This is a genomic window from Pontivivens nitratireducens (assembly GCF_014235845.1).
Classification (GTDB): domain Bacteria; phylum Pseudomonadota; class Alphaproteobacteria; order Rhodobacterales; family Rhodobacteraceae; genus Pontivivens; species Pontivivens nitratireducens.
Genome location: NZ_JACJUQ010000003.1, coordinates 57672 through 170746 on the forward strand (window position 1 = coordinate 57672; position 113075 = coordinate 170746).

The window sequence follows — 113075 nt, forward strand, 5'->3', positions numbered from 1 at the left end:
ACATGGACCACAACGCGACATCCACCCGACGCGAAATAACGCGCCAGCTCCTCCACCCGGTACAGGTGGTGGTGTGCCATGATGCAGATACCTACGGTCACGTCATCCCCTTCAAATCCAGCTTCCGGAGGACATCAATCCGAGCTCCTCAAGTTGTCGCCATCCGGAATATTCAACCGAACCCTCAGTCCAGAACGTACCCTCGACTGAAATTGTTTCGCGGTAGGCCTGGTATTCACGCCCGCCAGCGTAATGCTGCTTGCGCTCCAACTCTTCCTCGACCTTCTCACTCATCAAGCTGAGAAATTTGGCGTGAAGAAGGCAGCCTGACGGCTTCTCCCCGCCCCATTCGTCGAAAACCCTGTTCAATCCTCGTGGCAGCAGACTATGTGTCGAGCTGACGTATACGTAACCTCGTTGCCATTTTACCAATGGAATCTTGTTTAACGCCGGGGCACAGGCGGGTTCGTAGGCAAAAATGTCACGCATTCGCGGCCCCCCCTGGATCCACAGGTTTCCGTGCCGACGATCCCGGCGAATCAGATAATTTCCACTATCGAACCAGCGCAGTATATCGAACGGATTCTGTCCACTTTTGTAATGCGTTTCTGAAATCGGACCCTTTGAGTACATGTCCAGCAACATGGCACTGAAAGACTTGACGGAAGATGAATCGAGCCAGTCCGTCAGGGCGTTCAGCGGTCTGACATCCGAATGGGGAAAGACGAGGAATTCGTCCACGTCCACCGTCAGCGTCCAGTGGTCGTGACCGTATAGCGCCAACAGACCGTTCAGCCAGTCACACCCGAATCTCGATTTTCGGTAGCTGGCACCGGTCTGCCAGAGGGACACATCCGTCTGCTCGCTGAGGTATTCGGCACTGCCATCGGTCGAACCGTTGTCGACGATCAGAAAGTGTCCAACACCCATCTTGCGATAGTAATTCAGAAAATACGGCAGCCTCTCGATCTCGTTGCGCAAGGTCGAAAAGAGCAGGATGTCACCGGACGCGATCATGTCGGTCCGGTCCATGGTGGAGGAAAGCTCCCTGCGTTTGCGGCGTGCGCGCAGTTGCAGGCGACGACGGCGTGTCCGCAGGAACATTCGGTTCAGGATGCTGAGAATTTTCATGTAAAAAGGGTCATCCGCCGAACATCAAGGCCCTTAACATACGCGCGGATTCGATCCATGGCGACCAAAGAACTTTTGGTTGATCAGTACTTGGGTGGTTTTCCTTCAGACGTCCGTCGATTGCAAGGTGCCACGCCTCACTGTTGTTCGGGGTAACATAGCCGATGGCATCGCCGTGAATTTCACGCAGTTCCGGCAGATCGCTCGCCAGAACGGGCAGACCTCGCACCCGCGCCTCCATTACGGGCAGCCCGTACCCTTCGGCACGTGAGGGAAACAAAAGCGTGTGCGCGGCGGAAATCTCGGTCGCGATTTGCAGATCCGTGGCCTCCGCGATTTCGGTGACACCGGATGGCCGGGCATCGAGCCGGGCGAAGGTTTCGGCGTTGCGCCAGCCGCGCCGCCCCACGATATGCAGATCCGCCACCGGCGCGAACTGGTCCCAGATATCCAGGATCGTGGCATGCCCCTTGCGCGGTTCGATCGTGCCGATCATCAGCATGACGGGGCGCGGGCGCGGGTTTCGCTCCATATCCGGCAGGTCGGTGGCGCCCATGGGCAGAACGGCGTGACGCTGCCCCTCGTTTCGCGAATAGCGACTGAGCCATCGGGCTTGCCCCGCCCTTGTCAGATGCAAAACCAGATCGGCCTGTCCTGCCGTCAGGCGCATCGTCGTGGCGAATCGGGCCGCCGGGCGGGGGCGGGACCATTCCGGATGGTTGAGCGGTATCAGATCGTGAACCAGAACGGCCAGGCGCCCGGCGCGCGCCTTCCACCGCGCCACTTGTGCTTCATCGGGAAGGGTGTGTCCGACACAGACCAGCCATTGACCGGCATGGGCAGGGCAGGGGAGGCCGCGCGCGCCCCGGCCATAGGTTTTGCGCAATCCGCTCTCACCACGGCGTCGCGCCTCGTCGCGCCAGTATTGCAGTCGGGCGATTCCGTCGAGCGGTGCCGGTTGCAGGATGCTTGTGCTGATACGCGGCCCGTCAGCGCTCCAGCACCTTCGACCGCTGCGCACCAATCCGGTGACGGGGCCAAGCTGCGACAGGGCGTTGAACAGCGCGGTTTCGACCCTGTCTATGCCGGTGGGATTTGCATGGTCGCGGCGTGAAAAGCTGCGCGTCAGATCGAACAGGACCGCAACCATGCAGTATCCGCCTACTTCGCGGTGGAGGACACGGAATTCAGGTCGAGCGTGCTCAGGAAATCGGCGAGCTCTTCTCGCAGATCATTGCGTGACAGGCCGAACGCCACCGTTGCCTGCAAATACCCCGCCTTTGATCCGCAATCGAAGCGTTGCCCCTCGAACCGCTGGCCATAAACGCCATCGGGTCCGTCGATCTCAGCCGCGATCGCATCGGTGAGCTGGATTTCGTTGCCCGCCCCGCGTTCCTTGCGGTTGAGGTTCTGCAGGACCCGGGGCGTCAGGATATAGCGACCGATCACCGCCAGGTTCGAAGGCGCATCCGCGACCGAAGGCTTTTCGACCATCCGGTCGACCTTGGCACGGGTGCCGTCATCCTCGGACACGCCCAGAATGCCGTAGGACGAGACTTTGTCGTTGGGAACATCCATCGCGGCGACCACGTTTCCGCCGGTCTCCACATGCGTGTCGACCATGTCGCGCAGACAGCTTCGCCCGCCCTGGATCACGTCATCGGGCAGCAGAACGGCAAAGGGTTCGTCACCGATCAGACGGCGGGCGCACCAGACGGCATGTCCCAGCCCCAGGGCCTCGCGCTGGCGGACATAGGCGATGGCACCGGAATCCATATTCGTGCGCTGCAATTCTTGCAGCAGATCCGATTTACCCTTGGCTTGCAGGGAGCTTTCCAGTTCGGGTGCGCTGTCGAAATAGTCTTCCAGACTTTGCTTGCCGCGTGCGGTGACGAAGATGAAATCGCTGATGCCCGCGTCGCGAGCCTCGTCGATCGCGTATTGAATCAACGGGCGATCCACAAGGGTCATGATTTCCTTGGGAATCGACTTGGTCGCGGGTAAAAATCGCGTGCCGAGTCCTGCCACGGGAAATACGGCCTTCGTCACCTTGCGTTCCATGATCTGCAATCTCTCCGGTTGATACACGTTTATAGTTGCGCGAATTCAGCTTCGCCTCAATGCTGCAACGCATCAATTGCCGAAGTGGTATCAAATTTTCGGACAATCTGCCACTTTCTATCCATCCTGTATGAAATCTTCGCGACGGTCGGTCGCTCAAGCTTCAGGACGAATGCATCGCCACGACGGTTTGACAGGATCAGATGCGTGTAGTCGCGCAGCGGCGCTGTCCTTGCCACTTCACGTTCCAGCATCGCGGACCAGCGCGGCCACCGGTTGCCGGCCCGGAAGACTCCACCCCTGTGATGGAAGTACCCGTCCGGGTGCCATTTCACGCAGAGAGGCCTGTTCAGCCATATTTGCGTGATCACAGTGACTTCGAATCCATGCAGGCTCAGATCACGGGCAAGGCGTCGCGCGGACCTTCGGCTTAGGATGCGCGGTGCGATGGCGACCCGTATGGAATCGGGGCGCGGGTCGGCGGGACCGGCGACGGAGGCGGGAATGTCAGCGCGGTCTGGGGCGGGGTCACTGGCCTTCTTCAAGGCACCCTTCAGCGCCTTCAGCCGCGCGGCGACACCATGGCCGGACAGCAGGCCCAGATCGTGCAATCGCAGCAGGCGGCGGCGCTGATCCCGCACCATGTCCTCTGCCTGGCTACAATCCGGCGAATGGCTGCGCGCGAATGCGGCCACGCTGCGCCCCAGTTGCGTGAACCCCGCGACGGTTGTTCCGGCCCCCCGGATCGCGTTCGATCTGGTGGCATGATGGACCACCGCACTGGGGATCCACCGTGTCCGCCATCCTGCGTCGTGCAGTCGAAGCAGCATGTCGGTTTCGTCCAGATAGTAGGCGAACCGCGGATCGAAGCCCCCGATTGCCGTGATCGCCTTGCGCCGCAGGGCCATATTGGTGCCGTTCAACTTGCGAAATGGCCCGTCGGGGGTGTCGCGGCCCCGGCGGTCGAAGCCCATCTCACCCCATTGTTCGCGCACCCCGTCAGGGCCGAGGACCGGGCCGCCGACGGCTCCGACCTCGTCCGTGTCGAAGCCGGCGAGCAACTGCGACAGCCAGGACGGCTCCGGCACCGCGTCGTCATCGCAAAAGGCGATGATCTGACCCGTGCTCGCCATCAATCCGGCATTTCGCGCGGTGGCGACGTTCGCTTCGTCGTGGCGCAGCCAGTGCACGGACAGGTCGCGTGGGGCCGGGGCGTCGGACACCACGATGATTTCGGGCTTGATGTGACGCTGCCGTTTGAGCGCCTGCAAGGTCAGGCTCAACGACCAGGCACGGCCCCGGTTTGCGACGATGACGCTGACCGAGGGGGTCATGCGCTCAGTCCAGATCGTGATCGCGCAGGATCGCCTCGATCCGTTCGACATCCACGGGGTTGTTCAGCTCCCAGAACGCGCGGCCACGGGCATCGACCTCGACACAGTGCACGGGAATGCCGTTTTCCATGAAGCGCAGTTGCTCCAACCCCTCCCATGCTTCCAGCCGCCCCTCGGGCCAGCCGGAATAGGCCGCCAGCGCTGTGGGACGGTAGGCATATACGCCGACATGATGGAAAACCGGGTTGTCCTCCCCCTCCGCGAAATCACGCCCGGTATATGGAATGACCTCTTTCGAGAAGTACATCGCCCGGCCCGCCCGGTCGAACACGGCTGTGGTGCCGCCGACACGATCATTGCGGCGATCCTCACGAAACCCGCGCAGGGCCATGGCATCGGTGCGCAGCACGGGGGTGGCCACCTGCATTTCGGGATCGGCTTGCATGGCGCGGATCAGATCCTCGACGAACCAAGCGGGTGTCAGCGGCGCGTCGCCTTGCAGGTTCACCACGATATCAGGGGGCGTAACCATGGCGGCGACCGCCTCGGCGCAGCGCTCCGTCCCGTTTCGCGCGGTGGTGGAGGTCATCACGACCTCCGCCCCGAATGCGCGTGCATGATCCGCGATCCGCGCGTCATCCGTGGCAACGGCGACACTGTCCGCCCCCGCCACCGACAGCGCCGCGTCCCAGCTGCGCCGAATCAGTGATTTCGCCTGCCCGGACGCGCCTACCAGCTCGACCAGCGGCTTGCCCGGATAACGGGTGGAGGCATAGCGCGCGGGGATCAGGATCAGGACGGACATTACGCCTCCAGCTTCAGTTCGGCAGGGGCCGCGATGAAGAAGGGGTTTTCGAACCCGGACTTGCCATAGGCCAATGGCGCATGATCGTCGAAGCGGACCACCGTGCCACCGGCCCCGCGCAGCACCGCGTCGCCCGCTGCAGTGTCCCATTCCATCGTGCGGCCCAGCCGGGGGTAGAGGTCCGCCTCACCCGCCGCCACGAGGCAGAATTTCAGCGAGGATCCCGCCGCGACCAGCTCATCCACATCGTATTTTGCGATGTAATCATCCGTTGCCGCATCGCGATGCGACTTGGACGCCACGATCCGCAGCGCGCCCGAGGGGGGGGCGACGTTCATCGGCGACACCGGACCCGGCTCCGCGCCGAACGCGCCGGTTTCCTCGACCGCCTGTCCGGTCGCATCGGTATAGAACAGCCGCCCGACCGCCGGGGCGTAAACGACGCCCCGCGTCGGCACGCCGTTTTCAACCAGTGCGATGTTGACCGTGAATTCACCCCGCCGCTGCACGAATTCCTTCGTTCCGTCCAGCGGATCGACGATGATAAAGGTCGAAACGTTCTGCCCATGCGTGGCGGATTGTTCTTCGGTCACGAGGGCGATGTCTGGGAATGTCGCGCGCAACCCGGCGGAGATCAGGGCATCCGCGGCCTCATCCGCCGCCGTTACCGGGCTTTCGTCGGACTTGGACCGGACGTCGAAATCGTCAGTGCCGTAGATGTCCATGATCGCCGTGCCTGCTTCGATGGCAAGCCGACGAAAGGTTGCGGTAACGTTTTCGTAGTCCATGTCATTCATCCTCGTGCGTTGCGGGACATTCGACCCGCTTGTGGTGTATGAGATACCTACCGTCTTCTGACAAGGACCGGACACGATGCCTCGTTTCGAGAAATACCACCGCGCCACGACGTTCTGGGAATCCAGTCTCAGTCTGATCGAGCTGATCTACATCTCCATCGTCCGGTCCTTTCGCACCGCGACGGGCGGATCGTTTCTGGGATTTGCCGGGCTGTTGGTGCAACCGCTGATCCTGTTCGTGATGTTCTACCTCATGTTCGAGGTTTTCGGCCGCAGTCCGGTGATCCGCGGTGATTTCCTGTTGTTCATGATGACGGGCATTTTCCTGTACCGCGCCCATATTCAGGCGGTAACGACGCTCAAGGGTGCCAGCCATGCTATGTCGGGCATGATGTTCTACGCCAAGACATCGACATTGTTGAGCATTCTGGCATCGGCGATCAACCAGCTCTACATCGTCGTGCTGTCGATCATCGTGATCATGGGGACCTCCTACCTGGTCCGGGGCGAGCTTGAGGTCTACAATCCGTCGGGCATGTTGCTGCCGTTTTTTCTGGCATGGGCCAGCGGTTTGGCGGTCGGATTGATGTTCATGGCGTTTTCGCCCCTGGCACCGAAGTTCATTCCGATGCTCTATCAACTCTACAGGCGCGTCCAGATGATCACGAGCGGCAAGATGTTCGTGGCCAATATGATCCCCGCCAGCATTCTGCCGTTCTTCACCTGGAACCCGTTGTTCCATGCGATCGACCAGGCGCGGGGGCAGGCCTTCATCAATTATGTCCCGAAGAAAACCAGCATGGAATACCCGCTTTACTTCACGCTGGCGGCGCTTGCGCTCGGCTTCGTTGTCGAGTTTGCGCTGCGCGCGCGCCAAAACTACGGAATGGAATGACCTACCAGATCACGTCGCCTTGTTTCTTGAAATGCGAGGCCATGAACTCGACGAAGGCCCGCAGTTTCGGTTGCGGGAACCGGCCCGGCGGATAAACCGCGTAGATTCCCAACTGCGGTTTGCGCACGTTCGGCAATATTTCCACCGTGCGGCCCTGCGCGATGGAATCGCGAATGATGAATGTCGGCACGGAAGATATGCCCAGCCCCGCCTCCACCGCGCGCAGCAGTGATTCGCCATTGTTGACCGTCAGCTTTCCGCCGGCACGCACCTGTTTTTCCACGCCGGTTTCGCTGACCAATCGCCAGAAATTGCCGGTGGACAGGTTCGAGTAATGCAGCAGATCGTGCGCCGCCAGTTCGTCGATGGTTTGCGGTGTTCCGCGCCGGGCCAGGTATTCGGGGGATGCGACCAGCAGGCCGGTCGCCGCACCCAGCTTGCGCGCCCGCAGACTGGAATCCGGCATGTTCCCGATGCGGATTGCCAGGTCGAAACCTTCGGCCACCAATTCCACGAAACGGTCGTCCATCGTCATGTGGATCGAGACGTCCGGGTATTGCAGCAGGAAGGCCGCCACCGCCTCGGACACGTGGGTTGTACCGAATCCCACAGGCACGGACAGGCGCAATTCGCCGCGCGGTTCGGATTGCATGGCCGATACCATGGCGTCCGCGTCGCCAGCCTCGGACAGGACCCGCCCTGCCTTGTCGTAATACGCCAGCCCGATTTCCGTCGGGCTGACGCGGCGTGTCGTGCGGTTGAGCAATCGCGCGCCCAGCCGGGCCTCCAGGCTGGACACGTGTTTCGAGATCGCGCTTTTGGAAATATTCAGCTTGCGCGCGGCATCGGTGAAGCCACCTTGATCCACCACAGCGATGAACGCTTCCATTTCCGCCAGACGATCCATGCGATGCTCCGTTCATGTACCTGCATCACAAAGGGATCCCCGTGCGAATTGTCAACGCAGCGATGATCACGCCGTGCGGCTGGGACATGCGTTCAGTTGCAGGGCATAGGCGCCGGACATCATCTGAACCTGCGACGCGGCGTTCAGCAGGAACTCCTTTTGCCAGTACGTCCCCTGCGCAAATCCGCGATGCCCCTCGTGATAGGCGAGGTAATGCGCGAAACTGTCGGTGAAGTCCAAACCGTTCTGGCGGCCCGTCTGGGTCATGTACCAACCGACGAAATCCGCCGCGTCGGCAAAGTTGTCGCGCCGGGCGTTCCGGTTGCCTGACGACTCCTTGTACCAATCCCACGTCGCATCGATCGCCTGCGCGTAGCCATAGGCCGATGTCGTGCCCGGACTGGCATGTTGCTGGAACCGGCTTTCCCGCCACATGATCCCCATCATCACCGGCACCGGCGTGCCATAGCGCAGCGAGGCCGTCTCCACGTCCGAGCGCCAGTGCGGACGCTCCGCGAAAATCGCGCAGATATTGAGTGTATTGGTGGGCGCATCGCCGCGCTGGGCGACGGAACCTTCATTACGCCCGCCACAGGCAGCCAGAAGGGATAATATCGCGATACCCGCCATGCGGGCGAAGGGGCTGAACCTCATAATCGTCACCTGTAACTGTCACTGCTCGACGAACCCTTTGCGGGTCTCTGCCGGGATCATAGCACGACTTTTGCGAATGCGCTCGGCGATCTTTGTCACGTAACAGCGCGGGGCGGGCGGAACCGGCCCTGCGCTGGACACTCCGCGGCACAGTGCCTATCACTCGGCTGATCGGAAGGGGTGCGAGCATGGAGATGAAAGTAGCGAAATTCGCGATAGGACAGGTGGTGCGCCACCGGGTTCATCCGTTTCGCGGCGTGATCTTCGATGTGGACCCGGAATTCGCGAACTCCGACGAATGGTGGGAATCGATCCCCGAGGAACACCGTCCTCGCAAGGATCAGCCGTTCTATCACCTGTTCGCCGAGAATGAGACGAGCTACTACGTGGCCTACGTCTCCGAACAAAACCTGTTGCAGGATGAGACGGGTGAGCCTGTCGATCATCCCGATGTCGGCGGCATGTTCCACACCCTAGAAAACGGTCGTTACCACATGTGGGGCGGCACGCATTAGGCGTTTACCGAACGTTAAGACATTTGTCGTTTTCTACCGGCGGGGGCCTCTGCTGGAGGATGATCTATGCGCGAAATCTGGTCTGATCTGCGCCGTGCGGAGGGGTTGGTCGTATGGTCGGCCCTGATCCTGTTTTCCGTGGGGGTCTGGTTCGGGATCATATCTTTCGCGTTACGTCTCATCCTCGCCGATCCATCCTGACCAATCCGTGCCCCCGGCCGGGGCCCTGGGGTCAATATCCCAGGGCGCAGCCGTCCTTGCGCGGGTCGCTGGCCCCCTCCAGAACGCCATCGGAATGGATGCGGATGGCCTGCGCGCCGCCGATCGCCGTTTCGGGGGACACGACATCATGCCCCTTGCCGCGCAATGCGTCCCAAACCTTGGGAGCGTAGCCGTTTTCCAGCTCCAACGGTCCCAGCGCGCCAAAGCTGCGGGGCGCATCTATCGCCGTCTGCGGGTCCATGCCGTAATCCACGATATTGGAGATCACACGCGCATGACCGTTGGGCTGATAGGCCCCGCCCATCACGCCGAAGGGCATTTCGACCCGTCCGGTCCTCTTCAGCATTGCGGGGATGATCGTGTGCATGGGCCGCTTGCCCGGCCCGACCTCGTTCGGATGCCCCTCGACCAGCGAAAATCCGGCCCCCCGGTTCTGAAACCCTATGCCGTATTTGGAGGAGGCCAGACCGGACCCGAAACTGTGAAAGATGGAATAAATCAGGCTGACCGCCATGCCGTCACCATCCACGACGGTGATGTAGATCGTATCCTTGTGCACCTGTTCGGACAGCGGGGCGGGGGCCGCCATAACGGAGTCCATGTCGATCAGGGCGGCCAGATCGCGCGCGGTTTGCTCGGACAGCATGTGGTCCAGCCGCGTCGTGTGCCCGGCATCGGCAATGAAGCGATTTCGCGCGTCATAGGCCAGCTTCGCGGCTTCGGCCTCCAGATGGGCGCGGTCCGCGCCGAACGGGTCCATCGCGGCGATATCGAACCCTTCGAGCATCTTGAGAAGCAGCAGCGCGGTTGCCCCGGACCCGTTCGGCGGCAGCTCCACCAGCTCCGCCCCGCGATAGGTGCCCGTCACCGGCTCCACCCAGTCGCAGGCGGTTCCGGCGAAATCCTCCAGCGTGTGGGTGCCTCCCATCGCCCGCAGCGAATCGACCATATCGGCAGCCACGTCCCCCTCGTAGAATCCGGCACGACCCTTCTGGGCGATCTGGCGCAGCACATGGGCCTGACCGGGGGCGCTGAACATCGTTCCGGGCTTCGGCGGCTTGCCGTCGATCAGGAAATGGCTGCGGGCGTCCCCGCTCAGATTGTCGGCCCTGGCCCAATCGTCAGCGACGCGCGGAGCGACGGGAACGCCGGCCTCGAAATAGGGAATCACAGGCTCCAGTATCGCGGCCATCCCCAGTTTGCCCATCGTCTCGGACAGGGTGCAGAACCCGTCCACCGCACCGGGAACGCTGACCGCATCGACCGAATAGACCGGCACGCTGTCATGCCCCGCGGCCCGCATCGCAGCGGCAGAAATTCCCGCCGGCGCACGACCCGAGGCGTTCAGACCCCGAATCTTCCCCTGATGTGAGACCAGCGCGAACATGTCGCCGCCCAGCCCGGTCATCTGCGGTTCACACAGGCCCAGCAGAACGGCACCCGCGATTGCCGCATCGACGGCGTTTCCACCGCGTTTGAGCGTGTCGATCGCCATGCCAGCGGCCAGCGGGTGCGAGGTTGCGCACATGCCGTTGGTTGCGAATACGGGGGATCTGCCGGGTAGGTGAAAGTCGCGCATGGGCTGCCTCGTTTGGATATTCCACAGGTCGGACCTGCATTCTTGCGTCATGCTTATCAAATGTCTGGGAATGTGCGACACACGGAAACGACCCGTATTCAGTTTGGGGGCATGAAATTGAGCCGTCCCGTGTATCACGGATTTAATAGAGGTAAAAAAAGTGGCCGGAACGTGGAGGAAATCGTACCCTTTCACGCCAAGATTGCGGCGCGATTGCCTTAATCGCCTTGGGGTGCTTGTCGTGCTGGCAAAAGGGAATAATCTTGAGCCATGAACAGCGTCACCCCCATAAACGGCCCGCGCAACCCGGATGAGGTGGTCAGCTATCACCGGACCGAACTGAACGTAATCCTGTCGCTGTACGGCCGAATGGTCGCGGCCGGGGAATGGCGCGACTATGGCATCTCTGCCTTGCGGGACGTGGCGGTCTTCTCCGTCTTTCGCCGCGCGGCCGAATATCCGCTTTACCGGATCGAGAAGCGGCCCAAGCTGGCGCGCGCGCAGGGCATGTATGCGGTGATCGCCATGGACGGCCAGATCCTGAAGCGGGGTCATGACCTGAAAACCGTGCTGCGGGTGTTGGAGCGAAAGCTGATCCGCGCCGTGGACGACTAGCCCCGAAGCATCAGGCCAAGCAGATCAAGCCCCGCAGTTCAGGCCCTGCGGGAGCGGTTGCGGCGGATCTTCGATTTCGTCAGCTTGCGCTTGCCGCCGCCCTTGCGCGGGCCGCTCTTGCCGCGTGGCATGGCGCGATCCTCGACCGACAGCAATTCGAACAGCAGGCCGCCCGTCACGGGAACCGCTTCCTCCAGCCGCACCGTTACCGGCATCCCAAGCCCTATCACCCGGCCCGAACGGTCGCCCATCAGGGTTTGCGTATCGGGATCGTGGCTCCAGTATTCGTGGCCCAGCCTGCTGATCGGGATCAGGCCATCGGCACCGGTTTCGTCCAGCTTCACGAACAGGCCGAAACGGGCGACGCCGGCGACCCGGCCCTCGAACTCATTGCCCACCCGCTCCGCCAGATAGGCGGCGAGGTAGCGGTCGGTCGTGTCGCGTTCTGCCAGCATGGATCGCCGCTCGGTCTGGCTGATATGCTCGGCCGTCTCCTCCAGCCTTTCCTCATCCAGCGGGCCAAGCCCGTCATCCCCCCATTTGTGAGCCGAGATCAGCGCCCGGTGCACGATCAGGTCGGCATAGCGCCGGATGGGAGAGGTGAAATGCGCATACCGCGCAAGGCTGAGCCCGAAATGCCCGAAATTTTCCGCCGCGTAATAGGCCTGCATCATCGACCGCAGGACGGAGACGTTGATCATCTCCGCATGTTCCTGACCCGCGCTGTCGTTCAGCAGCGCATTGAGATGCGCGGTTCTGAGCACCTGCCCCTTGGCCAGCACCATGCCCACGCTGTCCACGACCTCACGCAGCTGGTCCAGCTTCGCGGGGGAGGGTTCCTCATGCACGCGGTACAAGAGCGGGCGCTGCTTGCGTTCCAGCGTTTCGGCGGCGCACACATTCGACAGGATCATGAACTCCTCGATCAGCTTGTGCGCGTCGAACCGGTCGCGGAACGCGACGGAGGTCACTTCGCCCGCGTCGTTCAGGATCACCTTGCGTTCGGGCAGATCCAGATCGAGCGGCGCACGGTGTTCGCGCGCCAGCTTCGTCGCCTCATAGGCGGCCCAGAGCGGGCGCAGCACCCAGTCGAGCAGGGGTTCGGTCCGCTCCGTCACTTGCCCGTCGATCGCGGCCTGCGCCTCCTCATAGCTGAGCGAAGCAGGTGAGCGCATCAGAGCGCGGGTGAAGCGATGCCCGATCTTGCGCCCCCCCGCGTCCAGTTGCATGCGCAACGCGATACAGGGGCGGTCCACCCCCTCATGCAGGCTGCACAGATCGCCGGACAACTCCTCCGGCAGCATCGGCACGACGCGGTCGGGGAAATAGGTGGAATTGCCGCGCTTGCGCGCCTCCGCATCCAAGGGGGAGCCGGGGATGACGTAATGCGCCACATCCGCGATGGCGACCCAGACCACATGCCCGCCGGGATTCTGCGGATCGCTGTCCGCCTCCGCCGCGACGGCGTCGTCGTGGTCGCGGGCGTCCGACGGGTCGATGGTGATCAGCGGCAGATGGCGCAGATCCTCGCGCTGGCCCAGGCTGACAGGCTTGGCCTTGATCGCCTGCTTGACCACGTCGTCGGGAAAGGCATCGGGGATGCCATGTTCATGAATGGCGATCAGGCTGACGGATTTTGGGGCGGCGGGGTCGCCCAGCCGGGCGCTGATCCGGGCCTTTGGCAGACCCATCCGGTCGCCGCGCCCGATCTGCTCACCCTCGACCAGTTCACCGTCGCGCGCGCCGTTGCGATCACCGGGTTGGACCACCCATTCGCGGTCGGCCTTCTTGCTGATCGGAACGATGCGCCCGCCGTATTCCTGCTGGCGAAAGATGCCGAGCACCTTTTGCGGGCCGGAACCGACCTTGCGGATCACCTTGCCGAAATAGCCGTGATCGCCGCGGTCGATCTTGACCAGAACCTGATCGCCCTCTCCGACGGCCTTATCCCCGCGCCCCGGCGGGATGGAGACGCGCGGCTTCGCGTCCTCACTGTCCCATTGCAGCGGTTCGGCCCACAGATCGCCGTCGCTGTCGGGGGCCATGACGCGCAGCACGGCCACGGGCGGCAACTCACCGGCCTTGTGGAACTTCTTGCGGCCCTTCTCGATCAGGCCCGCCTCGGTCATTTCGCGCAGGACACGCTTCAACTCGATCCGGGCATTGCCCTTGATGCCGAACGCGCGGCCGATCTCTCGCTTGCCGCTGGCATTGGGATGCGCGCGGATGAAATCGAGGATCTGCTCTTGGGTGGGGAAATCTTTCATGCAGTCGCCTTAGCATGAAGGGAAAGCGGACACGAGAGCGCCCCGCCCGCGAATTGCGGACGGGGCTATCATTTGATTTGCTGTCGGATCAGGCCGCAGCGGATTTATTGACACTGCCGGTCGCGATCTCGGTCATGTGACGGTCGCCGTCATAGGAGGCGTCCAGACATTTATCCAGTTTCGTGGCATCGTCGGTCTGGTCCAGCCGCTTGGCAAATGCCTTGCAGCAGCCATACCCGGCAATGGCGTAGTGGGCCATGCGCTGATATTGCGTGATGATCATGGCATCGCGCACGTCATCGTCGGAAAAGTCCTCATCCAGGACATGCGCGTGCACCTCCTTGACCAGACCTTCCATGCCCTTGCAGAACTCATCTGTGGGGTCTTCGCCATGGCCCTTGATGATCTCGGACAGGGTGTCCATGCCATCCTGAATGCCGTCGGCGCCGGCCTTCAGCGCCTTTTTCAATTCATCGTCGGTGGCGGCATCGTGCAGCTTCTGCGTTGCGGCCTTAGATTGTTTGCAGGCGGAATAAATGTCCTGCATCTGGTCGATATAGATATCTTTCAGGGACGAAAATGCCATCGTGAAATCCTCTCGTTGCTTCAATAGCCTTGGACAGAGGAAACGTGCAGATCGGCTGCCAGTTCCGAGACTGGCGATTTTGTCGCGCTCATCAGGTGCGCATCAGATTCATGAAGGGTGACAGACGCGAAATCCTATAGTCGCCGCAACATACCCAACAGGCGGCTCAGCTTTGGGTCGTTTTGCGCGGTCAGTCGGGCGACATTGATCGACCAGCGTTTCGCATCGTCCGTGGTGCCCGCCAGACCGCGCAGCGGCAGGGCCTGCCGTATCGGTTGCGGCGGGGCGGCGCACTGATCGGTGACATCGACGTGATACATGCCGTCCACCAGAACGTTCAGCATCAGGGTGACACCTTCGGGAAAGCGTGCATCGTCCGGACGCAGGGCGATCATCAGCGGCACCAGGCCCATATGCAGGGTAAAGCTGTAATGCGGCATCAGCTGGCCCAGCCACGGCACCAGATCGGTGTGGTGGCGTGGCTTTCCGAACGCGGTCGTTGCCCAATCACCGATCTGCGCACGGGACAGGCCGGTATATTCCTCGATTCGCCGCCAAAGTTCGGTTGAGGCCGCGTCGCTCAGCGTGGTTTCCGCATCACCCCGGACCGACACATCGTGCCGCAGCCAGTGCGTCGTGCGGGCCGTCCGGGCAAAGGCCTGCATCGCGTGCATCCGCTCCGCCTCGGGCAGGTTGGCCAGACGGGTGCAGTCCCATCGCCCCATGCCAAAGCGCAGCGGCACGCGGATCGCCGCATCCTGCACCGCGCGCGGTTTCATCAGGACGCTGACCGCAGGCGGTGCGTTGTGGCCGTAGGCAGCCCCGATAAAGTCGAACGCGCCGGAGCCGATCGTGATGGTCGTCATGCGAAGCCTCCGGCCTGAAACGAGGGCCGCCGCAGCAGCCATAGACCGCATAGATGCGGCGCGGGGCGCTGCGGTCTAGGCAATTTCGTGCTTTCAGCCCTCGTCATCCACCACATCGGCATCCGCCGCCTTCTTCGGCGCGGCTTTGCTGGCGGCGGTTTTCTTCGCGGCAGGTTTCTTTGCTGCGGGCTTCTTCTTGGCTGCCGGCTTTTTCGCGGCGGGTTTCTTGGCGGGGGCTTTCTTCTTGGGTTTGGTCGCGGCCTTCTCGTTGATCCAGACCAGAGCCTGTTCCAGCGTCACCGCTTCGGGTTCCACATCCTTTGGCAGGGTGGCGTTGATCTTCTCCCACTTCACGTAAGGGCCGTAGCGCCCCTTCATAACGTTGACCGGCCCGCCATCGGGGTGATCGCCTAGTTGTTTCAGCGGTTCGGCTGCCACGCCGCGCCGTCCGGGGTTCAGCTTCTTCTGCTCGATCAGGTCCACCGCCCGGTTCAGGCCGATTGTGTGAACCTCCTCGGGATCGGCCAGGTTGGCGTAGACCTTCTTGGGCTTGTCCTTCGCACTGGCGCCTTCGGGCAGGGGTTCGGTCAGCATCACATAGGGGCCGAAGCGCCCGATATTGCTCTCGATATCGCCGCCATCGGGGTGCTTGCCGACGAAACGCGGCAGCGCCAGCAGCGGCAGCGCCATGGCCAGATCGACCTGTTCCAGGTCCGTCCCCTTGGGGATGCTCGCGCGCTTGGGCTTGGGGGCCTCCTCAGTCGGCTCGCCCAACTGCACATAGGGGCCGAAACGCCCGGTGCGCAGCGTGACCGGCACGCCCTCTTCGTCATGACCCAGCAGCTTTCCGTCGGGTCCGGCAACATCGCCGCCCTCGACCTCACCTGCCAAGGGGCGGGTATAGCGGCAATCGGGATAGTTCGAGCATCCGATGAATGCGCCGCCCGAGCGGGCCGTGCGCATCGACAGACGGCCCTCACCACAATTGGGGCACAGGCGCGGGTCCGATCCGTCCTCCTTGGGGGGGAACAGATGCGGTTCCAGCACCTCGTTGATCTTTTCCAGCACGGCGGTGATGGACAGGTCCATCGTCTCATCCAACGCGATCTTGAAATCGGCCCAGAACCGTTCGAGCAGCTTGTGCCAGTCGGCCTCACCGGCGGAGACGTGATCCAGATCCTCCTCCAGCTTCGCGGTGAAGTCGTAGCTGACATAACGGCGGAAGAAGTTTTCGAGGAACGCCGTCACCAGCCGCCCCTTGTCCTCGGGGATCAGGCGGTTCTTCTCCTTGCGAACGTAGTCGCGGTCCTGAATCGTCGTGACGATGCTGGCATAGGTGGACGGGCGTCCGATGCCCAGCTCCTCCATCCGCTTGACCAGCGTGGCCTCGGTATAGCGGGGCGGCGGTTGGGTGAAGTGTTGCTGGCCCAGAACGGCACCGTCACCGCCCAGAACCGCCCGCTCCTCGCGAACCACACCGCGCGTGCCTTCGACCTCCACCACTGAGTCGGATGTGAGTTTGTCGAATTCGGCGGCGAACTCACCGGATTTCTTGCGTGCGTCCTCACCTTGGGTGATCTGCGGCAGGCGCTTGGCGTCGTCCGCCTCCACGTCGTCGCGGCCCTCCTCATAGACCTTGAGGAACCCGTCAAAGGTCACGACCTGGCCTGTGGCCCGCAAAGTGACCTCACCGTCCGAGGATCCGACATCGACGGTGGTCCGCTCCAGCCGGGCGCTTTCCATCTGGCTGGCGATGGTCCGCTTCCAGATCAGATCGTAGAGCTTGCGCTGCTCCGCCTCGACCCCGCCGGGCAGGTCGTCCACAGCCCGCGAAAGCTCGGTCGGACGCACGCATTCATGTGCCTCCTGCGCGTTTTTCGCCTTGTTCTTGTACACGCGCGCACTGCCGGGGACATAATCCTTGCCATAGCGTTCGCCGATCGCATCGCGCGCGGCAGTCACGGCCTCGGGGGCCATGTCGATCCCGTCGGTCCGCATGTAGGTGATGTAGCCCGCCTCATACAGGCGCTGCGCCACGTTCATCGTCTGCCGCGCACCCCATGAGAATTTGCGGCTCGCCTCCTGCTGAAGCGTGGATGTCATGAACGGGGCGGCGGGGTTGCGCGTCGCGGGCTTGGCCTCGACGTTCAGGACCTTCAGATCGCGCGAAGTGATCGCGGCGACCGCCAGTTCGGCGGCCTCACCCGTGGCCAGATCGTAGCGGTCCAGCTTGCGCCCGCCCAGATGGGTCAGCCGGGCCTCGTAGGTCTGGGCGCGCGGGTTTTCGAGCATCGCCTTGACGCTCCAGTATTCCCGCGGCTTGAAGGCCTCGATCTCCATCTCACGCTCAACGATGACGCGCAGGGCGACCGATTGCACACGGCCTGCGGATTTCGCACCGGGCAGCCGGCGCCACAGCACGGGAGACAGCTTGAACCCCACCAGATAATCCAGCGCGCGCCGGGCCAGATATGCCTCCACCAGTTCCATATCGACCTGACGGGGGTTTTTCATCGCCTCGGTGACGGCCGTCTTGGTGATCGCGTTGAACACGACGCGTTCGACCTGGGTGGTTTTCTTGATGGCGCGCCGCTTGGTCAGCGCCTCCTGCAAGTGCCACGAGATCGCCTCCCCCTCCCTGTCGGGGTCGGTCGCGAGGATCAGTTTGTCGTCATCCTTCAGGGCCTCGACGATGGCCTTGATATGTTTTTGCGAGGCGGTGGCCACCTCCCACTTCATCTCGAAATTGTCGTCGGGATCGACCGATCCGTCCTTGGGCGGCAGGTCACGCACATGGCCGTATGAGGCGAGGACGGTGTAGTCCTTACCCAGATACTTGTTGATTGTCTTGGCTTTGGCAGGGCTCTCGACGACGACGACTGGCATTCACTACTCCCCCTCGGACCCCGGGTCCGCGTTGATCCGGGAAAATGGGTGTACGCTTGCCAAGTGTCAACGGGGCAAGAAAACATGGCCCTTATCCAGGTTTGGTTCCGGTCCGGGGCCATGCAGGTTCGTGACAATGTACGAAACCGACCGGGGGCGCGGCTGTGACAGCCCGGCGCGGGAGGGTGTTTCGCCCACGCGCCGGGGGTAAGGTATCTCGGGGCGGGGGCCCTAGAATCCACCCTCCGCCGCTTCCGCAGCGGCGATCAGGTCGCGCCCGATTGCATCCTCGAACTGTGTCCAGACCGGCGACAGTGCCGCGATCCAGAGCGCGCGGGTCTCCTCATCCAGAGTGCGGATGCGCACGCCGTCCTGCCGGACACGAATCTTGTTCAACTCGCCCAGTTCGAACGCGAAGCGGTTCCGCTCATGCGTCACTTCCAGCAGGATCTGCGCCAGTTCGTCGCGCAGGTCAGGCTCCAGCCCGGCCCACCAGTCCTGCGAGGTTACGACCAGATAGTCGATGATGCCGTGATTGCTCTCGGTCACGCCGTCCTGAACCGTATGGAAAGACTGGGTATAGATATTGGACCAGGTGTTTTCCTGCCCATCGACCTCGCCGGAGTTCAGGGCGTCGTAGACCGCACTGAACGGCATCGCGATGCCGGTGCCGCCGATCGCCTCCATCTGCGCGTTGATCACGGCGGAGGGCTGGATGCGGAACCTCAATCCATTCGCGTCCGCCGGTTCGATCAACGGACGGTTGGCAGAAAACTGCTTCATGCCGTTATGCCAGAACGCCAGACCCAAAAATCCCTCGTCCAGCATGGATTCCTTCAGCGCCTGACCCGCCTCGGAGTTCTGGAATTCCTCCACCGCCAGAATGTCCTCGAACAGGAACGGCAGGTCGAACAATTGCAGGCTTTCGGTATAGGCGCCGAATTTCGACAGGGAAGGGGCTGCCATCTCGACCTCGCCGCGCAGCATGGCCGGCAGCACGTCGTCATCGTTGAACAGGCTGGAACTGGGATAGACCTCCATGCAGGCGCGCCCATCCAGTTCATCGTTTACGCGCTGCTGCAACAACAGGGCGGCTTCGCCCTTCGGGTGGCCTTGCTCCGCCGTCACATGCGCGAATCGGATGGTCATCTCTCCCGCGTCGCATTGCGCGAACGCCGCATTGGCCGTCAGCGCCAACCCCAGCGCCCCCCCGAGCGCCGTGGCGAACATTGTCAGTCGCATTCGAATTCCTTCCCTGTCTTTCACCGGTCGCCCGGTTCCCCCTCGCGGGTTGTGCCCCGTATCGGGCCATCTCACCATGTTCGTTTAATGTCTTACAACTACACGGGGCGCGTTCTCCAACACTTTCGTCGGTAAAGTTGTGCAATATGTGGCAACCGAGCCGACAAAGCGTCCGAAGCGGCCGGTTTTCCGGGCGCTTGCCCCATCAGGTGCCGCCTGACATAACGCGAGGCAACACGGAACAGAGAGGGATTTGCGATGTTCGATCACCGGCACCTACTGGGAATCGAACATCTGAGCCCGATGGACATTGCCGCCGTCCTGGACCGGGCCGACACATTCGCGACGACGCCCGACAGCCGCGCGGTGCGCCGGGACAGTCTGTCCGGCCTGACCCAGATCAACATGTTCTTCGAGAATTCGACGCGGACCCAGGCCAGCTTCGAGATCGCGGGAAAGCGTCTGGGCGCGGACGTGATGAACATGGCCATGCAGGCGTCGTCCATCAAAAAGGGTGAGACGCTGATCGACACCGCCCTGACGCTCAACGCGATGCACCCCGATCTGCTGGTCGTGCGCCACCCCAATTCCGGCGCGGTGGCCCTGCTGGCGCAAAAGGTGAACTGCGCCGTCATCAATGCCGGTGACGGGCGGCATGAGCATCCCACGCAAGCTCTGCTCGACGCATTGACCATCCGCCGCAGGAAAGGCCGCCTGCAACGCCTGACCGTGGCGATCTGCGGCGACATCGCGCACAGCCGCGTCGCCCGCTCGAACATCATGCTGCTGGGCAAGATGGAAAACCGCGTGCGTCTGGTTGGCCCCAAGACGCTGATGCCCCCGGGGATCGAGAAATTCGGCGTCGAGGTGACGGACGATATGGCCGCAGGGCTGAAGGACGCCGACGTCGTGATGATGCTGCGCCTGCAACGCGAACGCATGGATGGCGGCTTCATCCCGTCCGAGCGGGAATACTACCACCGCTTCGGTCTGGACGCAGCCAAGCTCGCCCACGCCAAACCGGATGCCATCGTCATGCATCCCGGCCCGATGAACCGGGGGGTGGAGATCGACGGAGAAATCGCCGACGACATCAACCGCTCCGTCATTCAGGAACAGGTGGAGATGGGCGTCGCGGTCCGCATGGCCGTGCTCGAATTGCTGGGGGAGGGACGGGGATGAGCGACACGTGCCGTCACTCCCGCCCCAACCACTGTGGCGATCCCTACCCCCGCTCGCGGGGGGAGGAGAGGAGGGGGGCTACCTCTCGATTTAAAGGACAGTTCTAATGATCGAGATCGTGGCGGGCATCGGCATCGCGTTCGTTAGCTCTTTCTTCTCGCTTGTCGTGGCATTTCTGCTCACGATGATAGCCAACTGGCGGCACGATCAGGAACAGCGCCGCCAGCACCGCGCGGCGCTCAATCTGATCGAAATCGAATTGCGGGAGCGTCTTGAGTTGCTTGGCGCGTCCTCGGAATGGGACACCATAATGCGGACAATGAACGCAGACTCCACCGAAAGTGGCACTGCTCCACCCTTCGCCGATGATCTCAGGACACATAGACGTCTCTACGAAAATGCGCTGTCCACAATCGGTCAGTTGCCGGTGTCTCTTTCAAGCCCCATTGCCGCACACTACGAAAGTACGGCGCGCATGCACCGTGATTTCCATGAGTGTTTCAAGTTGAATGGAACACGAGATCAGGCTTTAGACATACTGAAAGAGTACATTTCTGGCGGGCAGGACGTTCTCAATCGAATGGATGAGGCGCGAGATCATTTTCGGGCACTCGGCTTTTGGGACTGGCTTTGGTCTCGACCACGCGCACGGAGCCGAACATGACCCAAACCCTCCTCCACAACGCCCGCCTGATCGACCCTGAGAGCGGCACCGACACCCTCGGCGCGCTTGTCATCGAGGATGGCCGCATTGCCGAAATCCTAACGGAAAACATAAAATTGTCGGATTTCCCCGCGGGGAAGGCCATTGACTGTCGCGGAAAATGCGTGGCCCCCGGCATCGTCGATATCGGGGTGAAGATCTGCGAACCCGGTGAGCGGCACAAGGAATCCTTCCGCTCCGCCGGGCGTGCCGCCGTGCGCGGCGGCGCTACCACCATCGTCATCCGACCGGACACCGATCCCACCATCGACACGCCCGAAATGGTCCGGTTCCAGATCGAGCGTGCCGAGGATGACGCCCCGGTCAACGTCCTGCCCATGGCCGCGCTGACCAAGGGCCGCGCCGGGCGCGAAATGACGGAAATCGGCTTTCTCACCGATGCGGGCGCCGTTGCCTTCACCGATTGCGATGCCGTGGTCACGGATACCAAGGTTCTGAGCCGCGCGCTGACCTATGCCGCCGGTCTGGGGGCGTTGGTGATCGGCCACCCGCAGGAACCGGTGCTGTCACACGGCGCTTGCATGACCTCGGGTCAATATGCCTCGCAACTGGGGCTGCCCGCCGTGTCCCCGCTGGCGGAACGGATGGGGCTGGAGCGTGATTTGGCGCTGGTCGAGGCAACCGGTGTGCGCTGGCATGCGGATCAGATCACCACGGCGGCTGCCCTGCCGGCGCTGCGCCGTGCGCGGGCGGCGGGCTTGCCTGTCACTGCCGGAACTTCGATCCACCATTTGACCCTCAACGAATTCGACGTCGCGGACTACAGGACCTTCTTCAAGGTCAAACCGCCCCTGCGCGCGGAGGAAGACCGCCTCGCCATCCTGACCGCACTGGTGGATGGTGAGATCGACATCGTCTGTTCCATGCACACCCCCCAGGATGAGGAGTCGAAACGGCTGCCGTTCGAGGAAGCGGCCAGCGGTGCGGTCGGTCTGGAAACCCTGCTGCCTGCCGCGTTGCAACTGGTCCATGGCGGATATCTGGATCTGCCCGAACTCTTCGCCAAGCTGTCGCTGAACCCGGCACGGCTGCTGGGGCTGGATTGCGGGCGTCTGACCCCCGGAGCGCCGGCCGACCTGATCCTGTTCGATCCCGACGTGCCCTACGTGCTCGACCGCTGGTCGCTTGCATCGAAATCGAAAAACACGCCCTATGATCTGCGCCGGATGCAGGGCCGCGTTCTGGCAACCTGGGTCGGCGGAACGCAGGTCTATGCGGAGGAGCGGAAATGACCGCCTGGCTGCCGGATATTCTGGGATTGGAACGGGCGCTGCCGGCGCTGACCGCCATCTTGGGTGCGGCTTATCTGATCGGCTCCATCCCGTTCGGTCTGCTCATCACCCGCGCCCTCGGGCTGGGCGATGTGCGCAAGATCGGGTCGGGCAATATCGGCACGACGAACGTCTTGCGCACGGGCAGCAAGAAGGCCGCGGCCCTGACGCTGCTGCTCGATGGGGGCAAGGGCGCGGTCGCGGTGGCGGTGGCCTATGGAATGTACGGAAACCTCGCGGCGCAGATCGCGGCGCTGGGCGCATTTCTGGGGCATCTCTATCCGGTCTGGCTGCGCTTCAAGGGCGGCAAGGGGGTCGCGACTTTCCTGGGTGTGATGCTGGCCTTGCACTGGCCCGCGGGCTTGCTGGCCTGCGCCACCTGGCTGGCCAGCGCGGTGTTGTTCCGCATGTCCTCGCTCGCGGCGCTGATCGCGGCAGCGCTGGTTCCGGTCTGGCTGTGGCTGACACGGGCGGAGCCGTTCATCTGGCTGTCGCTGTGCCTGGCCGCGCTGATCTTCGTCAAGCACCACGCGAACATCCGCCGGATTGCCAAGGGAACCGAGCCAAGGATCGGGAAATCCTGAGCGCTGGTTCGCCGCGATAGGCTTAACGACCCATTAACCCGAATCGAGGTGAAGTGGCGCGAGGAGATTTGCCTTGCCTGCATTTGCTAAGCCCCGGCCTGATCCGGATGAGTTGCCCGACCAGGATGAGTTGACCACGCACCTCGCGCTGGCCCGCTCGCCGCGCGTGGGAACCGTGACGTTCCGGCGCTTGATCGCCACCTACGGCTCAACCGCCGCGGCCCTGCATGCGCTGCCGGAACATGCCGCGCGGGGCGGGATGAAGGGGTATCGCCCTGTCGACATGGATCTGGTGCGGCGTGAGATCGAGCAGGCGACCGATGCGGGTGCAACACCGCTGATGCTCGACCGCCCCGGCTATCCACAGCGGCTGGTCCATCTGAGCGATGCGCCGATGCTGTTGTGGATGCGCGGCGCGATGCCCGATCCCGTGCGCGCGACCACCGCCATGGTCGGCGCGCGCAACGCCTCCGCGCTGGGCCTGCGGATGGCACGTACATTGGCGGAGGATCTGGGGACCTTGAATCACGTCGTCGTCTCAGGTCTGGCGCGTGGCATCGACACCGCCGCGCATGAGGCTTCGCTGGAAACCGGCACCATCGCCGTGATGGCGGGTGGCATCGAGACCATCTACCCGGCTCAGAATGCGGATCTGGCGCAGCGGATCGCCGCGAACGGTGCCCTGCTGACGGAGGCTCCTCCGGGCCTTGCGCCCATGGCGAAACATTTTCCGCGCCGCAACCGGATCATCGCGGGCCTGTCCGACACCGTCGTGCTGATCGAGGCGGCGGAACGCTCGGGTTCTCTCATCACGGCCCGCATGGCGCTGGAGCAGGGGCGTGAGGTCATGGCCGTTCCGGGGCATCCGTTCGATGCCCGCGCCGCCGGATGCAACCGGCTGATCCGTGAGGGGGCCGGTCTGGTCCGCAGCGCCGCCGATGTGGTCGAGGCGCTGGAAATGCCCACGCTCATGGCTTTCGCGGAGGAACAGGAGACATGGCAGGTGGAACCCGCGGCGGAGGGGACGGCAGACGCGCTGATCGCGCTCCTGTCCCCCGCCCCGGTGGCGGAGGATGAACTGATCCGCCAGGTGGACCGCCCGGCGGGGCAGGTGCTGGCCGCGCTGATCGACATGGAGCTTTCGGGCGCAATCGCGCGGCATCCCGGCGGCATGGTCGCATTGGCCTGACCGGAATTGCTCTGGTGAGCGGCGGGCGCTGTGGGTAGGGTCGGGGCATGACGCTTCCCGTACAATATTCCGACGATCAGGCCGAGGCTTGGGACGCCATCACCGAGCTGCTGCGCGGCGCCGGGGTCGATCTGGTTGAGGGCACCACCGCCCCCGCAGTCGAAAAGGCGAAGCCAGCGGTGCTGGCCGTGATGGGCAAGGCCGGATCGGGCAAGACCCTGCTGCTAGCCGAATTGGTCAAATCCTTGCGCGAACTGGGGTTGGAAACCGTTTCAGGCGATTGGGAGAGCCGCAAGCGTGGCGATAAACGCACGCTCGCCATCCTCGCCCCGACGAACAAGGCGGCCAGCGTCCTGCGCAACCGGGGCGTTCCGGCCACGACCATCCACCGCATTATCTACACCCCCGTCTACGATCCCGAATACGAGAAGATCGCGGAATGGCTGGCCGGTGAGGGCGACCGCCCCACGATCGAGGGTCTGACGGAGGAGGCGCTGGACCGCGCCCATGCCTTTTACCAGCAACAACCCAGCGTGCCGGGGGCGCTGGCCGCGGCGGGGCTGCGCGGTTCGGACTTCATCACGGGCTGGAAACGGCGCGACGATCCGCTGGACATCGGTTTCGTCGATGAATCCTCGATGCTCGACGACAAGCAGATGGACGATCTGCGGGAGATTTTCTCAACCCTCGTGCTGTTCGGCGATCCGGCGCAGCTGGCACCTGTGGGCCAGTCCGGCTCGATGGTGTTCGACGCGCTGCCCGACAGTCGCAAGCGGATGCTCGACCGGGTGCACCGGCAGGCGGCGGACAGTCCGATCCTGGATCTGGCGCATGCCCTTGGCGACCCGGCCCTGCAATTCGAGGATTTCGAGCGAATGATCGAGCAGGCCGCCGCCCGCGACGATCGCGTGGTGGTGGCGCAGCGGGTGGATGCCGAACTGATGTCCCGCTCCCCCGTGCTGGTCTGGCGCAACGCCACGCGCATCCGCCTGATCTCCGCCTTTCGCGCGGCGCACGGGGCCCCGGAATTCGCCCTGCTGCCGGGGGAGCCGTTGATCTGTGACGGCGTGGAACTGCCGCTGAAACACCGCAAGAAACGCATCGATCTGGAGGCGCGGGGCCTGATCAAGGGCGCGCAATGCGTTTTCATGGGCGAGGGGCGAAAGCCGGGATTCTCACGCCTCTACGTCATGGGCGCGGAGGAGCCGCAGGTGAACGCCGCCACCATCATCAAGATCGAAAAGCCGGATCAGGAGGAGCCGTTCATCCCCTCGGCGGCCCGGATGGGTGCGGCCTTCGTCCACGGTGCGGCCTGTACGATTCACAAGGCGCAAGGCTCGCAATGGAGCGACGTGCAGGTCTTCGCGCCGGATCTTTACGGTGCCGCGCGGATGGGGCGGTCAGAGGCGGGCATTCCGCTGTGGAAACGCCTCGCCTATGTGGCGATCACGCGGGCGGAGACGCGCCTGCACTGGGTCACGAAATACCGCCTTGCCCGCCCGGCTGAACCGCTGGGCATCGAGGATCTGCGCAATCCCGAACCCTCGGTCCTGACGCTGGAGGCGGAGGGAAACGTGTGAAGCTTACGTTAGATTGGAACTGCGTTATCGAGGCAGAAAATAACCAACCTCAGGCACATTCTCTGCAGCGGCTCGTTGAAAGTCATCGTAGTGGGAGTGTCGACGTGGCGTTGCTTGGGGCTTCTGCATCAGAGAATACGCGCGAAAAACGCCTCCCTTCTACTTTTCACCACTTTCAAATGAAAATTGAAGATTTAGGCTGGTCCGATCTGCCAATCGTGCCGATGCCCTGCGTGATAGGATTAACTTATATCGGGCGCAGTTTCATCGTGGGTGATGCCGATCTATTTAAGAGAGACGTGAATGCCATATGGGAGGTTATTGCGCCTAACGTCCCACGAGCCCCCAGGGACATCGCTTCAAACTGGGAAGAATCCAAGGATATAGGTTCGGAGGATTTGGCCCGATGGAGGAATGTTTGGTGCGATGTAATGTCAGCATATTCACATATTAAAGCGGACCGGGATGTTTTTGTCACGAACAACACCCGAGATTTTCAGAGTAAATCCACGCCACTCTCTAAGTTGGGAATGAAGCGAATTTGCACGCCAGACGAGGCCGTGAACCTCGTCCGATAGATTTGAAGGCTTTTATTTTCAGGGGTTCGGCGCTGCCGCCCGGATCAACCGGTCATTGATCGCGGCGCCCAGACCCTGCGTCGGAATGGGCATGACGGCGATGCGTTGCGCGGTGGCGTCCGCCTTTCGCAGCAGCGCGAACAGGTTCGCGGCGGCCTCGACCGGATCTCCGCTGGCGGACAGGGACCATTCAGACGGGCCGTCGCCGAAGCGCAGCAGCACCTCATCCGCGTCCGGCTCCACCACGTTCAGGCGCAATGCCCCGCGCGGGGCGTAGTGGGAGGTCAGCTGGCCGGGGGCTGTGATGTCGCTGCCTTCGTGCAAGGTCACGGGGCGATCCAGCAGCGCCTCGATCCGCTCCACCGCCAGCCCGCCGGGGCGCAGCAGGATCGGGATATCGTCGTCGAAGCCGAGGATCGTGGATTCCAGCCCGACCGCGCAGGCACCGCCATCCAGAACGGCGGCGATGCGTCCGGACAGGCCGTCCATTACATGCGCGGCGGTCGTCGGGCTGATGCGGCCCGATGGATTGGCGCTGGGCGCGGCGACCGGACGGCCGATTGCGGTCAGCAGAGCGTGTGCGACAGGGTGCGCCGGCACCCGCACGGCCAGGGTGTCGAGCCCGGCGGTCACGAGGTCCGACACCTCACCGTGTCGGGGCAGGACCAGCGTGAGCGGGCCGGGCCAGAATGCCTGGGCCAGCCGCCGGGCCTGCGGGGTCATCCGCACCAGCGACTCGGCCATTGCCATGTTCGCGACATGGGCGATCAGGGGGTTGAAGGCGGGGCGTCCCTTCGCGGCGTAGACGCCGGCGACGGCGCGGCCATCCGTCGCATCCGCGCCCAGACCGTAAACCGTTTCCGTCGGGAACGCGACGCAGTGCCCCTGCGCCAGCAGACGCGCGGCGGTGGCGATGCCGTCGTCATCTGCGGCGAGCAGACACGTTTCGTATCGCGAAGTGTCGCCGCGTTGTTCTTGTTCATTCGGGATGTTTTGCATAACTTTCTTACAACTCTGACAGTGATGGACTGCTTAAATGACCTATGCCCCCCCGATCCGCGACATGCAATTCACTCTGGACAAGGTGATTGGTGCCGACAGGCTGGCGCAGACCGACCTGTTTGCCGACGCCACCCCCGATACGGTGGAGGCAATCCTGCTGGAGGCAGGCAAACTGTCCGCCGAGGTTCTGGCCCCCGTCAACCGTGACGGCGATCTGACGCCCGCCCGGTTGGAGAACGGCGTGGTGCGCGCCTCGCCCGGATTTGCCGAGGCATACAAGGCCATCGCCGAGGGTGGCTGGGTCGGCATGAACGCGGACCCGGAACATGGCGGCATGGGTCTGCCGATGATCCTGACCACCGCAGTGGGTGAGATGATGAACTCCGCCTGTCTGTCGCTGGCGCTGAACCCGCTGATGACGCAGGGCCAGATCGAGGCGTTGGAGCATCACGCCTCGGACGAGATCAAGGAACTGTACCTGCCCAAGCTGACCTCGGGTGAGTGGACGGGCACCATGAACCTGACCGAACCACAGGCCGGGTCGGATGTGGGTGCGCTGCGATCCAAGGCGGAACCCCAGGGCGACGGCACCTACAAGGTGACGGGTCAGAAGGTCTATATCACGTGGGGCGATCACGACGTGGCGGAGAATATCTGCCATCTGGTGCTGGCACGCCTGCCGGACGGCGTGCCGGGAACCAAGGGGATCAGCCTGTTTCTGGTGCCCAAGTTCCTGCCCGACCAAAACGGCAATCCGGGCGTGGCAAACACGCTCAAACCCATCAGCCTGGAACATAAGCTGGGGCTGCACGGCTCCCCCACCGCGGTCATGGAATTCGAGGGCGCGACCGGCTGGATGGTCGGGCCGGAGCATGGCGGCATGGCGGCGATGTTCACGATGATGAACAACGCGCGTCTGGGCGTCGGCGTGCAGGGGCTGGGCATCGCGGAAGCTGCCTATCAAAAGGCGCTGGCCTATGCGCAGGACCGTGTGCAGGGCGCCACGATGGTAAGTGATACCAACACGATTCTGGATCACGCCGATGTGCGCCGGATGCTGATGCAGATGAAGGCGCTGACCGGGTCTGCGCGCGCGATCTGCCTGGACACGGCGTTCAGCCTCGACATGGCGCGGGCCAGCAGCGGCGATGAGGCTGCCAAGTGGAAGGCGCGCGGTGCGTTCCTGACCCCCATCGCCAAGGCGTTCGGCACCGATGTCGGGTCCGAGGTCGCCGATCTGGGCATCCAGGTCCATGGCGGCATGGGCTATATTGAGGAAACGGGTGCGGCGCAATATGCCCGCGACGTGCGCGTGACCCGCATTTACGAAGGCACCAACGGCATTCAGGCGATGGATCTGGTGGGGCGCAAGCTGATGGATGGCGGCACCGCGGGTGAGGCCCTGCTTGGAGAGATCGAGGCGACGGCGAAGGCCGCGCGCGCCGATCACCCCGATCTGGCAGATGCCTTGCAGGACGCGGGTGAGACATTGGCCTCGACCATGGATTGGCTTCTCAAGGCGGAGATGAACGACCGATTCGCAGGCTCCGTTCCGTTCCTGCGGGCGTTCGCACTGGTTCTGGGCGGGCATTACCTGCTGCGCGGCGCGATGGCGCAGGACAGCCGCCTGCCGCTGGCGCAATACCACATTCTGCAATTGATGCCGCAGGCCGCCGCATTGTGCGCTGCGGTTGTGCAAGGAGCCGCGCCGCTTTACGCCCTGGACGCGGAGGCGCTCGCCTCTTGAGGAGGACCCCATGATCGAGGCGCGATATCCCTACAGCCCGCATATCCGGATGATCGGATTGCTGGCGGGGGTCGGCCTCGTAATGGTTCTGGCGATCTCGTCCCCGCCGAGCGGGGGCGAGGGTGCCGGATTTGCGGCCAAGATATTGCTGCCGATCGTGGCGCTGCTGGTCCTTTGCGGATGGTCGTACCGGCGCGAAAATTCCGACAGCAGGCCCGTCGTGCCGACGCGCGCGGCGATCATCGCGCCGCTGAATGCGGTGAGCGCGAAGCGGATCACACTGCGCTATGCTGACATTGCGAACATGCATGTGATAGGCCTGCGCAATAACACGACCCTGCGGATCCAATATGCCGGCGGGGCCTTGGGCATCCCCCTTGGTGCGATGCCCGACGAAAACACGTTCAAGAGCCCGAGCCACGATCTGGCCGCGCGGATTGAGAAAGCGAAGCCTCATGCCTGATGATATTCCCGTAACCATCAATTTCCCCCATGCCGAACCGCCCGCCCATGGCGAGGTCACGCAGGTGGCCGATGGAATCCTGTGGGCGCGACTTCCGCTGCCCATGGTGCTGAACCACGTCAATATCTACATCCTCGACGATGGTGACGGCTGGACGGTGGTGGACGCCGGCATCGACACCCCCACCGCGCGGCAGATATGGGAGCGCCTCTTGTCCGGGCCGCTGGCGGGCAAGCCTGTGCGCCGCGTCGTGCTGACGCATCATCATCCCGACCATGTCGGTCTGGTCGGCTGGTTCCAGCAGCGGGGGGCGGAACTGGTCACGACCCGCACCGCATGGTTGTTTGCGCGGATGCTGACTTTGGATGAGCAGGAAACCCTGCCCGAGCAGACGCTGGACTTCTACGCCCGTGCCGGGATGGATGCCGCACGGCTGGACAAGCGCCGCACCGAACGGCCGTTCAACTTCTCCGACTCGGTCCATCCGATGCCTGTCGGGTTCACCCGAATCCAGCAGGGCGACAAGATTCGCATCGGCGGGCGTGACTGGGACATCCATATCGGCAACGGCCACGCGCCGGAGCATGCGACGCTGTGGTCGGGCGACCTGATTCTGGCGGGGGATCAGATCATTCCCGGCATCTCCTCCAATATCGGGGTCTACGCGACGGAGCCGGACGCAGATCCGCTGGGTGAGTGGATCGAGAGCTGCCAGCGGCTCAGCGATCTGGCAACACCCCGACATCTGGCCCTGCCGGGGCACAAGCTGCCGTTTACCGGCGTTCCGGCCCGTTTGCGGCAGTTGATCGACAATCACGAAAATGCGCTGCGGCGCCTGCTGGCCTTCGTCGCGGAGCCGCGTCGCGCGCCGGAATGTTTCCCGCTGCTGTTCAAACGCACCATCGACGACGCGACTTTCGGTCTGGCCCTGGCTGAGACCGTGGCCCACCTGAACCACCTCTGGCATAATGGGGCGGTCACGCGCGAACTGGCGGAGGATGGAGCATGGATCTGGACGGCAAGGTAAACACGACCGCAGAGGCGGCGGAGAATGCCGTGCTCGCCCACGCGGTTCATATCGAGGGGCAGGAGGTCGCTGAAAACTGCGACCGCCCAAACGCGCTGAAGGCGGATGCGGGAAAGTCGCCCGCCCAGTGGGCCTATGAGCGGATCATCAACTATATCCAGAAGTTCGAGGAATTGCTCGACGCCGAGCATGAGGTTGGCTTGGGGTTTGTCGGATCGGACAGCGGCACGCTGACCATTCAGGGAATGGGCTATTTCGCGCCGGACATCATCACATTCTACGGCACCGATGCCGGGGGCAACAAACGTCAGTTGATCCAGCATGTCAGCCAGTTGAGCGTCATGCTGACCGCCGCGCCCAGATTGAAAAGCCCCGCGCAGCGCATCGGGTTCAAGCTGGCCGCCGATCTGGAGGGCAAGGGCTGACTTGCGCGGCGCACCGCATGGTGTATGAAACGAACAGCATTCTAAGGGGAAGAACATGGCCGATCATCACGAACCGCACGAGCATGGCACGATGGACATCACCGCGCAGGAGAAGACCTTCGCCGGATTTCTGACATTCGGAACCCGGCTCACAATCGCGTGCATCGCGGTCCTGATCTTCCTCGCGATTTTCCGCACGTAATCGTTGCCGCCGGGCCTAGCCGCGCGGCAGCAGTGGCCGGATATTGTGGCCGGTCAGGATGCCGGCCTGATCGCCGTCCAGCACCAGACAGGTCAGCCTGTCACCGAACACGGCGCCGGTGTCGATCGCGATGCGGTAGCCGTGATGTTCGGGATCGTCCACCACCGTGTGGCCATGCACCACGGTAAACGGCAGCGTTCCCTGCCAGTCCATCCAGCCCTCGCGAATCCACAGCAGATCCTCGACGGTCTGGTCCTGCGGCGGGCGGGTCGGATCAATTCCTGCGTGGACGAACAGATAATCGCCGATCCGATGTTGCAGCGATAGGCCGGCCACGTAATCCAGATGCGCCTGCGGGATCGCCTGCGCTGCGGCCTCGTGAAATTCCGCCGCACGCTCCAGCCCCAGAACGCCGGGGGGCACGTCCACACCGTAGCTCATCAGGGTTTCCCCGCCGCCGATGCGCGGATGCAGGTAGTGATAACCCTTCTCGCGATACAGCTTGGGATCCTGCCAATCGGGATGGGTCGCGTAGCGCAGGAACATCCGGTCGTGGTTGCCCATCAGGTCGATACGTTCCTCGCCCTGGCTGGCGATCAGATAGTCGATGACGCCGCGACTGTCCGGCCCACGGTCGGTATAGTCGCCCAGATGGATGATCCGCACCTCGCGCCCCGGATGTTGCGCGCGGTCGCGCTCGATCCAGTCGTGGACCTCCCTCAGGTTGTCCAACATGCCGTGAACATCGCCTATGGCATAGATGCGGATACCGTCCGTGTGCATGATCGTTCCCAACAGTCAGAACCAAAATGAAAAGCCCCCGCACCGTGAGGTGCGAGGGCCTGAATGACAACAGTCGGGTGGCACCGACCGGTTGCTTTCATCGTATCAGAGCATGCCTTCGCGCTGAGCCTTTTTACGAGCCAGCTTGCGCGCACGGCGGACGGCCTCGGCCTTCTCACGTGCTCGCTTGATCGACGGTTTCTCGTAATGTTGCTTGAGCTTCATTTCCCGAAACACACCTTCACGCTGAAGCTTTTTCTTCAGGGCGCGGAGGGCCTGATCGACGTTGTTGTCGCGAACCTGTACCTGCACTTGTAGTCACCACCTTCCTAGTAAAATTGCGAAATTGCAGGAATGCGCTAGATAGACCCGCAACGACGTCTTGTCTACCCTTCACGGGCCTTCGCAGGCCTTCGCGGGGACCGAGACATGCAAGCAGGAGGACGATATGACCGAAAACATGGCGGAACGTCACGATCTGGCCCGGGATGCGGTTCTGGACGCGGCCATGGTCCATGTCCCGTTTGACGGCTGGTCGCAGGAAACGATGCGCCGCGCGATTGCCGATTCGGGGGTGGAGCCGGCATTGGCCGATGCGCTGTTCCCGCGCGGCCCCGTCGATCTGGCGCTGGCGTTTCATTATCGCGGCGACCGGATGTTGGCGGAATGGCTGCCCGAATTACAGGGCGGCATGACGGCGAGGATCACGCAGGCCGTCTGGCATCGGCTGGAACTGGTGGACGGACAAAAGGAAGCCGTGCGCCGGGGGGCCACGCTGTTCGCGCTGCCCAATCACGCCGTCGATGGTTCACGCGCGATCTGGAACACGGCAGACACGATCTGGACCGGGCTGGGCGACAGTGCCGATGATTACAACTGGTACACGAAGCGTGCGACCCTGTCCGCCGTCTATTCCTCGACGGTGCTGTACTGGCTGGGCGACACGAGCCCGGATCACAGCGCAACGCGGGAGTTTCTGGACCGGCGCATCGCGGATGTGATGTGGGTTGAAAAGACCAAAGCCCGCCTGCGTCAGACGCCGCTGGCCCGGGCCTTCGACATCGGGCCGGGGCGTTTGTTGAGCCGGGTCCGCCCGCCCGTTCCGCGTGCGATGCCCGGACGGTTCAACCGGTGATGCGTTGCGGTTCGAGGCGCTCCTCCGCCTCTGCCAGCCGTGCCTCGGCCTGCGCAATGTAATCGCGTGTCAGGGGTACGGCGTCCCGCTGGTGGGTGAGTTGCACCTGATAGACGACTTGGCCGCGCCAGCGAAACGCGGCCTCGGACGCGGCGAGATAGAAATCCCACATCCGGCAGAACCGCTCATCATACAGACGGGCGGCGTCGTCCCAGCGTGCCAGGAACCGCTGACGCCAGTTGCGCAGGGTCATCGCGTAGTGCAGGCGCAGGTTTTCGACATCGGTCATGTATAGCCCCGCGCGTTGCGCCGCGGCCGCGATCTGATCGAGGGTCGGGATATATCCGCCGGGAAAGATGTACTTGCGGATGAACGGTGCCGTCGGCGCGGGGGGGGCGGCGTTGCCGATGGTGTGCAGCAGCATGACGCCATCGGGGCGCAACAGCTCCGCCACCTTATTGAAAAAGGTGTCGTATTGACTCTTGCCCACATGCTCGAACATCCCGACGGAGACGATCCGGTCGAAATCACGCTGCAAGGTGCGATAATCCTTCAACTCATACTCCGTCCGGTCGCCATAGCCCAGTTCGGCACTGCGGGCGGTGGCATAGGCATGCTGTTCGGTCGAAAGAGTGACGCCCTTGACCCGCGCGCCCGCCGTTCCGGCCAGATACCGCGCCATGCCACCCCAACCGCACCCGATGTCGAGCACCTCCAGCCCTTCGCGGTTCAGATGCATCTTGGCGGCGATGTGACGTTTCTTGAGCGTTTGCGCGGTGTCCAGATCGGTGTCGGATGTCGGGAAATAGGCGCAGGAATATTGCCGGTCCTCATCCAGAAACAACTCGTACAGTTCCGTTGAAAGATCGTAGTGATGCGCGACGTTCTGCCGGGCGCGCGTCAGGCCGTTGCGATCCAGCATCCGGTACATCGCGCCACGGACGCGCAGCAATGCGTTGAGTCGGGGGTGCATTTCCTCGACCCGCGCGACATCGCACAGCACCGCGCGCAACAGATCGTAGATGTCGCCCTCCAACATCTCCAGATCGCCATCCATATAGGCCTCAGCCAGCTTGAGCGAGGGGTCGAGCGCGATGTTGCGTTCCGCCCGCGCATTGACCCGGACGTGCGGGGTCGGGATATCGGAGCGTTCCGTGCCGAACAGGTGGGTTTTTCCGTGCGCGTCGGTTACCCGCAAGGCTTGCGTGCGGACCACGTCATCGACGAGCTTGTGAAGTATGCCGAGCATGGCGGACCTCCGTTACAGACCAATGTCCCGGCAGAGTATCTGAAACCTTTGTCTGGTCCACCCTCAGATTCGTTGACCTGCGTCCAGTCTGGCCAGAAGGTCGGTGGCACTGGCCCGGCTTTCATCACGCTTGCCCTCATCCATCCGGTCCCAGGTGCGGTACATCTGCGCCATGCGCGGATTACGCGCGAACCGGTCGCGGTGGCGCAGCAGGAAATCCCAGTAGAGCGGGTTGAACGGGCAGCAACCCTCACCCGACTTGCGTGAGACGGAATAGGCGCATCCCTTGCAATGGTCGGACATGCGATTGATGTAAGCGCCGGATGCGGCATAGGGCTTGGACCCCACGATGCCGCCATCCGCGAACAGGACCATGCCGACGGTGTTTGGTGCTTCGACCCATTCGAAGGCATCGGCATAGACCGCCAGATACCATTCATGCACCTGTTGCGGGTCCAGCCCGGCGAGCAGGGCGAAATTGCCGGTGACCATCAGGCGCTGGATATGGTGGGCATAGGCGTCCTCAATGGTCTGGCCGATGGCGGATTTCATGCAGGCCATGTCCGTCTCGCCCGACCAGTAGAACCATGGCAGGTCGCGATTCGCGTTCAGGGCGTTGCGGGCGGCATAGTCCGGTCCTTCGTGGAAATAGACGCCTCTGACGAATTCGCGCCAGCCAAGGATCTGGCGGATATAGCCCTCGACCGCGTTCAGGGGGGCGCGGCCCGCACGATACTCCGCCTCCGCCCGCTGGCACAGGTCCAGGGGATCGAGCAGGCCGATGTTCAGATACGGGCTGAGGATCGAGTGATAGAGGAACTTCTCCCCCTCCAGCATCGCGTCCTGATAATCGCCGAAGCGGGGCAGGGCCTCCGCCATGAACCAGTCGCGCGCGGCCTCGGCCCCGGCGCGGGTGGTGGCGAACCAGAACGGGTGGAGCGTGCCGAAAGTATCCGGGTACTCACGCTCCACCAGCGCCAGGACCTGCGTCACGACCTCATCGTACTGGTGGTGCAGGGGTTGGGGCATGAACAGATCCGCCCTGGCCGGTTTGCGGTTGTCGTGGTCGTAGTTCCACTTGCCGCCCTCGGGGTGATCGCCATCCATCAGGATGCCGGTCTTGCGGCGCATCTCACGATAGAAATACTCCATCCGCAGGGTTTTTCGCCCCTCGGCCCACCCGGAAAAATCCGTCTCGGAACAGATGAAGCGTGTGTCGGGATGCTGACGCACAGGCAGCGGCAGATCGTCGAGCAGCTGGCGCAACCGCCATTCGCCGGGTGTGGTGGCGATCACGGAGCTGGCGCCGTGTTCCTCAGCCCGGCGCAGCAATTCGCCGCCGATGCTGTGCGTGTTGTGCGGGTCGTCCAGCGGGGTGTAGGCAACTGCCCAGCCATCGCGGCGAAGGTCATCGGCGAAATGACGCATCGCGGCGAGGATCAGCGCGATTTTCTTGGCATGGTGGGGCACATATGTTCCCTCGGCACGGACCTCCGCCATCACGATGACGTCACGGGATTTGTCAGCTGAATCGAGGGCGCTGAGGTCGGGGCTGAGTTGATCGCCAAGGATCAGGATCAAACGCGGCGCGCTCACCACGGCACGACATCCCCGCGCCAGTCGAAGAAGCCGCCGGTGTGGGCGGGGGTCAGCCGGGCCATGGCGTTCGCCAGATTCTCCGCCGCCTCCGCCGCCGGAACGGAGGGGTGGCGGCCAAGATATTTCCGGGTCAGGTCCGATTCCACCGTGCCGGGATGCAGGGCGACCACGACCGCCTCGGGCCGCTTGCGCGATACTTCGATCGCGGCGGTGCGCACGATCTGGTTCAGCGCCGCCTTTGCCGCGCGATAGGCGATCCAGCCGCCGGCGCGGTTGTCCCCGATCGACCCCACACGCGCCGAAAGCGTGGCGAAGAGGGCGGGCCCCCCGTCCGCCAGCAGCGGCACCAGATGTTTCAGCAGCAGGGCGGGACCGGTCGCGTTCAGCGCGAATTGTGCGGCCATGGCTGCGGGGTCGATGGCGGCGATTGTCTTCTCCGGCCCGTGTCCGTCGATTTCCAGCGCGCCCGTCGCGTCGAAGATCAGGCGGTAGCCGGGGGTCAGACCCTGCACAGCCGCCGCGATGCTGGCCTCATCCGTCAGATCCAGCCCGTCGGTGGATCGGCTGAGCGTCTCAACCTGCATTACAGGCTGCAAACGCCGTGCCAGCGCGGCACCGATGCCGCCGCTGGCCCCCAGGATCAGCGCCCGTCCGCCCCCGTATTTTTCGTCAAAATTCATGGCAGTCAAAATGGGCTGCATGAACGCGCCGCCCAAGTGTCAGACGGTCGCAGGCCCCAGTTCCACACCGGCGGGCAGGTTCACCGCCGCAAGGCCGGAGCCGAGCATGCCCGCGCCGCCCTTCAGGTCGAACGCGATCTCGTGAATGACGGGGTTCAGCGGCGCGATCTCCTCCAGCAGTTCGGCGTGACGCCCGGCGCGCAGGATCGGATACCAGACCATGACGCAGGCCTCGGGCCATTTGCGGCGCAGCAGGTTGCGCATGAACGCCCCCGCCTGCGCATATTCTGTCTTCACCTCGTAGGACGGGTCGATCAGCACCATGCCCGCGCGCGGTTCGGGGGGCGACAGGTCCATCACGCCCTGATAGCCGTCACATCGCTGGATCGCCGCACCGGGCAGCACGTCGCACAGCGCCGCATGTTCGGCGGGGTGCAGTTCCATCAGATGCATCTGATCCTGATCGCGCAGCATCGACGCGGCAAGCCACGGGGAGCCGGGATAGGCCGTCGGACCGTTCAGGTCGCGCACCAGTTCCAGCGTCTCGGCAAAGGGTTCGCCCGCCAGATCGGTCAAGGCGATCCCCTCCGCTGCCTCACCTGTCTTGCGGCTCTCGGCGCTGGCCAGATCGTAGAGGCCGCGGCCGGAATGCGTCTCCATATAGGTCAGGGGGCGAGGTTTCGCCGTCAGCGCGCGCAGCACGCGAGCCAGGGCCACATGCTTGTGCACGTCCGCAGGGCCGCCGGCGTGATAGGCATGTTGGTAGCTCAGCATCGCAATCTCCAGTTATCCGGATGTCAGGTCACACAGCGCGAGCGGGCGGATTCAGCGCAGCCCCGGCAGGGTCCGGTTGACTCCACCGTTCGCGTCCGTATAACCCGCCCATCCCGGATTGGCGAACGCCGTCTGGGCCTTGGTGTTTGTGGTCCTCGCAAGAGGAACCCTGTCGCCCGTGTTTCGCAAGATGGACGGGAGAGGAAAGCACCTTTCACATCGCGCATCCGCGCCACAGAAAGGAACCAGATCGTGACCAAACGCACGTCTGCCAAGTACAAGCTCGACCGCCGCATGGGCGAAAACATCTGGGGTCGTCCGAAGTCCCCGGTGAACCGCCGTGAATACGGCCCCGGCCAGCACGGCCAGCGCCGCAAGGGCAAGCTGTCCGATTTCGGCCTTCAGCTGCGCGCCAAGCAGAAATTGAAGGGCTATTACGGCGACCTGACCGAAAAGCAATTCCGCCGCATCTATGCCGAGGCAGAGCGTCTGCGCGGCGACACCGGTGAGAACCTGATCGGCCTGCTGGAAAGCCGTCTGGATGCCATCGTGTACCGCGCGAAGTGGGTTCCGACCGTCTTCGCCGCACGCCAGTTCGTCAACCACGGCCATGTCACCGTGAACGGCAAGCGGGTCAACATCGCTTCCTACCGCGTCAAGGAAGGCGACGTCGTGCAAATCCGCGAGAAGTCGCGCCAGCTGGCACTCGTCATGGAAGCGATGGGTTCGTCCGAGCGTGACACCCCCGAATATCTCGACTGCGACAACTCCAAGCTGTCCGCCGTGTTCGTGCGCAAGCCCTCGCTGGGTGATGTGCCCTATGCGGTTCAGATGGAACCGAACCTGGTCGTGGAATACTACGCGAAGAACTGATCTTCGCAGTCTTGCGATTTCGATGGCCGTGTCCCGCAGGGGGCACGGCCATTTTCGTTTCAGGGGATCAGCGCGGCGCCATGCGGATCGCGCCGTCCAGCCGCACGACTTCGCCGTTCAACATGGAATTCTGCGCCATATGCGCGACCAGTGCCGCATATTCCGATGGTTTGCCCAAGCGGGCCGGGAACGGCACCTGTGCGCCCAGCGAATCCTGCGCCTCCTGCGGCAGGCTCTCCAACATCGGGGTCAGGAACAGGCCGGGTGCGATGGCATTGACCCGGATGCCGGACCGCGACAGATCGCGTGCCATGGGCAGGGTCATGCCGACGATGCCGCCCTTGGATGCGGAATAGGCGACCTGTCCGATCTGCCCCTCGAATGCCGCAACGGAAGCCGTGTTGACGATCAGGCCACGCTCACCGTCCGCTGTAATCGGATCGGCCTGTATCATGCCCGCAGCCGACTGGCTGGCGACGTTGAAGCTGCCCATCAGGTTGACCGCGATCGTCTTCGCGAAGGCATCGGGATCGTGGGACTTGCCGTCGCGGTCTACGGTCTTGATCGCCCAGGCGATGCCCGCGCAGTTGATGCAAATCCGCTCCTGCCCATGGGCATCGCGGGCGTTTTTCAACGCGGCGGTCACGCTGGCGGCGTCGGACACGTCCACGGCGACGAAGGTGCCGCCGATATCGCCGGCGACCTTTTGACCGCGCTCCTCATCCCGATCCAGAATGGCGACGCGCACGCCCTGCTCAGCCAGCGCACGTGCCGTGGCCTCCCCCAGACCGGAGGCGCCCCCGGTAACGACGGCGGCGATTGAATTGTCCAGTTTCATAGTGGTCTCCCCTTCATTTTGAGGGGGATTGTCCACACCCCAAGGGGGAAGTCCAGCCTAACCTGTAGCAGTTTTCGCGCCTCTTTTGGCCTGGTCGCCGAACTGTTTCGCCAGACTCTCGATATCGTTGCCCGTGACCTTTGGAATGATGCGATGGGTGGCGTTCACGAAGCAGAACAGCGCGAAGCCGAGCAGCCCGATACATACCGCGATCACCAGAATCTGGCCGTAGGCTTGCTCATGCAGCCATGAGAATGCTTCACCGACGCCACCGGCCTTTTGCGGATCGGCGGTCAGGCCGGCATAGGTGATGAAGCCACCGATCAGGGTGACGATAACCCCCTGCGCCGCGACGCCGGCCCGCAGCATCGGATCCCAGTTGCGGGTGAAGTGGTTGGAGGCGAGCACCTCCCTGTACTTACGCTTCCACGCCTTGTGCAGATAATAGAGCCCCGCCCCGATCGTCACCAATCCGGCAAGGGCAACCAGTGCCCGCCCGGCTGGCAGGGCCATGACCCCGGACACCGCGGCCGACAGCCCGGAACCGCTGCCGCCGTCGCTGAGTTTGAACAGGGCGATGACCGCCAGAATTCCGATCGTCAGATGCAGCGTTCCGGTGACGAGCATTCCTGTCCGCGCGATGATCCCCTTCGCATCGGTGCCGTAATCCTCCAGATCGTAGGTCGCATCCACGACACGCCAGACCGCATAGGCCAGCATACCGAGCGCGATCAACACCAGAACCGGAATGCCCCATGCGCTGTCGCGGATCGAGGAAAGCGCCTCAGACGTGCCCGCAGCGTGCCCGCGCGCCCACAAGGTATAGAGCGAGACCCCCGCAACCACGAGGTAGACGATCCCCCGCCCCGCATATCCGGCACGCATTACGGGAATGGACCAACTCAGATCGTCCTTGCTCATCACATCGCTCCTGTCAGAATTGGCAGTATAACCCGACAGAAGCGTGCAGAGTTCCAAGCCGGTCCAAACGACGTGTCAGGACATCTGGCGCGCAATCAGCATTTTCTGGATATCCGAGGTGCCTTCGTAGATCTGGCAGACCCGTACATCGCGGTAGATCTTCTCGATGCCATATTCGCTGAGATACCCATAACCGCCCAGAGTTTGGATCGCGGCGGAGCAGACGTTTTCCGCCATCTCGGAGGTGAAGAGCTTGGCCATGGCGGCCTCACGCAGGCAGGGCGTGCCCGCATCCTTCATCCGCGCGGCGTTCAGCACCAATTGGCGCCCGGCCTCGATCTGCGTTTCCATATCGGCCAGTCGGAATTGCACCGCCTGATGGTCAAAGATCGCCTTGCCAAAGCTCTGCCGTTCCCGCGCATAGCTCAGCGCCGCGTCGAAGGCTGCCTGTGCCATGCCCACCGCCTGCGCCGCGATGCCGATCCGCCCGGTTTCGAGTGAGGACAGCGCGATGCGGTAGCCCTCGCCCTCCTCCCCGATCCGGTTCTCGAAGGGGATTTCCATGTCGTCGAAGGTCAGGGCACAGGTGTCAGATGCCCTTTGGCCCAGCTTCTCCTCGACCTTCGCGACCAGAAAGCCGGGGGTGTCGTTCGCGACGTAGAAGGCCGACAGCCCGCGCTTTCCGGCCTCCGGATCCGTGACGGCAAAGATGATCGTCGCCCCACCGATCCGGGCGGAGGAGATGAATTGCTTGGCACCGTTCACCACGTAGCGGTCGTTATGCTTCACGGCCCGCGTGCGCAGGGCGGAGGCGTCGGAGCCTGCGTGGCTCTCCGTCAAAGCGAAACAGCCGATATGCGCCCCGCGCGCGGCGGGCTTCAGCCACGATTCCTTTTGCGCGTCGCTGGCGAAGCGGTCGAGGATGGCGAGGAACGGCGCGTTGTGCACGCTGACCATGGTGGACACCGCGCCGTCGCCCTTCGCGATTTCCTCCAACGCCAAGGCATAGCTGACGTAATCGGCCCCGACGCCGCCCCATTCCTCGGCTATGGTCATGCCGAGGAAGCCCAGTTCTCCCAGCTCCGCCCGCACTTGCGGCTCGATCTCCGCCGCTGCCTCACGGGCCATGGCACCGGGGGCAAGGCGGTCGCGGGCAAAGGCGCGGGCGGTGTCGCGGATCATGGTCTGGTCGTCGGTCAGCATTTTTATGTCCTGTGGTCAGGGAAGAAGGCGTTCGAATAGTCGGGTATCATCGCTGCGCGATCGGTCCACCTGCTTTTTTCCAGCCTGCGAAACCATCCTCGATATGGGAGACGTTTTCGAGCCCCATATCCTGCGCCGCCTTGGCCGCCAGCGCGGATCGCCAGCCCGACGCGCAATAGAACACGAAGCGGTTGCCGGTCTGGAAGGCCTCCTTTGCATAGGGGGAGGCCGGGTCGATCCAGAATTCCAGCATTCCGCGCGTGGCGTGAAAGGCGTCGGGGATCATGCCGTCGCGGCTCAACTCACGCGGGTCGCGTAGATCGACGAAGGTGACACCGGCCTGGCCGTGCAGCGAGAGCGCATCGGTGGCGGGCATGTGGGCGACCTGGCTGTTGGCCTCGGCCACCATGTCTGCAACAGGACGGATGCTCATTGTGTCGGCCCGCCGTTTTCCTTCCATTCGCCGAAGCCGTTTTCCATGGCGCGCGCATCGTCCAGCCCCATGGATTTCGCGGTCTGGGCGGCCAATGCGGCGCGACCGCCGCTGGCGCAGTAGAATACATAGGTTTTCGATGGGTCCGCGAAGGCGGCCTTGGCCGAGGGCGCGCTCTGATCCACCGCGAATTCCAGCGTTCCACGCGGGATCGCCTCGGCCCCTGCGATGGTGCCCTGTGCGGTTTCGGGCGGTTCGCGCACATCGACGAAGGTCACGTCGTCGCGACCGTGAAGCTCCATTGCATCCGCAACGCTGATGGTGGGCACGTCCGCCTTGGCGGAGGAAACGCGGTCCTTGAGGCTTGTCATATCGAGTTCGTCCTTTCAAATGCGGGCCGTGATCGCCGCTGATAATCCGGTGCGTGCGACCCGGCGGGTTGAAGATCAGCGAGCCAGCAGACGAATGCGCCGCCAAGCTCACTGACCGCTCCCGACAGAATATAGGAGTTCTCCGTTACTCCGACAGGGGCTGGAAAGGATAGTGGCTGGAACGTCGCTTTCGGGGTGAACAGAATGCGATGCGGAACGACATCCTCCACGCGCATTGGACCGGCATCCATGGCGCTTTGCATCAGGCGGCTGAAGTTAGCACGGCCCAGCGATCACAGGGCTGACCGCCCGCCGGAGCCGGGGCACATCTGCGCAAAGTTGCACAGATGTCCAGCCCGGTCCGGTACGGTGGTCAGATGGCGGGATGCCTTCTCAGTCACGCTCCTTCTCAGTCACGTTCGATGGCCAGGGCGGTGCCCTCACCCCCGCCGATGCAGATCGCGGCTAGCCCGCGTTTCAGGTCGCGTTTTTCCAGCGCATTGAGCAGGGTCACGATGATCCGAGCCCCCGACGCCCCGATGGGGTGGCCCAGCGCACAGGCCCCGCCATTCACGTTGACCTTATCGTGGGGCGCGCCGGTTTCCGCCATGAAGGCCATGGGCACGACAGCGAAGGCTTCGTTTACCTCGAACAGGTCCACGTCGTCGATGCTCCACCCCAATCGGTCGAGCACGGTTTTTGTGGCGGGCACGGGCGCGGTGGTGAACCAGCCGGGGGCCTGGGCGTGGCTGGCATGCCCCATGATACGGGCGCGGATGGTCAGGCCACGGGCCTTCGCCTCGGATTCGCGCATCAGCACCAATGCAGCCGCCCCGTCCGAGATGGACGAAGCGTTCGCCGCGGTCACGGTGCCATCCTTGCGGAAGGCCGGCTTGAGGGTGGGGATCTTGTCCGGTCGCGCCTTGGCGGGCTGTTCGTCGGCGGCGACGATGCTTTCACCCTTGCGGGTCTGTAGCGTGACGGGGGTGATCTCCCCTTCGAAATCCGCCGCCAGCGCGCGTTCCAGCGAGGCGAGCGCGTAATCGTCCTGCGCCTGGCGGGTGAACTGGAACTTCTCGGCGCAATCCTCGGCGAAAGTGCCCATCAGACGGCCCTTGTCATAGGCATCCTCCAGCCCGTCGAGGAACATGTGGTCGATGGTTTGCCCGTGGCCGAGCCGCGCCCCGCCGCGCATGTTGGGCAGCAGGTAGGGCGCGTTGGTCATGCTCTCCATCCCGCCGGCCACGACAATTTCGCCATTGCCGAGCGCGAGCTGGTCATGTGCCATCATCACGGTCTTCATGCCGGAGCCGCACATCTTGTTGAGCGTGGTGGCGGGCACCCCCTCACCCAGACCGGCGGCGAAACCGGCCTGCCGGGCCGGGGCCTGACCCTGACCGGCGGGCAGGACGCAGCCCATCAGCAGTTCATCCACGTCCGCGGGATCGACGGCGCTGCCCGCAAGGGCCGCCGCAATGGCCGCGCCCCCCAGTTGCGAGGCGGTGACAGCCGAAAGCTCACCCTGAAAGCCGCCCATAGGTGTGCGCGATGCGCCGACGATGACGATTGGATCGTTCATGCAAGGTCCCCCGATATGGTTTACCGCTCTTGTGAACGGTCGTTCATATTATTCTGGCATGGCACGATTGCCCGATCAAGTCGGCAACATTGTACCCATACTCTTGGCGGGTCGGTGTCGCGTCCCATATAGGTGACTGAAAGTCTCATACCTTCCATTTCCATGACGACCGCTGCCCGTGCTATTCGGATGGCCTGGCCGCCTACCTTATATCGGGCCTGTATGCGGGCTCACCCGCCTGGAGATCTCATGGCCGATACCTCGACCCCACCCTATACCCCGCGCAGCCGATGGCTGGACCGGACCACACCGCCCCATATCATAACCCTCGTCCTGATCGCGGGGATCGGTGCGTTGAACATGAACATCTTCCTGCCGTCGTTGCCAACCATGGCCACGTGGTTCACGGCGGATTACGCGACGGTCTCACTGGCGATCTCGGCCTATATGGGGGCGACCGCGCTGTTGCAGATTTTCATCGGGCCGCTGTCGGATCGCTATGGCCGCAGGCCGGTCATGCTGGTTTCGACCGGCGTGTTCGTACTGGCGACGGTCGGGTGCCTGCTGGCGAAGAGCATCGAGACCTTTCTGGCCTTCCGTTTCCTGCAAGCGGTGATCGTAACGGGCATGGTGTTGAGCCGCGCCGTGGTGCGCGACATGGTCGGCCCGGACCGCGCGGCGAGCATGATCGGCTACGTCACCATGGGTACAGCCGTGGTTCCGATGGTCGGGCCGACGCTGGGCGGGCAGCTGGATCTGTATTTCGGTTGGCACGGCAGCGTCGCATTCCTGATCATGGCAGGGGTGGCGATGTACGCGTTGGTCTGGGCCGACATGGGGGAGACAAACCACACGCCATCCGCCTCGTTCGGGGCGCAGTTTCGCGCGTATCCCGAGCTTTTAACCTCACGCAGGTTCTGGGGATACGCGCTGGTCGCGGCGTTCGCGTCGGGGACGTTCTTCACCTTGCTCGGCGGGGGCCCGTTCGTGGCGACGGTCATATTGGGGCTGAATGCGGCGGAGTTCGGGCTGTATTTCGCGCTGATCGCGGTGGGCTACATGGGGGGTAATTTTCTGTCCGGCAGGTTTGCCGCGCGGGTTGGGCTGGACTGGATGATGGTGATCGGCGGTTGCACGGCTGCGGCGGGCACGATCATCGCCATCGTTCTGTTTGGCGCGGGTTTCCTGCATCCTATCGTGCTGTTCGGTCCGATGGTGCTGGTGGGAATGGGCAATGGTCTGACGTTGCCTTCAGCCAATGCGGGCATGGTCAGTGTGCGCCCGCACCTGTCGGGATCCGCATCCGGTCTGGGTGGCGCGCTGATGATCGGAGGAGGCGCGGCCCTGTCCGCGATCGCCGGCGCGTTGCTGAGCGTGGAGAGTGGCGTCTGGCCGTTGTTGCTGATTATGCTGGCCACGGCATTGCTATCGGTGCTGTGCGCGATCTACGTCATTCGCAGAAGCCGCAAGGTCGCACCGCTGCCGGCGGAGTAAGACACGTCTGCCAGCGGAGTAGGACGCTGTCCGATCAGGATTTGGCGGACTCGCTGGCGGATTGAAAACCCCGTCCCGTCGTTCTGCCCGATGCGGAACGCGGGGCTGTCGCCCCGTCACTCCTCACTCCCCCATGGCGATGCCTTCACGCCGGGGATCGGCCGCTCCTGTCAGGGAGCCGTCCGGTGCGATGGTGATGACGTGCAGCCCGCTGTTGAGGTTGCGCACATTCGTTTCCTGACCAAAACCCTGCAATCCCTCGATCATTTCGACGGCGTCGGTGCCTTCCTCCAGATCGGTGGTGCCGTTGCGATTGACGATGTGACCGGCATTGATCGCCGATTGCGGGTCCATGCTCATGTCGATCATCCGCACCAGCGATCCGGCCACGTAGTTGATGATCCGGCTGCCCCCCGGCGATCCGATCAGGATCGCGGGCCGCCCGTCCGTCAGCACGATGGTCGGCGCCATCGAGGACCGGGGCCGCTTGCCGCCCTCGACACGGTTCGCAACCGGGCCTTCATCGCCCTCAGGCCGGAAGGAGAAGTCGGTCAGCTCGTTGTTGAGAAGGAAGCCATTCGTCATCACCCTGCTGCCGAACCCGGTTTCGATGGTCGTGGTCATCGAGACCATGTCGCCGTAGCGGTCCACGATCACCATGTGCGAGGTGCCGGGCAGGTCCGGGTTCGTGTCCGGCGACCACAGCCGGGTTTCGTCCCAGGTGGGCGTTCCCGCCTGCGCCTGGCCCATGGTGGTGGCCGGGTCGATCAGATCGGCGCGACTGGCCAGATAACCCGGTTCGATCAACCCCTCGGTCGGCATGGCCACGAAATCGCTGTCGGCCATGTATTTGCCGCGATCCGCATAGGCCAGACGCGCGGCTTCGATATAATGGTGCCACGCTTCGGCCTGCGACATGCTGGAAAGGTCGAAATTATCGAGGATGCCCAGCATCTGTCCGACGGTCAGCGCCCCGCTGGAGGGCGGGCCCATACCGCACACCTCATGCGCGCGGTAGAGCACGCAGACAGGCGTCCGCTCCACCACCTCATATGCGGCCATATCGGCCATCGTCAGAATGCCGGGATTGGTTTCTGTGCGCACGGCCTCCACGATGTCACCGGCAATGGCGCCGGTGTAGAACGGGGCGATGCCCTCCGCCGCGATCAGGCGCAGCGTTCGGGCAAGGGCGGGATTGGTCAGCACTTCGCCCGCCTGACGTGGGGTGCCGTCCTCGTGAAAGAAATAGGCGGCGGTTTCGGGAAACAGGGCAAGGTCACGATCCGTCGCGCCCGCTATGCTGTCGGCCAGGCGGGGGCTGATCTCGAACCCGGTTTCCGCCGTCTCGATCGCCGGCTGGAACAGGTCGGCCCACGGGGTGCGGCCATGCTGCGCGTGCAGCCGGTCGAGCAGGGCGAGCGTTCCGGGCACCCCGACCGAGCGGCCTCCGGTCACGGCATCCCAGAATCCCACCGGCTGCCCGTCCTGGCCCAGCCAGTAATCCGGGGTGGCGGCCATGGGGGCCTTCTCTCGCCCGTCCAGTGTCGTCAGGCGTTGTTGCGAGGCGTCCCAGAACACCAGAAACGCACCGCCGCCCAGGCCGGAGCTTTGCGGTTCGACCAGATTGAGCATCAGTTGCGTGGCAATGGCGGCATCGGCGGCGGACCCGCCCGCGGCCAGAACGTCATAACCCGCCTGCACGGCCAGCGGATTGGCGGCGGCGATCATGAATTCGGATGCGGTCACCGCGCTCTGCTCGGTCAGGGCGGTGGTCCGCTCCGGCTGGGCGGAGGTGTCCTGCGCAGGGGCGATGGCAGGCACGGTAAACATGGTGAAGGCGAGCAGAATCTGTCGGTACATGTCGGAACCTCTCGATTGGTCTGCTGCTAAGATAGCGCGAGGCCGCGTCACGTCGTGCGTTTTCTGTATGGCGCGCCTGTCCGATCCGCTGTGACATTGCGAACGGGGCTTGACGCTGGCAGGCTGCGCGGGGCACGACCCAAGCCCGAGGGCCGCCGTGCGCGCGGTCTGCTGGGAGTCAAGAACATGAACGGTTTTTTCAAGTCTGTCTGCGCGGGCGCAGTGATCGCGGTACTGGCCGTGCCCACCATGGCGCAGGAGGTGACGTTGCGGTTTCAGCACTTCATCTCGAACGAAAGCGCGATCCCGAAATATTTCATGATCCCATGGGGTGCGACGATCGAGGAGGAAAGCGAGGGTCGCATTGATTTCGAGCTGTACCCAGCGATGCAGCTGGGCGGCGCGCCGCCCGCCCTCTATCAGCAGATCGCGGACGGTGTGATCGACGGCGGGTGGTTCTCGCCCGGCTACACCCCCGGACGCTTCCCAAGTGCAGAGGCGCTGCAACTGCCGTTCATGACCACGATGAACGCCGAGGAATCGAGCCGCGCCGCCTGGCGGTACTACACCGAGTTTCTGGAGGAGGAATTCGCAGGGATAAAGGTTCTGGCCATCCACGTGCACGGACAGGGCGTTGTCCACACGCGCGGCCTGTCGGTCGAAACGCTGGAGGATATGGCCGGGCTGAAACTGCGCGGTCCGTCGCAGCAGGCGAGCGCATTGCTGGAGGCGATGGGCGCCACGCCGATCGGCATGCCGGTCCCCGCCTTCCCCGAGGCTTTGAGCAAGGGTGTGGTCGATGGTGGCGTTATCCCGTGGGAGATCGTCCCCTCGCTGCGGGTGCACGAACTGGCCGACAGCCATACCGAGCTGGGCGGGGACCGTTCGCTTTATAACACGGTGTTCGTCTGGGCGATGAACCTCGACAGCTATAACGGCCTGCCGGACGATCTGCGCGCGATCATCGACGCGCATTCTGGGCTGGAGAGCTCGGCCTGGGCCGGGCGCGCGGCGAATACCGGTGACATTCCGGGGCGCGAAGCCGCCGTTGCGGCCGGAAATACCATGGTATTGCTGGACGAGGCGGAAACCGCGCGCTGGGCCGCGCTCGCCGATCCGGTGATCGCCGAGTGGATCGAGCGGATGGAGAGCCGCGACATGCCCGGCGCCCGGATGGTCGAAAGGGTGCGGGAACTGGTGGCTGAGGAAGAGGATCGGGAACACCTGTCGCGTTAAGGCTTCGCTCATGCAATCATGATCGTGTGCACCCCAAGGCATCAGAGACGTGATTTCGATCCGGGGTGTCGCAGGTGAAGGGAAAATTCGGCAAGTGGCGGATATTGAAAACGGGCGCGGGATCGAGCGCATTCTGGTCAGAACCCGAATGGTGGCATGGTTGATGTTCTTCGCCGGATGTCTGGCGGCGTGGTATGTGCTTTTCGTGTGGTCCTCGCATATGCAGGTCGGTTGGCTGGGCTTTCCTGGCATGACGACACAGATGTCGCTGGATACCGCGACGATTCAGGGGGGATTGGCCGGGCAGGGCGACATGCTCGACATGGACCGGTTCCTGTCGCTGTTTGCGATGTGGATGGTGATGATGGCGGCGATGATGCTGCCGACCTTCGTTCCGACGGCCCGCATCTTCATGGATCTGGTGGAGGCGGAAATCGCGCGGCCGGTGGGGCTGGCCGGGTTGGCCGTCGGTTATACCGGTGTCTGGATGGGTGTGGCCGCACTGTTGGCCGCGGTGCAGACTGGACTGGTCCATATCGGTCTGACCGGCCCCACGGGGCAGAACATGTCGCCGCTGTTTTCCGCAGTATTGCTGATCGTTGCGGGCCTGTATCAGTTCACCGAAGCCAAGGACCGCTGCGCCCACCTGTGCCGAAGCCCGATGAGCATGTTCCTGGCGGAATTTCGCCCCGGTCTGCGCGGCGGGATCGGGCTGGGGCTGAAGGCGGGGAAATATTGCGCAGTGTGCTGCTGGGGCCTGATCGCGCTCGGCTTCGCCGGGGGCATGATGAGCCTGCTCTGGATGGGACTGGCGACCGTTCTGATGGTGCTGGAAAAAACGCCGAAGATCGGTCGGTGGTTGACCGCGCCCATCGGGATCGGTCTGGTAGCACTCGGACTGGGGGTCGCGGGGCGCGGCTTTCTTGGCTGAGGGCTGAACAAATCTGCCCCGAAATCTGAGCCAAAAACGGAGGAAGACATGAGTTTCAACGCTTTGGTGGTTCGCAAGGACGACGAGGGAAAGACTTCGGCACAGGTCGAGCAGATCGAACTGGACGATCTGCCCGCGGGTGAGGTCGTGGTCACCGTCGAACACTCTACGGTGAACTACAAGGACGGCCTGTGCCTCGGGCCGGGCGGCGGTCTGGTGCGCGACTATCCGCATGTTCCGGGCATCGATCTGGCCGGAACCGTCGAAACCTCGGACGATGTGCGGTATTCCCCCGGCGACAAGGTGGTTCTGACAGGCTGGCGCGTGGGTGAGAACCGCTGGGGCGGTTATGCGCAAAAGGCACGGGTAAAGGCCGACCATCTGGTGCCGCTGCCCGATGGGTTGAGCACGAGCGACGCGATGGCAGTCGGCACCGCCGGGTTCACGGCAATGCTGGCGGTCATGGCGCTGGAGGATCACGGGCTGAAGCCTGGCACCGGCCCGGTTCTGGTCACCGGCGCGGCGGGGGGTGTCGGCTCGGTCGCCACCGCCATTCTGGCCGCGCGCGGGTATGAGGTCGCCGGTGTGACCGGCCGACCCGAAACCGCGGATTACCTGCGATCGCTGGGCGCAACGCAGATCGTCGCGCGTGAGGAGATCAACGAGACGGTAAAACGCCCGCTGGAGGCGGAGACCTGGGCCGGATGCGTCGATGCCGTCGGCGGTGCAATGCTGGGCCGCGTGCTGGGACAGATGAAATACGGTGCTTCGGTCGCGGCGGTCGGACTGGCCGGTGGTGCGGGTCTGCCCGCCACGGTGGTGCCGTTCCTGCTGCGCGGTGTGAACCTGCTGGGCATCGACAGCGTGATGCAGCCCTATGACAACCGCGTCCGTGCGTGGCAGCGTGTCGCCAGCGATCTGCCAATGGACAAACTGGCACAGATGATCCAGCCGGCGGGACTGGGCGATTTGCCGAAACTTGGCGCGGACATCCTGAAAGGTCAGGTGAAGGGCCGGGTTCTGGTGGACGTCAACGCTTGATTTCGGGCCTGGTGGCCGGGTCCGGTCACTGGGGCTGATTTCCGGCCTGATTTGGGGCCGATTTTGTGGTCGGGTCGCAATCTGCGACCTTATGACTTAGGAAGGGGGCATATCCCCCGGGATGCGACCCGGTAACCCGCGATAATACAGGAGAGATTGGCCCATATGACGGACACGAACACGCACGGCATTCCCGCGCCCGAGGGGGACGCGGACATCATCGACACGGAATATGAAATCGGACAGGACAATATACGGGCCTCGATCGGTCCGTTCGGACTGGACATCCACAATCCGGTATTCCTGATCTCGGGCCTCGCGATCGTGGCGTTCGTGTTCTACACCATCGCGCTGCCGGAACAGGCCGGAGGTGTGTTCAGCGCGATGTTCGATTTCACCACCCAGACATTCGACTGGTTCTTCATCGGCGTGGGCGATCTGGTGGTGCTGTTCGCCCTGCTGCTGATCGTGTCGCCCTATGGCAAGGTCCGTTTGGGCGGGCGTGATGCGGTCGCGGATTACACCTATATCGGCTGGTTTGCGATGCTGTTCGCGGCGGGAATGGGCATCGGCTTGATGTTCTACGGCGTGTCGGAGCCGCTGACACACTTCTCCACCGCTCTGGGTGGTACGGTCAGCGAGGGCGGGTTGCGATCCGACTGGGCGCCGCTGGGCGGGGCCCTGAATGATGAGCCGGGCTCGCTGCGTCTGGGCATGGCGGCGACGATCTATCACTGGGCGCTGCATCCCTGGGCAATCTACGCGACGGTGGCGCTGGCGCTGGCGCTGTTCACCTATAACAAGGGTCTGCCCCTGACGATCCGGTCCGCGTTCTATCCGATCTTTGGTGAGCGTATCTGGGGCTGGTGGGGCCATATCATCGACATCGTGGCGGTGTTCGCTACGCTGTTCGGTCTGGCCACTTCGCTGGGCTTCGGCGCGACACAGGCCAGCGCGGGTCTCAACGAGCTGTTCGGCATTCCGATGGGCCGCACGACCGAAGTGGTGTTGATCACCCTGATCACGGCGGTCGCGCTGATTTCGGTTCTGCGCGGTCTGGACGGCGGGGTGAAAATCCTGTCGGAGATCAACATGGGTCTGGCCGCGTTGCTGGCGCTGTTCGTGCTGTTGGTCGGACCGACGGTGTTTCTGATCTCGTTCTTCTGGGAGTCGCTGGTCGCCTATGTGCAGTTCCTGCCCGCCCTGTCGAACCCGTTTGGACGTGCCGATGTGAACTACAGCCAGGGTTGGACGGCGTTCTACTGGGCGTGGTGGATCAGCTGGTCGCCCTTTGTCGGCATGTTCATCGCGCGGGTCAGCCGGGGCCGCACGGTGCGCGAATTCGTGATCTGCGTCCTGCTGATCCCCAGCATGGTGTGCGTGATGTGGATGTCGATCTTTGGCGGAACGGCGGTGCATCAGGTGGTCGCGGACGGCTATACCGCAGCGCAGGATGCAGACTTGCCGTTGCAGTTGTTCAGGATGCTGGACGGGTTGCCTCTGGCGTCGATCACGTCGTTCATCGGCATCATTCTGGTGATCGTGTTCTTTGTCACCTCGTCAGATTCCGGGTCGCTGGTGATCGACACGATCACGGCGGGTGGCAAGGTCGATGCCCCGTTGCCGCAGCGGGTGTTCTGGTGCGTGTTCGAAGGCGCGGTCGCGATCGCGCTGCTGATCGGCGGCGGACTGGCGGCGTTGCAATCCATGGTGATCTCCACCGGGTTGCTGTTTACGCTCGTCCTGCTGGCGATGTGCTATTGCATCTTCAAGGGATTGCAGAGCGAGCGGGCAGAACTGAACCAGAAATGATGTGTCGCTGATCTGACTGACAGGTCGAAGCGGGCGCGGGGTTGTAACACCTCGCGTCCGTTTTCATTTGGCGCGCCCCTTGGCTGGTGGCCGTCGCGAAGTCCCGCTAGGCTGCCGCGAAACCGAATGGAGGGATGGTCTATGGCGACGCTGGATGTGGATTTCGTGCGGGCGCAGTTTCCCGCCTTTGCCGACCCCTCACTGCGGGGGCTGGCTCATTTCGAGAATGCCGGCGGCTCGTTTGCCTGTGGGCAGGTCATTGACCGGCTGACGCGGTTCTATACCTCGCGCAAGTTGCAGCCCTATGGCGATACCGCGCCCAGTGCCGCCGGGGGTGCGGAGATGGACGAGGCGCGGTCGCGTCTGGCCGCCATGCTGAACGTCGGTGAGGATGAGATCGCCTTTGGCCCCTCGACCACGCAGAACACCTATGTGCTGGCCAATGCCTTTCGCCAGATGATGCAGCCGGGCGACGCGGTGGTGGTTACCAATCAGGACCACGAGGCCAATTCCGGCCCGTGGCGGCGGCTGGCTGACGAGGGCTTCGAGGTGCGCGAATGGCGCATGGACGCAGAGGGCCATCTGGCGCTGCCCGATCTGGAGGCGTTGCTGGATGATCGGGTGCGGGTGGTCTGTTTTCCCCATTGCTCGAACCTGGTGGCGCAGATCAACGACGTGCCCGCCATCGTGGCCAAGGTACATGCCGCAGGTGCGCTGGCCTGTGTCGATGGGGTCAGCTATGCGCCGCACGGCCTGCCCGATATCGGGGCGCTGGGCGCGGACATCTATCTGTTCTCCACCTACAAGACCTACGGCCCGCATCAGGGGATCCTGTGCGCCACCCGCGCCGTGATCGACGCGCTGCCCAATCAGGGGCATTGGTTCAACGCGAAATATCCCGGCAAGCGGCTGACCCCTGCCGGGCCGGACCACGCGCAGATCGCCGCCTGCGCTGGGATCGCCGATTACATCGACGCGCTGTATGCGCATCACTTCGAAGCTGAGTCGCAGGCCGGGCCGGTTGCCCGCGCCGCGCAAGTGCACGATCTGATGCGGGCACGGGAAATGGCGCTGACGGGACCGGTGCTGGAATGCCTGTCGGATCTGGACGTCAGGGTACTGGGGCCGATTGACCCGGCAGACAGGGCGCCGACCATCGCGCTGCATCATGCGCGCAAGGGAGCCGATCTGGCGGCCGATCTGGCGGCGGACGGGATCATGTGCGGCGGCGGGGATTTCTACGCGGTGCGTCTGCTGGAGGCGATGGGCATCGACCCGGCGCATGGTGTGCTGCGCGTCAGCTTCACCCACTATACCAGCGAAGAGGAAATCGACCGATTATGCGCGGCCTTGCAGCGGGTTTTGTGAAATCATCGCAGGAGAGGTGATCCGAAGGACGGGGGGCGTCGTAAGAAATACGACACCTTGCGATGGAGATGACCCCCCTTGGCCGATGGCACTGCACATGATGGAAATACCGTAAGGACGGCGATCCTGTGGTTGCGCCGCGATCTGCGTCTGGCGGACCATCCGGCGCTGTGCGCCGCGGCCGAGGCGGGCATCGTGATCCCGGTCTTTATCCGCGACGCTCAGGTTGAGGCGATGGGCGCGGCGGCGAAATGGCGTCTGGGCCTGTCGCTGGCCGATCTTTCGCAGGCGCTGGCGGCGCGCGGATCGCGGCTGATCCTGCGCTCCGGCCCCCCGGCGGAGGTCTTGCAGACATTGGCGGCGGAGGTTGGCGCGCAGGATGTGCACTGGTCGCGGCTGTATGACGGAGCCTCGGTCGAGCGGGACACCCGCGTCAAGGAGACCCTGCGCGATGCCGGTTTGAGCGTGATCAGCCATCCCGGCCATGTCCTGCACGAACCCTGGACGGTCCAGACGGGCAGCGGCGGCTATTACAAGGTCTTCACCCCCTATTGGAAGAATGTGCGTGAGGTCGCGGTGCCGCAACCGCTGCCGGTGCCGCAGATCGACGCCCCGGCGAACTGGCCGGAAGGCGAGACTCTGGACGACTGGGCATTGGGTGCCGCGATGCGGCGCGGCGCGGAGGTCGTGGCGCAGCACGTCAATGTCGGTGAAAAGGCAGCGATGGCGCGGTTGGATCGCTTCCTCGAAGACGGGATCGAGGATTACGCGACCGACCGCAACCGCCCCGACCGGGACGGGACTTCTCGCTTGAGCGAGCACTTCACCCTGGGCGAGATCGGCATTCGTACCGTCTGGCACGCGGCCTTGCGCCCCGGCACGGGCGCGGAGACATTTCGCAAGGAACTGGCCTGGCGCGATTTCGCCTGGCATCTGGTCTATCACACCCCGCATATCGAGGACCGCAACTGGCGTGAGGAGTGGCGCGACTTCGCCTGGCGCGAGGACAGCGACGATGCCGAACGCTGGCGTCGGGCCATGACGGGGGAGCCGATTGTCGATGCCGGACTGCGTGAGATGTACGTCACCGGCTACATGCACAACCGGGTGCGGATGATTGTCGCCTCCTACCTGACGAAACATCTGTTGACCGATTGGCAGGTGGGCCTTGCCTGGTTCGCGGATTGCCTGATCGACCACGACCCGGCCTCGAACGCGATGGGCTGGCAGTGGGCGGCGGGATCGGGGCCAGACGCCTCGCCCTTCTTTCGTATCTTCAATCCCGAAACCCAGGCCGAGAAGTTCGACCCCGATGGGCGTTATCGTCGCAGGTGGCTGAACCCTGAAACCTCCCCGGACGCTGCCGCGTATTTTCGGGCAATTCCAGCCAGCTGGGGCATGTCACCGGACGATCCTTATCCCGATCGCATGATCGGGTTGAAGGAGGGCCGGCAAAGGGCGCTGGACGCCTACGAGACTTACAAGGAAGGGGCGGACAGGTGAAAATCGCAATCATCGGCTCAGGCATTTCGGGCATGGGCGCCGCCCTCGCACTCAGCGAAGCGCATGAGGTCACATTGATCGAGGCGGCGGAGCGGTTCGGCGGCCACGCCAATACGGTGGAGGTGGACGGAACCCCCGTGGACACCGGTTTCATCGTCTATAACCACGACAATTATCCGAACCTGACGGGGCTGTTCGCGCATCTGGACGTGCCCACCAAGGAGTCTGACATGTCGTTCGGCATGTCCATGAATGGGGGCAGCACGGAATATGCCTGCGACAACCTGTGGAAGATCTTTGCCCAGCCGACGAACCTGCTGCGGCCGACCTTTCGCAAGGGCGTGCGTGAGATCCTGCGCTTTCACGAGGAAGCCCCCGTCGATCTGGAGGCTGGACGGTTGCGGGGCGTCAGCCTCGGCTCCTATCTGAAGCGCAAGGAATATTCCGATTGGTTGCGCGACAGTTTCCTGTTGCCGATGGGCGGGGCGATCTGGTCCACGCCTGTGGGCGATATGCTGGATTTCCCGGCGGAGAATTTCGTCAATTTCTTTCGCAATCACGAATTGCTCAACGGGAACGGCGCGGGCAAACGCTGGCGGACGGTGGACGGGGGCAGCCGGGAATATGTCCGCCGTCTGATCGGGGCGCTGCCGCTGGCCGTCGCGGGGGCGAATGTGGTCGAGATCACGCGCCCCGCCGGACGGCCGCATCTGCGGTTCGCGGACGGGTCCGAGGCGGCATTCGATCAGGTCGTTCTGGCGACACATGCACCGCAGGCCCGCGCCCTGCTGGCCGACATTGACCCGCAGGAGCGTAGTATTCTGGGGGCGTTCGGAACCTCCTCCAACCGGGCTGTCCTGCATTCGGACCCGGCGCTCATGCCGCGCCGCCGCCGCGTCTGGTCCAGTTGGAATTTCCTCAGCGATGGGGCGCAGGACGGAACGCGCCCGGCACCGATCACCTATTGGATGAACCGTTTGCAGGGGATTGACCGGGCGCAGCCCTTGTTTGTCAGCCTGAATCCGGGGGTGGAGCCGGACCCCGCGCTGGTCCATGCGACGTTCGACTATGCGCATCCGCTGTTCACGCAGGCTGCCTTTGACGGGCAGCGCGACATCGACGCGATTCAAGGCCGGGGCGGTGTGTGGTACGCTGGCGCATGGCTGGGTTACGGATTTCACGAGGATGGTTTGCGCGCGGGTCTGCGGGTCGCCGCTGCTATGGGCGCGCAACCCGCATGGCGGGGCGAGGATGCCACCCCGATCCTGTCACCCATGACACAGGCGGCCGAATGAACCCCGCCATCACCCTGTATACCGGGCATGTCATGCACATGCGGTTGCTGCCGAAACGGCACCGGTTTCGCTATCGCGTCTTCTCATGCCTGTTCGATCTGGACCGGATGGGCGCTGCGATGCGGGACAGCCGGGTCTGGGGTCGGATCCTGCGCTTCGATGCGAAGGATCACGGGCCGCGGGACGGGTCGGACCTGCGCCCATGGGTCACGCGGATGCTGGCCGATCACGATCTGCCCGCGCCCGCGCGGGTGGAGTTGCTGTGCTTTCCGCGATTGTGGGGCATCGTGTTCAACCCGTTGTCGGTCTACTTTTGCCGCGATGCGCAGGATGAGGTTTATGCCACGCTCTACGAGGTGAAGAACACCTATGGCGGGCAGCAGGTCTATGTCCTGCCGGCGCAGGTTCAGGGCGGCGCGATCCGACAGCGGCAGCAGAAGACCTTCTGGGTTTCCCCCTTCATTCCGATGCAGCAAACTTACAGATTCGACGTGCAGCCGCCGGGCGCGCGGTTGTCGCTGCGCATTCGTCAGCATGGCGATGACGGCGACGTTCTGATCGCCACGCAGACCGGTCATGGACAGATCGCCACCGACCGGGCGCTGTTGCGGGCGGTGGCAACCCATCCGCTGATGACGCTGAAGGTGATCGTGGCGATCCACTGGCAGGCGCTGCGCCTCGCCCTGAAGGGGGTGCGCTTTCTGGGAACCACCGACCCCGCCACCCGATAAACATTCATTTGATTTTTGGATTCAGACTGCCGAAGGTTTCGATATGACGTATTTGACGACGACTTCGGGCCAGACGGGCCTGCCACGCTGGTTCGGACAAGGCTTCGCGATCCTGTCGAACATCCGTGCCGGAACCATCGACACGCATCTTCCCGACGGCCGAATCTTTCGTGCCGAGGGGGCTGAGCAGGGTCCCTATGGTCGGATCGAGGTCAAGGACGGCGCGATGTTCGCCCGTGTCGTGCGCGACGGGGAGCTGGGATTTTCTGAGGCCTTCATGGACGGGCAATGGGATACTCCCGATCTGCAAGCGCTGCTGGACGTGCTGTTGCTCAACAACGAGCAGATCGGCCGGAATGCGCCGGGGATCGCACTGGTTCGGATGTGGGAGCGGGCGCGCCACTGGATGCGCCGCAATTCCCGCGATCAGGCGCGCAAAAACATCAGTTACCACTACGATCTGGGCAACGAATTCTACGGCCTGTGGCTGGACGACACGATGAGCTATTCCTCCGCTTTGTTCACCCATCCACAGCAGGCGCTGGAGGCGGCGCAAACCGCGAAATACGCCTCAATATGCGATGAGCTGGGGGTCAAGCCGGGCGATCACGTTCTGGAAATCGGCTGCGGCTGGGGCGGTTTCGCGGAATACGCGGCGAAGGAACGCGGCGCGAAGGTCACCGGCCTGACCATCAGCCAGCAGCAGCACGATTACGCCGTCGAGCGTATTGCCCGTGCCGGATTGCAGGATCAGGTTGAGATCGCGATGCGCGATTATCGCGATGAAACGGGAACCTATGACGGCATCGCCTCGATCGAGATGTTCGAGGCGGTCGGAGAGCAGTACTGGCCGACCTATTTCGACGCCGTGCGCGCCCGGTTGAAACCCGGCGGTCGTGGAACGTTTCAGATCATCACCATTGCCGACAAGCTGTTCCCGGAATATCGCAAGAGCGTCGATTTCGTGCAGAAATATGTCTTTCCCGGCGGAATGCTGCCTTCGGTGTCGGCCCTGCGTGAGCAGTTCGCGCGGGCGGAGTTGAGCGAGGTCGGCAATATCCAGTTCGGGCAGAGCTATTCCGAAACCCTGCGCCGCTGGCATGAGACGTTCAATGCCCGTTGGGATGAGATCGCGGCGCTGGGCTTTGACGATCGGTTCCGCCGTATGTGGAATTTCTATCTGACCAGCTGCGCCGCGACCTTCCGCTACGAGACGACAAATGTCGTCCAGATGACCGTCAGGCGGTGAGGGACAAGAGCGGGCTGAGGCGCCGCGCGCTGGCTGCCTATGCCGCCCCTGCTCTGCCAATGGCGGCGCTGTACCTGCCTGTCTATGTCTTCCTCGCTCAGTACTGGTCGGGCACGATGGGGGTGTCCGTCGGGGTTATCGGTGCCGTGTTCATAGCGGTGCGATTGCTCGATGCGATCACCGATCCGGTCATGGGCTGGCTGTCGGATCGGGTGACCATAGGGGGATTGCGGCGCAAGCCGTGGTTGCTGTTGGCCCTGCCCGGCATCGGGGTGGCGGTCTGGGCCTTGCTGGTGCCGCCGAACGGGGCCGGGATCGTCTGGTTCGCAGGCTTCCTGGTATTGCTGACCATCTCGTGGACCATGTACCTGACGCCGTATTTCGCATGGGGCGCGGAGTTGACCGGCGATTATGCCGAACGCGCCCGCGTGACCGTCTGGAGGGAGACCGCGGGCCTGCTGGGAACGGTCTGCGCCATGCTTCTTTACGGAACGGCGGAGGCGGGCACCGGGTTGCAGCGGATCGCATTGCTGGTGATGATTGGCTTGCCGGTGCTGACCCTGATTGCGCTGCGCGCGCCAGAGGGGGCTGTCAGACCTGCACCGGGAAGGGAGGCGTTGTGGCGGGTGCTGCGCACCGACCCGGTGTTCGGGCGGTTGTTGCTGGCCTATCTGCTGAACGGGGCGGCGAATGCGCTGCCCGCGACGCTGTTCCTGTTCTTCGTTGAATTTCGTTTGGGCGACGCGGCGGCGGGGGGACCGCTGCTGATCGCGTATTTCGGGGCTGCGATGCTGGGCGCGCCGTTGTGGATCTGGGCGGGCAAGCGGTTCGACAAGCATCGGGTCTGGTGTCTGGCCATGCTCTATGCCTGTGCGATCTTCGCGGCGGCCTTCACGCTGGGACCGGGCGATGTGACGGGATTTGCCGTGATTTGCGTGTTGAGCGGATTGGCGCTGGGCGCGGACCTGTCCCTGCCACCCGCGATGCAGGCCGATGTGGTGGACGTGGACACGCTGCGCAGTGGCGTGGCGCGGACCGGTGCGTTCTTTGCGCTGTGGTCGGTGGCGACCAAGGCCTCCGTCGCGGTGGCGGGGGGCGTGGCGCTGATCGTTCTGGAATGGCAGGGCTTTTCGGCCCAGGGCAGTAATGCGCAGGGTGCGCTGATCTGGCTGGCCGGTCTGTACGCGCTGGCGCCGGTCGCGCTGAAACTGGCGGCGGTGGCGCTGATGTGGCGGTATCCGCTGGGGCGTGAGGTTGCGACGGCCAACCGGGCGCGGATCGAGGGTTAGCTCTTGCGCCGATCCTGGCCGTTCCAGCCCGTCGCCTTTCGCACGGCGGCGATATAGGCGCGGTTGGGCAACAGGCGGAATGTCTTGAGCAATATCTCGAACCGGGTGGGGAATGCGATTTCGAATCCCGGCTTGCCCAGGCCCGCGACGATCCGCGCCGCCGCGTCCTGCGGTTGCATCAGGAACGGCATGTCGAATTCATTGACGGCGGTCGCCTCTGTATCGACGAAGCCGGGGTTGATGACGGAAATCCGCACGCCGAGATCTTCGAGGTCCATGGCCAGCGCCTCGCAATAGGCGATCAGCGCGGCCTTGGTGCCGGAATAGACCGCTGCGTCCGGCAACCCGCGATAGCCTGCGACGGAGGCGGTTACGGCCAGATGCCCGGTCCCCTGAGCGATCATCGTCTTCAATACCGGATCGGTACAGTTGGAGACGCCCTCCAGATTGACGCGCCACATTTTCGCAGCGGTGGCTGCATCGAAATCATTGGCACGCATCGGCGTGTAGACCCCAGCGTTGAGCAAGGCGAGCGCGAGGGGGCGCTCCGCCGTGATCCGCGCCACGATCTGCGCCATCTGCTCGGCATCGGTGACGTCGCCGGGGGTGGGGATGATACGGCCTGCCGGACCCTCCGCCGCCAGAGTGTTCAGGTCGTCCTCGCCCCGCGCGGTAGCGTGGATCGTCCAGCCGGCCTGCGCCAGTTTCAACACCGTCGCGCGCCCGATGCCGCCCGACGCACCTGTCACCCATGCGACACCGTCTTCGGGGGTCATGACCTTGGAAAACACACTCATGATTCACTCCAGATTTCGGCAAAGGCAGGGCTGAGACTGTCGGCAATATAGGTGACCTGCGATCCGCGGGCGTCAAACGTGCTGCCGGCCCATTCCCCTGATGCGGTGTAGTGGACCGTGGCGGGAAGCTCCGCCCCCAGCGCATAGGCCGTCGTCGCCACGGTGCCGCCCGATACCGGGTAACTGGCCGTGCCCGTCCGGGTGGCGCGAATGTCGAGCGGTGTGCCGCCCTGCGTGCTGATCCAGACGGGGCGATCCAGAATGGCCGGGTTCCAATAGCTCGTCGTGCCCACATCCGCATCCGCAGTGCCCGAAAATGCGGAGCCGTTTATGCGGATCACAGACCCGGACCAATCGGCGTTCACGAAGGTCGCATCCCCATTATTGTCACTGCGCGACCGAATGCTTCGTAACATGCCGTTTTGCCAGATTTCGCGGCTCGTCATCTCATAGCGATAGGCGACAAGGCCCAGAACTCGCACCGCGATTGCGATGCTGACATCCACCGTCAGCGTATCGCCGGAGCGGCCGATACTGATGTCGTGGGTTCCAATCTCGCTGCCCGCACGATCCAGACGATAGCGGCGCGACGCCGTCTGTGCCCGGGCCACGGATGGCATGGCCAGGGCGGCAACACCGGTGGAGATGAGCGTGCGGCGCGACAGGATCATGTGAACAGGTTCAGCGCACGGGAGAACGGGCCGGTGAAGCGCATCTTTCCCGACATCACGATCAGGCAGTAACATATTTCGTCTCCCGTAATTCGGGGGCGGTGGTCATGATCGCCGTCCGCCTCCGCGATGTCGCCGCGCCGCAGGACGGTGTCGCCGTCGGTCATTTCACCTGACAGGATCAGGGTCGCTTCCTCACCATGATGGGTGTGTTGCAGCATCCCCGCGCCCGGCCGCGCGCGCAGCAGGGAAACGTCCTCCCCCTCGGAATAGCCTTCGAGAACGTATTCGTGCAGGCCGGGCAGACGGAATTGCCAGTGCAGATCGTCCACCGGTCGCCCCAGAACGGCGGCCAGGGGGGCAGGCAGGATGCCCAGCGGTTCGGGGGCGGGATCCTCGGGCGGGTCGACTTCCAGCGTGTCGAGGCGGGTCAGCGTGCGGTTCAGCGCGTCCTTGGCGAGGGGCACGGCGGGCGCGTCGTGCAGCAAGGCACCCCCGACATCCTGCATCAGGTGGAGCCGCTCCACGCAATGCGGCGCGATGGCCAGATGGCTTCGCATCAGCAAATCCACGCCCGGCGTCGCGGTGCCGGACGCGAAGGCGGCGAGCATGGCGTCAGAGGGCAGGTGGCTGGTCATTATGCGCACATTCCGGTCGTTTCCTTTACCCCCTTTTACGTCGTCCCGAGGCGGGTGGATCAACCACAATAACGTTTCGACAAAGTTTTTTATCTGGGCTATCGCAGGGCCGAACCGAACGAGGAGCGCCCGCCATGACCCGCCACCTGTTTTTCTACGGCACGCTGCGCGATGTCGAAACGCTCGACACTGTGATGGGACCATACGCGGAGGTCATCGAGGCGAGTGAGGCGACGCTGCCCGATCACGCGGTGGTGGAGGTTATGGGCGAGGATTATCCGGTCATCGTGGCGTGCCAGGGGGCGATGGCGCGGGGTGTGCTGGCCTCGAACCTGCCGCAGGGCGCGGTCGAGCGATTGCGCTATTTCGAGGATGAGTTCGACTATGCGCTGGAAACCCGCACCGTGCACACGGCAGACGGACCAAGCGAGGCCGAGGTCTTCTTTGTACGGGGCGATCATCTGAAAATCGGCGGATCGTGGGATTTCGAAGGATGGGCGCGGACCCATCAGGCCGCCTTCGTCGAATGCGCGCGTGAGCTGATGGCGCTGTACGGGCAGGTGCCGGATAAGGACGTGGATCGTATCTGGCCCGGCATCCGCTTTCGCGCCTATGCCCGTGCACGCGCCCGCGCGGAACGCCCCGCTGTGATCCACCGCAGCGGATTGAGCCGCGAGGATGTGGAGGTCAAGCGGACCGAAAGACCCTATGTGGATTATTTCGCTGTCGAGGATCTGCGGCTGAGCCACCGGACCTTCGCCGGTCAAATGCAGGGGCCGATGGATCGGGCGGTTTTCGCCAGCGGCGATGCGGTCGCCGTGCTGCCATGGGACCCGCGCACGGATCGGGTGCTGATGATCGAGCAGTTCCGCCCCGCGCCCCTGGCCCGAGGCGCGCAGGTGCCATGGTTGCTGGAGCCGATTGCCGGACGCATCGACACCATCGAAACCGCCGAACAGACCGCCCGGCGCGAGGCGGAGGAGGAGGCCGGCCTGACCATCGGGCGCATGGACGCGCTGCCGCCCTTCTATTCCAGCCCCGGCTGCCTGACCGAGCAGATGAGCTGCTATATAGCCGAGGCCGACCTGTCGCAGGCGGGCGGCGTGCACGGGCTGGACACGGAGCATGAGGATATTCGCTCGGTTCTGCTGGATGTCGCGGATCTGCGCGATGCTCTGACCTCGGGCGAGGTTGAGAACGGGCCGCTGATCGTTCTGATCCAGCATCTGCTGATCCATCATGATCGTCTGCGGTCCGCCTGGGGGTGAGGTCGGGCGTCCGGCGGGGATATTTGGCGAAAGTGAAAGGCCAGGTGCGCTTGATGGTCGGGCGAGGAGGCTCTAGGTTCTGAGGGCAAAGATCGGGGAGCCTGCCATGCGCAACGTGTACGAAAACCTGCCGGAGAGCATCGGAAACACGCCGCTGATCCGGCTGCGTCAGGCCAGCGAGGCCACCGGATGCGAGATCTGGGGCAAGGCCGAGTTCCTCAACCCCGGCCAGTCGGTCAAGGACCGGCCCGCGCTCTACATGATCCGCGACGCGGTCGCGCGCGGCGATCTGCGACCCGGCGGCACCATTGTCGAGGGGACAGCGGGCAATACCGGCATCGGGTTGAGCCTGGTGGGCGCGGCGATGGGGTTCCGCTCGGTCATCGTGATTCCCGAGACGCAGAGTCAGGAGAAAAAGGACATGCTGCGGCTGGCCGGCGCGGAGCTGGTCGAGGTGCCTGCCGTGCCCTACAAAAATCCCAACAACTACGTGCGCTATTCCCAGCGTCTGGCCGAGGCGCTGGCCAAGACTGAGCCGAACGGCGCAATCTGGGCCAACCAGTTCGACAACACCGCCAACCGCCAGGCGCATCTGGAAACCACCGGTCCCGAGATCTGGGAGCAGACCGACGGCAAGGTGAACGGCTTCGTATGCTCCGTCGGGTCGGGCGGCACGCTGGTCGGTGTCGGCATGGCGTTGCAGCCCAAAGGCGTGAAGATCGCCATCGCGGATCCGGACGGCTCCGCCCTGTTTGAATATTACGCGCATGGTGAACTGGCTTCCTCCGGTTCGTCCATAACCGAGGGGATCGGCCAGGGGCGCATCACCGCCAACCTCGAAGGCTTCACCCCGGACATGGCTTTCAACATTCCCGACAGCGAGGCCGTGCCCATCGCGTTCGATCTGTTGGAGCATGAGGGCCTGTGCCTGGGCGGCTCATCCGGCGTGAACGTGGCGGGCGCGATCCGCATGGCGCGTGAGATGGGGCCGGGTCATACCATCGTGACCATCCTGTGCGATTACGGCACACGCTACGGCTCCAAGCTCTACAACCCGGAATTCCTGCGCTCCAAGGATCTGCCGGTGCCGCATTGGCTGGTCGAAAGCCGTGATGACATTCCCGAGGTGTTCGAGGATGTGACGTGACCGAGCCTCTCTTCCGCGCCGACGCCTATTTGCGCGAAGCCGAGGGCCGGGTCGTGTCGGCAAGCGATGACGGGATCGTACTGGACCGCTCGATCTTCTATCCGACCGGGGGCGGGCAACCCGGCGACGGGGGCGTTCTGGAGTGGGATGGCGGCAGCACGCCCATCACGACCGCCAGCAAGGCCGAGGGCGATGCTATCCTCCTGATCCCGGACACGGGGGCCACATTGCCGCCGGTCGGCGCGACGGTGTTGCAATCGCTGGACTGGCAGCGGCGCTATGCCCACATGCGGGTCCACACGGCACTGCATCTGCTGTCCGTCGTGATTCCCTTGCCGGTGAGCGGCGGCAGTATCGGAACGGAGAAAGGGCGGCTCGACTTCGACATGCCCGACGCGCCCGAGGACAAGCAGGCCTTGCAGGACAGCCTGAACGCGCTGATCGCCGCGGATCACGAAGTGACCGAGGACTGGATTAGCGAGGCGGAACTGGATGCCAACCCCGATCTGGTCAAGACGATGTCCGTTCAACCGCCGCGCGGTTCGGGACGGGTGCGCCTGATACGGATCGACGGAACGGCGGAGCAGGTGGACCTACAGCCCTGTGGCGGCACACATGTGCGGCGCACGGCGGAGATCGGACCCGTGCGTTTGGGCAAGGTGGAAAAAAAGGGCCGCCGCAACAGGCGCGTGACTGTGCATCTTGAAGGGTGACAAAGGCCGCGCAAGGCCCTTGCGCTTCGCCGTCGCATCGGTATAACCCGCCCCAACGGACAGGTGGCCGAGTGGTCGAAGGCGCACGCCTGGAAAGCGTGTAGGCGGGAGACCGTCTCCAGGGTTCGAATCCCTGTCTGTCCGCCATGATTTCTCGCTCTCATTTGCCCGATCCAAGCTGTCTGTGGAGCTGGGAATCTGTCGTGTAGCAATTTCGGGAGCAAAGTCAGGGGTATATGCCTTTCGGTGATGATACCAGCCTCCGCGCTTTAGCTGTTCTATCCGTCAGTTGGTTTTTCCTGAAAGGCGGCACTGGAAATTCCGGTGCCGCCAGTTGAATGCCCACACACAGGTAGAGGACCAATCCTGTAAGGAGTCTGTATCCCTTTGGTAGTCTCAGCGTCCCATTTGTGCCTTGTCCTCACTCGGCACTTGTCGAAACCATGGGCGAGATCGCTTTCGCCAGGGCCGCCTGACGCGTGGGAAGGTTCACGACCTCGGCCGCGACAAGGCGGTCGCCGTTTTTCAGGTGCACCTCCAGCGAGAGGGGATCCTGCGAAGCATCGCTTCGCACCAGATCGTAACCGGCTGCTACTGAATCTCGGGCAGGTGGATGATCGCCTCGCTCGACGTATTCGATTTGCCGGCCAATGCGCAAAGAAGCGGCCAGCCCTCTGTCATGTCGAATATCTCTTCGGCGCGGTCGGCCTCCAGCGGCAGAATGGAGCATGTCTCGTCGAGGGTGAAATTCAACTCGGCCGGGCCGACCTTCACCACGTCCGGCAGAACCGACAGGGAAAGCAACGTACCGGGAAAGCGCTGGCTCACCACCAGTCGCGCGGTTTCCGGTGTTTCCAGGGTGAGCGTTTTCAGAAACCTCTGGATCGTGGGGGAATCCGTGACGCCATCCAGACAGATCGTGACGGGCTTTTCGTGACCCAGAAGAAGGTGCAGCGCGACGGTCTTCATGCTGCGCCCGCGCGGCTTGCCGCTAAGCTCCCGAGGGGCCAGAACCCCGACGATCGCGCTGGCGATCAGCTCGGTCTCGGACGCACCGTCCTGCCAGAAGGAGGACAGATCCAGATAGATGGAATCCTCGCCACGGTCGATCGCCGTCTGGGCGCACAAGGCCACCTGAACCGATTTGCCAAATCCGCGGGGTGCCCTGAACAGAAGGCATTTCGCGCCGGGATGTCCGGCAAAGTCCAGCCTGTCACGCTTCAGGCAGCCCGACAGGCCGAACGTGCAGTTTCACTTCCTGCCGACCTATCTGAAGGATCACGGCCGCAAGATCGCTTTCGGCTATGGCTATACCCTGCACATCTGCGATGTCCTGCCCAAGAGCCGGGGCTATATCGGTCTGAAAAGCCCGGATCCGATGGACGACCCGCTGATTCAGCCGAATTACCTGAGCGACCCGGAAGATATGGAAACCATGATCGCTGCGTTCAAAGCGGCGCGCAGGATACTCGAAGCTCCGGCAATGTCTGCGCATAGCAAATACGAGGTCCAACCCGGAAAAGCCGTCCAAACCGACGCTGAAATCGCGGCATTCATCCGCGAAGGCGCCGAGACGATCTATCACCCGGTCGGCACCTGCCGGATGGGCGCGGACAAGGAGTCGGTGGTCGATCCCGAACTGAAAGTTCGCGGCGTGTCGGGACTGCGGGTGGTTGACGCGTCCATCATGCCAAGCCTCGTCGCCGGAAACACCAACGCCCCCACCATGGTCATTGCCGAGAACGCGGCGGAGATCATTCTGGGACAGGTGCGCGTTCTGGAGCGGAGCCGTCCGTTGCCTGAGCACAGTGAAAGGCGAAAAAAGACAGAACCCTGCCACGGATGCGATGGCGTGTGCTGCACGAAACTGCAAGCCGCGACCAGCAGCTTTCAGGCTTTCCAGAACGATCAGACCCAAGACACCGAATCCGATGAGGAAGCCAAATGCGCGGACAAATGATGGCGATGCCACTGACAATCCATTCCCTGATCGACCATGGTGCCCGCTACCACGCAGACACCCAGATCGTGTCAGTGGAAACGGATGGTACGAAGACACGAACGACATGGAAAGGCATTTCCGATCGCGCGCGCAAGCTCGGCTCCGCACTGACGAAACTGGGGCTGTTCAAGGGGGATCGCGTGGCAACGGTCGCGTGGAACAATGCGCGGCATCTGGAGTGCTACTTTGGCATTTCGTGCCGCGGCATGGTGTGCCACACGATCAATCCGCGCCTCTTCCCCGAACAGCTGGTCTATATCATCAACCACGCGGAAGACCGGGTCATCTTCTTCGACAAGACGTTCCTGCCGATCATCGCAGGGATCCGGGAGCAGCTGACGACAGTCAACACGTTCGTCCTTATGTCGGAGCATGATGAGGAGGCGGCAAGCAAGATCCCCGGCCTCGTATTTTATGAGGATTTCCTGGCCACAGGGGAAGAAAATGCCGATTGGGTGGATGTGGACGAAGCCGACGCATCCAGCCTGTGCTATACTTCGGGAACCACGGGAAACCCTAAGGGCGTGCTCTATTCCCATCGGTCCACTGTCCTGCATTCCATGGGCGCGGCGCTGCCCGACACGCTGAACATTTCAGCGCGCGAAGTGATGATGCCGGTCGTTCCGATGTTCCATGTCAACGCCTGGGGCATTCCCTATGCGGCGGCGATGGTCGGGGCGAAGCTGGTGCTGCCGGGGCCGGGTCTGGATGGGGACAGCCTCGCCCGGCTGATCGACGACGAGGGCGTGACGGTGGCATTGGGTGTTCCGACGATCTGGCAGGGGCTGCTTGCCTCGCTGGAGAAGCTCGGGTCCAGCGCCGAGACGCTGAAAAGAACCGTGGTCGGCGGGTCGGCCTGCCCCCCTTCGATGATCGCGGAGTTCCGCGACAAATATGGCGTGGAGGTCGTACACGCCTGGGGTATGACCGAAACCTCGCCTCTGGGGACTGCAAACGCTTTGCTTGAGCGTCATGCAGGCATGACCGAGGAAGAGCAGGCGAAAATTCGCGAAAGTCAGGGGCGCCCGCCCTATGGTGTGGAACTCAAGATCGTGGACGACGAAGGCGCCTCCCTGCCCGAGGACGGGTCAGCCCAGGGCAATCTGCGCATACGTGGACACTGGGTCGTGGAGAATTATTTCGGCGCGGAACCCGGCACGACGTTGGAGCCGGACGGATGGTTCGAGACCGGCGATGTGGCCTCGATCAATGCCGATGGGTTCATGACGATCCGTGATCGGTCCAAGGACATCATCAAGTCGGGGGGCGAATGGATCTCCACCGTCGAACTTGAGGGCATCGCCGTCGGTCATCCAGGTATCGCGGATGCCGCCGCCATCGCCGCGCGGCATGAGAAGTGGGACGAACGCCCGATCCTCGTGTCCGTCAGGGCGGCAGAAACGAACGTCTCCGAGGAGGATCTGATCGCCTTCTTCACAGACAAGGTCGCCAAGTGGCAGATCCCCGATGCCGTCGTTTTCGTGGATCAACTGCCGCGAAACGCAACGGGCAAGGTTCTGAAGAACAAGTTGCGGGAGACGTACGGCGACGTGCTTCTGGCGTGACCTGAAAAAGTGCAGGCGAAATTGCAGATCGCATTTTCGCCTGCACGTCATGGGTGAGGCGGCCGCAGCGGCATCGGGTTCCGACCGCCCGCTGGTATGGATATGTAAACCCTGGTTTTCAACATGTCGGGCTACATGTGAAAATCCGCCCCATTCGGCCTGAAGATTCGATCTCGGCCTAGATTTCTGATCTAAACAATATTACGCATCGTCGCCGTCGGCTATAACTAAGTTGCGCTGCACTTGCGCAGTATCGCAAGGGACGATATTTGTTCCCTGCTTCGTCGGAGGACCAGAATGAGCCAATCCGCCCCACAAAAATCCCTCACCGCATCGGATATCCGCGCCCGCAAGGGGGGCAGCCCGCTGGTCTGTCTGACCGCCTATACCACCCCGGTGGCCCAGCTTGCCGATCGGGAATGCGATCTGGTTCTGGTGGGCGACAGCGTCGGCATGGTCTTGCACGGCATGTCCTCGACGCTGAACGTCACGATGGAAATGATGATCATGCATGGCCGCGCGGTGGCGCGCGGGCTGGATCGCGCCCTGATGGTCGTGGACATGCCCTTTGCCAGCTACGAAGAAAGCCCGGCGCAGGCCTTTCGCAACGCGGCCCGGCTGATGGCCGAAACCGGGGCCGGCGCGGTGAAACTTGAGGGCGGGCGGCACATGGCTGAAACGATCCGCTTCATCGTCGATCGTGGCATTCCGGTGATGGCTCATATCGGCCTGACTCCGCAGGCGGTAAACACGCTTGGCGGTTACAAGGTGCAGGGCAAGGGCAGCGATGCCGACCGGATCCGCGATGACGCGCGCGCGGTGGCAGAGGCCGGGGCCTTCTCGGTCGTACTGGAAAAGGTGCCTGCCGTATTGGCGGATGAGATCACGGCGGAGATCGCGATTCCCACGGTCGGCATCGGGGCCTCGGCCGGATGCGACGGTCAGATCCTCGTGATCGACGATATGCTGGGCCTCTTCGACGCCTTCAAGCCGAAATTCGTCAAGCGCTACGCCCACCTCGCGGCTGATGCCGCCACCGCGATCCGGACCTATGCCGAGGAGGTCCGCGCCCGCAACTTCCCCGCCGCCGAACATGTCTTTGTCGATGAAAGGAGCGGTTCGTGAACATCATCCGCACCAAGGCCGAGCTTCGCGCCCTGACCGAAGGCTGGCGTCGCGAGGGAAAGACCATCGGCGTCGTGCCGACCATGGGCGCGTTGCATGCCGGGCACCTCAGCCTGGTCGAGGCTGCCTGCGCTGCGACCGACAGGGTGATCGTCACGCTGTTCGTAAATCCGAAGCAGTTCAACAGCCCCGAGGATCTGGCGAAATATCCCCGAACCGAACACAGCGACGCGGAAAAACTAGCCCCTTATGGCGCTGACATCCTCTACGTTCCCGATGGCGCGCAGATGTATCCCGAAGGCTTCGCCACCACGGTGTCGGTGACCGGTGTCAGCGAAGCCCTCTGCGGTGCGACGCGGCCGGGACATTTCGACGGGGTGGCCACGGTGGTGGCAAAACTGCTGTTGCAGACGGATGCGGATCAGGCGTTTTTCGGCGAAAAGGACTATCAGCAATTGCAGGTGGTACGCCGCCTTGCGCAAGACCTTGATTTGAAAACCAGGATCGTGGGGTGTCCGACGGTTCGAGAGGACGACGGCTTGGCCATGTCCTCGCGCAACCTTCGCCTGAGCGCAGGTGCGCGGGCCGTCGCACCGATCATCCGCGAAACCCTGTCGCAGGCCGCGATCGAGATCAACGAAGGCTCCCCCATCGAGACCGCGCTGCAAGGTGCCCGCTCGCGTCTGACAAAGGCGGGTCTGCGGCAGATCGACTACCTGGAGCTTAGAGGCGATCCCGACCTTACGGTGCTGACCACAGCCGACCGGCCTGGTCGAATCTTCGTGGCTGCATGGCTGGACGGAGTGCGGCTCATCGACAATATTCCTGTCCACGCGACAAGCCAGCAAGAGAGGCTTCTGGAACCCGCCGAGTGAGCTTGGCGGGGTCCAGAACTCCAACGCGCAAACCCAAACGTCCGACATGAAAAGGCCCGGCGGTTTCCCGCCGGCCTTTAGCATAATAAGCGTTGCGATCAGCTGATCCGACCCAGCAGCGCGTCGAGCGAGGCCTTCGCGTCGCCGTAGAACATGCGGCTGTTCTCCTTGAAGAACAGCGGGTTCTCGATGCCGGAATAGCCGGTGCCCTGACCGCGCTTGGAGATGAAGACCTGCTTGGCCTTCCACACTTCCAGAACCGGCATACCGGCGATGGGGGAGTTGGGATCCTCCTGCGCGGCGGGGTTCACGATGTCGTTCGCGCCGATGATCATGACCACGTCCGTATTGGGGAAGTCGTCGTTGATCTCATCCATTTCCAGCACGATGTCGTAGGGCACCTTCGCCTCCGCCAGCAGCACGTTCATGTGGCCGGGCAGGCGACCGGCGACGGGGTGGATGGCGAAGCGGACCTCCTTGCCCTGCGCGCGCAGCTTGCGTGTCAATTCACTGACCGCCTGCTGTGCCTGTGCGACGGCGAGGCCATAGCCCGGCACGATGACGATGCTGTCCGCCTCATCCAGCGCCGCGGCCACATGATCCGCGTCGGTTCCGATCATCTCTCCGTCGATCTCCATCGCGGGGCCGGATGCACCGCCGAAACCGCCGAGGATCACGGACAGGAAGTTCCGGTTCATCGCCTTGCACATGATATAGCTGAGGATCGCACCCGACGATCCGACCAGCGCGCCCGTGACGATCAGCAGGTCATTGCCCAGCGTGAAGCCGATGGCCGCCGCCGCCCAGCCGGAATAGCTGTTGAGCATCGAGACCACGACCGGCATGTCCGCGCCGCCGATGGCCATCACCAGATGCCAGCCCAGCACACCGGCCAGGATGGCCACCAGCCACAACTGCCAGGTCGATGCGTCCTGCATCACGCCCGCATCGTTCACGCCGTTGGACGCGGCGAAGGAATAGCCGATCAGGATCGACAGCACGACCAGGCCAATGTTGAGGCCATGACGGAACGGCAGGATCAGCGCCTTGCCGTCGATCTGACCCGCCAGCTTGCCATAGGCCACCACGGATCCGGTGAAGGTCACGGCGCCGATGAAGACGCCGAGGAAGACCTCGACCTCCATGATGCCGAACTCGATACCCACCTTCAGCGGCGGGTCGATGATGGTGTTCACGCCGATGAAGACCGCCGCCAGTCCGACGAGCGAGTGCATCGCGGCGACAAGTTGCGGCATCCCGGTCATCTCGACCTTGATGGCGATATAGGAGCCGATGGCCCCGCCGATCAGCAGGGCAGGGATCAGCACCCAGTAATGGCCCGTCGCCTCGGCAAAGAAGGTGGCGACAACGGCCAGCGCCATCCCCACCATGCCGTAGATCACGCCCTTCTTGGAGCTTTCCTGATTGCTCAGCCCCGCCAGCGACAGGATGAAGAGAATTGCCGCGACGACATAGGCCGCGGAGATCAGTCCGGTGTTCATTGTCGTTTCCTCAGCTCTTCTGGAACATGGCGAGCATACGGCGCGTCACCATGAAACCCCCGACGATGTTGATGGAGGCGATCAGCACCGCGATGGCGGCCAGCACGACGGCCCACCCCTCGCCCGAGCCGATTTGCAGCATCGCCCCGATGATGATGATCGACGAAATCGCGTTGGTCACGGCCATCAGCGGCGTGTGCAGCGCCGCCGTCACGGACCAGATCACCTGATATCCGATGAAGCAGGCCAGCACGAAGACGATGAAATGCGCCATGAAGCTGGCAGGCGCGATGGCCCCGATCAGCAACAGCAGCAGGCCGCCGCCGACCAGTGCCGCCATTTGCATCCGGCCATTCTTGCGCGCGGTGGCGGCTGCCTCCGCCAGCTTTTCCTCGGCAGTCTTTTCGGGAGCTTTGGGTTTCGCGGCCGCGATTGCTTTGGTTTTCGGCGGGGGCGGCGGGAAGGTGATTTCGTTCCCGTGCACCACGGTGGCGCCCCGGATCACGTCGTCCTCCATGTTGTGCACGATCACGCCGTCATTTTCAGGCGTCAGATCGTCCATCATGTGACGGATGTTGGTCGCGTAGAGGGTGGAGGATTGCGTCGCCATGCGGCTGGGCAGATCGGTGTAGCCGATGATCGTGACGCCGTTGTCGGATTCGATCTTCTCGTTCTCGACGGTCAGTTCGCAATTGCCACCACGCTCGGCGGCCAGATCCACGATGACGGAGCCGGGCTTCATCGCCTCGACCATATCCTTGGTCCACAACACCGGCGCATCGCGTCCGGGGATCAGGGCCGTGGTGATGACGATGTCCACGTCCGGTGCCAGTTCACGGAACTTTTGAAGCTGCTTTTCGCGGAATTCAGGTGAGGAGGGGGCCGCGTAGCCGCCGGTCTCCGCGCCATCGGTCTGCTGTTCGTCGAAGTCGAGGAAGACGAATTCCGCGCCCATCGATTCGATCTGCTCGGCCACTTCGGGGCGCACATCGAAAGCATAGGTGATCGCGCCCATCGAGGTCGCCGCCCCGATGGCCGCCAGACCGGCGACACCTGCGCCGACCACCAGAACCTTCGCCGGAGGCACCTTGCCCGCCGCGGTGATCTGGCCGGTGAAGAACCGCCCAAAATTGTTCGATGCCTCGACCACGGCACGATAGCCGCCGATATTGGCCATGGAGGACAGGGCGTCCATCTTCTGCGCGCGTGAGATTCGCGGCACCATGTCCATCGCGATCACGGTCGCGCCCTTGCCCTTGAGCGTATCCAGAAGCTCGGGGTTCTGAGCCGGCCAGATGAACGAGATGATCGTCTGTCCTGCTCGGATATGCCCGATTTCCGCATCGTCGGGCGCGCGGACCTTGCTGATCACGTCGGCGGCGGCATAGACGGCAGCGGCGTCGGGCAGAACCTCCGCCCCTGCCGCAGTGTAATCGGCGTCGTTGAAGCGGGCAGCCGCGCCGGCACCGGCTTCGATGACGCAGTCGTGTCCGAGTTTGGCCAAGGCAGCGACACTTTGCGGTGTCATTGCCACACGTGCCTCTCCGGGCCAGGTTTCCTTGATCGCGCCGATTTTCATGGGCATGTCTCCTCGCAAGGCTGGGGTGAGAATTATGTGACACGTCATCGCACGATAGGAAAGCCACGAATCCACATGCGACGCAGGAATGCGCAATAATGTGACTGATTACGTAACGTCAATCTTTGCGATTGTTTCGCGCATGTTCCGGGTGGGCGACTCGCATGAGGAATGCTAGATTTAGTCTCATGACACATCAGGACCGCAACATAGATGCTGAACGCCGCGCAATTCGGCAGCTCGACCCGACTGAATCCAACCGGATCGCCGCCGGAGAGGTTGTCGAAAGGCCCGCGAGCGCGGTCAAGGAACTGCTGGAAAATGCGCTGGACGCTGGCGCCAGCCGGATTTTGATCGCCGTGGCGGACGGGGGAAAGACGCTGATCCGGGTCACGGATGACGGGCATGGCATCGCGCGGGGGGAATTGGCCCTCGCATTGTGCCGTCATGCCACGTCCAAGCTGGACGGTGACGATCTGGTCAACATCCGCTCGTTCGGGTTTCGGGGTGAGGCGCTGCCCTCCATCGGGGCGGTCGCCCGGTTGCGTCTGTCCAGCCGCGTCGCCGGGGCGGAGGCGTGGGAGATTTCGGTCAATGGCGGTGTCCTTGCCGATCCGGTGCCCTGCACCCTGCGCGGCGGCACGGTGGTGGAGGTGCGCGACCTGTTCCACGCCACGCCCGCGCGCCTGAAATTCCTGCGCACCGACCGGGCGGAGTTGCAGGCCATATCCGAGGTGGTCAAACGGTTGAGCCTGTCCGCGCCCGCCGTCGCCATATCGTTGCGCGACGTGTCGGGCGGGGGTGAGGGCCGGGTGATCTATTCCGCCGAACGGGCCGATCCCGCCGCGCGGATGGAGGCGGTTCTGGGCCGGGATTTCCGAACCAACGCGATTGAGATCGACGCCGTGCGGCAGGGCATCACCATGACCGGCTTCGCCGCATTGCCGACCTATAGCCGGGGCGCGGCGGTCGCGCAGTTCCTGTTCGTCAACGGGCGGCCCGTACGTGACAAGCAGTTGACCGGGGCGTTGCGCGGTGCCTATTCCGATTTCCTCAGCCGGGACCGTCATCCGGCGGTGTGCCTGTTCCTGACCTGCCCCCCGTCCGAGGTGGACGTGAACGTGCATCCGGCCAAGACGGAGGTCCGCTTTCGGGAGCCCGGCCTGGTGCGCGGATTGATCGTTTCCGGTCTGCGACAGGCCCTGGCGGAGGCAGGGCATCGTGCTTCGACCACGGTGGCGGATGCCACGCTGGGCGCGATGCGGCCCGAGGCTGCCGCGCAGCCCCGTATCTATCAAATGGATCGCCCGTCCTTGGGTGAGCGGCCCGCCCCCTATGCCGTGCAGCCCGCCCCGACCGGCTTCGCTGACGATGGCAGCGGCTGGGCCGCCGCGCGCACGGAACCTGCCCCCGCCGTGCCCGATCAGGTTGAGGAAACCCCTGCCTATCCGCTGGGTGTGGCGCGGGCGCAGCTGCATGAGAATTACATCGTCGCGCAGACCCCGGACGGCATGGTTCTGGTCGATGCCCATGCCGCGCATGAACGGCTGGTCTACGAGCGGCTGAAGGCGCAGGCGGCGGCGCGATCCGTTCCGTCGCAAGCCTTGCTGATCCCCGATATCGTGGACTTGCCCGCCGATGATCTGGCGCGACTGGCCGATGCACGCGAAACCCTGTCTGCGGTCGGTCTGGATATCGAGGCATTCGGCGCAGGCGCGGTCGCCATCCAGTCGGTCCCGGCCGCGCTGGGACAGGTGGACGGCAAGGCCCTGCTGACGGACATCTGCGACGAGTTGGCCGATCAGGGCACCACCACCCGGATCGCTGAGAAGCTGGACGCGATCCTGTCGCGGATCGCCTGCCATGGCTCGGTCCGTACCGGGCGGCGGATGCAAGCGGAGGAGATGAATGCCCTTCTGCGAGAGATGGAGGCGACCCCCCATTCCGGCCAGTGCAACCACGGCCGTCCCACATATGTGGAGCTGAAGATGAAGGATATCGAGCGGCTGTTCGGGCGCAGTTAGAGGCGCCCGGCCCGCGCCTTTGCCTTCGCGCGCAGGACACCCCTGATCCACAGGGTCGCCGCCGCCGCCAGAACCAGTGTCACCACCAGCCCGACGATATCGGTCATGATCTGGGCCACGACGGTCACGTGATCCATGAAGGTATAGCCCAATCCGATATAGACCGTGACCCAGATCACCTCTCCCAGAATATCTCCTACGGTGAAACGCAGCCAGGTCAGCCCGGTCGCGCCCGCGATGAAATTCACCCAAGGCCCCAGGGGCGCAACCGCCCAAGTGGACAGGAAAACCCCCATGCCGCCCCGGCGGTCCACCAGATCGGTGGCCCGTTTCAGCACAGCGGCCCGCGTGGGGGATCGCGACAACCGCGCGACCAGCGCTCCGCCGCCGACCCGGCCGATCAGATATCCCGTCTGATCGCCCAGAATGGCCCCAGCCAGCGCGGACAAGCCTACAGGCCACGCATCCAGATCGCCCGAGGCGACAAACGCGCCGCCGGTCAGCATCATCAGCGATGTGGGGATCGGCAGGGCGAGGCATGACAGAAACGCCGAGGCAAAGATCACATAGATGCCGTAATCCGTTATCAGTTCGACGATCGTTTCAGTCATTCCGGCGCGTCCTGCCGTTGCCTGTTGGCGTATCGCGGGCGGTGCCCTCACGGAATGCGGCGATGGCCGATTCCGCCTCTGCGATGACCTGCTCGACGGGTACGCCGCGAAACTCTGCCAGTTCGGCCAGGGTCATCGGGCCGTCTGGGGGTGGCACCGGTGCATCCAACGCGTCGAGGATCACGGCAGGCGGCACCCGCCACGACCGGGCGACGTAGCGGGGCGTCATCCAGTCCGCCAGGTCCTGCTCCTGCTGAACCTTGATAGCGCGATCCTGCCAGAACAGCACGGTCCGCACGCCGAAGAAGAATGTCCCCGCCAGCGCCAGCGACAGGATGATCGTCGCGATGGGGGCCGCTGCCCACAATCGGCTGACGAATGCTTGTGCCCTGTTCAACATCGGGGTCTCCGCTACGGGGTCGGTCCGGCTGTTTCTACGTTGTCTTCTACGAACGCCCGCGACGGTTCCGTCGCGGGCGTTCGGTGGATCCTGGAAGTTCGGGGGCTCCTAGAAATTGTCCTTGCGGTTGCGCACCTCGGTAAAGACCTCGGCATCGGTGGCGTCCGACATGCCGACGGCGGATTTCACGCTGGCGATATGTGCGCGCAGGAACGGGTTCGTGGCCTTCTCCTCCGCCAGAGAGGAGGGGACCGTAGGCATGTTGCGTTGCCGCGCCTCGTCTATGCGCGCGGCCCGCGCGATCAGGTCGTGATTGTCGGATTCGATGCTGAGCGCGAATTTCGCATTGCTCTGCGTGTATTCGTGACCGGAATAGACGATGGTGCTGTCGGGCATGTTGAGGAATTTCTGCATGGAGGCCCACATCATCGGGCCGTCCCCCTCGAACAGCCGCCCGCATCCCAGCGCCATCAGGCTGTCGGCGGAAAACACAGCATCGGAATCGGGGAAGTGGAACGCGATGTGCCCGACCGTGTGCCCCGATACGTCGAGCACGTGGCCCTCGCTTTCCCCGATGGTGACGGTGTCGCCTTCCTCCACAGCCTGATCCAGCGTCGGCAGGCGGTGGGCGTCGGCCTTGCCGCCGATAACCTTGCAGCCGTATTTGCTGCGCAGTTCCTCCACCCCCTGAATGTGGTCGTCGTGGTGATGGGTCAGCAGGATCATGTCGAGGTCGAGCCCCCGCGCATCCAGTGCGGCGATCAGGGGGGCGGCTTCGGGTACATCGACGATGGCGACGGTGCCGGTCGCGGCGTCGCGCAGGATATAGGCGTAGTTGTCCGAAAGACAGGGAACGGTCTGAATGTCGAGGGCCATGGTATGAGGCTCCTTCCTTGGCTAGTGTCATCTTGAAACTGTGTCATCAGGGCAGATAGCGCAATGCATCTCGATGTCGTCGATTTGAAGGCTTTCTACTATCGCACCCGACTGGGGCGCGGCGCGCAATCGGCGCTGCAGCGCTGTCTGCGTGGCATGTGGCCCGATGTCAGCGGGCAAAGCGTGGTGGGCTACGGCTTCGCCGCGCCGTTCCTGCGACCCTTCATGGCCGAGGCGGACCGGCTGATGAGCTTCATGCCTGCGCCGCAGGGCGTGATGCCGTGGCCGCCCGGGCTGCCGAATCTCAGCGCGCTGGTGCAGGAGACGCACTGGCCCGCGCAGGCAGGCTCCATCGACCGGATCGTTGTCGCCCACGGGTTGGAAACATGTGAACGCCCCGGCGCCTTGCTGGAGGAGATCTGGCGCGTTCTGGCGCCGGGGGGGCGCGTGATCTTCATCGTGCCGAACCGCACCGGCATGTGGGCGCAGCGTGACGTCACCCCCTTCGGCCACGGGCGGCCCTACAGTTTCGGGCAGCTCGACACCCAGCTGCGCGCGCATCGGTTCGAACCGCTGGTGCGTGAGGCGGCGTTGTATCTGCCCCCTTCGCACAGGCGCGGCATGTTGCGGATGCAGGGAACGGCGGAGCGGTTGGGCGTGCGGTTGCGCGCGCATCGTCTGGCTGGCGCATTGGTGGTGGAGGCCGTCAAACAGGTTCACGCCCTGCCTCGGGGCAAGAAACGCGAGGCCCGCACGACCATCAGCATATTGAGCGGTCTGGGCGTGCCGGAACCGGGTCGCGCAGGGCGAAGTGTTGCGGATTCGCCCTGAATCGCACGCTGCTGCTGTGCAACTGCGACATAAATCACCCGGATTCATGGGTCGAAACTGCGTTATATGACCTGCATTTAGGCTAAGGGTTTGTAGTTGCTGAGAAGTCCAATTGCGGTTCAGGCTTTTGATTATATTGCCCTGTGCGAAATGCTCTGCTATCACCCGCCCAGTTTCATCCGCAGGCCGCCCAACCGGCCGGTCATGAATCACTGCGGCCCGTCGGTCATGCCCGATGGTCTGCTCAAGAATGGGGTGCCCCCTTGGCAACAGCATCCGCCCATGTCTCCGGAATCGCGGGACGCTACGCGACGGCTCTGTTCGAGCTCGCACAGGAAGACGATTCCGTCGCGCAGGTCGAAGCCGACCTGACCGCGATCGAATCCGCATTGGCCGACAGCGCCGACCTGCGGGAGTTGATCTCCTCGCCGGTCTACAGCCGTACGGACCAGCAGAACGCCATGCGCGCACTGGCGCAGGCCATGTCGCTCGGCAATACGGTCAGCAACGGACTGGAGCTGATGGCTTCGCGCCGTCGCCTGTTCGTGCTGCCGGACGTGATCGCCGCCGTAAAGGCGCTGGCCGCCGATGCGCGCGGTGAGGTCACGGCAGAGGTTACATCTGCGACGCCGCTGTCCTCGGAACAGCTCGACGCGCTCTCCGCATCGCTCAAGGCCTCCGTCGGCCGTGACGTGACACTGAACACGACAGTCGATGAGAAGATCATCGGCGGTCTCATCGTCAAGGTAGGCTCGAAGATGATCGACACCTCGATCGCTTCGAAGCTCGCCGCCATGAAAAACGTAATGAAAGAGGTCGGATAATGGCAATCCAAGCCGCGGAAATCTCTGCGATCCTCAAGGACCAGATCAAGAATTTCGGACAGGACGCCGAAGTCGCCGAAGTGGGCCGCGTGCTCAGCGTCGGTGACGGCATCGCGCGTGCGCACGGCCTCGACAACGTCCAGGCGGGCGAAATGGTCGAGTTCCCGGGTGGCATCCGGGGTATGGCGCTGAACCTCGAAATCGACAATGTCGGTATCGTGATCTTCGGCTCCGACTCCAAGATCAAGGAAGGCGACACCGTCAAGCGCACCAAGTCCATCGTGGACGTGCCCGTCGGCAAGGGCCTGCTGGGCCGCGTCGTCGATGCGCTGGGCAACCCGCTGGACGGCAAGGGCCCGATCGAGGCGACCGAGCGTCGCATCGCGGACGTCAAGGCGCCTGGCATCATCCCCCGCAAATCGGTGCACGAGCCGATGCTGACGGGCCTCAAGTCCATCGACGCGCTGATCCCCGTCGGTCGTGGCCAGCGTGAGCTGATCATCGGCGACCGTCAGACCGGCAAGTCCGCCGTGGCGCTCGACGCGATCCTGAACCAGAAGTCCTATAACGAGGCGGCTGGCGACGACGAGAGCAAGAAGCTGTACTGCATCTACAACGCCGTGGGTCAGAAGCGATCCACCGTGGCCCAGCTGGTGAAGAAGCTGGAGGAGAACGGCGCGATGGAATATTCCATCGTCGTGGCCTCCACCGCGTCCGAGCCTGCGCCCATGCAGTTCCTCGCCCCCTATTCCGCCACCGCGATGGCCGAGTATTTCCGCGACAACGGCATGCACGGCCTGATCATCTATGATGACCTGTCCAAGCAGGCGGTCGCCTATCGTCAGATGTCCCTGCTTCTGCGTCGCCCGCCGGGCCGCGAAGCGTATCCGGGTGACGTTTTCTACCTGCACTCTCGCCTGCTGGAGCGTTCGGCGAAGCTGAACGAGGACAACGGCGCAGGCTCGCTGACGGCACTGCCGATCATCGAAACGCAGGGCGGCGACGTTTCCGCGTTCATCCCGACCAACGTGATTTCGATCACCGACGGGCAGATCTTCCTTGAGACGGAACTGTTCTACCAGGGCATCCGCCCCGCGGTGAACACCGGTCTGTCGGTTTCGCGCGTCGGCTCCGCCGCACAGACGAAGGCGATGAAGTCGGTTGCAGGCTCGATCAAGCTGGAACTGGCGCAGTACCGCGAAATGGCGGCCTTCGCCCAGTTTGGCTCCGACCTCGACGCGTCCACTCAGAAGCTGCTGAACCGCGGTGCACGTCTGACCGAATTGCTCAAGCAGGCGCAATATTCGCCGCTGACCAACGCGGAGCAGGTCATCGTGATCTATGCCGGTACGAAGGGTTATCTCGATGACCTGGCCGTCAATCAGGTCAAGCCGTTCGAGATGGGTCTTTTGTCGGAACTGCGGAACCACCACGCGGATCTGCTGAACGATATCCGGGACAACGATCGCAAGGTCGCCGGCGATCTGGAAGAGAAGATCAAGTCGGTGCTCGACAGCTTCAAGAAGTCGTTCGCCTGATCCGTCGCAGATAGTTAAGGGAAGGGAGCAAGGCATATGCCGAGCCTCAAGGACCTGAAAATCCGCATCGAATCAGTCAAATCGACGCGGAAGATTACCAAGGCGATGCAGATGGTCGCTGCCGCAAAACTGCGCCGTGCGCAGGAAGCGGCGGAGGCTGCACGCCCCTATGCCGAGCGCATGGAGGCCGTGCTGGGCAACCTGGCTGCGGGCGCGAAGAATTCCGCGTCCGCCCCGATGCTGCTGCGCGGCACCGGGTCCGACCAGACCCATCTGTTGATCGTCGCCACGTCCGAACGTGGTCTGTGCGGTGGTTTCAATACCAACATCGTCAAGCTGGCGCGGACCCATATCCGCAAGCTGCTGGCCGATGGCAAAACCGTCCAGATCATCACGGTCGGAAAAAAGGGGCGTGAGCAGTTGCGTCGCGATTACGGTGAACTGATGGTCGATCACGTCGATCTGTCGGGGGTGAAGCGTGTCGGCTACGACAACGCTTCGGAAATTGCCGATGACGTTCTGTCCCGCTTCGCACAGGGTGAGTTCGACGTGGCCACGCTGTTCTTCTCGGCCTTCGAGAATGTGATCACCCAGCGTCCGACCGCGCAGCAGATCATCCCGGCCGTGGTCGAGGAGGGTGCCGATAGCGGCGCGCTCTACGATTACGAACCCGAGGAGGACGCGATCCTCGCGGATTTGCTGCCGCGTTCCGTCGCGACGCAGATCTTCACCGCTCTGCTCGAAAACGCCGCCTCCGAACAGGGCGCGCGGATGTCCGCCATGGACAACGCGACGCGCAACGCGGGCGAGATGATCGATGACCTGACCATCCAGTTCAACCGGACACGTCAGGCTGCGATCACCAACGAGCTTATCGAAATCATTTCGGGCGCTGAGGCGCTCTGACGACTGGAGAAACAGACATGGCAAATGCTGTCGGCAAAATCACCCAGGTGATCGGCGCGGTCGTCGACGTTCAATTCGACGACCACCTGCCCGAGATCCTCAACGCATTGACCTGCGACAATAACGGCCAGCGGCTGGTGCTCGAAGTGGCACAGCATCTGGGCGAAAGCACCGTTCGGACCGTGGCGATGGCCGCGACTGAGGGTCTGGTGCGCGGTCAGGAGGTCACCGATACCGGGGCCTCCATCCAGGTTCCCGTGGGTGAGGGCACCCTGGGCCGCATCATGAACGTGGTGGGTGAGCCTGTGGACGAGAAGGGCGAAGTCAACGTGACCGAGTATCGCTCGATCCACGGTGAGGCGCCTACCTTCGAGGCACAGTCCACCTCCTCGGACATCCTGGTCACGGGCATCAAGGTGATTGACCTTCTCGCCCCCTATTCCAAGGGTGGTAAGATCGGCCTGTTCGGCGGTGCCGGCGTGGGCAAGACGGTTCTGATTCAGGAGCTGATCAACAACATCGCGAAGGTGCACTCGGGCTATTCCGTGTTCGCCGGCGTGGGGGAGCGGACCCGTGAGGGCAACGACCTCTACTACGAATTCATCGAGTCCGGCGTCATCAACGCCGAAGACCTGACGAAATCCAAGGTGGCACTGGTCTACGGCCAGATGAACGAGCCTCCGGGTGCGCGTATGCGTGTGGCGCTGTCCGGTCTGACCATGGCCGAGCAGTTCCGCGACCAGTCGGGCACGGACGTTCTGTTCTTCGTGGACAACATCTTCCGCTTCACGCAGGCCGGTTCCGAGGTGTCCGCACTTCTGGGTCGTATCCCCTCCGCCGTGGGCTATCAGCCGACGCTGGCGACCGACATGGGTCAGATGCAGGAGCGGATCACCTCCACCAAGGCGGGGTCGATTACCTCGGTTCAGGCGATCTACGTGCCTGCGGACGATTTGACCGATCCGGCGCCTGCGACCTCGTTCGCGCACCTCGATGCGACCACGGTTCTGTCGCGTGCAATCTCGGAGCTGGGCATCTATCCGGCGGTTGATCCGCTCGATTCCACCTCGCGTATCCTCGACCCGCAGGTCGTGGGTGAGGAGCACTATCAGGTTGCCGTGGACGTTCAGCAGATGCTTCAGCGGTACAAGTCGCTGCAGGACATCATCGCGATCCTGGGCATGGACGAACTGTCCGAAGAGGACAAGCTGACCGTGACCCGCGCGCGCAAGATCCAGCGCTTCCTGTCGCAGCCCTTCGACGTGGCCGAAGTGTTCACCGGTTCGCCGGGCGTTCAGGTTCCGCTGGAGGACACGATCGCATCGTTCAAGGCCGTTGTGGCGGGCGAATACGATCACCTGCCCGAGGGTGCGTTCTACATGGTCGGTGGCATCGCGGACGTGATCGCCAAGGCCGAGAAGATGGCCGCCGCCGCGGCCTGATGAACTCTGTCGCGGTTTCGGGGTCAGCCTGAAACCGCACCGAACAGGAGGCTATGATGGCCGATACGATGCAGTTCGATCTCGTCAGCCCCGAGCGGAGCCTCCACTCCGCTCAGGTCACGCGCGTTCAGCTTCACGGTGAAGAGGGCGAGATGACGGTCATGCCGAATCACGTCCCGACACTGACCCTTCTGCGTCCCGGTTTCATGACGGTGCATGAGGGCGGTGAGGTTCACGATTACATCGTGACCGGCGGTTTCGCGGAAATCGGTCCCGACGGTCTGACCGTGTTGGCAGAGCAGGCAACCCTGCGCGCCGACGTCACGACCGACTGGATCGAACGGGTGATCGACGCGGCCGAGAAGGCAGCACTCGACGCGCCCGCAGATATCCACATCACCATGAACCAGCGCGTGAACCACGCACGGTTTCTGGCGCAGCAATTGGGTATCACGCCCAATATCTGAGCCTTGGTGCAGACTACCTAAAAACCCCGTCGATCCGGCGGGGTTTTTTCGTTAAAGCGTTGATATGAGAAGAATTGACACAAATTGGCTGGGCGTCGCGGAAGGGTTCGTGACGATGTTCGATCACTGGTCCGATGCCACGGATATGTGGGACGGTCTGGGGGAGCGTCGGGTGGAAAAACCGGTCGCGTTCGGCGGGGCCTTCGCCTCGATCCCGGTGGTGCATCTGTCGCCCACCCTGATCGACGCCCATTCCGATACCTATCTCAGGCTCAACATTCGGGCAGAGGAGATCAGCGAGACCGGCTTCGTCATGGCGGTCAGCGTCTGGGACGATACGCGCATCGCGCGCCTGGGGATCGACTGGCAGGCGCTGGGGCCGCTGGACGACCCGGATGAGAAATGGGACGTTTGACGGGTCAGCAATCTCGGCTTAGGACCAGACCAGATCGGGCCCGCTGCGGAAATACGATACATTGTTCGTGAACATGCTGTCGGGGCGCAACCGTATGAACCGCCCCGACGGATCGTCGATCCGTGCGATATTATCCACGAACCACTGGTTCCAATCGGACGCCTTGCCCAGATAGCGGTTTAACAAGCGCCGGAACCGCGCGGGGTCGTTCGGCTCGATGCTGGCGCTGCCGCGCAATCCGAGGTGCAACAGGATGCCTGCCGCCGGATCGAACTCGGTGATCTCTACCGCGCAGGCGGGGTGTGAGGTCAGACGGCGGACGGAACTGCTGTCCTCGCTTCCCAGCATCCACAGGGCGTCGTCCTCCCACAGAAACCAGACCGGCGCATTGCACGGCGCTCCGTCGGACGAAACGCTGGACAGGATCGCCATCAGCGGTCTGGTGAGCAGGACCTGCGGATCAAAGGGTGTCGGCATCGCGCCTCACTTCATCGGATAGAATGCCTCGTAAATCGGGCCGAGAGTGTCCTCATTGAACAGCGATGACACGCTGGATCCGTTCGAGATGTTGAGGATCGCTTGCGCGAACATCGGGCCGATGGGCACGACCCGGATGCGCGGCTCGTCCTGCACGGGCTGGGGTTGCTCGATCGAGTCCGTGACGACCAGCGATTTCAGGACCGAACCGGCGATGCGCCCCACGGCGGGGCCGGACAGGACGCCGTGCGAGATATAGGCGTGAACCTCCCTGGCGCCGCCCTCCTGCTGCAACAGTTCGGCGGCCTTGCACAGGGTGCCGGCGGTGTCGCAGATGTCGTCCACGATGATGCAGACGCGATCCTTCACGTCACCGATGATCATCATCTCCTCGATCTCACCGGGTTTGGAGCGCCGTTTGTCCACGATGGCAAGTCCGGCACCGATCCGCTTGGCCAATTCGCGGGCCCGCGCCACACCGCCCACATCGGGGGAGACGACGGTGACCTCGCTCAGGTCGGGGAATTGCTGCTTGATGTCGAGAGCGAAGACCGGCGCGGCATAGAGGTTGTCCACCGGAATGTCGAAGAAGCCCTGAATCTGGCCCGCATGCAGGTCCATCGTCAGAACCCGGTCAACGCCGGCCTGCGCGATCAGGTTTGCCACCAGCTTGGCTGAGATCGGCGTGCGCGCGGCGGTGCGCCGGTCCTGCCGTGCATATCCGAAATAGGGAATCACTGCCGTCACCCGCTGGGCGGAGGATCTGCGCAGCGCATCCGCCATGATCAGCAGTTCCATCAGGTTGTCGTTCGCCGGGTTGGACGTGGACTGGATGATGAACATGTCCTCATCACGGACATTGTCGAAAACCTCGACAAAGATCTCCTTGTCGTTGAATCGTTCGACCCGCGCGTTGGCCAGGTTCACGGGGGCGCCGCGATAGACCGTCATCCGCCGGGCGATGTTGCCGGCCAGCTCCTTGTTCGCGTTTCCGGATATGAGCTTCAGGTTGATGTCGGATTTCATCGGGGCAGTCCTCTTGAACGGCATGGGAAACCTCTGTGGCACGTTATGGGCGGGCAATATCATTGAGTACGCGCTATGCAAAGCCTATCTGAGGAAACGTCACGAATCGGAGCGGCACATGACACAGATCGACTACTACCTCTTCCCCCTCTCGCCCTTTACCTATCTTGCGGGAACGAAACTGGAGGAGATCGCCCAGAAGCACGGCGCCAGCGTGAATTACAAGCCGTTCGATCTGTTCCGCGTCTTTGCCGAGCATGGCACCCAGTTGCCGGGAAAGCGTCACCCCTCACGTCAGAGCTACCGTTTGCAGGAAATCGCGCGGATCGCCCGGATGAACGACCTGCCGGTAAATCCCCGGCCGCTGCACTGGCCCACGGACCCCAAGCGCGCCGCGGCGGCGATCATCTACGCGCAGGAATTCGCGCATGAGCATTCCAGAGGCGATGTCGGCAAGCTGAGCTTCGAGATCCTGTCGGCCTGCTGGGCACGGGAGCAGGACATCGCGCGTGAGGACGTGATCGAGACCTGTCTGACCGCTGCGGGCTTCGACGCGGGGATCGCGCAGCGTGACCTGCAATCGGCGCTGGATATCTATGAGCGCAACACGGATGAGGCGCTGGCCGCGAATGTGTTCGGCGCGCCGACCTATGTGCATGGCAACGACGTGTTCTGGGGACAGGACCGTTTGCCGTATCTGGACGCTCATCTGGCGGTGACCGGCTGATGCGGGGGGATTTTGCAAACGCCGCGACGGGTCTGCGGCAGGGCTGTATCGCGGCCCCGTTGATGCTGGCGGCATGTGCGCCCCTCACGCTTGGGTCGGACAGTCAGGTGGAGCGGGTGCGCAGCGGCATGTCGTTTCGCGATGTGGTGGCCGCGATCGGCCCCGCGCAGGCCTTTGAGCAGACGCGCGACAACCGCCTGATCTGTACCGCGCATATCTATGACGAGACGTCGGAGCCGCGCTGGATTCACGTGGCCTATCAGGAGGCACGCGTTGTGCGGGCCAGTGACGGGCATATCGGATCGGAGTGTGAGGCATGATGCTGGGCGGTGCGCAGACCGGACTGCACAAAACCGGATCGTCTGGACCCCGTGTCCTGCTCTCCCACTGCTCGCTGGCGCATTCGGGGGCGTGGCGTGGCATGTTGAGCCATCTGGGTGAGGTCCGGGCCGAGGCGCTGGACCTGCCCGGTCACGGCAAGTCGGAAACCGACCACACGCGGCGTCCGCGACGGCAGGCCGCGGATGCGATGCTCGAAGTGCTGGGCGACGGTCCCGCGCATCTGGTCGGGCACTCGTTCGGCGGTGGCGTTGTTCTGCGCACCGCGCTGGACCGACCCGAGGCCGTGGCCAGCGTCACCCTGATCGAACCGATGATGTTCTATCTGCTGGACCGTGACGATCCGGTCGCGATCGCTGAGGAGGCCGCCACGTCGCATTACGTTGATGCCGTCGCCAAAGGGGACGCGGAGCGTGCAGCCAAGGAGTTCATGGCCCTGTGGGGCAGTGGTGTGGCCTGGGATGACATGCCGCAGAGCGTGCGTGACTATTCCGTCGCGCGGATGGATTTCGTTGCCTCCAGCGTTGACGATGTTACCGGGCGCGACAAGGATCAGATCACGCTGGATCAGATCGCCTCGCTGCCTTGCCCGGTGCAGGTGATTGCCGGTGCGCAGACGCGCAATTCCGCCCTCGTCATATGTGAGAAGATCGCCAGCCGGCTCAGCACGCGACCTCATCTGGTGGCGGGCGCGGGGCATATGGTGCCGATCAGCCACCCGGCGGAGGTCGCGGCCCTGGTCCGGCAGATGTTCTAGAGCAGGGCGCTGAAGGCGTCGATCTGGTCCTGCGTCGTGGCCCAGTTGCACACCAGGCGCGCGCCCAGCAATTGGTGCGCGTCCCCCTCCAATGGGGCCTCGGGGATCAGGTAATATTGCGCCCCCGCCGCGTGCAGACGCTGATGCGCGGCCCGCGACAGGCGACAGAAGATCTGGTTGCCCTCGACCGGATGTATCAGCGCGTCGGTCCCGATGGCGCTGGCCAGTCGCGCGGCAGCATCGTTGGCCGCGCCCGCCAGTTCGCGCCACAGATCATGCGTCAGATAGGCGTCCATCTGCGCGGCGAGGTAGCGGTGCTTGGAAAACAGGTGCCCGCCACGCTTGCGCCGCCGCTCCAGCTCCTGCTGCTTCGCGCCGTCGCGCAGGATCACCGCCTCGACCCCCGGCAATCCGTTCTTGGTTCCGCCGAAAACCACGGCATCCAGACCCGTGCGCATCAGCTCCGCCGGGGTATAGCCGCCCGCCGCCATCGCGTTGGACAGTCGCGCACCGTCCAGATGCACCGCCATGCCCGCGCGATGCGCAATCCCGACCACCTCGGCTATTTCGGCCAATGGCCACAGGGTGCCTGCCTCGCTGAGATTGGACAGCGACACGATTGCAGGCGGGACGGAGTGGATGCCGTTGGGCGTTTCAGCAATGGCACGGCTCAACGTTTCCGCCGTGAAGCGGCCATGCGCGCCGTCCATCAGGGTCAGCTTGCCACCGCCGATGAAGAATTCCGGCGCGCCGCCCTCGTCCTCCTCGATATGGGCCTGCCGGTGGCAGTAGATGCGCCCCCAGGGCGGGCATAGGCAAGCCAGCGCCAGTGCGTTCGCCGCGGTGCCGGTGGCGGCCAGCACCACCGCCGCGTCAGGCACATCGAACAGTGCGCGCAGGCGATCCGCGACCGATACGCTCAGCGGATCGTTGCCATAGGGCATGGCATAGCCCTGATCGGCGCGGGTCAGCGCCTCCCAGACCCTGGGGTGCGTCGGGCCGGAATTATCGGAGGCGAAATTCATGAAAGATCCTCCACGATGTGTTCTTCGTATTCTTCCTCATCGACCTCGAATTCCGCAACAGTGCGCCCGGCCATCGAATGGCCAGCCTTCGCGACGCTTGCCATGTCGCCGGTCATCAGGGGGTGCCAGTCGGGGATCGGCTTGCCCTCATGCCGCAGGCGATAGGCGCAGGTCTGGGGCATCCAGTGCGCAATCTGGGGCAGGGTCTCCGCGTCGAGCACGACACAGCCCGGCACCAGTTGCTTTCGCAGGGCGTAGTTGCCGCAGCGGCAGGTTGCGGGATCGAACAGGCGGCAGGCGATGTCCGTGTAGGCGACGCCGCCAGTCTCCTCATCCTCCAGCTTCAGCAGGCAGCATTTGCCGCAGCCATCGCACAGCGCCTCCCATTCGGGGCGTGTCAAGGCGTCGAGCGGCAGGGTCCAGAACTTCGGGCGGTGTGTCATGCGGCCGCTATACAGGCCCGGTGTCGATGCCGCCAGTGGGTGCCCCGCCCTGTCAGGACAGAAGCCTGCGCGTTTCCTCGACATCCCGGTGCATCTGGGCGATCAGCGGCTCCATGCCGTCGAATTTCAGTTCCGGACGCTGGAAATGCATCAGGGCAACGGACAGTTCCTCGCCGTAAAGATCGCCCGAGAAGTCGAGCAGCATCACCTCCAGATTCGGGGCGTTGTCCCCGAATGTCGGGCGTGAGCCGAGCGAGGCGATGGCGTCGTAGGTTCCGCTGTGCGGGCCGTCGCGAACATCCACCCGGCAGGCATAGATGCCGAAGGCTGGCAGATGCAGCCCGGCCATGGAGATGTTCGCCGTCGGAAATCCCATCTCTCGCCCGCGTTTGAAGCCGTGTTCGACCACGCCCTCGATCCGGTGCCAGTGCCCCAGCATCGCGGCGGCGTCGGTGGGGCGGCCTTCGCTGAGGGCGGTTCGGATCGCGGTGGAGGAAACCGCGCCGTCCGGTCCTTCGAGCAGGGGGGCAACGGTCAGCGCGAACGGTGCCTGTGACAGGGTGTCCGTGCTGCCCTTGCGCGATTTGCCAAAGCGGAAATCGGCACCGACAACCAGATGGGCGATGCCAAGCCGGGCGATCAGCACCTCATCCATGAAGGCTTGCGGGGTGAGGTCGGCCAGCGCCCGGTCGAACGGAATTTCGTATAGGTATTCGACGCCGAGCTTTTCCAGCCGGTGCGCGCGCGAAGTCGCGTTCATCAGCCGGAACGGAGGGGCGTCGGGGGCAAAGACCTCACGCGGGTGCGGCTCGAATGTGACCACGCCCAGCGGCATGTCAGGTCGGCGCGCCAGATCGAGCACGGATTGGTGGCCAAGGTGCAGGCCATCGAAATTGCCCATCGCGACGGAGGCTCCGCGCGCGATTTGAGGCACATCAAGGCTTTGGTAACGCTGCATGTTTTACCCGGATAATGCCGGGCGGACCGGCTGGTCTCAGTCGAATTTCGCGGAAGGTGCCAGCACGATCGCTTCACCCTTGAGGACCACGGTATCGCCCACGCGGGCGGCGCAATCAAGCGTGACACGGCGTTTGGCGTAATCAATGGCCGCGACGGTCACTGTCGCCTCGACATGATCGCCGGGGCGCACAGGGGCCATGAACTTGAGGCTTTGACCCAGATAGACCGTTCCGTGGCCGGGCAATTGCTCCCCTATCACGGCTGAAATCAGCCCGGCGGTCAGCATTCCATGAGCGATGCGGCCTTCGAAAATGGTGTCGCGGGCGTAATCCTCATCCAGATGAACGGGGTTGTGATCAGTGCTAAGCGCCGCGAACGCTTCGATTTCTTCCATGCCTATCGTTTTGCCCACGGATCGGGACATGCCGATTTCGAGTTCCTCGATAACGATGGTGCCCTTGGGCAAGTTCGAGCCGTGGTCGAGCATGGGTGCCTCCTGCTGCATCTGCGAAGAGATATAGCATGAAATTCTGTCCACGCAAGAAAAATTCACAAAGGATGATTCTTGCGCAATCTATGGTCGCAGACAGTTCTCAGCCTCCCGCGAGGCTGTTCAGGGCAGCGGTCCGAAAACCTCAGTCAGAATCGATTCGAGTGCGTCGCGATCATCCTCGTCAAAGGCATCGGGATCGTTGCTGTCCACGTCGAACACCGCGATCAGCCTGCCGGAGGAATAAACCGGGACGACGATTTCGGAGCGGGTGCTGGCCGCGCAGGCGATGTGGCCGGGAAACGCCTCTACGTCCGAGACAAGCTGGGTTTGCCCCGAACGGGCCGCCGCCCCGCAGACGCCGCGGGAAAACGGGATGACCAGACAGCCGTGCCCGCCCTGATAGGGCCCGATCTTCAGCACATCCGTGCCAACGACCCGGTAAAAGCCGGTCCAGTGAAAATGCGCGAAATGGTGATGCAACTCACACGTCACGGTCGCCATCAGGGCGATGGGGTCGTCTTCCCCTTCACACAGGGCGGTGATTGCGGCATGTACTTCGTGATATCTGGGGTGCATCGCGATCTCCTTCGTACTGCCAGACAACATGAGGTGTTTCGATGCGCAAGCCGTACCTGCCCGTTCTGCCCACGCCCCTGCTGCGCAACGCGGTCGAGGCCGCTTTGCTGGAGGATCTGGGCCAGGCGGGGGATGTAACCTCACTCGCCACGATCGCGCCCGATATCAGGGCCGAGGCGGTGATGAACGTCCGGCAGGACGGTATCGTTGCGGGGCTGGACGTGGCGCGCGCGGCCTTCGCGGCGCTGGATGCCAGCACACAGTTCGAGGCGCTGGTCGCGGATGGCGATCACGTGCAGGCCGGGCAGGACATCGCCCGGATCACCGGCAACGGCCGGTCCGTCATGGGGGCGGAGCGGGTGGCCTTGAACTTCCTGATGCACATGTCGGGCATCGCCACGCATACCGCGCGTTTCGTGGCCGAATTGCAGGGCACAAATGCTCGGGTCGTGTGCACGCGCAAGACAACACCGGGCCTGCGCGCGTTCGAGAAATACGCCGTGCGCTGCGGCGGCGGAACCTCGCATCGCTACGGTCTGGACGATGCCATCCTCATCAAGGACAACCACATCGCGGTTTGCGGCGGTGTGGCGGAGGCCGTGGCCCGCGCCAAGGGCTATGTCGGGCATCTGATGGCGGTGGAGGTCGAGGTCGATACGCTGGATCAGTTCCGCGCCGCACTGGATGCGGGCGCGACGATCGTTCTGCTCGACAACATGGATACCGATACCCTGCGTGAGGCCGTGGCGATGGGCCGTGGCGCGATGTTGGAGGCGTCGGGCAATGTCGATCTGAACACCATACGCGCCATTGGCGAAACCGGTGTCGATTATATCTCGACCTCGAAAATCACGATGGCGGCGGGTACGCTGGACATCGGCCTGGATATCAAGCTTGGAGTGAACGGATGAACTGGAATGAACTGAAGGCGACCTTCGGTCCCACCATCGCCGAATTGCAGGATGAGGACCGGTTCCTGGGCTTTTCCGCCACGTTCGACGACATGCTGTTCGATTATTCCCGGACCCAGATGACGGACGATGCCCGCGAGGGCCTGTTCGACATGCTGGAGGAGCGGGAGTTCGAGCTGATCCGCGAGGCGATGTATTCCGGTGAGAAGATCAACGTCACCGAGGGGCGGCGTGTTCTGCACACCGCGTTGCGGATGCCCGAGGGCACCCGGATGATGGCGGATGACGAGGATATCGCCGCAACGGTGCTGGACAGCCGCGCGGCCTGCTATGCCTTTGCCGACGCCGTGCGGTCGGGGGAATACGCCGCCGCCGCCGGGCCGTTCACCGATGTGGTGAATATCGGCATCGGCGGCTCTGACCTCGGCCCCGTTCTGGTGGCCGAGGCGCTGGTCGCTGACATGGACGGGCCGCGCCTGCATTTCGTGTCGAACGTGGACGGTGCCGCGCTGAACCAGGTGTTTCAAACCTGCGATCTGAGCAGAACGTTGTTCATTATCGCCTCCAAATCCTTCGGCACGATCGAAACGATGGAAACCGCCAAGATGGCACTGGCCCGCATGCAGGATGAGGTTGCGGATGCCAGCGTGCATTTCGCCGCCCTGACCACCAAGCCCGACGCGGCGGCGGAGCAGTTCGGCATTCCGGCGCAGCGGTGCTTTGGCTTTGCCGATTGGGTCGGGGGGCGGTTCTCCGTCTGGTCGCCCATCGGATTGCCTCTGATGATCGGGCTGGGCCCGCAGAAATTCGGTGAGTTTCTGGCCGGTGCGCATGAGGTGGACGAGCATTTCCGCACCGCGCCCCTGGGGCAGAACCTGCCGGTGCTGATGGCGTGCGTCGGGGTCTGGCATCGCAACGGCTGTGGGTATCCGACCCGCTGCGTCGTGCCCTATGACACCCGGCTGGCGACCTTGCCGCAATATCTGCAACAGCTCGACATGGAATCCAACGGCAAGCGCGTTACGGTTGAGGGGGATGAGGTCGATGTCGCCACCTCCCCCGTCGTGTGGGGCAGTGCAGGAACCAACGCCCAACACGCTTATTTCCAGATGCTGCATCAAAGCCCGACGCCGCAACCGCTGGAATTCATGATCGCCGCCAAGCCCGTGGCCGAGGGATTCGAGCATATGCAGAAGATCCTGATCGCCAATTGCTTCGCCCAGTCGCAGGCGCTGGCCTATGGCCGGTCTGAGAAGGAGGCCGAGGATCTGATGATCGAGGGCGGCATGGACCCGATCGAGGCCCGCGAACTGGCACCGCATCGCACCTTCCCGGGCAACCGCCCCTCGACCCTGCTGATGTACCGAGAGCTGTCGCCGCGCACCCTGGGCCGAATCATTGCACTGGCCGAGGCGCGTTGCTTTACCGAGGGGGTGTTCTGGGGCGTGAACAGCTTCGACCAATGGGGTGTGGAGCTGGGCAAGGTTCTGGCCACCGACATGCTGCCCCATGTGGAGGGGCGATTCTCACCCGATATGGTGGATGAGGCCCTGTCCGGCCCGCTGGCGCATTATCACGGATTGTGAGTCGAGGCAGCACCGGAAACCGATGTGGGGGCGGGGGGCAATCCTCGCCCCCATGCGATTCTGGACCAGATCATCTCGTGCACGAAATACGCGATGAACCCGACCACGCACCCCACGATGGCGATGCCGCCGCCCGCTAGCAGCGATCCGGTAAACAGGAAGCCGATCAGCATCATCGACACCAGTCCGGCGGCTTGCCAGGTTATTGCCTTGGTGAAGAGTCTGATCGTGCTGTCCATGGTGGGTTTCCCTGTTTAGTTGGCCGCTGGGTTTCTTCCGCCACTGGCTATCGCAGCTTCGCCGGGTTGGACATTTGGTGAGTTTGCTGCGTAATCTCTGTAATGCTGTATTTTATCTGCAAAGCGGACCGTAATGGACAAGCGTGAGCGCGCGGCGATCTTTCGCGACAGATTGCATCAGGCAATGCTGCGGGCGGAGATGACCAAAAGCGGATTGTCGCGCGCCACGCAGGTGGATCGCTCGACCATCGGTCAGCTGCTCAAGGACGATCACCCGCGCCTGCCCAATGCCCAACTGGCCGCCGACGTGGCCGACGTATTGAGCGTCAGCACCGATTGGCTGCTGGGTCTGACCAACAGGCCGGAAACCCCAGGCGACATCGTCGCCGCCGCGATGTCGTTAAGCCCGGCTGAGCGTAGCTCCGCCGATGCGCAGTTGCTGGAATGGCATCAGGAGGCCGCCGGCTACAAGGTCCGCCACGTTCCCGCGACCCTGCCTGACATATTGAAAACGGAACGCATGTTGCGGTGGGAATATGCCTCCTTCGCGGAACGTCAGACACCCGACGCCTTCACCGCGATGCGCGACCAGCGCGCTTTGCTGTCGGAGGGGGTGTATGATTATGAAATCGCCATCCCCCTGCATGAGATCGAGGCCTGTGCGGCAGGCACTTCCTATTACCGCGACGCGGACAGGGACATGCGGTTCGAACAGTTGGAATTCCTCGCCGATCATTGCGAGCGGATGCTGCCGCGATTGCGGATCTTTCTGTTCGACGCGCGCAAGGTCTTCAGCTCACCCGTCACGGTCTTCGGGCCGAATCTGGCGGTGGTCTATGTCGGGCAATGCTATCTGGCGTTTCGTGAGGTCGAACGGGTGAAATCCCTGACCGCCCATTTCGACTGGCTGGTGCGGTCGGCGGTGGTGGACGCGCGCGATGTGCCGAGGCATATCCGCGGGCTGATGGCCTGAACAAACATTCCGCATGTTCTGGACAAAAAAGACCCGACGCTGATGCGCCGGGTCAGTTGGAAATGAACCTCTGGTGAAGTTCACTCGGGGAAAGTTTCCGTGCGGCGGCGGGGCCGCCGCACGGGCACCGGGGCTTAGCCCTTGGTGAATTCGGGATAGGCTTCCATGCCCATTTCGGTGGCATCGAGACCTACGATCTCGGATTCCTCATCGACGCGAATGCCCATCGTGACCTTCAGGATCGTCCAGACGATGAAGCTGACGATGAAGACGAACAGACCGATGGAGATGACGCCGATCGCCTGCGTCACGAAGCTGGTCCCGCCATTGGTCAGCGGCACGGCCATGGTGCCCCAGATACCGGCAATCAGGTGAACCGGGATGGCACCGACCACGTCGTCGATCTTCAGCTTGTCCAGCATCGGAACGGTGAACACCACGATCACGCCACCGATACCGCCGACGATCAGCGCCATGAACAGCGAGGGTGCCAAAGGCTCCGCCGTGATCGACACCAGACCGGCCAGCGCGCCGTTCAGCACCATGGTCAGATCGACCTTGCCATAGACGACCTGCGTCAGGATCAGGGCGACGACCGCACCGGCGGCTGCGGCCATGTTGGTGTTGGCGAAGATGCGCGAGATGTCGGTCACGTCACCCACGGTGCCCATGGCCAGTTGCGAACCGCCGTTGAACCCGAACCAGCCGAGCCACAGGATGAACGTACCCAGCGTTGCCAGCGGCATGTTGGAGCCGAGCATCGGAACCACCCGACCATCGGGGCCGTACTTGCCGATACGCGGGCCGAGGATCAGTGCACCGGCCAGCGCCGCGAAGCCGCCTGCCGCATGGACCAGCGTCGAGCCTGCAAAGTCGGAGAAGCCCATCTCGCTCAGGAAACCGCCGCCCCACTGCCAGGATGCCTCGATCGGATAGATGAAGCCGGTCAGCACGACCACGAAGATCAGGAACGGCCACAACTTGATCCGCTCGGCCAATGTGCCGGACACGATCGACGCGGTGGTGGCGCAGAACATCAACTGGAAGAAGAAGTCGGAGCCGACGGAGGCATAGTCGAGCGTTGCATCTGCCGCGGCGAGGCCCACAGGCTCCAGCGCGGTGGGGAAGAACGCGCCGACGATACCCGCGACAGTCCAAGCGTCGCCCGGATACATCAGGTTGAACCCGACGAGCCAGTACATGATCGACGCAATGGCGAACAGTGAGATGTTCTTGGTCAGCTGCGTCGTGACGTTCTTGGACCGGACGAGGCCGGCCTCCAGCATCGCGAAGCCTGCGGCCATCCAGAACACCAGAAAGCCGCCGACGAGAAACAGCAGCGTGGTCAGGATATAGGGGCTGGGATCGGCGGCGGCATCCTGTGCCAGCGCGGGCGTGGCGCACAGCAGGGTCGTGGCCCCCGCGACACCGAGTTTAAGCAATTTGGTCATTTCTGTCTGGTCCCTCTTGTAGTCTGGTCAGATCGAATCTGGTTCAGATGGCGTCGGCGCCGGTTTCACCGGTGCGCACGCGAATGGCCTGCTCGACATCGAGCACGAAGATCTTGCCGTCGCCGATCTTGCCGGTCTTGGCGGTGGAGGAGAGGGTATCGATGGCCCTGTCCGCGATGGAGTCTTCGACCACCATCTCCAACTTCACTTTTGGCACGAAATTCACGACATATTCCGCGCCGCGATAGATTTCGGTGTGTCCCGCCTGGCGGCCGTAGCCTTTGACTTCGGATACCATGAGCCCTTGCACGCCGATGGTGGTGAGCGCCTCGCGCACCTCCTCCAGCTTGAAAGGCTTGATGACGGCGATGATGAGCTTCATTGCGATCCCTCGTTGTTGATCTGTAGTCGTCGGGGATTAATATGCAAGAACTGTGCCAACTTACCCGGATGCGCTAATTTGCCTGTTACCACGGGAAATCGGCCAGCCGGAAATGGCACCGTTCAAATGAGCGGCAGAAATCTGCGCAAAAAACCATCAGCGAAAAATTGCCGATCAAAAATTAGGCAAAACACAAACGCAACTTTGCCACCCGGAACGGCAAGGACGCCTTCGCAATTCACGGCGCACGTATTAGGTTGCCGAGGACAGGAATTCACACCCTCCCGGACAAACACGGACATATGAGCAGTAAACAGACCAAGCCTTCGACACGAAAGCGCGCGCGCAAACCCTTTCTGTCCCGCCTGTTCGGAGGTGCGTTCCGGCTGATCGGAAAGATCGCGCTGCGCCTGCTCGGGCTGGTCGCCTTGGCGTCTGCTGTGGTCGTGCTCTATTTCTACATGCAGCTCCCCCCGGCGGAGACATTGCTGGACGGGCGCGAACGCGGCTCCGTCGCCATGCTGGACCGGAACGGCGAGATTTTCGCATGGCGGGGTGAACAGGGCGGCGTGGTGAGGGCCTCGCAGATGAGCGATGACCTGATCAACGCAGTCGTGGCGACCGAGGACAAGCGGTTCTACAGACATCTGGGCATCAGCCCGCGCGGCATTGCCGGTGCGATCCGCATCAATATGAGCGAGGGACGCGGGCCGTTGCAGGGGCATGGCGGCTCCACCATCACGCAGCAGGTCGCGAAGCTGGTCTTCCTCAGCGATGAGACGACGTGGCGTCGCAAGATATTGGAGATCCCCTACGCCCTGGCGATGGAACTGGCCTATTCGAAGGAGGAGATCCTCTCCATCTACATGAACCGGGCTTATCTGGGGGCCTCGGCCAACGGGTTCGAGGCGGCGGCACAACGCTATTTCGGCATCAGTGCCCGACAGGTGGACGTGCCGCAATCCGCCATGCTTGCGGGATTGTTGACCGCGCCCAGCCGTTTCGCGCCGACGCGCGACCTGTCGCGGGCGCAGAACCGCAGTCAGGTCATCCTGCGGCTGATGCACGATCAGGGCTATATCGACGATACGCAATACGCACAGGCCCGCAACAACCCCGCAGTGTTGAGCGCGGAGGCGCAGCGCCGCGCCGGTGGCTATTTCGCCGATTGGGTGATGGAGGACGGGCCCGAATTTCTGATCGAGGACTCGCGTGAGGATGTGGAGATCGCCACCACCTTCGACCCCGCCATCCAGCGCGGTGCCGAACGGGCCTTGGTCTCCGTCTTTGACGACCTGGTCCGTGACGGGTCCGAGGCACAGGCAGCCATCGTGGTCCTGAGCGCGGACGGAGCCGTTCGCGGTATGGTCGGCGGGCGCGCAATCGGGGGGGCAGGGACTTTTAACCGGGCGACGCAGGCGTTGCGGCAGCCCGGATCGGCGTTCAAGCCCTTCGTCTACGCCGCCGCGATCGAGGCTGGTATGGACCCCAGCGATCGCATCAACGATGCGCCCCTGACGATCAACATTCCGGGAGCGGGGGCGTGGAGCCCGCAGAACTACAGCCGCACCTATCGCGGGCCGATTACCCTGAGCGAGGCACTTGCCCGTTCGACCAACACGGTCGCCGTGCGCGTATCCGAACAGACAGGGCGTGAGAAGGTCATCCAGACCGCGCATGAAATGGGCCTGGACAGCGACCTGACCAACAGCCCGGCACTGGCGCTGGGCGCGTCCGAGACGACGTTGCTGGATCTGACGGGGGCCTATGCCACGTTCCTCAACCGGGGGCGTCGGGCGGAACCATACGGGCTGACGCAGGTTCGTCTGAGGCATGATGGCGACGTCCTGTTGTCCGCCGCGCCCGAACTGGGCCACCGCGCGATCTCGGAGCGGACGGCCGGCTATGTGACCTGGATGATGAGCCAGGTAATCGAGGCACCTTACGGAACCGGCAACCGTGCTGCACTGGGCGACCGGTCGGTCGCGGGAAAGTCCGGCACGACGGACGCGGCGCGCGATGCGTGGTTCATCGGTTTCTCGGGCGATTACGTGGTCGGCGTCTGGATGGGATATGACGACAACACGCCGCTGACCGGTGTGACAGGCGGCGGACTGCCCGCCGAAATCTGGAAGCGGACGATGCAGAACGTGCATGAGGGTTTGCCGCCATCGACCTTGCCCGTGGTGGTGCCATTCGTGCCGCAAGCGCCCCCACCGACCGCTTCGGTCGGCAATCAGGGTGGCGGCAATCAGGACGGTGGCCAAATCGAAAGAACGATCCGCCAGGTGGATCAGAACCTGGGTGACGTGGTCGAAGGCTTGCTGCGCGGCCTGCTGGGCGGCAATTGATTTGATAGAGTTATGTATTTCAAGGGAGTGACAACATGCGGGCGAACACGGTGCGAGCGACTGGGATGCCAACGAATATCGTGCGAACGAACGGGTGGCGGATCGCCCTGTTGGCCAGCGCGGCCTTTGTCGCGGGATGCGGCGGGCCGGCTGGCAACGCCACAGCGCAAACCTCGGGCGCGGTCATGACAGCCACCCCCCCACAACCGCGTGAGCCGCTGGCGGAGCGTCAGGCGCGGGCGGCATCGTTCGCGCAGTGGCGGGCGGAGTTTCGCACCCGCGCCCTGAACGAGGGCATAACGCCCCAAGTCTTCGACGCGACCATGGCCGGGATCGAGCCGTCGAGCCGGGTTGAGGAACTGGACGGCGCGCAACCGGAATTTGTCCGCCCGATCTGGGAATATCTGGACACCGCCGTTTCCGATACGCGCGTCGCCAGCGGACAACGTGAAGCCGCGGCCCGCGCCGAAACTCTGCGCGCGATCGAGGCACGATACGGCACCGACACCCGCGCTTTCCTCGCCATCTGGGGAATGGAGACAGCCTACGGCGCGGTGCGCGGTGATTTCCCGGTGGCGGCTTCACTGGCGACCCTGGCGTTCGAGGGGCGTCGCCGCGACTGGGCGGAGCGGGAGTTGATCGCAACCATGCGCATCGTTCAGGACGGCGACGCGCGGCCTTCGGAACTGGTCGGGTCGTGGGCCGGTGCCATGGGGCACACGCAATTCATGCCGTCGAGCTTCCACGCCTATGCGCAGGATTTCGACGGGGACGGGCGGCGCAACATCTGGGCGGAGGACCCGACCGACGCGCTCGCCTCCGCCGCGCATTACCTGCGGCAGGAGGGGTGGACCCCCGGTCAGCCCTGGGGGATGGAGGTCCGCCTGCCGGACGGTTTTAACTGGACACTGGTCGATCCGAATGTCCGCAGGCCAGCCGTATTCTGGAACGAGGTCGGCGTACGAACCTATGGCGGTGCGACACTGCCCGATCACGGCGCGGCGGCACTGCTGGCCCCTGCTGGCGCCGGGGGGCCGGTGTTCCTGACCTATCCGAACTTCAACGTGATCAAGCGCTACAACAATTCGGACAGCTATGCGCTGGCGATCGGCTTGCTGGGCGACCGCATCTATGGCGGGCACGGTGTCCAGGCGAGCTGGCCGCAGGACGTGCTGCCCCTGACGCGCAGCGACCGGCGCGAGGTGCAGCAGCGCCTGACCGCGCTGGGCTATGACACGCAAGGCACGGATGGTCTGATCGGCCCGAACTCACAGACGGCGATCCGGCGGTTCCAGTCCGCGAATGGTCTGGTGCCGGACGGATATGCCTCGGACCGGTTGCTGGCACAGTTGCGCGCGGCCAGCTGAGCGGTTCACTTTCCCGAAATATCCCCGCCGGAAGCGCATCTTTCAACAAGATGCCTGCGGCGGGGATGTTCTGGAGCCTTGAGGCGGGATCCCTGAAACGATAACGTCAATCGTGGGGATCAGTTCTGGACGGAAACGCCTGCGGCCTCGGCCTCGTCCACGGTGGCCTGTTCCCCCTCGACCCAATAGCCGTCATAGGTTTCGCCCGAGGCATAGGTCATCAGGCCGCGTCCCTGACGCTGACCGGCGACAAAGAACCCTTCGTACAAATCGCCGTTGGGGTATTTGGCGGTGCCCTGGCCGTCGATTTCGCCAGCGGCCCACCCGCCGACATATTCGAAGCCGTCTGGCATGGTGATGGTGCCTTCGCCCTCACGCTGCCCGTTCACGAAGGTGCCGGTGTAGATCGTGCCGTCGGCATAGGTGGCCACACCTTCGCCATGGCGCAGACCGTCCTGCCATTCGCCGGCATATTGATAGCCGTCATCATAGGTCATCGTGCCGTAGCCGTGGTTGCGCGCGTTGAGGAACGACCCCTCGTAGACCAGGCCGTTGTCGTATTTCGCGATGCCCTCACCCTCGATCACACCCTCGCGCCATTCTCCTGAATAGGACGATCCGTCGGGATAGGTGATGGTGCCGGTGCCATGGCTGAGGTCGTTGAGGAATTCGCCCTCGTAGACCGAGCCGTCGGGATAGCGGACGAGGCCTGTACCCTCGATCCGGCCCTCGACCCAGTCGCCCTCGTAGACGTAGCCGTCGATCCCCTGGAACGTGCCGGTGCCATGGCGCAGGTCGCCGGCAAATTCGCCCTCGTAGATGTCACCGTTGGCATAGGTCGCGATGCCGGTGCCCTGACGCTGGCCGTCAACCAGCGTGCCCTCGTAGATGTCGCCATTGGGCTGGGTCAGCACGCCCTCACCGTTGATCTGGTTGTCGGACCATTGGCCGGTATAGCTCAACCCGTCGGGCAGGATCAGGGAGCCTTCGCCCTCGCGTATGCCGCGCACGATATCGCCCTCGTAGACCGCGCCGTCGGGATAGGTGATCTTTCCGGTGCCGTCCTTGGTGCCATCGACCCAGGTCCCCTCGTAGCGGTACCCGTTGGGAGAGACCATCGTGCCGGTGCCGTGATGCACGGAGTTTTGGAATTCCCCCTCGTAGCGGACTTCGTTGGCATAGACCGCGACGCCGGTGCCCGAAATCACGCTGTCGACCCACTCCCCCTCATATGTGCCACCGTCCGAGAACACGATGGAGCCCTGACCATGCGGCTGACCGTTGAGGAACTGCCCGGTATAGATCGAGCCATTGGGGAACTGGGCGACGCCGTCCCCCTCGATCTGCCCCTCGACCCAGTTGCCGGTATATTCGTAGCCGTTGGGCAGGCGGTAGGTGCCCTGACCGTGTTGAAGCCCGTCCTTGAACTCCCCCTCATAGACGCCGCCGGTATCGTATTGCTTGGTCTCCACCGATCCGTCGGATTGCGCCTGCGCGGCCATCGTTCCGAACGCGACGAGCCCGAGGCCAAGAGCAAATTGCGAAACCCGTGTTTTCATCTGTCATATGCGCGGGATCGACGGATCCCGGCCCCTTTACGATTGTGGCCAGCGTCATCGGCCTGTTGCACCGGACAGTATGTCCAACGGTGGAACCTGACAACAATGGATTCGGGCAATGTCAGCGCCATTTCAGGGCCATATCCGGATCAGGGCGGCGCACGTGTCGGGCTGCGGACTTGCACGGGCAGGCCCGCACGCGATATGCGGCCCTGTAGATGCGAAATTGCGGGATGGAATGCGACATGGCCGATACGTTCAGACTGACGCTGGCGCAACTGAATCCCGTGGTGGGCGATCTGGCGGGCAACATCGCACAGGCGCGTCAGGCCCATGCGGCCGGTGCGCGCGCAGGCGCCGATCTGGTCGCGCTGCCCGAGATGTTCGCGACCGGCTATCAGACGATGGATCTGGGCCGCAAACCCGCCTTCGTCGAGGATGTGATGGCGCGGGTCGAGGCGCTGGCGCATGACCTGGCGGACGGCCCCGCGCTGGGCATCGGCGCGCCTTATGTCGAGGGGACCAACCTCTACAACGCCTACTGGATTCTGGACGGGGGCAAGGTCACCGCCGTCGTCAAGAAGCAGGCGCTGCCCAATGACAGCGTCTTCGATGAGAAACGTGTCTATCACCCGGCGGAGCCGCAAGGCCCCGTCGCGATCCGGGGTTGGCGCATAGGCATTCCGATCTGCGAGGACGCCTGGCATGTCGGCCCGACCGAAACGTTGGAGGAATCCGGCGCGCAGATGCTGTTCGTTCCCAACGGCTCCCCCTATCATCGGGCCAAGCATGAACGGCGGATGAACCACATGGTCGCCCGCGTGGTCGAGAGCGGCCTGCCGCTGGCCTATCTGAATATGGTGGGCGGTCAGGACGATCAGGTGTTCGACGGCACGTCCTTCGTTCTGAACCCCGGCGGGGCGCTGGCGGTGCTGATGCCGGCATTCGATGCGATGGTGCAGACGGTGGAGTTCGCGCGCGGCGCGGACGGCGTGCGCTGCATCAGCGATGACAAGATCACGCTGCCCGGCGATTACGCACTGGATTACCGCGCCATGGTCGAGAGCGTGCGCGACTACTTCGCCAAGACCGGGTTCAAGAAGGCGCTGCTGGGCATGTCCGGCGGTGTCGATTCGGCGCTGACCGCGGCCATTGCCGCCGACGCGCTGGGACCGGACAATGTGCGCTGCGTGATGCTGCCCTCGGAATACACTTCGCCCCATTCGCTGGAGGATGCGGAGGCCTGCGCCAAGGCGCTGGGCTGCCGCTACGATTACGTTCCCATCAATGGCCCCCGTGCCGCCGTGACGGAGGCTCTGGCGCCGCTGTTCGCAGGAACCGAGCCCGGCCTGACGGAAGAGAACATCCAGTCCCGATTGCGCGGCCTGTTGCTGATGGCGCTGTCCAACAAGTTCGGTGAGATGCTGCTGACCACCGGCAACAAGTCCGAGGTCGCGGTGGGCTACGCCACGATCTACGGCGACATGGCGGGCGGCTACAATCCGCTGAAGGACCTGTACAAGATGCGGGTGTTCGAGACGTGCCGCTGGCGCAACGCCAACCACGATCCCGCGTGGATGAAGGGCAATGGCGGGGAGGTGATCCCCCCCCGCATCATCGACAAACCACCCAGCGCCGAATTGCGTGAGGATCAGAAGGACGAGGATTCGTTGCCACCCTACGAAGTGCTCGACGATATCCTGGAACGTCTGATCGAGGGGGAGCAGTCCGTCGGGGATTGCGTCGCCGCCGGGCATGATCTGGAAACGGTCAAGCGGATCGAGAACCTGCTCTACATCGCGGAATACAAGCGGTTCCAGTCCGCCCCCGGCACGCGACTGACCACACGGGCCTTCTGGCTGGATCGGCGGTATCCCATCGCGAATCGCTGGCGTTCGGCATGAGGCGGCGCACCCGGATCAGCCTGGCGGTGATCGCGGTTTCGGTTCCGATCGCGGCGTTGGGGTTGATCTGGTGGTTGCGGGAGGCAAATGCCCTGGCGAATGCCTTGTTTCAGGGGTTCGGTTCGATCGCTGTCGTCACGGCTTTTGTCGGCATCCTGTTTCCGGCCTGCGCACGCTGGGCCCTACGGGTCGGTGTGACGACCGATCAGGCGCAGCGCAATCCGGTGATCCGGTTCATGGCAGGGCTGGACGACAGCGACCGCTGACAGGGATGGATCGTTCAGGGCGCTCGGCGCGTTTCATCACGGCATTTCAATGTGATGAGGTTTTTCATGCGCCATATTCCCCTTCTCCTGGCATCACTGACCCCGGTCGGCCCGGTGCTGGCGACCCCCACTGACACGGCCTCTGCACAAGTGGACACTCAACAAGCGGCCACCGCACAAGCTGCCTCGATGCCGGCGCCCCCCACAGTGGAGGAGATCGAGGCGGCCCAATTTACGGGCACGCCCCTGGCCGACGGCCAATCGGCGTTGACGGTCAGGGTGCAGGTTCTGCTGGACCGCGCCGGAATCTCGCCCGGTATCATTGACGGCTACAAGGGGGCCATGTCGGAAAGTGCCATCCGCGCTTACGAACACCGTGAAGGGCTGATGGTGGATGGCTTGCTGGATGAGGAAGTCTGGATCGGCCTCGGCGGCAGCATGGCGACCGGAATCACGATGACCTATGTCATCACGCCCGAGGATACGCAGATCACGCCCGACCTGCCCGACGACTACTCCCGAAAGGCTCAGCTGGACTGGTTGGGGTTCGAGCATGTGGCCGAGGGGATCGCCGAGCGGTTTCACATGGATGAGGATTTCCTGCGCGACCTGAACCCCGATGCGACGTTCACCCAGGGCGAAGCGATCACCGTGGTGGACCCCGGCCCCTCGCTGGAGGGGGAGGTCGCGCGCATCGAGATTTCCGAGCGTCGCCTGCGGGCCTATGACGGGCAGGATGGGGTGGTAGCCTCCTACCCGGTCGCCGTGGGCTCGCGCACGCTGCCCTCACCCAGTGGTCTGCATAGGGTGGACGCGGTGGCGGTCGAGCCGAACTATACCTACCGTCCCGATGTGAACTTTCAGCAGGGCGACAACACCGAACCGTTGATCCTGCCACCCGGCCCCAATGGCCCGGTGGGGCTGGTCTGGATCGACCTGAGCAAGCCGACCTACGGAATCCACGGCACCGCCAGCCCTGCCAAACTGTACGAAGAGGCGTCGCACGGATGTGTCCGGATGACCAATTGGGACGCGCGTGAACTGGCCCATATGGTCGATACCGGTATCGAAGTGGAATTCGTCGAATGATCCGCCTCATCTTGCTGGGCAGCCTTCTGGCCCTGCCTGTCGCGGCGCAGGACCTGGACAATACGCCGCCGCCGGAAACGGCCCCCATGCCCGAACCGCGCCCCGATCCGGAGGACCGCCTGGACGACCTGCTGCCCGAAAACACATCCCCCCTTTCCGAAAGCCCCCTGTCCGAAAGCTTGCCCGACCCCGGGGACAACGAAGAAGTGGAGGCAGAGGAACCGCCACGCGCCCTGGGCATGTACCTGCAACTGATGGAGGATGACGCCACCTTCGCGGCCTGCACGGCGCAGCTTACATCCTTGGGCACCGTGTTCACGGTCGAGGACGCCGCCGTTACCGCCGATGATGCCGATTGCGGTATCGCGCGGCCCGTCATCGTCAGCGAGATCGTTCCGGGGGTGCACTTGCGCCCCGCCGCCACCGTGCGATGCGAAACGGCGGCGGCTTTGGGACAGTGGGTCGCGCAACACGTGGTCCCGGCGGCAGAGGTTCTGAGCACTCGCAGCAGGCTGGCCGCAATGGCCCTGGGGGGCAGCTATACCTGTCGTCGCCGCAACAACCTGCCCACTGGCAAGCTGTCCGAACACGCCTTCGGCAACGCGATCGACATCATGTCGTTCCAGTTCGAGGAGGGCGACCCAATCCCGGTCGAACCGCGCATGGACGATCACACCATCGAGGAGGCCTTCCAACGTGCGGCGCGGGCCACGTCCTGCCTGTATTTCACGACCGTTCTGGGCCCTGGGGCTAACGCGGCCCATGCCGACCACCTGCATATGGATATCGCACAGCGGAACGGGGGCTATCGCCTCTGCCAGTAAAGGTCGCTAGCAAGAGATCATGAAACGCCTGATCCGATTTGTCCTGCGCTGGACGCTGCGCCTGTTCCTGCTCGCTGCCCTCATCGTGATTGCAGGCCGATGGGTCGTGCCGCCGATTACGCATACGCAACTGGTCCAGTGGCGTGCGCAGGGGGGGATGCAGCGCGATTGGGTGGATTTCGAGCGGTCCGGCCCGATGCCCGCCGCCGTCCTCGCGGCGGAAGACGCGCGGTTCTGCACGCATTTCGGGTTGGACATGCAGGCGATCCGCGATGCGATGCAGGATGAACGCAGGCGTGGCGGCTCCACCATCTCTCAGCAAGTTGCCAAGAACGTCTACCTCTGGCAGGACGCAAGCTGGACCCGCAAGGGGCTGGAGGCGGCGATCACCCTGCTGATCGAGGCGACATGGCCCAAACGGCGGATCGTCGAGGTCTACCTCAACGTGGCGGAAACGGGACCGGGCGTGTTCGGGGTGGAGGCCGCGGCGCAACACTGGTTCGGGGTGCCCGCCGCCGATCTCAGCCCGGCGCAGGCGGCGCGCATCGCCGCGATTCTGCCCGCACCACGCACCCGTGACCCGGCCCGCCCTTCGGATTTCGTGCGCGACCGGGGCCGCGCCATCGCCGGTGGCGCGGCAACCCTGCGCGCGAATGGCGGTCTGGCGTGCCTGGAGGAGGGGTAAGGGCAAAGATTTCGCGCAGGAATTGCATCGCGGGTGTTGATGCCCCCCCACGGGTGCGGGCATACCTGTGCGCAGTGTCATACCCCGAAAGTCATCATGCGTAGATTGCACCACCTCCCGTTGTCGCCATTCTCCCGCAAGGTCCGGCTCGTGCTCGCTGAAAAGCGTATCGAGGTGGAGCTGGTCGAGGAAAAACCGTGGGAGCGTCGGATGGAATTCCTGCTTCTCAACCCGGCATCGCAGGTTCCCGTGCTGCAAATCGACGGTCTGACGTTGAGCGATTCCGGCGCGATCTGCGAATATCTGGATGAAACCGTGCCCGAGCCGAAGCTGCTGCCCGACACCCCGGCGGAGCGGGCGGAGGCACGCCGTCTGGCCAACTGGTTCGACGACAAGTTCCACCATGAGGTGACGGTCAATCTGCTCTACGAACGGGTCACGAAAAAGCTCAAGAAATCCGGCTATCCCGAAAGCGCGCGAATCCGCGAGGGGGTGTCGAACATCAAGTTCCATCTGGATTATATGGATTGGCTGACGGACCAGCGGCGCTGGCTGGCGGGCGATACGCTGACCATCGCGGATTTCGCGGCGGCGGCGCATCTTTCGTGCCTCGATTACGTGGACGATGTGGATTGGGCGCGCTCGGACAACGTCAAGGATTGGTACGCGCGCATCAAGTCGCGCCCCGCCTTCCGTGCGATTCTGGCCGATGCGGTGCCGGGCATGCCACCGCCGCCACATTACGCCGATCTGGATTTTTGATGGACGCGGCCCGGATCAGGGCCGAGGCGGAGGCGCAGGGTTTTGCGCGCATGGGCGTATGCGCGCCCGACGCGATCCCGCAGGCGGCAGGCCGTCTGGGGCAGTTCCTGGCCGAGGATATGCACGGCCAGATGGCCTGGATGGCGGACCGGGCCGAATGGCGCGGCAACCCGGCGACCCTGTGGCCCGAGGCGCGCAGCGTCATCATGCTGGCCGAACCCTACACCCCTGACGTGGACCCGCTTGGCCTGCTGGAGCAGCCGGAAATCGGCGCGATCAGCGTCTATGCCCGCAACAAGGATTACCACGATCTGGTCAAGAAGCGGCTCAAGCGTCTGGGCCGCTGGCTGGTCGAGCAATCCGGCTGCCAGATCAAGGTTTTCGTCGATACCGCCCCGGTGATGGAAAAGCCCTTGGCGCAGGCGGCGGGGCTGGGATGGCAGGGCAAGCACACCAATCTGCTCAGCCGTCAGCTTGGCAACTGGTTCTTCCTCGGCTCGATCTTCACCACGCTGGAACTGGAGCGTGACGCGCCCGAGATCGAGAAATGCGGATCGTGTACCGCCTGCCTTGACATATGTCCGACCAATGCGTTTCCCGCGCCGTTCCGGCTGGATGCACGGCGCTGCATCTCCTACCTGACGATCGAGCACAAGGGACCGGTGCCGCTGGACCTGCGCGAAAAGATGGGCAACCGCATTTATGGCTGCGACGATTGCCTTGCCGTGTGTCCGTGGAACAAGTTCGCGCAGGACGCGCGCGATGCCGGCTACTGGGCGCGGGTGGAACTGGTGGCACCGCGCCTCGACGATCTGGCCCAACTGACGGATGCGACATTCCGGGAGGTCTTCTCCGGCTCTCCGATCAAACGGATCGGGCGGGATCGTTTCGTGCGAAACGTGCTCTATGCCATCGGCAATTCCGCCCGCCCCGATCTGCGGCCCTGCGCGCAGGCGCTGACCGACGATCCCGACGCCGCCGTTGCAGACGCCGCCCGCTGGGCCGTGCAAAGGTTGTCAGCGTGAGATTTCCAGTTATCCCCGGTGGAGGCTCCCCTCCCTGCCACGAGGTGCACCCATGAAAACGCTGCTGTCCATCGGCCACGGATTTTCCGCCCGCGCGCTGGTTCCCCTGCTCGACGGATTTCGCGTCATCGGCACAACCCGGTCCGAGGAGAAGGCCGCGGCCCTGCGCGGCGAGGGGGTGGAGGCGATCGTCTGGCCGGGCACTGATCTGTCGCCACTGATCTTGGGGGCCACGCATATCCTGAGCTCCGTTGCGCCGGGTGACGGCGATCCGGTTCTGGACGCCTATGCCGATACCCTGCGCCACGCTCCGGCGCAGTGGGTGGGCTATCTGTCCACAACGGGGGTCTATGGCGATCGGGGCGGCGACTGGGTGGACGAATCCTCCGCGCTGGAGCCTGCCACGAAACGTGGCCGCGCGCGGGTCAGGGCGGAGGGGGCATGGGCGGAACTGGGTCTGCCACTGCATATCTTCCGCCTCGCCGGGATCTACGGCCCCGGTCGCGGTCCGTTTGCCAAGGTTCGCGCCGGCACCGCCCGGCGGATCATCAAGCCGGGGCAGGTCTTCTCCCGCATCCATGTGGAGGATATCGCGCAGGTGCTCGCCGCCTCCATCGCGCGGCCCGATCCCGGTGCTCGCGAAAGGAGTGCCATCTACAATGTCTGTGACGACGATCCCGCCCCCCCGCAGGAGGTTATCGCCCACGCCGCAAACCTGCTCGACCTGCCCGTGCCCGAAGCTGTGCGGATCGAGGATGCCGAGATGACGCCCATGGCCCGCAGCTTCTACGCCGAGAGTAAGAAGGTGCGAAACGACCGGATCAAGCGCGACCTCGGCGTCGTGTTGAAATATCCCGATTATCGCGCCGGCCTCGCTGATCTGTTGGTGCGGGAGGGGGCCGCGCATTGATAGGAGCCCCCGCGTCTCCTATCTGAAGGGAAACCCGGATCGGAGATTTCAATGCACCATTTTTCCCTGCTGGACCTGTCGCCCGTGCCCGAAGGGGACACCATCGCGACCGCCCTGTCCAACACCGTCAAGCTGGCCCAGACGGCGGAGGCCTCGGGCTATCACCGCTTCTGGTTGGCGGAACATCACAACATGCCGGGCATCGCATCGGCTGCCACCTCGGTTGTGATCGGCCATGTCGCAGGCGCGACGCAGACAATTCGCGTGGGGGCGGGGGGCGTCATGCTGCCCAATCACGCGCCGCTGGTCATCGCGGAGCAATTCGGCACGCTGGCCACGCTGTATCCCGACCGCATCGACCTCGGCCTTGGGCGCGCGCCCGGCACCGACATGCCCACCGCGCGGGCCCTGCGGCGGTACATGGCGCCGGAGGACAGCTTCCCGCAGGATGTGCAGGAATTGATCGGCTATCTGGGCGACCCGCCCGCCGGGGCGCAGGTGCAGGCCTTTCCGGGGGTGGGGACGCATGTGCCCGTCTGGATCCTCGGCTCCAGCCTGTATGGGGCGCAACTGGCGGCCTATCTGGGGCTGCCCTATGCCTTCGCCTCGCATTTCGCACCGGCGATGCTGGAGCAGGCTTTGGAGACGTACCGCGCGACCTTCCGGCCCTCGGCCACATTGGCGAAACCCTACGCGATGATGGCGGCGGGCGTCTGCGCGGTGGAGACGGACGCGGAGGCGGAGTATCTGCGCTCCTCGCAAATCCTTTCTTTCGCGCGTATGCGCACGGGCCGACCGGGCAAGCTGCCGCGCCCGACGCATGATTTGTCAGAGGTGCCACCCGCGGTGATGGGGCAGGTGCACCAGATGTTGGGATGTTCCGCCAACGGATCGCGCGAAACGGTCAAGCGGCAACTGGCCACCCTGATCGACACGTTCAAACCGGATGAGTTGATGGTGACGGGCATGATCCACGACCATGCGGCGCGAATCCGCTCGTTCCAGATCGCGGGTGAGGTTCTGGCGGAGTTGCAGGCCCAGTCGCAGGCAGCGTAGACCGGGGCGCATATCTGAAAGGAATGCGCCATGCTGCCTTGGAAACTGCTCGACACCGCCACCACGCCCGAGGGGGAGGTGCTGCGGCTGTTCCAGCGCGGCACGGAATTTTCCATCCGACTGCAGGGCGGGAACGAGTTGATGAATTCGCGCCTGTCCGGGTCTGAGGAAGCCTTGGCGACACTGGCGATGGAGCGGTTGGGGCGCGCGGCCCCACGGGTCCTGATCGGCGGTCTGGGCATGGGCTTCACCCTGCGCGCCCTGCAACAGGTCGCCCCCGACGCGCGGATCGAGGTGGCGGAGATCGTGCCCCAACTGCTCCGTTGGGCGACCGAGCACATGCAGCCCGTCTTCGGCGATTGCCTGTCAGGGGTGCAGGTCCAGTTGGGCGACGTCGCCCGCCTCATGGAGGGGGGCGGCTATGACGCGATCCTGCTGGACGTGGACAACGGACCGGAGGGCCTGACCCGCGCGGACAATGACGAGTTGTACAGCGAAGCCGGCCTCCACGCCACCCGCTCCGCCCTGACCCCCGGCGGCGTGCTGGCCATCTGGTCAGCCCATCCCGACAAGCGGTTTGCGAAACGGATGCAGGGGGCGGGGTTTGCGGTGGAGGAGGTTGCGGTCAGGGCTGGGAGAAAGCGCGGGGCGCGGCATGTGGTTTGGGTTGGATGTAAAGGATTTGATAATGAATAAAGAAACTCCAGAGGATTTAAATTCAGTATCAGAGCAGACAAAAAGCCTCTCTGCTCAACTGGATGGATTGTTAGAATTCATTGAATCCGAAATACTACCTGTTGATACCCCGCCTTCAGAGCGACCAATGAAAGCAATCATCTATCTATTTAAATTTGAAAAAATTGAAGTTGATACGAAAAATCAAACAAAAATAGATTCTACGAATTTCACTGAAAATATCGAAAGTCCAGCATTTCGCGCGATTTACGAAGCTGTGAGCTATTGGTATCAATGTCGAATTGGCCAATCAGCTGTACTGTCATCAGCTTCACGACTGTCAGGCATTATAATGATAAATGGTGTAATATTTCAGCTTGAAATGCCAAATCATCCAAGCGAAATTGCGGAGGAGGGCGAGACAGCATGGTGGATTTTTGAGGAAGGTTTGGTCCAAGGTGAAGATCCAACCTCTTGGATCGTAAATGGACCTGATTTGAGTTCGTTAAATGAGACGGCTAGAGAAACTGTTAAGGCCGAAGCTCTTTATATTTCTAGTTCTATGCGATACATAAATTTTCGAAATTCAACCAATGCAGACGATAGTGTGCGAAGTTTAATTGGCTCCACTATAAATTATCTTCAACAAGCTGCTATAAAAATGGTATCTTATGATCCTTCATTTATAGGCGGAGCATGGTTTGATTTGCAGATGGCGAATGAATGTGCTTTGAAAGCAGTTATTAGAGTAAATACTGGAAAGCACCCCCATAGTCATGATTTGAAGTATTTATTTGAAAAGTCGACGATTTCAAAAGAAATATTTGATATATCAATGCTTGATGACTGGCCAGATTTCAAAAATATAAGTGACTGGCGATATGGGTTGGGTAAATCATTGGGAATACAAGATACGTATATTGCATACAAAAAGTCTTTGAATTTGATAGTAGCTGCCATGGAGAAAGTTCCACTATCCATTAAGCCGGGCTTCCGCGTGCTTCTAAAATACAAACCTTGGAGCGCTACTAACGCAGCTGGAAAGCTTCGTAACTAAAAAAAGCCCCACCGTTTCCGGCAGGGCCTCCCAATCTTCAACGATACCTGAACCTCAATACCGATAATGCTCCGGCTTGAACGGCCCATCCGCGCTGACGCCGATATAGCCTGCCTGCTCGTCGCTCAGCTTCGACAATTTCACGCCGATGCGGTCGAGGTGGAGCCTCGCGACCTTCTCATCCAGATGCTTGGGCAGGATGTAGACGCCGGGCTGGTACTCGTCGCCCTTGGTCCACAGCTCGATCTGCGCCAGCACCTGGTTGGTGAAGGACGCGGACATCACGAAGGACGGGTGGCCCGTCGCGTTGCCCAGGTTCAGCAGGCGGCCCTGGGACAGCAGGATGATGCGGGAGCCCGACGGCATCTCGATCATGTCCACCTGGTCCTTGATATTGGTCCACTTGTGGTTCTTGAGCGCGGCGACCTGAATCTCGTTGTCGAAGTGCCCGATATTGCCGACGATCGCCATGTCTTTCATCTCACGCATGTGTTCGATGCGGATGACGTCCTTGTTGCCGGTGGTGGTGACGAAGACGTCGGCGGTTTTCACTGCGTCCTCCAGCGTCACAACCTCGAAGCCGTCCATCGCCGCTTGCAAGGCGCAGATCGGATCGACCTCCGTCACCTTGACCCGTGCACCCGCACCGGCCAGCGACGCGGCGGAGCCTTTGCCCACGTCGCCGTAACCGCAGACCACGGCGACCTTGCCCGCCATCATGGTATCGGTGGCGCGGCGGATGCCATCGACCAAGGATTCCTTGCAGCCGTACTTGTTGTCGAATTTCGACTTGGTCACGCTGTCGTTCACATTGATCGCGGGGAAGGGCAGCTGGCCCTTCTTGTGCAGATCGTACAGGCGGTGGACGCCGGTGGTGGTTTCCTCGGACACGCCGACGATGGCGTCGCGCGTCTTGGTGAAGAAGCCGGGCGTCTCAGCCATGCGCTTCTTGATCTGAGCGAAGATTGCCTCCTCCTCCTCCGAGGTGGGAACCTCGATCAGGTCCGTCTCACCCGCCTCGACCCGCGCGCCCAGCAGGACATAGAGCGTGGCGTCGCCGCCATCGTCCAGGATCATGTTCGCGCCTTCGGCAAACATGAAGGACTTGTCGAGGTAATCCCAATGCTCCTCCAGCGTCTGGCCCTTGACCGCGAAGACCGGCGTGCCGCCCGCCGCGATCGCCGCCGCCGCGTGATCCTGCGTCGAGAAGATGTTGCACGAGGCCCAGCGGACATCGGCGCCCAGCTCCACCAGAGTCTCGATCAGAACTGCGGTCTGGATCGTCATGTGCAGCGATCCGACGATGCGCGCACCCTTGAGCGGCTTGCTCTCGCCGAACTCGGCGCGGCAGGCCATAAGCCCCGGCATTTCCGTCTCCGCG

114 protein-coding genes and 1 tRNA gene (2 of these 115 cut by a window edge) are annotated in these 113075 nt (G+C 63.4%); 64 read left to right on the top strand and 51 right to left on the bottom strand.

The genetic code is table 11. The annotated features are described in order from the left end of the window. The 7 genes in view from H1S03_RS04765 to cysQ are tightly spaced (at most 56 nt apart) and all read right to left on the bottom strand, a layout consistent with a single transcriptional unit that may run on beyond the window. Positions 1 to 80, bottom strand: partial view of a beta-1,6-N-acetylglucosaminyltransferase gene (locus H1S03_RS04765; protein WP_221892597.1) — the beginning only. 1582 nt of this gene lie to the left of the window's left edge; the window shows 80 of its 1662 coding nt (coding positions 1-80); the start codon lies at positions 78 to 80; its stop codon lies off the left edge, out of view. Positions 81 to 111: 31 nt separating this feature from the next. After that, entirely contained in the window at positions 112 to 1131 is a 1020-nt protein-coding gene (locus tag H1S03_RS04770) for a glycosyltransferase family 2 protein (protein WP_185803399.1), read from the bottom strand. 10 nt (positions 1132 to 1141) lie between these two features. Then, on the bottom strand, positions 1142 to 2281 hold the full coding sequence (locus tag H1S03_RS04775; protein ID WP_185803400.1) for a glycosyltransferase: 1140 nt from the start codon (positions 2279 to 2281) through the stop codon (positions 1142 to 1144). 11 nt (positions 2282 to 2292) lie between these two features. Then, a complete protein-coding gene (galU, locus tag H1S03_RS04780) occupies positions 2293 to 3192 on the bottom strand; it encodes a UTP--glucose-1-phosphate uridylyltransferase GalU (RefSeq protein WP_185803401.1) in 900 nt (299 codons plus the stop codon). A gap of 56 nt (positions 3193 to 3248) precedes the next feature. Continuing rightward, positions 3249 to 4577 carry a glycosyltransferase family 2 protein gene (locus H1S03_RS04785; RefSeq protein WP_185803402.1) on the bottom strand — a complete coding sequence of 443 codons (1329 nt, stop codon included), beginning with the start codon at positions 4575 to 4577 and terminating at the stop codon, positions 3249 to 3251. Further along, the gene (locus H1S03_RS04790; RefSeq protein WP_185803403.1) at positions 4531 to 5331 is read right to left on the bottom strand and encodes a 3-deoxy-manno-octulosonate cytidylyltransferase; all 801 of its coding nucleotides are present in this window, start codon (positions 5329 to 5331) and stop codon (positions 4531 to 4533) included. Before H1S03_RS04790 ends, H1S03_RS04785 begins: the two co-directional genes overlap by 47 nt. After that, positions 5331 to 6119 (bottom strand): 3'(2'),5'-bisphosphate nucleotidase CysQ, encoded by a 789-nt coding sequence (cysQ, locus tag H1S03_RS04795; RefSeq protein WP_185803404.1) that lies wholly within the window; start codon positions 6117 to 6119, stop codon positions 5331 to 5333. The genes H1S03_RS04790 and cysQ overlap by 1 nt, the downstream gene beginning before the upstream one ends. A gap of 85 nt (positions 6120 to 6204) precedes the next feature. On the opposite strand from cysQ, the gene H1S03_RS04800 reads away from it, so the two are divergent. Next, positions 6205 to 7023, top strand: coding sequence for an ABC transporter permease (locus H1S03_RS04800; RefSeq protein WP_185803405.1), 819 nt, complete (start codon positions 6205 to 6207; stop codon positions 7021 to 7023). 1 nt (position 7024) lies between these two features. Here H1S03_RS04800 and H1S03_RS04805 read toward each other — a convergent pair whose 3' ends face one another. Beyond that, positions 7025 to 7930 (bottom strand): LysR family transcriptional regulator, encoded by a 906-nt coding sequence (locus tag H1S03_RS04805; RefSeq protein WP_185803406.1) that lies wholly within the window; start codon positions 7928 to 7930, stop codon positions 7025 to 7027. A gap of 66 nt (positions 7931 to 7996) precedes the next feature. Continuing rightward, positions 7997 to 8584, bottom strand: coding sequence for a transglycosylase SLT domain-containing protein (locus H1S03_RS04810; protein WP_185803407.1), 588 nt, complete (start codon positions 8582 to 8584; stop codon positions 7997 to 7999). Between the two features lie 188 nt (positions 8585 to 8772). On the opposite strand from H1S03_RS04810, the gene hspQ reads away from it, so the two are divergent. After that, positions 8773 to 9099 (top strand): heat shock protein HspQ, encoded by a 327-nt coding sequence (hspQ, locus tag H1S03_RS04815; protein ID WP_166188638.1) that lies wholly within the window; start codon positions 8773 to 8775, stop codon positions 9097 to 9099. A gap of 66 nt (positions 9100 to 9165) precedes the next feature. After that, entirely contained in the window at positions 9166 to 9300 is a 135-nt protein-coding gene (locus H1S03_RS17630; protein WP_283810334.1) for a hypothetical protein, read from the top strand. A 31-nt stretch (positions 9301 to 9331) separates the two neighbouring features. Here the strand turns inward: H1S03_RS17630 and H1S03_RS04820 are convergent, their stop codons facing one another. After that, on the bottom strand, positions 9332 to 10900 hold the full coding sequence (locus H1S03_RS04820) for a gamma-glutamyltransferase family protein (RefSeq protein WP_185803408.1): 1569 nt from the start codon (positions 10898 to 10900) through the stop codon (positions 9332 to 9334). 270 nt (positions 10901 to 11170) lie between these two features. Here H1S03_RS04820 and H1S03_RS04825 point away from each other — a divergent pair, with 270 nt between their 5' ends. Next, entirely contained in the window at positions 11171 to 11515 is a 345-nt protein-coding gene (locus tag H1S03_RS04825) for a DUF2794 domain-containing protein (protein WP_185803409.1), read from the top strand. 38 nt (positions 11516 to 11553) lie between these two features. Here the strand turns inward: H1S03_RS04825 and rnr are convergent, their stop codons facing one another. From rnr to H1S03_RS04850, 5 genes are all read right to left on the bottom strand, one after another. Further along, entirely contained in the window at positions 11554 to 13782 is a 2229-nt protein-coding gene (gene rnr, locus H1S03_RS04830) for a ribonuclease R (protein WP_185803410.1), read from the bottom strand. A gap of 88 nt (positions 13783 to 13870) precedes the next feature. Further along, positions 13871 to 14368 carry a YciE/YciF ferroxidase family protein gene (locus tag H1S03_RS04835; RefSeq protein ID WP_185803411.1) on the bottom strand — a complete coding sequence of 166 codons (498 nt, stop codon included), beginning with the start codon at positions 14366 to 14368 and terminating at the stop codon, positions 13871 to 13873. 134 nt (positions 14369 to 14502) lie between these two features. Beyond that, on the bottom strand, positions 14503 to 15234 hold the full coding sequence (locus H1S03_RS04840) for a hypothetical protein (protein ID WP_185803412.1): 732 nt from the start codon (positions 15232 to 15234) through the stop codon (positions 14503 to 14505). Positions 15235 to 15327: 93 nt separating this feature from the next. Beyond that, complete coding sequence (gene topA / locus H1S03_RS04845; RefSeq protein ID WP_185803413.1) at positions 15328 to 18120, bottom strand: type I DNA topoisomerase; 2793 nt, start codon at positions 18118 to 18120, stop codon at positions 15328 to 15330. A 231-nt stretch (positions 18121 to 18351) separates the two neighbouring features. Further along, positions 18352 to 19362: a DctP family TRAP transporter solute-binding subunit gene (locus H1S03_RS04850; RefSeq protein WP_185803414.1), complete on the bottom strand. Its 1011-nt coding sequence runs from the start codon at positions 19360 to 19362 to the stop codon at positions 18352 to 18354. Between the two features lie 258 nt (positions 19363 to 19620). On the opposite strand from H1S03_RS04850, the gene H1S03_RS04855 reads away from it, so the two are divergent. The 7 genes from H1S03_RS04855 (at position 19621) to H1S03_RS04885 (ending at position 26470) form a co-directional block, all read left to right on the top strand. Next, positions 19621 to 20544 (top strand): aspartate carbamoyltransferase catalytic subunit, encoded by a 924-nt coding sequence (locus tag H1S03_RS04855; RefSeq protein ID WP_185803415.1) that lies wholly within the window; start codon positions 19621 to 19623, stop codon positions 20542 to 20544. A 106-nt stretch (positions 20545 to 20650) separates the two neighbouring features. Further along, the gene (locus tag H1S03_RS04860) at positions 20651 to 21208 is read left to right on the top strand and encodes a hypothetical protein (RefSeq protein WP_166188658.1); all 558 of its coding nucleotides are present in this window, start codon (positions 20651 to 20653) and stop codon (positions 21206 to 21208) included. Then, the gene (pyrC, locus tag H1S03_RS04865; RefSeq protein WP_185803416.1) at positions 21205 to 22500 is read left to right on the top strand and encodes a dihydroorotase; all 1296 of its coding nucleotides are present in this window, start codon (positions 21205 to 21207) and stop codon (positions 22498 to 22500) included. The genes H1S03_RS04860 and pyrC overlap by 4 nt, the downstream gene beginning before the upstream one ends. Beyond that, on the top strand, positions 22497 to 23123 hold the full coding sequence (gene plsY / locus H1S03_RS04870; protein WP_185803417.1) for a glycerol-3-phosphate 1-O-acyltransferase PlsY: 627 nt from the start codon (positions 22497 to 22499) through the stop codon (positions 23121 to 23123). The genes pyrC and plsY overlap by 4 nt, the downstream gene beginning before the upstream one ends. Positions 23124 to 23196: 73 nt before the next feature. Continuing rightward, a complete protein-coding gene (gene dprA, locus H1S03_RS04875; RefSeq protein WP_430700874.1) occupies positions 23197 to 24312 on the top strand; it encodes a DNA-processing protein DprA in 1116 nt (371 codons plus the stop codon). Between the two features lie 47 nt (positions 24313 to 24359). Then, positions 24360 to 25892: an ATP-dependent DNA helicase gene (locus H1S03_RS04880; protein WP_185803418.1), complete on the top strand. Its 1533-nt coding sequence runs from the start codon at positions 24360 to 24362 to the stop codon at positions 25890 to 25892. Continuing rightward, on the top strand, positions 25889 to 26470 hold the full coding sequence (locus H1S03_RS04885; protein WP_185803419.1) for a hypothetical protein: 582 nt from the start codon (positions 25889 to 25891) through the stop codon (positions 26468 to 26470). The genes H1S03_RS04880 and H1S03_RS04885 overlap by 4 nt, the downstream gene beginning before the upstream one ends. Before the next feature lie 18 nt (positions 26471 to 26488). On the opposite strand, the gene H1S03_RS04890 is transcribed toward H1S03_RS04885, so the two are convergent. Next, positions 26489 to 27469: an L-threonylcarbamoyladenylate synthase gene (locus H1S03_RS04890; protein WP_185803420.1), complete on the bottom strand. Its 981-nt coding sequence runs from the start codon at positions 27467 to 27469 to the stop codon at positions 26489 to 26491. A 37-nt stretch (positions 27470 to 27506) separates the two neighbouring features. Here H1S03_RS04890 and H1S03_RS04895 point away from each other — a divergent pair, with 37 nt between their 5' ends. From H1S03_RS04895 to H1S03_RS04915, 5 genes are read left to right on the top strand one after another with little or no spacing between them, the layout of a single operon-like run. Continuing rightward, entirely contained in the window at positions 27507 to 29219 is a 1713-nt protein-coding gene (locus H1S03_RS04895; protein ID WP_185803421.1) for an acyl-CoA dehydrogenase, read from the top strand. A 10-nt stretch (positions 29220 to 29229) separates the two neighbouring features. After that, complete coding sequence (locus tag H1S03_RS04900; protein WP_185803422.1) at positions 29230 to 29682, top strand: hypothetical protein; 453 nt, start codon at positions 29230 to 29232, stop codon at positions 29680 to 29682. Next, positions 29675 to 30709, top strand: coding sequence for an MBL fold metallo-hydrolase (locus H1S03_RS04905; protein WP_166188676.1), 1035 nt, complete (start codon positions 29675 to 29677; stop codon positions 30707 to 30709). The genes H1S03_RS04900 and H1S03_RS04905 overlap by 8 nt, the downstream gene beginning before the upstream one ends. Next, entirely contained in the window at positions 30688 to 31134 is a 447-nt protein-coding gene (locus tag H1S03_RS04910; RefSeq protein WP_166188678.1) for a DUF6173 family protein, read from the top strand. The genes H1S03_RS04905 and H1S03_RS04910 overlap by 22 nt, the downstream gene beginning before the upstream one ends. Positions 31135 to 31189: 55 nt before the next feature. After that, positions 31190 to 31336 (top strand): aa3-type cytochrome c oxidase subunit IV, encoded by a 147-nt coding sequence (locus H1S03_RS04915; RefSeq protein WP_166188680.1) that lies wholly within the window; start codon positions 31190 to 31192, stop codon positions 31334 to 31336. A 15-nt stretch (positions 31337 to 31351) separates the two neighbouring features. Here the strand turns inward: H1S03_RS04915 and H1S03_RS04920 are convergent, their stop codons facing one another. Together H1S03_RS04920 and rpsU are read right to left on the bottom strand one after the other, a co-directional pair. Beyond that, the gene (locus tag H1S03_RS04920) at positions 31352 to 32119 is read right to left on the bottom strand and encodes a metallophosphoesterase family protein (RefSeq protein ID WP_221892598.1); all 768 of its coding nucleotides are present in this window, start codon (positions 32117 to 32119) and stop codon (positions 31352 to 31354) included. 105 nt (positions 32120 to 32224) lie between these two features. Then, complete coding sequence (rpsU, locus tag H1S03_RS04925) at positions 32225 to 32431, bottom strand: 30S ribosomal protein S21 (RefSeq protein WP_166188682.1); 207 nt, start codon at positions 32429 to 32431, stop codon at positions 32225 to 32227. Between the two features lie 136 nt (positions 32432 to 32567). On the opposite strand from rpsU, the gene H1S03_RS04930 reads away from it, so the two are divergent. Continuing rightward, positions 32568 to 33254, top strand: a complete 687-nt coding sequence (locus H1S03_RS04930) for a COQ9 family protein (protein WP_185803423.1) — start codon at positions 32568 to 32570, stop codon at positions 33252 to 33254. On the opposite strand, the gene H1S03_RS04935 is transcribed toward H1S03_RS04930, so the two are convergent. From H1S03_RS04935 to rlmJ, 4 genes are all read right to left on the bottom strand, one after another. After that, positions 33244 to 34503, bottom strand: coding sequence for an SAM-dependent methyltransferase (locus H1S03_RS04935; protein WP_185803424.1), 1260 nt, complete (start codon positions 34501 to 34503; stop codon positions 33244 to 33246). The genes H1S03_RS04930 and H1S03_RS04935 overlap by 11 nt on opposite strands. A 63-nt stretch (positions 34504 to 34566) precedes the next feature. After that, positions 34567 to 36099, bottom strand: a complete 1533-nt coding sequence (locus tag H1S03_RS04940; RefSeq protein ID WP_185803425.1) for a cryptochrome/photolyase family protein — start codon at positions 36097 to 36099, stop codon at positions 34567 to 34569. Further along, positions 36096 to 36782, bottom strand: coding sequence for an SDR family NAD(P)-dependent oxidoreductase (locus H1S03_RS04945; protein WP_185803426.1), 687 nt, complete (start codon positions 36780 to 36782; stop codon positions 36096 to 36098). Before H1S03_RS04945 ends, H1S03_RS04940 begins: the two co-directional genes overlap by 4 nt. Positions 36783 to 36821: 39 nt before the next feature. Next, positions 36822 to 37556, bottom strand: a complete 735-nt coding sequence (rlmJ, locus tag H1S03_RS04950) for a 23S rRNA (adenine(2030)-N(6))-methyltransferase RlmJ (RefSeq protein WP_166188691.1) — start codon at positions 37554 to 37556, stop codon at positions 36822 to 36824. 252 nt (positions 37557 to 37808) lie between these two features. On the opposite strand from rlmJ, the gene rpsD reads away from it, so the two are divergent. Then, entirely contained in the window at positions 37809 to 38429 is a 621-nt protein-coding gene (gene rpsD, locus H1S03_RS04955) for a 30S ribosomal protein S4 (protein WP_166188693.1), read from the top strand. 67 nt (positions 38430 to 38496) lie between these two features. On the opposite strand, the gene H1S03_RS04960 is transcribed toward rpsD, so the two are convergent. From H1S03_RS04960 to H1S03_RS04985, 6 genes are all read right to left on the bottom strand, one after another. Beyond that, a complete protein-coding gene (locus H1S03_RS04960) occupies positions 38497 to 39267 on the bottom strand; it encodes an SDR family NAD(P)-dependent oxidoreductase (RefSeq protein WP_185803427.1) in 771 nt (256 codons plus the stop codon). A gap of 57 nt (positions 39268 to 39324) precedes the next feature. Further along, entirely contained in the window at positions 39325 to 40188 is an 864-nt protein-coding gene (locus H1S03_RS04965) for a DUF1206 domain-containing protein (RefSeq protein WP_185803428.1), read from the bottom strand. A 75-nt stretch (positions 40189 to 40263) separates the two neighbouring features. Beyond that, complete coding sequence (locus H1S03_RS04970) at positions 40264 to 41397, bottom strand: acyl-CoA dehydrogenase family protein (RefSeq protein WP_283811454.1); 1134 nt, start codon at positions 41395 to 41397, stop codon at positions 40264 to 40266. Positions 41398 to 41437: 40 nt separating this feature from the next. After that, positions 41438 to 41824, bottom strand: a complete 387-nt coding sequence (locus H1S03_RS04975; protein ID WP_185803429.1) for a rhodanese-like domain-containing protein — start codon at positions 41822 to 41824, stop codon at positions 41438 to 41440. Further along, positions 41821 to 42195, bottom strand: a complete 375-nt coding sequence (locus H1S03_RS04980) for a rhodanese-like domain-containing protein (protein WP_185803430.1) — start codon at positions 42193 to 42195, stop codon at positions 41821 to 41823. The genes H1S03_RS04975 and H1S03_RS04980 overlap by 4 nt, the downstream gene beginning before the upstream one ends. A gap of 409 nt (positions 42196 to 42604) precedes the next feature. After that, positions 42605 to 43774, bottom strand: a complete 1170-nt coding sequence (locus H1S03_RS04985) for an acetyl-CoA C-acyltransferase (RefSeq protein WP_185803431.1) — start codon at positions 43772 to 43774, stop codon at positions 42605 to 42607. A gap of 249 nt (positions 43775 to 44023) precedes the next feature. On the opposite strand from H1S03_RS04985, the gene H1S03_RS04990 reads away from it, so the two are divergent. Further along, on the top strand, positions 44024 to 45268 hold the full coding sequence (locus H1S03_RS04990) for a multidrug effflux MFS transporter (protein ID WP_185803432.1): 1245 nt from the start codon (positions 44024 to 44026) through the stop codon (positions 45266 to 45268). Between the two features lie 123 nt (positions 45269 to 45391). Here H1S03_RS04990 and ggt read toward each other — a convergent pair whose 3' ends face one another. Next, positions 45392 to 47128 carry a gamma-glutamyltransferase gene (gene ggt / locus H1S03_RS04995; protein ID WP_185803433.1) on the bottom strand — a complete coding sequence of 579 codons (1737 nt, stop codon included), beginning with the start codon at positions 47126 to 47128 and terminating at the stop codon, positions 45392 to 45394. Between the two features lie 186 nt (positions 47129 to 47314). Here ggt and H1S03_RS05000 point away from each other — a divergent pair, with 186 nt between their 5' ends. The 10 genes from H1S03_RS05000 (at position 47315) to H1S03_RS05045 (ending at position 59583) form a co-directional block, all read left to right on the top strand. Beyond that, positions 47315 to 48364: a TRAP transporter substrate-binding protein gene (locus H1S03_RS05000; protein WP_185803434.1), complete on the top strand. Its 1050-nt coding sequence runs from the start codon at positions 47315 to 47317 to the stop codon at positions 48362 to 48364. A 94-nt stretch (positions 48365 to 48458) separates the two neighbouring features. Then, complete coding sequence (locus H1S03_RS05005) at positions 48459 to 49295, top strand: copper chaperone (RefSeq protein ID WP_185803435.1); 837 nt, start codon at positions 48459 to 48461, stop codon at positions 49293 to 49295. 48 nt (positions 49296 to 49343) lie between these two features. Further along, positions 49344 to 50336: an acryloyl-CoA reductase gene (acuI, locus tag H1S03_RS05010; RefSeq protein ID WP_185803436.1), complete on the top strand. Its 993-nt coding sequence runs from the start codon at positions 49344 to 49346 to the stop codon at positions 50334 to 50336. A gap of 165 nt (positions 50337 to 50501) precedes the next feature. Further along, on the top strand, positions 50502 to 52148 hold the full coding sequence (locus H1S03_RS05015; protein WP_166188732.1) for a BCCT family transporter: 1647 nt from the start codon (positions 50502 to 50504) through the stop codon (positions 52146 to 52148). A gap of 141 nt (positions 52149 to 52289) precedes the next feature. After that, positions 52290 to 53516: an aminotransferase class V-fold PLP-dependent enzyme gene (locus tag H1S03_RS05020; RefSeq protein WP_185803437.1), complete on the top strand. Its 1227-nt coding sequence runs from the start codon at positions 52290 to 52292 to the stop codon at positions 53514 to 53516. A 78-nt stretch (positions 53517 to 53594) separates the two neighbouring features. Beyond that, positions 53595 to 55019: a cryptochrome/photolyase family protein gene (locus H1S03_RS05025; protein WP_221892599.1), complete on the top strand. Its 1425-nt coding sequence runs from the start codon at positions 53595 to 53597 to the stop codon at positions 55017 to 55019. Then, entirely contained in the window at positions 55016 to 56314 is a 1299-nt protein-coding gene (locus H1S03_RS05030; RefSeq protein ID WP_185803438.1) for an FAD-dependent oxidoreductase, read from the top strand. The genes H1S03_RS05025 and H1S03_RS05030 overlap by 4 nt, the downstream gene beginning before the upstream one ends. Then, complete coding sequence (locus tag H1S03_RS05035) at positions 56311 to 57045, top strand: DUF1365 domain-containing protein (RefSeq protein ID WP_185803439.1); 735 nt, start codon at positions 56311 to 56313, stop codon at positions 57043 to 57045. Before H1S03_RS05030 ends, H1S03_RS05035 begins: the two co-directional genes overlap by 4 nt. A 43-nt stretch (positions 57046 to 57088) precedes the next feature. Then, positions 57089 to 58294, top strand: a complete 1206-nt coding sequence (locus H1S03_RS05040; protein ID WP_185803440.1) for an SAM-dependent methyltransferase — start codon at positions 57089 to 57091, stop codon at positions 58292 to 58294. Beyond that, positions 58291 to 59583: an MFS transporter gene (locus H1S03_RS05045; RefSeq protein ID WP_185803441.1), complete on the top strand. Its 1293-nt coding sequence runs from the start codon at positions 58291 to 58293 to the stop codon at positions 59581 to 59583. Before H1S03_RS05040 ends, H1S03_RS05045 begins: the two co-directional genes overlap by 4 nt. On the opposite strand, the gene H1S03_RS05050 is transcribed toward H1S03_RS05045, so the two are convergent. From H1S03_RS05050 to H1S03_RS05060, 3 genes are read right to left on the bottom strand one after another with little or no spacing between them, the layout of a single operon-like run. Then, complete coding sequence (locus H1S03_RS05050) at positions 59580 to 60380, bottom strand: SDR family NAD(P)-dependent oxidoreductase (protein WP_185803442.1); 801 nt, start codon at positions 60378 to 60380, stop codon at positions 59580 to 59582. The two genes, H1S03_RS05045 and H1S03_RS05050, sit on opposite strands and share 4 nt — an antisense overlap. After that, complete coding sequence (locus H1S03_RS05055; protein WP_185803443.1) at positions 60377 to 61051, bottom strand: DUF6134 family protein; 675 nt, start codon at positions 61049 to 61051, stop codon at positions 60377 to 60379. Before H1S03_RS05055 ends, H1S03_RS05050 begins: the two co-directional genes overlap by 4 nt. Continuing rightward, entirely contained in the window at positions 61048 to 61689 is a 642-nt protein-coding gene (locus H1S03_RS05060; RefSeq protein ID WP_185803444.1) for a ChrR family anti-sigma-E factor, read from the bottom strand. The genes H1S03_RS05055 and H1S03_RS05060 overlap by 4 nt, the downstream gene beginning before the upstream one ends. A gap of 134 nt (positions 61690 to 61823) precedes the next feature. Here H1S03_RS05060 and H1S03_RS05065 point away from each other — a divergent pair, with 134 nt between their 5' ends. The 4 genes from H1S03_RS05065 to H1S03_RS05080 all read left to right on the top strand — a co-directional run bounded on the left by H1S03_RS05065 (position 61824) and on the right by H1S03_RS05080 (position 64964). After that, entirely contained in the window at positions 61824 to 62957 is a 1134-nt protein-coding gene (locus H1S03_RS05065) for an NUDIX domain-containing protein (RefSeq protein ID WP_185803445.1), read from the top strand. Positions 62958 to 63063: 106 nt separating this feature from the next. Beyond that, the gene (locus H1S03_RS05070) at positions 63064 to 64104 is read left to right on the top strand and encodes a cysteine synthase A (RefSeq protein WP_185803446.1); all 1041 of its coding nucleotides are present in this window, start codon (positions 63064 to 63066) and stop codon (positions 64102 to 64104) included. Beyond that, positions 64101 to 64817 (top strand): alanine--tRNA ligase-related protein, encoded by a 717-nt coding sequence (locus H1S03_RS05075; RefSeq protein ID WP_185803447.1) that lies wholly within the window; start codon positions 64101 to 64103, stop codon positions 64815 to 64817. Before H1S03_RS05070 ends, H1S03_RS05075 begins: the two co-directional genes overlap by 4 nt. Before the next feature lie 57 nt (positions 64818 to 64874). After that, positions 64875 to 64964: transfer RNA gene (locus H1S03_RS05080), tRNA-Ser, on the top strand. A gap of 274 nt (positions 64965 to 65238) precedes the next feature. Here the strand turns inward: H1S03_RS05080 and H1S03_RS17345 are convergent. Beyond that, positions 65239 to 65391, bottom strand: a complete 153-nt coding sequence (locus H1S03_RS17345; protein ID WP_249777808.1) for a hypothetical protein — start codon at positions 65389 to 65391, stop codon at positions 65239 to 65241. Between the two features lie 17 nt (positions 65392 to 65408). Next, positions 65409 to 65951: a hypothetical protein gene (locus tag H1S03_RS05085; protein WP_185803448.1), complete on the bottom strand. Its 543-nt coding sequence runs from the start codon at positions 65949 to 65951 to the stop codon at positions 65409 to 65411. A 109-nt stretch (positions 65952 to 66060) separates the two neighbouring features. Here H1S03_RS05085 and H1S03_RS05090 point away from each other — a divergent pair, with 109 nt between their 5' ends. The 4 genes from H1S03_RS05090 to panC all read left to right on the top strand — a co-directional run bounded on the left by H1S03_RS05090 (position 66061) and on the right by panC (position 70384). After that, positions 66061 to 66777: a GMC family oxidoreductase gene (locus H1S03_RS05090; protein ID WP_347339207.1), complete on the top strand. Its 717-nt coding sequence runs from the start codon at positions 66061 to 66063 to the stop codon at positions 66775 to 66777. Next, positions 66762 to 68384 carry a long-chain fatty acid--CoA ligase gene (locus H1S03_RS05095; protein WP_185803449.1) on the top strand — a complete coding sequence of 541 codons (1623 nt, stop codon included), beginning with the start codon at positions 66762 to 66764 and terminating at the stop codon, positions 68382 to 68384. The genes H1S03_RS05090 and H1S03_RS05095 overlap by 16 nt, the downstream gene beginning before the upstream one ends. A gap of 297 nt (positions 68385 to 68681) precedes the next feature. Further along, positions 68682 to 69509, top strand: a complete 828-nt coding sequence (panB, locus tag H1S03_RS05100) for a 3-methyl-2-oxobutanoate hydroxymethyltransferase (protein WP_185803450.1) — start codon at positions 68682 to 68684, stop codon at positions 69507 to 69509. Further along, positions 69506 to 70384 carry a pantoate--beta-alanine ligase gene (gene panC / locus H1S03_RS05105; RefSeq protein ID WP_185803451.1) on the top strand — a complete coding sequence of 293 codons (879 nt, stop codon included), beginning with the start codon at positions 69506 to 69508 and terminating at the stop codon, positions 70382 to 70384. Before panB ends, panC begins: the two co-directional genes overlap by 4 nt. A gap of 98 nt (positions 70385 to 70482) precedes the next feature. On the opposite strand, the gene H1S03_RS05110 is transcribed toward panC, so the two are convergent. Continuing rightward, a complete protein-coding gene (locus H1S03_RS05110) occupies positions 70483 to 71886 on the bottom strand; it encodes an NAD(P)(+) transhydrogenase (Re/Si-specific) subunit beta (protein WP_185803452.1) in 1404 nt (467 codons plus the stop codon). A 10-nt stretch (positions 71887 to 71896) separates the two neighbouring features. After that, the gene (locus H1S03_RS05115; protein WP_185803578.1) at positions 71897 to 73465 is read right to left on the bottom strand and encodes a Re/Si-specific NAD(P)(+) transhydrogenase subunit alpha; all 1569 of its coding nucleotides are present in this window, start codon (positions 73463 to 73465) and stop codon (positions 71897 to 71899) included. Between the two features lie 188 nt (positions 73466 to 73653). Between H1S03_RS05115 and mutL the strand changes: the two genes are divergently transcribed. Then, a complete protein-coding gene (mutL, locus tag H1S03_RS05120; protein WP_185803453.1) occupies positions 73654 to 75489 on the top strand; it encodes a DNA mismatch repair endonuclease MutL in 1836 nt (611 codons plus the stop codon). Here mutL and H1S03_RS05125 read toward each other — a convergent pair. From H1S03_RS05125 to gloB, 3 genes are all read right to left on the bottom strand, one after another. After that, entirely contained in the window at positions 75486 to 76100 is a 615-nt protein-coding gene (locus H1S03_RS05125; RefSeq protein WP_185803454.1) for a DedA family protein, read from the bottom strand. The two genes, mutL and H1S03_RS05125, sit on opposite strands and share 4 nt — an antisense overlap. Then, positions 76093 to 76500, bottom strand: a complete 408-nt coding sequence (locus H1S03_RS05130; protein WP_185803455.1) for a hypothetical protein — start codon at positions 76498 to 76500, stop codon at positions 76093 to 76095. The genes H1S03_RS05125 and H1S03_RS05130 overlap by 8 nt, the downstream gene beginning before the upstream one ends. 108 nt (positions 76501 to 76608) lie before the next feature. Continuing rightward, positions 76609 to 77376, bottom strand: a complete 768-nt coding sequence (gene gloB / locus H1S03_RS05135; protein ID WP_185803456.1) for a hydroxyacylglutathione hydrolase — start codon at positions 77374 to 77376, stop codon at positions 76609 to 76611. Positions 77377 to 77439: 63 nt separating this feature from the next. On the opposite strand from gloB, the gene H1S03_RS05140 reads away from it, so the two are divergent. The 7 genes from H1S03_RS05140 to H1S03_RS05170 all read left to right on the top strand — a co-directional run bounded on the left by H1S03_RS05140 (position 77440) and on the right by H1S03_RS05170 (position 83799). Further along, positions 77440 to 78207, top strand: a complete 768-nt coding sequence (locus H1S03_RS05140; RefSeq protein WP_166188820.1) for a class I SAM-dependent methyltransferase — start codon at positions 77440 to 77442, stop codon at positions 78205 to 78207. A gap of 263 nt (positions 78208 to 78470) precedes the next feature. After that, positions 78471 to 79031, top strand: coding sequence for a F0F1 ATP synthase subunit delta (locus tag H1S03_RS05145; protein ID WP_185803457.1), 561 nt, complete (start codon positions 78471 to 78473; stop codon positions 79029 to 79031). Next, positions 79031 to 80569, top strand: coding sequence for a F0F1 ATP synthase subunit alpha (gene atpA, locus H1S03_RS05150; RefSeq protein ID WP_166188825.1), 1539 nt, complete (start codon positions 79031 to 79033; stop codon positions 80567 to 80569). The genes H1S03_RS05145 and atpA overlap by 1 nt, the downstream gene beginning before the upstream one ends. Before the next feature lie 36 nt (positions 80570 to 80605). After that, positions 80606 to 81475 carry a F0F1 ATP synthase subunit gamma gene (locus tag H1S03_RS05155; protein WP_185803458.1) on the top strand — a complete coding sequence of 290 codons (870 nt, stop codon included), beginning with the start codon at positions 80606 to 80608 and terminating at the stop codon, positions 81473 to 81475. Positions 81476 to 81492: 17 nt separating this feature from the next. Beyond that, on the top strand, positions 81493 to 82917 hold the full coding sequence (atpD, locus tag H1S03_RS05160) for a F0F1 ATP synthase subunit beta (protein WP_166188829.1): 1425 nt from the start codon (positions 81493 to 81495) through the stop codon (positions 82915 to 82917). A 56-nt stretch (positions 82918 to 82973) separates the two neighbouring features. Continuing rightward, on the top strand, positions 82974 to 83384 hold the full coding sequence (gene atpC / locus H1S03_RS05165) for an ATP synthase F1 subunit epsilon (protein WP_185803459.1): 411 nt from the start codon (positions 82974 to 82976) through the stop codon (positions 83382 to 83384). A 64-nt stretch (positions 83385 to 83448) separates the two neighbouring features. Continuing rightward, positions 83449 to 83799, top strand: a complete 351-nt coding sequence (locus H1S03_RS05170) for an H-type lectin domain-containing protein (protein ID WP_166188834.1) — start codon at positions 83449 to 83451, stop codon at positions 83797 to 83799. An 18-nt stretch (positions 83800 to 83817) separates the two neighbouring features. Here the strand turns inward: H1S03_RS05170 and H1S03_RS05175 are convergent, their stop codons facing one another. Both H1S03_RS05175 and H1S03_RS05180 read right to left on the bottom strand, forming a co-directional pair. Further along, positions 83818 to 84276, bottom strand: a complete 459-nt coding sequence (locus H1S03_RS05175; protein ID WP_185803460.1) for a pyridoxamine 5'-phosphate oxidase family protein — start codon at positions 84274 to 84276, stop codon at positions 83818 to 83820. A 6-nt stretch (positions 84277 to 84282) separates the two neighbouring features. Next, entirely contained in the window at positions 84283 to 85302 is a 1020-nt protein-coding gene (locus H1S03_RS05180) for a ribose-phosphate pyrophosphokinase (protein ID WP_185803461.1), read from the bottom strand. A 118-nt stretch (positions 85303 to 85420) separates the two neighbouring features. On the opposite strand from H1S03_RS05180, the gene H1S03_RS05185 reads away from it, so the two are divergent. The 3 genes from H1S03_RS05185 to H1S03_RS05195 are packed head-to-tail and all read left to right on the top strand — an operon-like array spanning position 85421 to position 87125. Further along, complete coding sequence (locus H1S03_RS05185; protein WP_185803462.1) at positions 85421 to 86029, top strand: 2-hydroxychromene-2-carboxylate isomerase; 609 nt, start codon at positions 85421 to 85423, stop codon at positions 86027 to 86029. Further along, a complete protein-coding gene (locus tag H1S03_RS05190; protein ID WP_185803463.1) occupies positions 86029 to 86349 on the top strand; it encodes a hypothetical protein in 321 nt (106 codons plus the stop codon). Before H1S03_RS05185 ends, H1S03_RS05190 begins: the two co-directional genes overlap by 1 nt. Then, positions 86346 to 87125, top strand: a complete 780-nt coding sequence (locus H1S03_RS05195; protein WP_185803464.1) for an alpha/beta fold hydrolase — start codon at positions 86346 to 86348, stop codon at positions 87123 to 87125. The genes H1S03_RS05190 and H1S03_RS05195 overlap by 4 nt, the downstream gene beginning before the upstream one ends. Here the strand turns inward: H1S03_RS05195 and H1S03_RS05200 are convergent. The 5 genes from H1S03_RS05200 to H1S03_RS05220 all read right to left on the bottom strand — a co-directional run bounded on the left by H1S03_RS05200 (position 87122) and on the right by H1S03_RS05220 (position 90622). Continuing rightward, a complete protein-coding gene (locus tag H1S03_RS05200) occupies positions 87122 to 88150 on the bottom strand; it encodes a threonine aldolase family protein (RefSeq protein WP_185803465.1) in 1029 nt (342 codons plus the stop codon). The two genes, H1S03_RS05195 and H1S03_RS05200, sit on opposite strands and share 4 nt — an antisense overlap. Next, the gene (locus H1S03_RS05205) at positions 88147 to 88593 is read right to left on the bottom strand and encodes a YcgN family cysteine cluster protein (RefSeq protein ID WP_185803466.1); all 447 of its coding nucleotides are present in this window, start codon (positions 88591 to 88593) and stop codon (positions 88147 to 88149) included. The genes H1S03_RS05200 and H1S03_RS05205 overlap by 4 nt, the downstream gene beginning before the upstream one ends. Before the next feature lie 52 nt (positions 88594 to 88645). Then, positions 88646 to 89551: a bifunctional riboflavin kinase/FAD synthetase gene (locus H1S03_RS05210; protein ID WP_185803467.1), complete on the bottom strand. Its 906-nt coding sequence runs from the start codon at positions 89549 to 89551 to the stop codon at positions 88646 to 88648. 36 nt (positions 89552 to 89587) lie between these two features. Next, positions 89588 to 90040 carry a MaoC family dehydratase gene (locus H1S03_RS05215; protein WP_166188853.1) on the bottom strand — a complete coding sequence of 151 codons (453 nt, stop codon included), beginning with the start codon at positions 90038 to 90040 and terminating at the stop codon, positions 89588 to 89590. Positions 90041 to 90166: 126 nt separating this feature from the next. After that, positions 90167 to 90622, bottom strand: a complete 456-nt coding sequence (locus H1S03_RS05220; RefSeq protein WP_185803468.1) for a GAF domain-containing protein — start codon at positions 90620 to 90622, stop codon at positions 90167 to 90169. 41 nt (positions 90623 to 90663) lie between these two features. Here H1S03_RS05220 and nadC point away from each other — a divergent pair, with 41 nt between their 5' ends. Both nadC and pgi read left to right on the top strand, forming a co-directional pair. Further along, the gene (gene nadC / locus H1S03_RS05225; protein WP_185803469.1) at positions 90664 to 91533 is read left to right on the top strand and encodes a carboxylating nicotinate-nucleotide diphosphorylase; all 870 of its coding nucleotides are present in this window, start codon (positions 90664 to 90666) and stop codon (positions 91531 to 91533) included. Then, the gene (pgi, locus tag H1S03_RS05230) at positions 91530 to 93119 is read left to right on the top strand and encodes a glucose-6-phosphate isomerase (protein ID WP_185803470.1); all 1590 of its coding nucleotides are present in this window, start codon (positions 91530 to 91532) and stop codon (positions 93117 to 93119) included. Before nadC ends, pgi begins: the two co-directional genes overlap by 4 nt. Here the strand turns inward: pgi and H1S03_RS05235 are convergent. Next, positions 93107 to 93358: a DUF2061 domain-containing protein gene (locus H1S03_RS05235; protein WP_166188863.1), complete on the bottom strand. Its 252-nt coding sequence runs from the start codon at positions 93356 to 93358 to the stop codon at positions 93107 to 93109. The genes pgi and H1S03_RS05235 overlap by 13 nt on opposite strands. 133 nt (positions 93359 to 93491) lie before the next feature. On the opposite strand from H1S03_RS05235, the gene H1S03_RS05240 reads away from it, so the two are divergent. Then, positions 93492 to 94331: a helix-turn-helix domain-containing protein gene (locus H1S03_RS05240; protein ID WP_185803471.1), complete on the top strand. Its 840-nt coding sequence runs from the start codon at positions 93492 to 93494 to the stop codon at positions 94329 to 94331. A gap of 134 nt (positions 94332 to 94465) precedes the next feature. Here H1S03_RS05240 and H1S03_RS05245 read toward each other — a convergent pair whose 3' ends face one another. Continuing rightward, positions 94466 to 95782 (bottom strand): ammonium transporter, encoded by a 1317-nt coding sequence (locus H1S03_RS05245; protein ID WP_185803472.1) that lies wholly within the window; start codon positions 95780 to 95782, stop codon positions 94466 to 94468. Positions 95783 to 95825: 43 nt separating this feature from the next. Next, positions 95826 to 96164 (bottom strand): P-II family nitrogen regulator, encoded by a 339-nt coding sequence (locus H1S03_RS05250; protein WP_185803473.1) that lies wholly within the window; start codon positions 96162 to 96164, stop codon positions 95826 to 95828. Between the two features lie 302 nt (positions 96165 to 96466). On the opposite strand from H1S03_RS05250, the gene H1S03_RS05255 reads away from it, so the two are divergent. Together H1S03_RS05255 and H1S03_RS05260 are read left to right on the top strand one after the other, a co-directional pair. After that, positions 96467 to 98515 (top strand): transglycosylase domain-containing protein, encoded by a 2049-nt coding sequence (locus H1S03_RS05255; RefSeq protein ID WP_185803474.1) that lies wholly within the window; start codon positions 96467 to 96469, stop codon positions 98513 to 98515. 65 nt (positions 98516 to 98580) lie between these two features. Continuing rightward, positions 98581 to 99882 carry a lytic murein transglycosylase gene (locus H1S03_RS05260; RefSeq protein WP_185803579.1) on the top strand — a complete coding sequence of 434 codons (1302 nt, stop codon included), beginning with the start codon at positions 98581 to 98583 and terminating at the stop codon, positions 99880 to 99882. Between the two features lie 119 nt (positions 99883 to 100001). Here the strand turns inward: H1S03_RS05260 and H1S03_RS05265 are convergent, their stop codons facing one another. After that, positions 100002 to 101441, bottom strand: a complete 1440-nt coding sequence (locus H1S03_RS05265) for an MORN repeat-containing protein (RefSeq protein ID WP_185803475.1) — start codon at positions 101439 to 101441, stop codon at positions 100002 to 100004. A 245-nt stretch (positions 101442 to 101686) separates the two neighbouring features. Between H1S03_RS05265 and H1S03_RS05270 the strand changes: the two genes are divergently transcribed. The 11 genes from H1S03_RS05270 (at position 101687) to H1S03_RS05320 (ending at position 111694) form a co-directional block, all read left to right on the top strand. Next, a complete protein-coding gene (locus tag H1S03_RS05270) occupies positions 101687 to 103345 on the top strand; it encodes an NAD+ synthase (protein WP_185803476.1) in 1659 nt (552 codons plus the stop codon). Next, the gene (locus tag H1S03_RS05275; protein WP_185803477.1) at positions 103342 to 103611 is read left to right on the top strand and encodes a hypothetical protein; all 270 of its coding nucleotides are present in this window, start codon (positions 103342 to 103344) and stop codon (positions 103609 to 103611) included. The genes H1S03_RS05270 and H1S03_RS05275 overlap by 4 nt, the downstream gene beginning before the upstream one ends. Before the next feature lie 66 nt (positions 103612 to 103677). Further along, complete coding sequence (locus H1S03_RS05280; RefSeq protein ID WP_185803478.1) at positions 103678 to 104700, top strand: L,D-transpeptidase family protein; 1023 nt, start codon at positions 103678 to 103680, stop codon at positions 104698 to 104700. Next, complete coding sequence (locus tag H1S03_RS05285; RefSeq protein WP_185803479.1) at positions 104697 to 105524, top strand: extensin-like domain-containing protein; 828 nt, start codon at positions 104697 to 104699, stop codon at positions 105522 to 105524. Before H1S03_RS05280 ends, H1S03_RS05285 begins: the two co-directional genes overlap by 4 nt. A 19-nt stretch (positions 105525 to 105543) precedes the next feature. Beyond that, on the top strand, positions 105544 to 106209 hold the full coding sequence (gene mtgA, locus H1S03_RS05290; protein ID WP_185803480.1) for a monofunctional biosynthetic peptidoglycan transglycosylase: 666 nt from the start codon (positions 105544 to 105546) through the stop codon (positions 106207 to 106209). Between the two features lie 96 nt (positions 106210 to 106305). Next, positions 106306 to 106971: an FtsZ-binding protein FzlA gene (gene fzlA / locus H1S03_RS05295; RefSeq protein WP_185803481.1), complete on the top strand. Its 666-nt coding sequence runs from the start codon at positions 106306 to 106308 to the stop codon at positions 106969 to 106971. Further along, positions 106971 to 107996: a tRNA epoxyqueuosine(34) reductase QueG gene (gene queG / locus H1S03_RS05300; protein WP_185803482.1), complete on the top strand. Its 1026-nt coding sequence runs from the start codon at positions 106971 to 106973 to the stop codon at positions 107994 to 107996. The genes fzlA and queG overlap by 1 nt, the downstream gene beginning before the upstream one ends. A gap of 52 nt (positions 107997 to 108048) precedes the next feature. Next, positions 108049 to 108906, top strand: coding sequence for an SDR family oxidoreductase (locus tag H1S03_RS05305; protein WP_185803483.1), 858 nt, complete (start codon positions 108049 to 108051; stop codon positions 108904 to 108906). Positions 108907 to 108957: 51 nt separating this feature from the next. After that, entirely contained in the window at positions 108958 to 109962 is a 1005-nt protein-coding gene (locus H1S03_RS05310; RefSeq protein WP_185803484.1) for an LLM class flavin-dependent oxidoreductase, read from the top strand. A gap of 30 nt (positions 109963 to 109992) precedes the next feature. Then, positions 109993 to 110658: a polyamine aminopropyltransferase gene (locus H1S03_RS05315; protein ID WP_185803485.1), complete on the top strand. Its 666-nt coding sequence runs from the start codon at positions 109993 to 109995 to the stop codon at positions 110656 to 110658. After that, a complete protein-coding gene (locus tag H1S03_RS05320; RefSeq protein WP_185803486.1) occupies positions 110651 to 111694 on the top strand; it encodes a HEPN domain-containing protein in 1044 nt (347 codons plus the stop codon). The genes H1S03_RS05315 and H1S03_RS05320 overlap by 8 nt, the downstream gene beginning before the upstream one ends. Before the next feature lie 54 nt (positions 111695 to 111748). Here the strand turns inward: H1S03_RS05320 and ahcY are convergent, their stop codons facing one another. Further along, positions 111749 to 113075: the 3' portion of an adenosylhomocysteinase gene (ahcY, locus tag H1S03_RS05325; RefSeq protein ID WP_185803487.1), read on the bottom strand. The gene runs 65 nt beyond the window's last position; only the last 1327 of its 1392 coding nucleotides appear in the window; the start codon falls outside the window, past its right edge; the stop codon is at positions 111749 to 111751.

Coding starts and splice junctions, on each gene's coding strand:
- H1S03_RS04770 (WP_185803399.1), bottom strand. CDS start 1,131: ATGAAAATTCTCAGCATCCTGAACCGAATGTTCCTGCGGACACGCCGT.
- H1S03_RS04775 (WP_185803400.1), bottom strand. CDS start 2,281: ATGGTTGCGGTCCTGTTCGATCTGACGCGCAGCTTTTCACGCCGCGAC.
- galU (WP_185803401.1), bottom strand. CDS start 3,192: ATGGAACGCAAGGTGACGAAGGCCGTATTTCCCGTGGCAGGACTCGGC.
- H1S03_RS04785 (WP_185803402.1), bottom strand. CDS start 4,577: ATGTCGAACGGATCGAGGCGATCCTGCGCGATCACGATCTGGACTGAG.
- H1S03_RS04790 (WP_185803403.1), bottom strand. CDS start 5,331: ATGTCCGTCCTGATCCTGATCCCCGCGCGCTATGCCTCCACCCGTTAT.
- cysQ (WP_185803404.1), bottom strand. CDS start 6,119: ATGGACTACGAAAACGTTACCGCAACCTTTCGTCGGCTTGCCATCGAA.
- H1S03_RS04800 (WP_185803405.1), top strand. CDS start 6,205: ATGCCTCGTTTCGAGAAATACCACCGCGCCACGACGTTCTGGGAATCC.
- H1S03_RS04805 (WP_185803406.1), bottom strand. CDS start 7,930: ATGGATCGTCTGGCGGAAATGGAAGCGTTCATCGCTGTGGTGGATCAA.
- H1S03_RS04810 (WP_185803407.1), bottom strand. CDS start 8,584: ATGAGGTTCAGCCCCTTCGCCCGCATGGCGGGTATCGCGATATTATCC.
- hspQ (WP_166188638.1), top strand. CDS start 8,773: ATGGAGATGAAAGTAGCGAAATTCGCGATAGGACAGGTGGTGCGCCAC.
- H1S03_RS17630 (WP_283810334.1), top strand. CDS start 9,166: ATGCGCGAAATCTGGTCTGATCTGCGCCGTGCGGAGGGGTTGGTCGTA.
- H1S03_RS04820 (WP_185803408.1), bottom strand. CDS start 10,900: ATGCGCGACTTTCACCTACCCGGCAGATCCCCCGTATTCGCAACCAAC.
- H1S03_RS04825 (WP_185803409.1), top strand. CDS start 11,171: ATGAACAGCGTCACCCCCATAAACGGCCCGCGCAACCCGGATGAGGTG.
- rnr (WP_185803410.1), bottom strand. CDS start 13,782: ATGAAAGATTTCCCCACCCAAGAGCAGATCCTCGATTTCATCCGCGCG.
- H1S03_RS04835 (WP_185803411.1), bottom strand. CDS start 14,368: ATGGCATTTTCGTCCCTGAAAGATATCTATATCGACCAGATGCAGGAC.
- H1S03_RS04840 (WP_185803412.1), bottom strand. CDS start 15,234: ATGACGACCATCACGATCGGCTCCGGCGCGTTCGACTTTATCGGGGCT.
- topA (WP_185803413.1), bottom strand. CDS start 18,120: ATGCCAGTCGTCGTCGTCGAGAGCCCTGCCAAAGCCAAGACAATCAAC.
- H1S03_RS04850 (WP_185803414.1), bottom strand. CDS start 19,362: ATGCGACTGACAATGTTCGCCACGGCGCTCGGGGGGGCGCTGGGGTTG.
- H1S03_RS04855 (WP_185803415.1), top strand. CDS start 19,621: ATGTTCGATCACCGGCACCTACTGGGAATCGAACATCTGAGCCCGATG.
- H1S03_RS04860 (WP_166188658.1), top strand. CDS start 20,651: ATGATCGAGATCGTGGCGGGCATCGGCATCGCGTTCGTTAGCTCTTTC.
- pyrC (WP_185803416.1), top strand. CDS start 21,205: ATGACCCAAACCCTCCTCCACAACGCCCGCCTGATCGACCCTGAGAGC.
- plsY (WP_185803417.1), top strand. CDS start 22,497: ATGACCGCCTGGCTGCCGGATATTCTGGGATTGGAACGGGCGCTGCCG.
- H1S03_RS04880 (WP_185803418.1), top strand. CDS start 24,360: ATGACGCTTCCCGTACAATATTCCGACGATCAGGCCGAGGCTTGGGAC.
- H1S03_RS04890 (WP_185803420.1), bottom strand. CDS start 27,469: ATGCAAAACATCCCGAATGAACAAGAACAACGCGGCGACACTTCGCGA.
- H1S03_RS04895 (WP_185803421.1), top strand. CDS start 27,507: ATGACCTATGCCCCCCCGATCCGCGACATGCAATTCACTCTGGACAAG.
- H1S03_RS04900 (WP_185803422.1), top strand. CDS start 29,230: ATGATCGAGGCGCGATATCCCTACAGCCCGCATATCCGGATGATCGGA.
- H1S03_RS04905 (WP_166188676.1), top strand. CDS start 29,675: ATGCCTGATGATATTCCCGTAACCATCAATTTCCCCCATGCCGAACCG.
- H1S03_RS04910 (WP_166188678.1), top strand. CDS start 30,688: ATGGATCTGGACGGCAAGGTAAACACGACCGCAGAGGCGGCGGAGAAT.
- H1S03_RS04915 (WP_166188680.1), top strand. CDS start 31,190: ATGGCCGATCATCACGAACCGCACGAGCATGGCACGATGGACATCACC.
- H1S03_RS04920 (WP_221892598.1), bottom strand. CDS start 32,119: ATGCACACGGACGGTATCCGCATCTATGCCATAGGCGATGTTCACGGC.
- H1S03_RS04930 (WP_185803423.1), top strand. CDS start 32,568: ATGACCGAAAACATGGCGGAACGTCACGATCTGGCCCGGGATGCGGTT.
- H1S03_RS04935 (WP_185803424.1), bottom strand. CDS start 34,503: ATGCTCGGCATACTTCACAAGCTCGTCGATGACGTGGTCCGCACGCAA.
- H1S03_RS04945 (WP_185803426.1), bottom strand. CDS start 36,782: ATGAATTTTGACGAAAAATACGGGGGCGGACGGGCGCTGATCCTGGGG.
- rlmJ (WP_166188691.1), bottom strand. CDS start 37,556: ATGCTGAGCTACCAACATGCCTATCACGCCGGCGGCCCTGCGGACGTG.
- H1S03_RS04960 (WP_185803427.1), bottom strand. CDS start 39,267: ATGAAACTGGACAATTCAATCGCCGCCGTCGTTACCGGGGGCGCCTCC.
- H1S03_RS04965 (WP_185803428.1), bottom strand. CDS start 40,188: ATGAGCAAGGACGATCTGAGTTGGTCCATTCCCGTAATGCGTGCCGGA.
- H1S03_RS04975 (WP_185803429.1), bottom strand. CDS start 41,824: ATGAGCATCCGTCCTGTTGCAGACATGGTGGCCGAGGCCAACAGCCAG.
- H1S03_RS04980 (WP_185803430.1), bottom strand. CDS start 42,195: ATGACAAGCCTCAAGGACCGCGTTTCCTCCGCCAAGGCGGACGTGCCC.
- H1S03_RS04985 (WP_185803431.1), bottom strand. CDS start 43,774: ATGAACGATCCAATCGTCATCGTCGGCGCATCGCGCACACCTATGGGC.
- H1S03_RS04990 (WP_185803432.1), top strand. CDS start 44,024: ATGGCCGATACCTCGACCCCACCCTATACCCCGCGCAGCCGATGGCTG.
- ggt (WP_185803433.1), bottom strand. CDS start 47,128: ATGTACCGACAGATTCTGCTCGCCTTCACCATGTTTACCGTGCCTGCC.
- H1S03_RS05000 (WP_185803434.1), top strand. CDS start 47,315: ATGAACGGTTTTTTCAAGTCTGTCTGCGCGGGCGCAGTGATCGCGGTA.
- acuI (WP_185803436.1), top strand. CDS start 49,344: ATGAGTTTCAACGCTTTGGTGGTTCGCAAGGACGACGAGGGAAAGACT.
- H1S03_RS05015 (WP_166188732.1), top strand. CDS start 50,502: ATGACGGACACGAACACGCACGGCATTCCCGCGCCCGAGGGGGACGCG.
- H1S03_RS05020 (WP_185803437.1), top strand. CDS start 52,290: ATGGCGACGCTGGATGTGGATTTCGTGCGGGCGCAGTTTCCCGCCTTT.
- H1S03_RS05035 (WP_185803439.1), top strand. CDS start 56,311: ATGAACCCCGCCATCACCCTGTATACCGGGCATGTCATGCACATGCGG.
- H1S03_RS05040 (WP_185803440.1), top strand. CDS start 57,089: ATGACGTATTTGACGACGACTTCGGGCCAGACGGGCCTGCCACGCTGG.
- H1S03_RS05050 (WP_185803442.1), bottom strand. CDS start 60,380: ATGAGTGTGTTTTCCAAGGTCATGACCCCCGAAGACGGTGTCGCATGG.
- H1S03_RS05055 (WP_185803443.1), bottom strand. CDS start 61,051: ATGATCCTGTCGCGCCGCACGCTCATCTCCACCGGTGTTGCCGCCCTG.
- H1S03_RS05060 (WP_185803444.1), bottom strand. CDS start 61,689: ATGACCAGCCACCTGCCCTCTGACGCCATGCTCGCCGCCTTCGCGTCC.
- H1S03_RS05065 (WP_185803445.1), top strand. CDS start 61,824: ATGACCCGCCACCTGTTTTTCTACGGCACGCTGCGCGATGTCGAAACG.
- H1S03_RS05070 (WP_185803446.1), top strand. CDS start 63,064: ATGCGCAACGTGTACGAAAACCTGCCGGAGAGCATCGGAAACACGCCG.
- H1S03_RS05095 (WP_185803449.1), top strand. CDS start 66,762: ATGCGCGGACAAATGATGGCGATGCCACTGACAATCCATTCCCTGATC.
- panB (WP_185803450.1), top strand. CDS start 68,682: ATGAGCCAATCCGCCCCACAAAAATCCCTCACCGCATCGGATATCCGC.
- H1S03_RS05110 (WP_185803452.1), bottom strand. CDS start 71,886: ATGAACACCGGACTGATCTCCGCGGCCTATGTCGTCGCGGCAATTCTC.
- H1S03_RS05115 (WP_185803578.1), bottom strand. CDS start 73,465: ATGAAAATCGGCGCGATCAAGGAAACCTGGCCCGGAGAGGCACGTGTG.
- mutL (WP_185803453.1), top strand. CDS start 73,654: ATGACACATCAGGACCGCAACATAGATGCTGAACGCCGCGCAATTCGG.
- H1S03_RS05125 (WP_185803454.1), bottom strand. CDS start 76,100: ATGACTGAAACGATCGTCGAACTGATAACGGATTACGGCATCTATGTG.
- H1S03_RS05130 (WP_185803455.1), bottom strand. CDS start 76,500: ATGTTGAACAGGGCACAAGCATTCGTCAGCCGATTGTGGGCAGCGGCC.
- gloB (WP_185803456.1), bottom strand. CDS start 77,376: ATGGCCCTCGACATTCAGACCGTTCCCTGTCTTTCGGACAACTACGCC.
- H1S03_RS05140 (WP_166188820.1), top strand. CDS start 77,440: ATGCATCTCGATGTCGTCGATTTGAAGGCTTTCTACTATCGCACCCGA.
- atpA (WP_166188825.1), top strand. CDS start 79,031: ATGGCAATCCAAGCCGCGGAAATCTCTGCGATCCTCAAGGACCAGATC.
- H1S03_RS05155 (WP_185803458.1), top strand. CDS start 80,606: ATGCCGAGCCTCAAGGACCTGAAAATCCGCATCGAATCAGTCAAATCG.
- atpD (WP_166188829.1), top strand. CDS start 81,493: ATGGCAAATGCTGTCGGCAAAATCACCCAGGTGATCGGCGCGGTCGTC.
- atpC (WP_185803459.1), top strand. CDS start 82,974: ATGGCCGATACGATGCAGTTCGATCTCGTCAGCCCCGAGCGGAGCCTC.
- H1S03_RS05170 (WP_166188834.1), top strand. CDS start 83,449: ATGAGAAGAATTGACACAAATTGGCTGGGCGTCGCGGAAGGGTTCGTG.
- H1S03_RS05175 (WP_185803460.1), bottom strand. CDS start 84,276: ATGCCGACACCCTTTGATCCGCAGGTCCTGCTCACCAGACCGCTGATG.
- H1S03_RS05180 (WP_185803461.1), bottom strand. CDS start 85,302: ATGAAATCCGACATCAACCTGAAGCTCATATCCGGAAACGCGAACAAG.
- H1S03_RS05185 (WP_185803462.1), top strand. CDS start 85,421: ATGACACAGATCGACTACTACCTCTTCCCCCTCTCGCCCTTTACCTAT.
- H1S03_RS05190 (WP_185803463.1), top strand. CDS start 86,029: ATGCGGGGGGATTTTGCAAACGCCGCGACGGGTCTGCGGCAGGGCTGT.
- H1S03_RS05195 (WP_185803464.1), top strand. CDS start 86,346: ATGATGCTGGGCGGTGCGCAGACCGGACTGCACAAAACCGGATCGTCT.
- H1S03_RS05200 (WP_185803465.1), bottom strand. CDS start 88,150: ATGAATTTCGCCTCCGATAATTCCGGCCCGACGCACCCCAGGGTCTGG.
- H1S03_RS05205 (WP_185803466.1), bottom strand. CDS start 88,593: ATGACACACCGCCCGAAGTTCTGGACCCTGCCGCTCGACGCCTTGACA.
- H1S03_RS05210 (WP_185803467.1), bottom strand. CDS start 89,551: ATGCAGCGTTACCAAAGCCTTGATGTGCCTCAAATCGCGCGCGGAGCC.
- H1S03_RS05215 (WP_166188853.1), bottom strand. CDS start 90,040: ATGCTCGACCACGGCTCGAACTTGCCCAAGGGCACCATCGTTATCGAG.
- H1S03_RS05220 (WP_185803468.1), bottom strand. CDS start 90,622: ATGCACCCCAGATATCACGAAGTACATGCCGCAATCACCGCCCTGTGT.
- nadC (WP_185803469.1), top strand. CDS start 90,664: ATGCGCAAGCCGTACCTGCCCGTTCTGCCCACGCCCCTGCTGCGCAAC.
- pgi (WP_185803470.1), top strand. CDS start 91,530: ATGAACTGGAATGAACTGAAGGCGACCTTCGGTCCCACCATCGCCGAA.
- H1S03_RS05235 (WP_166188863.1), bottom strand. CDS start 93,358: ATGGACAGCACGATCAGACTCTTCACCAAGGCAATAACCTGGCAAGCC.
- H1S03_RS05240 (WP_185803471.1), top strand. CDS start 93,492: ATGGACAAGCGTGAGCGCGCGGCGATCTTTCGCGACAGATTGCATCAG.
- H1S03_RS05245 (WP_185803472.1), bottom strand. CDS start 95,782: ATGACCAAATTGCTTAAACTCGGTGTCGCGGGGGCCACGACCCTGCTG.
- H1S03_RS05250 (WP_185803473.1), bottom strand. CDS start 96,164: ATGAAGCTCATCATCGCCGTCATCAAGCCTTTCAAGCTGGAGGAGGTG.
- H1S03_RS05255 (WP_185803474.1), top strand. CDS start 96,467: ATGAGCAGTAAACAGACCAAGCCTTCGACACGAAAGCGCGCGCGCAAA.
- H1S03_RS05260 (WP_185803579.1), top strand. CDS start 98,581: ATGCCAACGAATATCGTGCGAACGAACGGGTGGCGGATCGCCCTGTTG.
- H1S03_RS05265 (WP_185803475.1), bottom strand. CDS start 101,441: ATGAAAACACGGGTTTCGCAATTTGCTCTTGGCCTCGGGCTCGTCGCG.
- H1S03_RS05270 (WP_185803476.1), top strand. CDS start 101,687: ATGGCCGATACGTTCAGACTGACGCTGGCGCAACTGAATCCCGTGGTG.
- H1S03_RS05275 (WP_185803477.1), top strand. CDS start 103,342: ATGAGGCGGCGCACCCGGATCAGCCTGGCGGTGATCGCGGTTTCGGTT.
- H1S03_RS05280 (WP_185803478.1), top strand. CDS start 103,678: ATGCGCCATATTCCCCTTCTCCTGGCATCACTGACCCCGGTCGGCCCG.
- H1S03_RS05285 (WP_185803479.1), top strand. CDS start 104,697: ATGATCCGCCTCATCTTGCTGGGCAGCCTTCTGGCCCTGCCTGTCGCG.
- mtgA (WP_185803480.1), top strand. CDS start 105,544: ATGAAACGCCTGATCCGATTTGTCCTGCGCTGGACGCTGCGCCTGTTC.
- fzlA (WP_185803481.1), top strand. CDS start 106,306: ATGCGTAGATTGCACCACCTCCCGTTGTCGCCATTCTCCCGCAAGGTC.
- queG (WP_185803482.1), top strand. CDS start 106,971: ATGGACGCGGCCCGGATCAGGGCCGAGGCGGAGGCGCAGGGTTTTGCG.
- H1S03_RS05305 (WP_185803483.1), top strand. CDS start 108,049: ATGAAAACGCTGCTGTCCATCGGCCACGGATTTTCCGCCCGCGCGCTG.
- H1S03_RS05310 (WP_185803484.1), top strand. CDS start 108,958: ATGCACCATTTTTCCCTGCTGGACCTGTCGCCCGTGCCCGAAGGGGAC.
- H1S03_RS05315 (WP_185803485.1), top strand. CDS start 109,993: ATGCTGCCTTGGAAACTGCTCGACACCGCCACCACGCCCGAGGGGGAG.
- H1S03_RS05320 (WP_185803486.1), top strand. CDS start 110,651: ATGAATAAAGAAACTCCAGAGGATTTAAATTCAGTATCAGAGCAGACA.